Source organism: Duganella sp. CF402, assembly GCF_900109645.1.
In the GTDB taxonomy this organism is placed as follows: Bacteria; Pseudomonadota; Gammaproteobacteria; order Burkholderiales; family Burkholderiaceae_D; genus Rugamonas.
Genome location: NZ_FOBG01000002.1, coordinates 1 through 113,438, shown reverse-complemented (window position 1 = coordinate 113,438; position 113,438 = coordinate 1). Strand labels below are relative to the sequence as shown.

The window sequence follows — 113,438 nt, the reverse complement described above, 5'->3', positions numbered from 1 at the left end:
ACGACTACAACTACATCGCCAAGGTGGCGCGCGTGAATGCGGCGGCGCTGTCGTCGCTGGCGCTGGCGCCGGCCGCGCCGCAGAAGGTGCAGGTGCGTACCGCCAAGCTGCAGAACGATACCGAGCTGGTTTGGCAGGCCAACAGCGAGCCGGATCTGGCGGGCTATCGCATTGTGTGGCGCGATACCACGGCGGCGGACTGGCAGCATGCGAAGTTCGTCGGCAAGGTGACCGAGTACACCATGCCGCAGTCGAAAGACAATGTGTACTTCGGCGTGCAGGCGATTGATGTGGATGGCAACGTCAGCCCGGCCAGCTATCCGACGCCGCTGCGCTGACATGAAGATTTCCCGCATCCTCCACGCCGGCTACGTGTTCGAAAGCGGCGGCACGCAGATCGTGTTCGACCCGGTGTTCGAGAACCCGTTCAGCCGCAACTGCCACGCGTATCCGGACGTGCGCTTCGACCTTGCGCAGGTGAGGGCGCTGCGGCCGGATGCGGTGTTCATCTCGCACTTCCACGACGATCACTGCTCGCTGGAGAGCCTTGACCTGCTGGACCGCGCCACGCCGATTTATCTCTACTGCCTGTTCGACGAACTGTTCGCCATGATCCGCGAACTGGGCTTCGTCGATGTGCGGCCGCTGACGCTGGACGTGCCGGTGCTGGTGGGCGGTTTTGAGGTGATCCCGCGCCGCGCGCTGGAAGCGGATGTGGACTCGATGTTCCAGATCCGCGCCGAAGGTTTGAATGTGCTCAACGTGGTCGATTCGTGGATGGATCCGGAAACGCTGGAACAGCTCAAGCCCTACGCGCCGTGGGACATGGTGCTGTGGCCATTCCAGACCATGCGCGAGGTGGACGTGATTGCGCCATCGCGCGCAGCGGCGGCCGGGCGTGGACCGGTCGAACTGCCGGATGAGTGGCCGGAGCAGCTGCAAGCGCTGGCGCCGCGCTACGTGGTGCCCAGCTCCTGCCAGTTCCGGCAGGAGCCGTGGTCGTGGTACAACCACGCCATGTTCCCGATCACTTACAAGCGTTTTGCGGAAGCGGTGGGCGTATGGCTGCCGGCCGCGCAAGTGGTGCGCCTGAATCCCTCGGTCGCGGTGGAGCTGACGGCCGATGCGCTGAGCGCCGCCGCACCGCTGCCGTGGGTGCAACCGGTCGGCGATCAAAATGTCGACTACGAATACGATCCCGGCATCGTGCCGCCGCCCACCGCCGACATCGCGCGCCACTTCACCGCGCTGAGCGACGAACAAAGCGCGCAGGTAGAGGCGTTCTGCCGCGCGGGCCTGATCGAGCGCTATGAGGACATGGAGCTGCCGGAAGACAGCTACTTCGCCTCACCGTGCGTGTGGCAGCTGTCCGTCTACGATCATGAAGGCGTCGCGCAGCACTACCGCTACCGCATCCACGGCGATAGCATTGCGCCGATGGGCGACGAAGAAGCGCCGACGTGGCGCACCGAAATCCCTGCCGCCAAACTGTACGCCGGCCTGGCGCTGGGCGAATCGCTGACCTCCATGTACATGCGCATCGAAGGCGCGCCTGAGGATGCCGATATCGTCGACGACCCGCTGATCCGCACCCTGTTCGACAACGCCTTCGCCGCCTACCAGGCCGCGCAACTGGCCCGCATCAAGGGCGCTTAGTCTACGTCCTCCAACGTGTCCCACGCGCGGCGGTATTTAGGCAGGCGGCGCTCCAATGTGTTCTGCGCCTGATCATTGGCATGGGCAACCAGCGTGAGCGCGGTGCTGAGTGCATCGCTCATGGCCTTGGCGGCGATCTTCATCGATTCGGCCGGCGTAGTTGGCGCAGCGGCGGTTTGCCTGCTCAGTTGCGCACGCAACTGGCCGGCACTGATCCAGCGTTTCTGGCCCGGCATCAGTATCCAGATTTCACGCCAGGCATTGCGACCGTCGCCGGCAACCTGCTTGGCCAGTTGATGCGGCGATATGGCATCGCCTTTGTAGATCAATTCGTCGCCAACGATGGCGGCGGTGTGCCAGCAATCGCGGACCCGCAGGCGTATCCGCGTGCCTTCGGGCAGGAATAGTTGTTTCCATTGATAGCCGCGCGCGGGAAGGGCATCGGCCCGGCTCTTGGCGATCCATAGCTGGACCGCTTTGATCAGCGCTTCGCTTGGCGACAGCGTGCTGCCGCTCTCACGCAAATAACTGCGCAGCTCGTCATAAACAATTGCCGGGAGTATAGGCGGCGGGCTCTCATGCACTGCCTTGGCGGGATTCATTCTCTTTCTCCTTTCTCTTTCGTTCTCTTTTTATCTCTTCCTGTCTCTTGGACCTGCGTGCGCAGGAAGAGTTCAAAAAAGAGAGAAAGAGACAAAAAGAGAAAGGCAAAAGAGAACGTTTCCCGCCAAGGGTGGGGCAGACACCCCACCAACCCCTGTCCTCAACTTGTCGAGCAGCAAGGCACTGAACTGATGTTATGCTGGATGTATGAAGATATTCCGAACCTTATTCAGCCGCGAAAAGCCAGTTCCAGCTTCGGCCCCAACTCCAACTCCAACTCCAACTCCAGCGCCTATTTCGCCTTACCAACATCTTTTGGAGAAAGTCTGCAATTCTAAATCGGCAGACTTCCTGTTGCAATCTGCGGCCCATCCTTCTGGCTATGTGCGCGAAGCGGTGCTGCACCGTATCGCAGAGTTGGCGTTGCCGGAGCTATTGCCAGCTGTGTTGGAGCGGTTGAATGATTGGGTCCCGCAAGTACAAGCCGTGGCCCGTACTGCCTTGATGAGACTGCTGCCTTTGTTGCCTACGGCGCAGTTGTTGGCGGCAATGCCGCTGATCTTGCGCCTGCACAGCGCAGGGCGAGGCGACTACGCCGCGTGGCTGGAGCAGTTTGAGCTGGCGCTGATTCGAACCGCGACTATCGATGACATCTGTGTGGGAGCGCGCGAGTCTGATATCAAGGTGGCACGCGCCTGCGTGCATGTGCTGGACAAGCACAACTTGCTTGATGCGCCCGCGTTGATAGCACTGATCTCGGATCGCAATGACGATATCGTGCTGGCCCGTCGTGCGGTGGAATTATGTTCGAGATTAACGTCTGAATTGCAGAGTGCCTTTTATCGGTCGGCGGTGCGCTCGCGGTTTGGTGCAATTCGAGCGATCGCAATGAGAAAGTTGCTGAACATGGAGAGTGAGCCGCGCGAGGAGCTTGCTATTGCTGCGTTACTGGAAGTACAGCCATCGGTTCGCTACGTTGCTGTGAATTATTTGTTGGCCGCAGGCTTGGACGTGCGTGCGCATTATCACAAGCTAGTGCAGCAAGGGCCGCACACCACGCAGCGTGTTCGCATTTGCCTGGCCGAACTCGCAGCCTTGCGTAATCCTGCTGATGTGGAGCTGGTGAAGTCTTATCAGTCGAGTGAGTATCCCAGCGTGAGGATGGCCGCGCGGGCAGCGTGGTTCAAGCTGGCCGAAAAGGACAAAGATGCGATCGCGCTGGCAGCCATGTGCGACCCTGCGGCAGGTCCGCGAAAATTCGCGACGCAATTGGTTCGCAGGCAGGGCGCCTATATTGCGTTTGCTGCCATTCGCGATGCGCTGGAGACCAGTGATGATATTGCTTTTTATTTGCGCCTGGCTGAAACCAATAAATGGAACTGGCTGGAATGCCTGGCCAGAGCCGGTGTGTTGCATGGCGCCGAGCAGGCATGCCGACTTGGTCTGGACTATGCGTTGGGAGCTTGGCTGAGGTCCAATGAATGGTACGTCTATCCTGACAAAGAGCAGCTGGCATTTCTGACTTCCAAGCCAGCCGCTACTTTCTTTAATCAATTGCTGGTGGCGCACCCGCAGCGCCTGCAAGCGCTTAATTCCGTACTTTATCAAGCGGCAAGTTAGCCAGGAACTGGTGGATTTGCGAGACTACGGCGGCACCTTCGCCGACGGCGGCGGCGACGCGCTTGGTGGAGGTGGCGCGCACGTCGCCGATCGCGAATACGCCTGGCACGCTGGTTTCCAGCGCCGCACGCGAGGGCAGGTCTTTGGGGTACACGCCGTTGGCGAAGTTGGCGCGGCACTGCGCCTTGGTCACATCAAAGCCGGTGCGGATGAAGCCATGCGGATCAACGTCGACGCCGCAGTCGCTGAGCCAGCCGGTGTTCGGATCGGCGCCGATGAACAGGAACACGCGGCACACGTCGTAGTCGCATTCCTCCTCGGTCTTGGCGTTGCGGATGCGGACTTGTTTGAGGCCATCCTCATCGCCTTCCAGCGCGATGATTTCGGTGCAGGTATGCAGCTCGATATTCGGCGTAGCCTGGATGCGCTCGATCAGATAGCTCGACATGGTGGACGACAAGCTCTCCTTGCGGATCAGCATGTGCACCTTGGACGCATAGCCCGACAAGAACACCGCCGCCTGTCCTGCCGAGTTGCCGCCGCCGACCAGCACGATTTCTTCCGTCTTGCACAGTTTGGCCTCGACCGGCGAGGCCCAGTAGTACACGCCCTTGCCCTCGAACTGTTTGAGGTTGGCCAGCGACGGCCGGCGATAACGCGCGCCGCACGACAGCACCACGGTGCGCGCCTTCAGGTGCTGCAGACTGCCGCACATTTCCACTTGCAGCGGATAGGTATCGCAAATCAAGCGTCCGGCCGGCGCCGGAATCGCGATCTCGACACCGAATTTCTGCGCCTGCACGTAGGCCCGTCCTGCCAGCGCACGGCCCGACACGCCGGTCGGGAAGCCGAGGTAGTTCTCGATGCGCGCGCTGGCGCCAGCCTGTCCGCCATAGGCGCGCGTTTCCAGCGCCAGCACCGACAAGCCTTCGGACGCCGCGTACACCGCCGTCGCCAATCCCGCCGGCCCGGCCCCGACCACGATCACGTCCCACACCTTGTCGCCATCGAGTTCGGGCAGCATGCCGAGGCAGCGGCCGATCTCGACCACGCTCGGGTTTTTCTTGACCACGCCGTCCGGACACACCACCAGCGGCAGTTCCTCCGCGCGCGGCTGGTAGTGCGCCATCAAGTCGGCAGCCTGCTTGTCATGCTCGGGATCGAGCACGGTATGCGGATGGCCGTTGGCGGCCAGGAAGGTTTGCAAGGTGTGGATGCGGCCATGCCCGCGCGGCCCGACGATCACCGGCCCGCCCGAACCCTGTTCGATCAGGCCGACGCGGCGCAGGATCAGCGCGCGCACGATGCGCTCGCCCAGCTCGGCGTGCGCCACCAGCAGCGCGCGCAAGGATTCCGACGGCACCACCAGCACTTCCACCTCGTCCACCGCGTAGCCGTTGCCCAGCGACGGCCGGCCCGACAGCTGCGCCACTTCGCCGCTGAACTGGCCGACCTGGTGGGTGGTCACGTAGGAGCTGTTGCCCAGGCCATCATAGCGCTCGACCCGGATCCCGCCTTTGAGCACCAGCATCAGGCCGAAGCTGGTCTTGCCGGCCTCGAAGATCATCTCGCCATCGCGGAAGCAGGCCACATGGCCGAAACGCTGCATGTGGCGGATGTCGGCCGCATTCAGCGTGGGGAACATCTGGTGGTGGCGCTGCTCGAGATTGTGGGCGGTGGCCAGCGATGGTTCGTCCGGAGTCAGTTCGGGCAGCAGGTCGGAAGGGGAGGTGGCCATGAGGATTCCGGAGATGAAGATGGTTGCACAAGTGTTGCCAGTCTAGCGCAAGCGGCCGCCCCCGTCCAAAGTCTTAAGGCGGAGCCGTACGCTTTCTGTCAACTCGGCTAAAATGTTTGTTTTGGCGAACTCAAACAAGAACACGATGGCTTACAAGACTCTGCAAGACACGATCGGCAACACGCCGCTGGTGCAGCTGGTGCGCCTGCCCGGCGCCGACGCGGCGGCCCGCAACAACATCATCCTCGGCAAGCTGGAAGGCAACAACCCGGCCGGCTCGGTCAAGGACCGCGCCGCCATGTCCATGCTCAAGCGCGCCGAGGAGCGCGGCGACATCAAGCCGGGCGACACGCTGATCGAGGCCACCAGCGGCAACACCGGTATCGCGCTGGCGATGGCGGCCGCCATCCGTGGCTACAAGATGCTGCTGCTGATGCCGGAAAACCTCAGCGTCGAGCGCCGCCAGAGCATGGCCGCCTACGGCGCGCAAATCATGCTGACGCCGAAAACCGGCGGCATGGAGTACGCGCGCGACATGGCCGAGCAATTGCAGAAGGACGGCAAGGGCATCATCCTGGACCAGTTCGGCAACCAGGACAATGCCCGCGCCCACTATGAAAGCACGGGACCGGAAATCTGGCGCGACACCGACGGCCGCATCACCCACTTCGTCAGCGCGATGGGCACCACCGGCACCATCATGGGCACCTCGCGCTATCTGAAGGAGCAAAATCCCGAGGTGCAGATCATCGGCGCCGAGCCGGAAGAGGGCTCGTCGATTCCGGGCATCCGCAAGTGGCCGGAAGCCTACCTGCCGAAAATCTACGACCGCTCGCGCGTCGACCGCGTGGAAGCCGTGTCGCAGGCGGCGGCCGAGCGCATGGCGCGCCGGCTGGCGGCCGAGGAAGGCATTTTCTGCGGCATCTCCGCCGCCGGCGCCTGCGAGATCGCACTGCGCATTTCGAACACGGTGGAAAACGCCACCATCGTGTTCATCGTCTGCGACCGTGGCGACCGCTACCTGTCCACCGGCGTGTTCCCGGCATAACCGAACGGCCAAACGCACGGTGCCCCCGTTCCCTCAAGAGGAAACGGGGGCACCGTTCAGTGGCGAACGCCGGCTGGATTAGCCGTTGTTATTGCCGCCGCCTGGGGTTTCGCCTTCTTTAGGCTTGAATTGCTTGTCGCTGATGCGGAACTTGTTGCGGCGGTCGCCCATCAAGTAACGCAGGTCGCGAATGCTCAGGTCCGATACTTCATGCATGCGGATCAGCAGCGAAGCACCGACCGGCAGGCGGTGGTGACGGATTTTGCTGATCACCGGCGGCGCCACTTCCAGTGCGCGCGACAGTGCCGCATCGTTTTTCAGACGCAGGTTCTCGATCAGGGTGTCGAGCAGGCGGTTGGGATTGTATTGCAGCAGATCATCGCCATCCGCATCGTTGTTCATGTCTATGCCGACTTGGTTTGTCATGTCGTCTTTTCCTTCTGTAAAGTTGTCCTGCAAAGTACAACACTCGGGGCTTTGCTGCGTCTATGTCCATCCTTACCAGGAGCACTCACACACGGACACGGGTTCCAGGATAACAAGTTTCATAATATCTACACAATTGTACAACAGTCTTCAATCTAATACTTAGCAGCAATAAAAAAAACACACTTCCCGCAGGGTATTGTTGTCCGACTGCAACATTGTGTGAGAATTATACACCGTCTGCTATGTTATGCTGCTTGTGCGCACTTTTAATTAACGGTTAAAGTTAATTCTATAGCAATTTCGTTGTAAAGTCGCCTACAGCCAGACTATTTCCGAGTATCAACTAAACCATACCGTGGGCTTGCCCACGGTACAAAGTTTTTTACGCTTGCTTACATTCCTGAAGTCATTCCCGCCACTGGCGCCGCCGCCGCGCCGCGCGCTTGCCTGATCGCCTGCCCCAGCTCCACCACCGACATCGCATAGAAATAACTGCGGTTGTACTGCGTGATGGCAAAGAAATTGGCGTTGGCCAGCCAGTACTCGGTCGGCTCGGCGCCGTTCTGCAAATCGACCAGGCCGTACAGCTGGTCCGGCGCCGGCGCCGCCGGGGTCACGCCGGCCGCGCCCAGTTCCGGCACGCGGTACTTGGCCACCAGGCCCTGGTTGATCATCGGCTCCCACGCGCGGTTGGGCGAGACCGTGGCCGCATACACCAGCGGGCCGGTCTGCTCGCGCTGCCAGCCGTGGCCGGCCAGGAAGGCGGCCACGCTGCCGATGGCGTCGGTGCTCGAGGCCAGCAGGTCGATCTTGCCGCTGCCGTCAAAGTCGACCGCGTATTTCATCACGCTGCTGGGCATGAATTGCGGCATGCCGATGGCGCCGGCAAACGAGCCTTTCAGCGACAGCGGGTCGATGCCGGTCTGGCGCGCGAACAGCAGCGTCGCTTCCAGCTCGCCACGGAAGAATGCCATGCGCTCGCGCCGCTGCGGCGCTTCCGGATACGAGAACGCCAGCGTGGTCAGCGCATCGAGCACGCGGAAGCGCCCGGTGTTGCGGCCGTACACGGTTTCCACGCCGATGATGCCGACCAGGATATCGGCCGGGACGCCGTACAGCGATTCGGCGCGCTGCAGCGCCTCGCTGTTCTCGTTCCAGAACTTGACGCCGGCGTCGATGCGCACCGGGTCGATCATCAGCTTGCTGTAGGCTTGCCAGTTCTTCGGCTTGCCCGGCGGCGCCGGCTTCACCAGCTGCACCGCCGCGTCGACAAAGCGCACCTGCGCCATCAGCGCATTGAGTTCGGCGCGGTCGAAACCGTCGCGCGCGGCGAGCTCGTCGAGGAAGGCGCGCACGTCCTTCCAGTCGCCGAAGTTGACGTATTCGCCGACATAGTCGACCGCCGGCGCGGCCTTTTTCTTGGGCGCGGCCGGCTTTTTCTTTTTCTGCATGCTGGGCGGCAGCGTGTAGCCGTAGGGATCGACGGCGGCGTGGCTGGTAGCGGTGGCGGTTGCTGCAGCGCCGAGCAGCAGGGCGGTAATCAGGTTTTTCATCGGCATAAAGATAGCAGTGTTTTCAGCGTCGCCAGCGACGCATGACGTGATTCGGTCCCGCCGGCGCCATACTTCAGCCTACCGTACAGGTGTAAAAACTGGTCCATCGCAGCATGTTTTTCCTCGCTGGCCGGCATCGCCCGCAGGCGCGCCGCATAGCTGTGCGGGCCTTCGCTGGGCCGCCGCGCGATCCCGTGGCGCGCCTGCTGGCGGCAAAACGCCGCGTACAAGCCGTCCAGCGGATCGGCCGGGCGCTGGCGGCGGCGCCAGCGCAGCAGCCACAGCAGGCCCACCACCAGCGCCGCGCCCAGCGCGCTGCGCCAGTTGCCGAAGGCGGCGCCTAGTTCTTCGAGGAAACTTCGCTGCCTCTCTGGATTGTAATCCAGTACCCATTGATTCCAAGAATTATTCAACGCCGCATAGTTGTATCTGAGTTGCGCCAGCCACGAATCGGGATCGTTCTGCAGGTTCAGCAGCGGCGCCAGGGCAAACCCGCCGAAGCCGGCGAAGCCTGACGGGCGCGGCAGCGCGCGCGCCAGGCTGCGCTGGATGCGCGCGGGCGCCACGGCGGCGGTCGGGTCGACCCGCTGCCAGCCGTGCTGCGCGGTCCAGATCTCGGCCCAGGCGTGGGCATCGGACTGGCGCACCGTGACATAGCCGTCGACCGGATTGCGTTCGCCGCCCTGGTAGCCGGTCACCACGCGCGCCGCCACGCCCAGCGCCCGCATCAGCACCACGTAGGCGCCGGCGTAGTGCTCGCAAAAGCCGGCGCGGCTGCCAAACAGGAAGTCGTCGACCGCGTCGCGGCCCAGCAGCGGCGGCTCCAGCGTGTAGCTGTAGTTTTGCGTGCGAAAGCGCATCAGCACCGCCTGGCTCAGCTGGCGGGCGTCGGCGCCGGGCAGGCTGGCGCGCAGCTGCTGCGCCAGCGCCAGCGTGCGCGGGTTGTAGCCGGCCGGCAGTTCCAGCCAGCGCGCCATGCGTTCGGGCTGCTCGCCGGCCTGCAGCGTGACGTCAAGATAGGCGCTGGCGCGAAAGCGCAGCCGGCGCTCGACCGGATCGGCGGTGTACAACTCCATTTCGTCGCTGTCGCGCAGGCGGTGGCCGGGCAGCTGGACCTGCGGCGCGGCCAGCTCCAGTAGCGCCAGCCAGCGGGTGTTGCTGGCTTCGAGGATGGTTTCGTAGTGCACCGGCGCGCCGCGCGCCCGGATGGCGATATCGAGCCGCTGCAGGCCGCGCTTGCGCGGCACCCGGGTCCAGGTGCGGCCGTCGTAGTCGCCCAGCACGATGCTGCGCCAGTACAGCTGCGGCTGGGCCGGCGCCGGGCCCGGATCGAGGAAGCGCACGCGGAACGCCACCTCGTCCGATTGCGCCAGCGAGGACAGGGTGCCGGGCGCCATCGTGTCGCTGAGGCCGGTCTTGCCGCCCAGCGCGTCGCCGGGCAGGCCCCACAGCGGGCCTTGCAGGCGCGGGAAGCCAACGAACAGCAGCGCCGCCAGCGGCGCGGCCAGCAGGCACAGCTGGGCGCTGGTGCGCAGGCGCTGGCGCAGCGGCGGCACCACGCCGGTGTACTGGAAGGTCAGCTGGGCGGTCAGCAGCACCACCAGGGTGAGCGCCACGTACAGCGCGGCCGGGATCGATTGCGAATACAGGAAGCTGGTCAACAGCACGAAGAAGCTGAGGAAGATCACCACGAACAGGTCGCGCCGCGCGTGCATTTCCAGCAGCTTGAAGGCCAGCAGCAACACCAGCATGGCGACGCCGGCGTCGCGGCCGAGCAGGGTGCGGAAGGTGAGGTAGACGCCCGCCATCGCCGCCAGCGCGACCGGCACCAGCAGCCACACCGGCGGCATGCGCTTGCCCAGCCAGGTGATGGCGGCGCGCCACAGCAGCGTGACGCCGGCCAGGGCGCTGATCCACAGCGGCAGGTGCGCCGCGTGCGGCGCCAGCACCATCAGCGCGGCCACCAGCAGCAACAGCGTGTCCGACTTGTCGCGCGTCAGCCGCAGCGCAAAGCGCGCGCCGAGTCCCGCCGCGCCGGCGGCAGCGCCGCGTGGCGGCATCGGCGTGGGCGGTAGCGTGTCGCTCATTGCCCCTCCTTGCCGAACAGCGCCAGCGCGCGCAGGCAGGCGGCGCGGTGGGCGTCGCCGAGCGCGGGACCGTAGTCGTGCTGCGCCAGCCGGAAGCGATAGGGCAGGGCGCGCTGCTCCGCCTGCAGCACCCAGCTGGCCATGCGCGCCAGCTTCTGTTCCAGATCGCCGTGCAGCGGCAGCGCCGCAAAATCAAGACACAGCTCGGCCACCGCGCCGCCCTCGAAATGCTTGCTCACCAGTTGCCCGCCCAGCGCCGGATCGTGGCGCGCGATCTGCCGCCACGCCAGATGCTTGAGCGGATCGCCGGGCTGGTAGCTGCGGATGCCGGCGAAATTGTCGAGCCCCACCGTGCCATGCCCATCCTCGCTGGCCGCGCCGCTGGACGGCAGCGGCGGCGCCGGCAGCTCGGGCGCCGGATACACCAGCACCTGCGCATCCGGCCGCCAATAGGCCCAGGCGCGGAACAGCCCAAGGGGAAAGCGCGTCACCAGCCGCACGCGCGGCGCCGTCAGCCAGCCGCGCTCACTGCTGCGCGCCGCCAGCAGCACCGCGCTGCTGCCGCCGGCCGCCACGTCGGTCACATGGCGCGGCTCGCCGTCGGCCTGGAAGCCGAGCCACACCGCATAGCGATCCTGCTTGCTGCGGTTCAGCAGATGCAGCTCGAACTGCGCCTCCTCGCCGGCAAACACCGGCTGCGCGCGGCCCGGCGCCAGCTGCAGCTGCGCCAGGTTTTTCGCGGTCAGCACCATATCGGCCACGGCGCAGGCGGCGGCAAAAAAGGTCAGCGCAAAGCCCAGGCCCAGGCTGTAATTGAGGGCGCCGATCAGCATCACCAGCAGCAGCACCGCAAACGCCAGTCCGGCGCGGGTCGGCACGATGAACACGCGGCGATTGGTCAGCGTCACCGTGCCCGCTTCGGCGTCGCGCAACTGGAACAGCCACTGGTCGCGGCCCTTGCGGTACAAGGCTTGCAGCGCCGCCACCATGATGGCCTACACCGGCACCGACTCTTGCAGCCGCAACACCAGGTCGCGGCTGGCCAGCGCCACGCCGTGCGCCGATTTCAAGGGCCGCAGGCGATGCGCGCACACCGGCACCAGCACCGCCTGCACATCTTCCGGCAGCACATGGTCGCGGCCTTCCAGCGCGGCCCAGGCGCGCGCCGCCTGCAACAGCGCGATCGCCGCGCGCGGGCTCAGGCCCTCGGCAAACATGCCGTTCTGGCGCGAGGCGGCCGCCAGCGCCTGCACATAATCGATCAGGGCGGCCGAGGCGTGGATCTGGCGCAGCCCTTGCTGCGCCTGCGCCAGTTCGGCCGGCGTCATGGCCGCCGGCAGCGACTTGAGCAGCAGGCGCCGGTCCTCGCCCATCAGCAGCGCGCGTTCGGCCGCCGCATCGGGATAGCCGAGCGAAAGACACATCAGGAAGCGGTCCAGCTGCGACTCCGGCAGCGGGAAGGTGCCGATTTGATGGGTCGGATTCTGGGTGGCGATCACAAAGAACGGTTCCGGCAGCGCGCGCGTGACGCCGTCGGCGCTGACCTGGCGTTCCTCCATTGCTTCCAGCAAGCCGGATTGGGTCTTGGGCGTGGCGCGGTTGATTTCATCGGCCAGCAGCACCTGGGTGAAAATCGGCCCCGGATGGAACACAAAGCCATTGCTCTCGCGCTCGAAAATCGAAATGCCGTTGACATCGGCCGGCAGCAGATCGCTGGTGAACTGGATGCGGTTGAAGCGCAGGCCGAGCGACACCGCCAGCGCATGCGCCAGCGTGGTCTTGCCCACGCCCGGCACATCCTCCACCAGCAAATGGCCGCCGGCCAGCAGGCAGGTCAGCGCCTGGCGGATCTGCAGCTCCTTGCCGACGATGATCTCGCCCACCTGCCGGGCCACGGCGTGCAATTTTGCGGTCATGATATGTATGGTAGATTAGCGCCTGAGGGGATTCTATGCGAGAAACAGCTCGCAGCAGTAAAAATAACATGACCACAGCCATCTACAGCCATCCCGATTGCCAGCGCCACGACATGGGCGACTGGCACCCTGAATCACCGGCGCGCCTGCAAGCCATCGCCGACCAGCTGATCGGTTCGCACATCAGCGACCTGCTTGAGCACCGCGAAGCGCCGCTGGTCGATATCGCCGACCTGGAGCGCAACCACTCGCGCAACGCCATCGCCATCGTGCGCGACAACGTGCCGGAAGAAGGCGAGTGCTACCCGCTGGACGCCGACACCTCGCTCAACGCCTGGAGCTGGCGCGCCGCCCAGCGCGCCGCCGGCGCCGCCGTGGCCGCGACCAACGCCGTGCTCGACGGCGAAATCAACAACGCCTTCTGCTCGGTGCGCCCGCCGGGCCACCATGCGCGTCCGATCGAGCCGATGGGCTTCTGCCTGTTCAACAACGTGGCGGTGGCGGCCAAGCATGCGCTGGAGGTGCGCGGCCTGAAGCGCGTGGCCATCGTCGACTTCGACGTCCACCACGGCAATGGTACCGAGGAAGCGTTTATCGACGAGCCGCGCGCGCTGATGGTGAGCTTCTACCAGCACCCGCTGTACCCGTACAGCGAGCCGCAGCCGATCACCGCCAATCAAGTCAACGTGCCGGTGCCGGCCCACACCAAGGGCGACGTGGTGCGCCGGATCGTGACGGAGCAATGGCTGCCGGCGCTGCACGCCTTCAAGCCGGAAATGATCTTCATCTCGGCCGGCTTCGACGCCCACCGCGAGGACGATATCGGCGGCATGGGCCTGGTGGAAGCCGACTATGCGTGGATGACCGAGCAGATGATGGAAGTGGCGCGCCAGCACGCGCAAGGGCGCATCGTCAGCTGCCTCGAAGGCGGCTACAACCTGTCGGCGCTGGGCCGCAGCGTGGTGGCCCACCTCAAGGCGCTGGCCGAGATTTAGGCGCCGGGCCGCAGGATCACCTTGCGGCAATCTTCCTCTTTTTTATCGAACAGGTGATAGCCATGCGCAGCCTGCTCGAGCGGCAGGCGGTGCGTGATGATCGCTTCCGGCTGCAGCTTGCCTTCCCCGATGCGTTCCAGCAGCAGCGGCATGTGCTGCTGCACGTGGGTCTGGCCGCCACGGATGGTGATGCCTTTTTCAAAGGCGTCGCCGAACAGGAAGCCGTGGATAAAGCCGGCATACACGCCCGGCACGCTGACGATGCCGCCGCGCCGCACCGCCGCGATGCACTGGCGCAGCGCGGCGCCGCTGCTGCCTTCCAGCTTCAGGTTGGTGAGCGCGGTTTCCAGCGTGCTGCCCTTGGCCTCGAAGCCGACCGCGTCGATCACCGCGTCGACGCCACGGTTGGCGGTATGGCTGATGATCACCTCGGCAGCGTCGGCCTGGTCGAAATCGATCGGAATCACGCCATAGGCGTCGCGCGCGAACCCCAGCCGGTAGGCATGGTGATCGACCATGAAGACGGTCTCGGCGCCCAGCATGCGCGCGCAAGCGGCCGCCATCTGGCCGACCGGGCCGGCGCCGAAAATCGCCACTGAGCTGCCGGGTTTGACGTTGGCGTTGAGCACCGCCTGATAACCGGTCGGCAGGATATCGCTGAGGAACAGCACCTGCTCGTCGGTCAGCGCATCGGGAATCTTGATCGGTCCTACATTCGCCTTCGGCACCCGCGCATACTCGGCCTGGCCGCCCGGCACGCCGCCATAGAAGTGGCTAAAGCCAAACAGCGCGGCGCCGGGACGCAGCGATTTTTTATTCATGATGGTGCCGCGATCGGGATTGGTGGTCTCGCAGGCCGAATACAGCGCCATGTCGCAGAAGTGGCAGCTGCCGCAGGCGATCACGAACGGCACCACCACGCGGTCACCCTTCTGCAGCGCGGTCACGCCGCTGCCGGTGTCGACCACCTCGCCCATGAATTCGTGGCCGAGGATGTCGCCGCTCTTCATGCCGGGCACCTTGCCGCGATACAGGTGCAGGTCGGAGCCGCAGATGGCGGTGGCGGTGATGCGGATGATGACGTCGTCGGCTTCCTGCAAGATGGGATCGGGAACCGTATCGACCTTGACCTCATGGGCCGAGTGATAGACAAGAGCGCGCATGGCAGGCCTCCGTGGAAGAGTGGAGCCCCATCATGCCGCGCATGGCCGGCGCGTGCTGTCGGTGCACCGGCCTTGCGCGGGTAGGAATAGGCCTAGTCGGCCTGCTTGAGGTTCTTGTCGAGGAAAGTCTCGACCCGCCGCCAGAAGGCGATGCGGTTGTCCTCGTGGCGCCAGCCGTGGCCCTCGTTCGGATAGGTGATGAACTCGACGTTTTTATTGTGCTGTTGGACGGCGTCATGGAAGCGGGTGGCGTGCTCCAGCGTCACGCGCTTGTCCTCGGCGCCGTGCGCCATCAGCAGCGGCTGTTTCAGCTCGGCCGCGCGCACCAGCGGCGAATACTTGCGGAACAGTTCCGCATCCTTGTCGGGATCGCCGATCAGGGTGCGCAGCGAATAGTTGAGCACTTCGCGCGAGGCGTCCGAGTGCGGCGAACTGAAACGCAGGCCGATGTCGGTCACGCCGGCCCATTCCACGCCGCAGCGGAACAGCTGCGGCTCCTTGATCAGGCCCATCAGCGTGGCATAGCCGCCGTAGCTGGCGCCCATGATGGCGATGCGCTTGGGATCGGCCCAGCCTTGCTTGACCGCCCACTGCGCGGCGTCGGCCAGGTCGTCCTGCATGGCCATGCCCCATTGCTTCAGGCCGGCGTTGAAATGGTCGGCGCCGAAGCCGGTGCCGCCACGGAACTCGGGCTGGATCACCACATAGCCGCGCGTGGCCAGGAATTGCGCTTCGGCGTCCCAGTCCCAGTACGTGCCGCGCACATTGGGGCCGCCGTGCACCAGCACCACCGCCGGGCGCGGGCCGCTGGCCGGGCCGGGCGGCAGCGTGACATAGGCCGGGATGCTGCGGCCGTCGCGCGCGCGGTAGCGGTGGAAGTCGCGCAGGCCCATTTGTGCGGCGTCGATGTCGGGATGCTCCGAGCCCATGCTCACCAGCGTGCCGCTGGCGCGCTGGTAGATCACGTAGTGCGTCGGCTGCCGGTCCGACGAGGCCGCCACCAGCAGCACCGGCGTGGCCAGGCAGTCGGCGGCGCAGCGGATGGTGTTGGTGGTGCCGGGCAGCAGGGCGTCGATCCTGGCTTGCTCGGCCTTCAGCTGCGGATGGAACCAGTGGGTGACGCCGGCGTCGGTCTGCAGGTGGATGCCCAGCAGGCGGCCGCTGGGGATGTCGATTTCCGGCGCGCCCTCGAAATCGAAGCCCGGCAGCGAGATGAAGGGCGCGTCCGCCATCTTCATCGCCTTCAGGTCGTAGCGGAACAGCGCGCCGTAGCCCTTGTGGCTGGCGCGCACGTACAGCGTGTCGTCGCCGTCGAAGAACAGCGGCGTGAAGTTGCGGCCGCCGAAGCACTCGCCGCTGTCCAGCTCCTGCCACGGCGCGCCCAGAGCGGCGCGGTAAAAGCTGGTGCAGCGGCCCTGGCGGCGCGCGGTGCCCACGCGCGGCAGGTCGCGGGCGTCGGTCAGCCAGTCCTGCACCGAGTCGGGCAGGGAGCGGTCCAGCACCTCGCTCAGCTGCCGGGTGCGGGTATTGAGGCGGAACAGGTAGGAGCGGTCGGGCGTGCTGTCGATATTGTTCCAGCTGTACTTCTCGACCAGGATATCGTCCGAGCCGTCGTGGGCGACGTCGAAGAACGCATAGTCGGCGGTCAGCACGCGCGCCTTGATCATGCTGCCGGTGCTCTCGCGGTTGTGCTCCCAGTTGCCGCTGATGAGGTGGGTCAGGTTGCTGCCATCGCGGTCGGCCGCCATCTCGTCGAGATTGCCCTCGAACTCGATGCGCAGGTTCTTGAAGGTGAAGCCGATGCGGTTTTCATTGACCCAGTGGACCGCCGAGATGACTTGCTGGTCGGAGGTCTTGACGATCACTTTGAATTTGGACAGGTCGCGGGTGTCGCGCACCAGCAGCGCCGACTCGCCCTTGGGCAGGGCGGCGACCGCCGCCACATAGCCGCCCTTGGGCGACAGGCTGACGTGATCGAGTTGCGTGGTCTGGAAAAATTGTTCGGCGGCGGGCGCGGCGGCCTGCGCGCCGGTGGCCAGCAGCGCGCAAAACAGCAGGGAAAGGGATGTTTTCATGTGGCCTCTATGATTGCGTATTTGGCAATCATAGAGGCCAGGCAACTATTTGTCTATCAACCCTGCACGGCCTGGCCGTTCTTGGCCGACCAGCGGTACAAGCCCCACACGATGGCGGTGCCGACGATCAGCGCGATGGTCATGGTCTGGCCTTCGCCCATGCCGTTGGCAATCGCCAGCGGCTCGCCCTTGCCCGACAACACGATCAGGCCGGCCAGCGCCACGTTGAACAGGCTCTCGCCGACGATGAAGCCGGACATCACCAGCACGCCGATGCGCTTGGCCGCCTCGCCGCCGGCCTTCTTCTCGACCGCGCGGTCGAACAGGTAGCCGGTGATGGCGCCGATCACCACCGGGGTGATGACCGCACTTGGCAGGTAGATCGCCAGGCCCACGCCCAGCGGCGGCAGGCTGTACTTGTTGTTGCTCGACTTCTTCAGCGCGAAGTTGATCAGCACCAGCGCCAGGCCGATCAGCACGCCGTAGCCGAGCAAGTCCCACTGCAGGTTGCCGCCGATGACGCCCTTGGCCAGCGTCGAGATCAGCAGCGCCTGCGGCGCGGCCAGCGGCTGGTCCGAGATCGAATCGAGATTCGGCGCGCCGACGAAACCGTTGGCGTGATTCAGCAGTTCCAGCACCGGCGGCACCACGCAGGAACCGGCGGCCACGCCGATCAGCAGGCCGACCTGCTGCTTCCACGGGGTGGCGTTGACCAGCTGGCCGGTCTTCAGATCCTGCAGGTTGTCGTTGCCGATCACGGCCACGGCCAGCACCACGGTGGTGACGAACAGCGCGTAGGCGATCAGCGCCTGCGCCACTTCCGGGCCCATCACGCTGCGGCCGACCATGCCCACGCTCAGCGCGGCGCCGAGGATGGTCAGGATGGCGATGCCGGACACCGGCGAGTTCGACGAACCGATCAGGCCCGCCATGTAGCCGCACACGGCGGCGGCGAAAATACCGGCGACCAGGATGTAGCCGACGCCGACCGCCACCAGCGGCGCCGACAGCGAGGCCAGCGGGCCGCCTTGCAGGAAGCTGGCCAGCAGCCAGCCGGCCGGCACCAGCGAAATCAGGGTCACCAGGCCGACGATGAAGATCGGCATGTCCATTTCCGTGCGCTCGAGCACCGCGCCTTCCAGCTTGGCTTTGCGCGCGGTGTCCATCGCCGACTTCAGGCCGCCGAGAATCGGCTTGGCCAGGCCGGCCAGCGTGATGATGGCGGCGATGCCGATCACACCGGCGCCCATCATGCGCACTTGCTTGGACCAGATGCCGAGCGCGTGGCCGGCGGCGTCCACGTCGGCGGCCGCTGGCGTCAGGGACGTCATCAACGGCACCAGGATGCCCCAGGCGATCACCAGGCCGGCCAGCATGGCGATGCCGACCGTGATGCCCATCAGATGGCCGGCGCCGATCAGGGCCAGCGAGCTGGAAGCGCCGATGCCGGTGGCGCCGACGCTGCTGGTGCGGAAATAGATCGCCACTTCGCCGGCCATCAGCTTGGCGGCGGCGCCGGCGGCGAACAGGGCCGAGGTCAGGCTGCCCCACACCACGGCGCGCAGGCCGGCCTTGCCTTCGGCCGCGCCTTCGCGCGAGGCCATGCCGACCTTCAGCACTTCAGCGGCTGCCACGCCTTCCGGGTAGGGCAGGTCGGACTGCGACACCAGCGCGCGGCGCAGCGGCACCGTGTACATCACGCCCAGCACGCCGCCGACGGCGCAGGCGCCGAAGGTCGGCCAGAACGGCACGTGGGCCCACCAGCCGATCATCAACAGGCCGGGCAGGACGAAAATCACCGAGGCCAGGGTGCCCGCTGCGGAGGCAATGGTCTGGACGATGTTATTTTCCTGGATGGTGGCATCCTTGAACGCGCTGAGCAGCGCCATCGAGATCACCGCGGCCGGGATCGAGGTGGCGAAGGTCAGGCCGACTTTCAGGCCGAGGTAGACCTGGGCGGCGGTAAATACCAGCGTAATCAGAATGCCCAGAATAATCCCGCGAAGGGTGATTTCCTTCGGGTTGGACGGTGCAGCTATGCTCATCTTCAGCACTCCGGAGTTGTAGTAAGTTGTTGTTTGTGTAATTAATGGGACGACGCGCCCCATGATAAACGAATCCCGCGCCGGTTAGCAGGTAAAATAGCGGGTTGTCAGAACGATTTTGAAGGTCAGAGCATGTCGATACAATGGTACCCAGGGCATATGAACGCCGCCAGGAAAAAGGCGGCGGAGCAGATGGAGAACACCGATCTGGTGATCGAAGTGGTGGACGCGCGCCTGCCCGAGGCCAGCACCAATCCGATGGTGGAAGAACTGCGCAAGTTCCGCCAGCGTCCGTGCCTGAAGATCCTCAACAAGATCGACCTGGCCGACCCGGCCGCCACCGCCGCCTGGACCGCGTACTACAACGCGCAGGAAGGCGTGACCGCGTATGCCATGACCACCAAGAAGCCGGCCGACGTGGCGCGCATCCCGGAGCTGGCCAAGCAGCTGGCGCCGCACCGTGGCGTGCCGACCAAGCCGCTGCGCATCATGATCATGGGGATCCCGAACGTCGGCAAGTCGACGCTGATGAACGCCCTGCTGAAAAAGCGCGTGGCCAAGGTGGGCGACGAGCCGGCCGTGACCAAGCAGCAGCAGAAGCTTTACCTCGACAAGAACACGATTCTGGTCGACACGCCGGGCATGCTGTGGCCGAAGATCGCGCTGCCAAGCGATGGCCTGATGCTGGCCGCCAGCCACGCGATTGGTTCGAATGCGCTGATCGAAGAGGAAGTGGCGGAGTTCCTGGCCGGCGAACTGCTGGTGCACTACCCGGAACTGCTGGTGGCGCGCTATGGCTTTAAAGAGATCGAGAAGTTCGATGCGATCGGCGTGGTGGAAGGCGTGGGCATGAAGCGCGGTTTCCGCCAGAAGGGCGGCGACCTCGATTACGAAAAGGCCGCGCACACCTTCTTGGGCGACTACCGCAGCGGCGTATTGGGCCGTATCTCGCTGGAGACGCCGGAGACGCGCGGCGTGCGCCTCGCGCAGCACGCCGAAGAGATGGCGGTGAAGGCCGCCGAAAAAGCCGCCATCGCCGCCGAAAAAGCCAAAGCCGCCGCCAACGGCAAGCGCGGAACTTAGGTTGTCATTCCGGCGCAGGCCGGAATCCATGCTGAGCATCCTGGCAAGCGGTCTATGGATTCCGGCCTGCGCCGGAAGTCATTTCGCCCAATGGGCGGAATGACGGGGCTAGCCGAAGCGGAAGCTGCTGACTGCGAGGCCGCCCATGAAGGCGTCTTCGTGGTAGGGCATCTGCGCGGCTTCATCTTCCGCCGCGCCCAGCACCACCATCAACGGCAGCAAGTGTTCTTCGCGCGGATGCGCCATGCGCGCTGCCGGCGCTTGTTCCCATTGCATCAGCTGCGCACTGCGCTCCTGCGGCGGCAGCGCCATCGTTTGCTGCAGCCAGCCGTCGAATGCGTGCGACGCCGACGCCCCCGCCGCATTGAACGCGCGCAGGTTGTGGAAACTCAGCCCGCTGCCGATAATCAGCACGCCCTGTTCGCGCAAAGGCGCCAGCAGACGGCCCACTTCCAGGTGGGTCTGCGGATCCAGCCCATATTTCAACGACAGCTGCACGATCGGCACATCGGCCTTCGGATACACCGGATACATGGCGCTGAACGTACCATGATCGAAACCTCGTTGCGGATCCAGCAGCGCCTTGTGGCCGCCCGCCTGCAATAGCTGCTGCACCTGCGCCGCCAGCTCCGGCGAACCGGGCGCGCTGTACTGCACCTCGTAGGTATGCGGCGGAAAGCCGCCGTAGTCGTAAATCATAGTCGGCTTGGCCGACGACGACAGCATGAATTCACGGCCTTCCCAGTGCGCGGTAACCACCAGCACCGCTTTCGGCGTCACGCCGATCTGGCGCGGAATATCGCGCAGCGAGGCGTCGAGCTTGCCGTACAAATGGCCGACCTGGTCCATCATGAACGGCCACGGGCCGCCGCCGTGGGACAAGAAGTAAGTAGGGAGTTTCATGGTGAGTTCCTTTCACTTCCCACTATAAGCATCGATACCTGCGCAATCAATGCTGTAAATATAGATGGATCATATCTAAAAACTGAATGATCTTGCCCGGAGTATAATACCGGCGTCTGGCGCCAGGGAAACACCAAACCAAGGTGTGCTGCCCCCGCAACCGTACAGCCCGGATACCGGCCAGACAAGGTGGAAGCTGCGTAGACAGCTTCCGTACGCTTCCAGCCTGCGGGGACGCAGGCGGATGGCTTCTATAGAAAACGATAACCACCATGATTTCCTCCCGTCCGCGCCTGCTGGCCGCTGCTGTCTCCCTGTGCTTCACCATTCCTGCCTTTGCCGAAGATGTCGCCACCGCCGGCCAGGCGCTGACCTCCGTGGTTGTGACCGGCGCGCGCTTTGACGCCGATCCAGCGCTGGCCCCGATCGGCGCCACCATCATCAGCGCCGACGAAATCCGCCGCGCCGGCGTCAATGACGTCAACGCGGCCATCCGCAAAGTGGGCGGCGTGTATGGCCGCCAGTCGCTGGACGGCAGCCCCGACTTCGGCCTTGACCTGCGCGGCTTCGGCACCAACGGCAGCCAGAATCTGGTGATCGTGCTGGACGGCGTGCGCCTGTCGGAAAATGAGCTGAGCAACGCCATCCTGTCGACCATCCCGATCGACACCGTGGAACGCATCGAAATCACGCGCGGCGGGGCCAGCGTGCTGTACGGCGACGGCGCCACCGGCGGCGTGATCAACATCGTCACCAAGCGCGCGGCCGCCAACACCCGCCGTGCCAGCATGTTCGTCGAAGGCGGCCAGTTCCACGCCGGCGAAGTGCGCCTGTCCGGCGCCCAGGCATGGGACAACTTCGCGGCCGACGCCACGCTCGACACCCAGCGCAGCGACAACTACCGCGACAACAATGAATTCAAGCAGACCAACTTCAGCGGCGGCGCGCAGTGGTTCGCCGGCCAGTTCGACCGCATCGGCTTCCGCTACGAAGGCGCGCGCCAGGACATGCGCTTTGCCGGCGCACTGAAGGAGGCGGAGTTCAACGCCAACCCGCGCCAGACCAAAACGCCGAACGACAACGGCTCGCTCGACAGCGACCGCCTGACCGTGTTCGGCCAGACCCGCGTGGCCGGCCACGATCTCGCCGCCGATCTGTCCTACCGCAAGAAAACCGTGGAGTCGCTGTATGTATCGCCGGAATACGGCGTGTCGACCGGCCGTTATGAGAGCAAGCAGTGGCAGTTTTCGCCGCGCGTGCGCAAGCTGGGCGCCATCAACGGCATGGTGAATGAGCTGGTGGCCGGCATGGACTTCATCAAGTGGGAGCGCAACACCGATGCCGCATCGGGCGGCTACGCGTATTCCGCAGCGGACGCCGAACAGAAATCCAAAGCGCTGTACCTGCGCGACGAACTGCGTTTCGACGCCGCGCATGAAGGCCGCATCTCGGCCGGCGTGCGCCGCGAAATCTTCGACAAGGATTTCAGCGATCCGCTCAACTACGCCACCACCGGCTACAACGTGGTGCAGGGCCTGAACGCGTGGGAGCTGCAAGCCAGCTACATGCCGGTTGCCGACCTGACCGTGTTCGGTAAGCTGGGCCAGAGCTACCGCGTGGCCAACTCGGATGAGAATGCGGTGACGCCGAAGGTCAACAAGCCGCTGGCGGCGCAGCAGTCGCATGATGCGGAGCTGGGCCTGAGCTATGCCAACGCGCTGCAAAAGATCACCGCACGCGTGTTCCGTCACAACCTGACCAATGAGATCTTCTACGATCCAACGGTGAACTTCGGCGCCAACACCAATCTGGATCCGACCCGCCGCCAGGGCTTCGAGCTCGATGCGGAGCAGAAGATCAATGCCGCATGGGCCGTCAGCGCCCACTATCAGCACGTGCAGGCCAAGTTCCGCGATGGCGCGAACGACGGCAAGGAAATGGTGCTGGTGCCGAAGAACACCCTGACCGCACGCCTGGCCTGGACCGGCCAGGGCCAGAATGCCGACGTCGGCGTGCAATGGACCGACAAGCAGCGCTACGGCGACGACCTCGCCAACCGGTGCAAGGCCGAGATACCATCCTTCGCCACGCTGGATGCACGCTATGCGCGCCAATTCGGCCAGTGGGAATGGGCCGTGTCGGGGCAGAACCTGACGGACAAGGACTTCTACTCGCAGGCCTATTCGTGCACCAGTGGTATTAACAAGGGCATCTACCCATCGAACGGCCGCCAGCTGAAAATCTCGGCGCGCTACGAGTTCTGATGGGCCGCGCGGTCTTGATCTGCGCGCTGGCGCTGGTGGGCGCCGTCGCCAGCGCGCGTGCGGCGATCACGGTGCAGGATGACGCCGGCAACGCCGTCACGCTGGCCAAGCCGGCGCAGCGCGTGATCTCGACTGCGCCGCACATCACCGAACTGCTGTTCGCAGCGGGCGGCGGCGAGCGCGTGGTCGGCACCATGAGCTACAGCGACTATCCGGAAGCGGCCAAGCGCATCCCGGTCATCGGCAGCGACGCCACCATCGACATGGAGCGCCTGCTGGCGCTGCGCCCGGATTTGCTGGTGGTCTGGCAGACCGGGAACACCGAGCGTCAGCTGGCGCAGCTGAAAAGCCTCGGCATCCCGATCTTCTACAGCGAGCCGAAAAAGCTGGACCAAGTGGCCACCAGCCTGACGCGCCTCGGCCAACTGCTGGCCACCGACGCCACCGCGCAAGCGGCGGCGCGCGACTATCGCCAGAAGATCGGCAAGCTGTCCGCCGCCTACGCCCAGCGTTCGCCGGTAAAGGTGTTCTACCAGATCTGGGAGAAGCCGCTGTTCACCCTCAACGGCGAACATATCGTCACCGACGCGCTGCGCGTGTGCGGCGGCCGCAATGTATTCGCCGGCCTGAAAGTGACCGCACCCTCGGTCAGCACCGAGGCGGTGTTGCAGGAAAATCCAGAAGCCATCCTCGGCGGCGAGCGGCATGATGCGCAGGCTGGCATCAACATCTGGAAGCCGTACAAAGGCCTGCTGGCGGTCCAGCGCGACAACCTGTTCATGCTGGACAGCGAACTGCTGGTGCGCGCCACGCCGCGCATCGCCGACGGTATTACCGTCCTGTGTGACAAACTGGAGACGGCCCGCAAGCGCCGGCCTTAAAGCCAGCTTAATAGCTAGGCCGAAGCCGGGAAAAAATGGTAATCTCCCCGCGTTTGCCACTTATCTCACTATTGAAGGATTGTTATGCGTCTCCTGAACTTGCTGCGCCCACTGCTTGCCACCGTCGCCTTCATGGCCGCCGCTGCCGGCGCCTCCGCCGCCGACTTCAAGGATGGCCTGGACTACAACACCGTCAACGGCGCCCGTCCGGACACCGGCAAGAAGGTCGAAGTGCTGGAATTCTTCATGTACCACTGCCCGCACTGCAACGCGCTGGATCCTATCCTGGCAGCCTGGGTGAAAAAGAACAGCGACAAGGTCGTCTTCAAGCGCATGCACATGGGCGACGACGCCCAGGCCAAGGCGTTCTACACGCTGGAAGCCATGAACATCACCAACCTGCATGAAAAACTGTTCTACGCCATCCACGTCGAGCGCAACCGCCTGAACACCGACGCCGCGCTGCTGGACTTCCTGGTGAAGAACGGCGTGGACAAGGCCAAGTACCTGGAAGCCTTCAATTCCTTCGGCGTACAGACCAAGCTGAAACGCGGGCAGCAGGTGGCAACTCAGTATAAACTGGATAGTGTGCCGGCCCTGGTGATCGACGGTCGCTACACCACCTCGCCGGCAGTGGCGGGCCACGGCCTGACCTCGGCCGACGCCGCGCACAAAGTCATGTTCGAAGTGGTCGACAGCCTGGTAGCGAAGTCGCTGCAGGAACGCGCCGGCAAGAAGTAATCAAGGAAGGACGGGTAGGGCGATGAAATTTCCTCGCAATGAGCGTGAAGAGGTCGAAGGCCAGGTCATGAAGATTTACAAGGAATCTTCGCCTGCGCTGGAGACCTTGTTTGAGTGGGCTTACATCAATCACGTGGCGTGGAGCCTGGCGATTGTGTTCCTCGGCCTGATCTTCTGGCTGAGCGTGGCGCTGGTCAATGCCGAGAACCAGCGCAACGCGCTGATCACCAAGCAGTGCATGGATCCGGTGTTCAAGACCGAGCTGGATAAAAAATGCCTGCGCACAGTGCAGTCTCGCGAACATTGGTGGCAGCACCTGACGTACGCGCTGACTAACCTCAGCCCGGCCAAGTAATGATGCAGCTTAAGCAGGTCTTGCTGGTCACCGGCAGCAGCCGTGGCATCGGCGCCGCGACCGCGCTGCTGGCCAGCCGGCGTGGTTACGCGGTCTGCATCAACTACCATAGCAACGCCGCTGCGGCCGAGCGCTTGCGCGCGCAGATCGTGGCCGAAGGCGGCGAGGCCATCGCCGTGCAGGCCGACGTCGGCGTCGAGGCTGATGTGCTGCGTTTGTTTTCCGCCATCGACGAACAACTGGGGCCGCTGACGGCGCTGGTCAACAACGTCGGCGTGCTGGAACAGCAGGGCAAGCTGGCCGATATGTCGGCCGAGCGCCTGCAGCGCGTCATCAACACCAATATCCTCAGCTATTTCCTGTGCAGCCGCGAGGCGGTCAAGCGCATGTCCACCGCGCGCGGCGGGCAGGGCGGCGGCATCGTCAACGTGTCGTCGGGCGCGTCGCGCCACGGCGGCGGCAATGTGTATGTCGACTATGCGGCGTCCAAGGGCGCGGTCGATGTGCTGACCTTGGGCCTGTCCAGGGAAGTCGGCCCGGAAGGCATCCGCGTAAACTGCGTGCGGCCGGGGATCATCTACACCGACATCCACGCCAGCGGCGGCGACGCGGACCGCGTCAACAAGCTGGCGTCCACCGTGCCGCTGGGACGCGGCGGCCAGCCGGAAGAAATCGCCGAAACGATTTTGTGGCTGCTGGGCGAACAATCCTCCTACGTCAGTGGCGCCATTATCGACGCTGGCGGCGCCCGCTGATCTTCCATTTTTGATTGAAGGTGCTTCAAGCGCTGGCCGTATTCTCCGATGCGCGCGCTGCGCCGACAATGGTTTCCATTCACTCAACGAAAGGAAGCCACCATGAAAGCACTACTCCTCGCCACCCTGTTCGCCGCCGGTGCCGTTCACGCCGATCCGGTAGTCGACGTCGCCCGCACCTACGCCGCCTTCTGGAATAGCGGCGATCCCGCACTGGCACAGAAAGCACTGGCTGCCGATTTCATCGACCGCACGCTGCCTGCGGGCCGCGAGCAGGGCGTCAACGGTCCGCTGCAAGCGTCGCGCGCGTTCCGTGCTGCGGTGCCCAACCTGCGCGCCGAGGCCACGCATATCGTGCCGCACGGCGACCATGTCTCGGTGCGGCTGCATTTCACCGGCCACTTCACCGGCCGCTTCGGCGACGCGCAAGGCGCGGGACAGGCGATCGACTTCCAGGCCTTCGACCTGTATCACGTGGTGGGCGGCCGCATCGCCGAGAACTGGCATCTCGAAGACAACCTCACTCTGCTGCAGCAGATGGGGCTTATGTCAGGTCCGCAAAGCGCTCCTGTAAAAAGCCAATAAGCTGGGCGATGCGCGGCGGCTGGTAGCGGTTGCGGTGGTACAGCAGGTGCAGCGGCGCGCTGTCGGTGAAGTACTCGTCCAGCACCGTCACTAGCCGCCCGCAGCGTAAGTCGTCCGAAATATCGAGGATGGATTTGTAGGCATAGCCCTGGCCTGCGATGGCCCACTTGCGAATCACTTCACCGTCATTGCTTTGCTGCGTGCGGCGTACTCGGACCGACAGGCGCTCGTCGTCGGCGTCGTTGCTGCGGTAGCGCCATTCCTGCATCGGTCCCAGCGCGGTGACCAGCACCAGCGTCGGCAGGTTGGCCAGCGCTTCCGGCGTGGCCGGGCCGCCGTCACGCGCGATCAGCGACGGCGCCGCGCACACGACGCGCCGGCTCGGCGCCAGCGCGCGCGCCACCATCTCGCTGTCGGCCAGCTGGCCGTAGCGCAGCGCGAGGTCGATATCGTCCTGCACCATGTTGGCGGTATTGTCGGTGAGCGTGAGCGCGTACTGCACCTCCGGATGGTGCGCGCGGAATTGGTCCAGCATCGGCAGCAGCACGTTGCGGCCGAGGTCAGACGGTGCGGAGATCTTCACCACGCCGCGCACGGCGCCGGTGCCGGCTTGCAGGCTGGCTTCCGCTTCCGCCATCAACGCCATCGCCTGTTCGCTGAAGTGGCGATATACGCGGCCTTCTTCGGTCAGCGCAAGCTGGCGTGTGCTGCGCTCGAACAGCTTGACCCGCAACGACGCTTCCAGCCGCTGCATGCTGGCGCTGGCGGCAGCCGGCGACAGGCCGTGCTTGCGGCCCGCCGCCGAAAAGCTGCCCAGCTGCGCGGCGTCGAGGAACAGCCGGATCAAATGGCTATCCATGAATGACCACCGTGCAGGTAGTGCCGGCCACCAGGTCGAGGTTCTTCGGCTTGTCGTCGATGTGGATGCGCACCGGCACGCGCTGGGCCAGGCGCACCCAGTTGAAGGTCGGGTTGACGTCGGCCAGCAGTTCGCGGCCCAGATTGGCGTCGCGGTCGGTGATGCCGCGCGCGATGCTCTCGATGTGGCCCTGCAGCTGCGCGTCGCCGCTCATCATGTGCACCTCCACCTTATCGTTCACCTTTAGCAGCGGCAGCTTGGTCTCTTCGAAGTAGCCCACCACGTAGAACGATTCGCTGTTGATCAGCGCCAGCTTGGCCGAACCGACGGCGGCGAAATCGCCCGCGTGCACATTCAGGTTGGTGACGTAGCCTGTGACCGGTGCGCGCACCACGGTGCGCTCCAGGTTCAGTTCCGCGAGGTTGCGCGCCGACAGTGCGGCCTGATACTGTGCCGACGCGGTGCCGACTGCCGCTTCCGCCGTCTCCTTGCTTTCGGCCGATACGATTGAGCTATCCAGCCCCGCGCGGCGTTTGGCTTCCTGCGTGCGGCGGCCTTTTTCCACCTGCTGCGAGGCCAGCATGGCTTGCGCTTGCGCCACCGCGTTCTGGTAGCGCGCCTTGTCGACCACGAACAGCACATCGCCTTTCTGCACCAGCTGGTTGTCGCGCACCAGCACTTCGGTCACGGTGCCGGCGACGTCGGCGCTGATGGTGACCACGTCGGCTTTGACGCGGCCATCGCGGGTCCAGGCTGATTCCATGTAGTGATCCCACGCGGAGCGGCCCATCCAAAGGGCCGCCGCCAGCAACAGCATGGTCAGGCAAAATCGGAAAATTTTAGAGGCGCTCATAGAACTCATAGGAGGTTAAATTATTTATACAGGGTGACCAGCAGGGCGCTGAAAATGCAGACGAACATGGACAGCCGCACCAGTGCCGGGTGCCAGCTGCGGCGATACGCACCGATGTAGCTCAGGCCTGCGTCCAGCACGAGCTGCAGCACGATGGCAGCCAGGAATACCGGCAGCACGCCGGGCAGCATCACACCAAAAAAATCAACTTCACGCGGCAGGTGTTGGAACATGCGGTTCTCCTGAAAGCTGGTCCAGCAAGGACGTGTAAATGGAATGCAGATCGGTCAGCGCGGTTTGCAGGCGCGCGCGTCGTTCTGGGTGGGCGTCGGGCAGGGCGGCGCGCACCGCCGTCCCGGCATTCAGGATGGCTTGCAGCGCGCGCTCGCCGCTGGCGCGCGACGGTGTGTGCAGGTAGTCGGCCAGCAGTTGCAGTACCGCTTGCAGGCTGTCGCGCGCGGCGCCGGCGTGCGAGGCGGCGATCAACTGGCGCAGCTCGATCACGGCGTGGCCTAGTTCCAGCAAGGTCAGGCCCTGGCGCACCACGGCACGCGTTTCGGCGTTCGGCGCCGGGCCGGCGGCGGCGTTCAGTTGGCTGAGCAGGTCGCGCACGCGGTTGTCGAAGCGGCGTTTGAGGCGGTGCAGGCGAGCGGTGCAGGCTTGCTGCGCTTCGCGCCACAGCGCCGCCGCCACGTGGCCGCGATGGCCCATCGTGTGCTCGGGCAGCACCACCTTGAACATCAGGTAGGCCACCACCACGCCCATCGTCAACGACAGTTCGCTGCTGATGAAGGATTCAACGTCGTAACGCATCAAGTTGGTCGGCACCACCAGCGTGGCCGAGAACATGCCAAGGCCGATGCCGACGCCGCCCCAGCGCGGACCGCTGCTCAAATAAGCGCCGAACGCGAACAGCGGCAGCGCGGCCAGCACCAGCGGGGTGAAGTTGTCGGCCTTGGCCACCATCAGGAATTCGGTGATGAAGGCCAGCGGCAGGGCGATCAGGAAGCCCATCAGGACCTGCGAGACCAGCACCGTCGGGCGTGGCGAGGAGGAGGCCAGCGCGCAGAAAATCGTCGCCATCAGGATGGCGTTGATGGTGGCTGGCCAAGCCAGCCAGTACCACATGGCGGCCGTGATGAGCAGCGTGGCGCCGGCGCGCACACCGCTGGCGACGATGATGGCGGGCGGGGTCTTTGGCGAGTAGGCGCCCGGATCGCTGACTTGCTGGCGCTTTTGCTGCGTCAGGCCGTGATACAGCACGGCGAAATCGGCGAGGTCGCCGGCGAAGCGTTGCAGCAGTTCCACCGCCGTGTCGAAATCGATTTGCTGCGCGCGATCGAGCGCCGGACCGTCCGCCAGCGTAGTACGTGCCGCAGCGATATCGTCGGCCAGCGCATTGCGCATCTGTGCCAGCCGCGCGGCGGTCAGCTCGTCGCGCAGCGCGGCCGCCATGTGCGCCTCCAGCGGCGCCACCAGCGCCAGCACGCGCTCCGTGCCTGCCGTGCGCAGGCGGTGGCTCAGGCGATGCAGCGTGTAGAACGTCGTCAACGCCGTCATGAAGGCCGCATTGAATGCATGCAGCTGGCGCGTGTGCGAGCGCGAATGGCCCGCTTCAAAGAAAGCAGCGGCGCGGCCCGACTCCAGTGCGGCGATATCGGCTGCAAACTTCAGGTGATTCAACTCCGCATCCGCAGGCGTGATGCGCTGCTCCAGCACCTTGCCGCAAAAATCAATAAAGCCTGCATAGCGCGCCTGCACCGTGCGCATCACCGCGCGCGAATGGCGGCGCGGGAAAATCACATCATGCACCACCGCCGAACAGATGATGCCCAGCCCCACCTCGGTCACGCGCGTGACGGCCAGCGTGAACACATGGTCCGGCGCATCGACCGCCGGCACCGCGATCATCACCGCCGTGTACCCGGCCAGCACAAAGCTGTACGACTGCTGGTTGCGGTGCATGGCAGCGCCGCCGGTGCACAATGCCACCCACAGCGCCAGGCCAAGGAACAGCACCGTCGGCATCTGCGGGACCAAGGCCACCAGCGCCAGCGCGGCCGAGCAGCCGACCAGCGTGCCGAGAAAACGGTAGAAAGCTTTTTCCAGCACCATGCCGCTGCTCGGCATGGCGAGAATGATAGTGGTGGCAAGCGCGGTGTAGGGCGCATCGAGGCCGAGGCGGAAGGCCAGCCACAAAGCGGAAAAGGAGGCCAGCATGGCCTTGGCGACGAAGATCCAGCGTTCGCCTTCGGTGCGCAGCCAATCGGCGGTTTGTGCGTGCAGCCAGTGGAAGACTCTCCGCGCCGCGCTGTGTTCCTGGGAGGGCTGGGCGGCGGGAGAGGCATTCATGTGATGAGGGCTAGCTAATAGATTCTAAATTATCGAGCTGCCGTTTCAGCAGCGATTCCAACAGTTTTACTTCTTCCGCGCTGTAGCCGTCATAGGCCCGCGTGGTCTTGCCCCAGACTTCAGGCAGTACCTTCTCGGCCAGCGCGCGGCCGGCGTCGGTCAGCGAAATCATCACGCAGCGGCGGTCGCCGGGACGGTTGCCGCGCGTGATCAGGCCCTGCGATTCCAGGTCATTGCACACGCGCGTCAGGTTGGCCGGCTTTTCCATGCAGGCCTCGCCCAGCGTGGAGGCGGTCGAGGTCTCATTGTCCGATCCGTACAGCACCGCCAGCACCATGTAGCTGGCGTCGACCAGGTCATGCTTGCGCAGGGCGGCGTTACTCAAATCCTTCATCCGTTTCTGGATGTGATAGGTCATGCGCACCAGGCGCATAGCGTCCTCTGGGAACTCCGGTATTCGGGCATGGATATTTTTAAGGCGTTTTTTAGTCGCTTCAAAACTACTCATTGCCACTCCTCTAATATTCTTGGAAAGGATTGATTGTACTATCTAAGTATCAATGTGAATCCAGTTTTATGCCCCCACCCAGCGCAGACATCAACAAGGCGAAGTTATCCAGTTGTTTGCTCGCCACTTGCGCCATCTGCTGCTGTTCGTTCAATAAGGTCAGCTGCGCGTTGATCACGTTCAGCGTGTCGGTCAGGCCGGCCTGGTAGGCGCGTTCCGCCAGTTGCTGCTGGCGCTTCGCCGACTCCAGCGCGCGCTGCGCCAATTGATCCTGCTGCCGGACCGATGCCATTTTTACCACCGCGTTGGCCACGTCCGACATGGCTTGTATCACGGTAGCGTTGTACTGTTCGACCGCACCATCGTAGATCGCGGTCTGGTTGCTCAACTGGCTGCGCAGGCGGCCGCCTTCAAACACCGGAAGGCTGATGGCCGGCGTGATGCCGCGCATTTGCGAGCCGGCTTCCAGAAAGTGGCCGAAGCCCAGCGACTGCATACCCACGAACGCCGCCAGATTGAGGTTCGGGTAAAAGTCCTTCTTCGCGCCTTCTATGCGCGCGCCGGCCGCTTCCACGCGCCAGCGTTGCGCCACGATGTCGGGGCGGCGTCCTACCAGTTCCGCCGGCAGGCTGGCCGGCACTGCATCATGCGCGCCTGCCTGTAAGGCCAGCATTGGCCGGGCGATCGTATCGCCGTCGCCCGGTCCCTTGCCGATCAGGGCCGCCAGCTGGTTGCGCAGCAGGGCTATGGTCTCGCCATATTGCTCATGCTCGCGCCGTCCGGCCGGCAGCGTTGTTTCAATGCTCGTCACCTCGATGTCGCTCGCCAGCCCGGCCGCCTTGCGGCGGCGAGTGATCTCGAGGATGCGCTGGCGCTGCGCCAGGTTGTCCGCCACGCTGTCCTGCAGCGCGTAGGCCAGCGACAGCTGGATGTAGCTGCGGACGATGGAAGTCTCCAGTGTCAGGCGCGCCATCTGCGATTCGGCGGCTGCCATGTGCACCTCATCCAGCGCGGCGGCCAGCGCATCGCGGTTGCGACCCCACAGATCCAGATCGTAGGAACCGGATAGCGTGGCCGTGTTCTTCCACGCGTAGTTCCCGGCGAGCGGTGCGGGGATCGTGCTGTGCGCCGAGTACAACTCGCGGTCGGCGCTGGCCGAGGCATCCACGCGCGGCAGCGTGGCGGCTTTCGCCACGCCGGCCAGGGCTTCGGCCTGGCGCACGCGGGCCAGCGTCGCGCGCAGCGAGGGATTGTCACTCAGCGCGGTGTTCACCAGCTGGTTCAGCTGCGCGTCGTGCAAGGCTTCCCACCAGTGCTCGTCCGGCCACGCCACGTTGGCGCTGGCGGCGCTGAGCGCCTTGCCGGGATGGAGCTCGGTGGACTTCAGCTGCACGGCTTGCGGCTGGACCTTGCCCATGTCCGCGCAAGCGGCCAGCAAGACCGTGGCGATGACGACGGTGGCGGACGCGCGCTTTTTCACGGGTGCTGCTGCTTACTTGACGATGTGCTTGCGGGTCTGGGCGACGTCGAAATCGGCTTCGGTTTCCAGCAGGGTGCCGTTCTTGCGGGCTTCGATGACTTCCGCCTGCACTTCGGCGCGGGTCTTGCCGACTGCTTGCACCTTGACCGATGCCAGCGCGCTGTTGGCCACGGTGTTCTGGGCGGCGGTGCTGGTGGCGGCTGCAGTGGCAGCGGCCGGGGTGGTGGCCGTGGTTTGCGCGAAGGCGTTGGTCACGGTGGTGGCGGTGGCGGCAATCGCGAAAGCGACGGTAGCGGCGGCGGTCAGCAGTTGTTTGGTAGTCGTGCTCATGTTGTTCTCCTTGGTTGATGGTTTAACTATATAGATGAACATTACATTTGTAAAGTAAAAAATTCCTATGAGCACGATAGCCTTTTGTGCGATAGCACACCGACGGGCGGACGATACGGTGATTGAATGGTTTTTTTGATAAGGAGGTAGTTATGGCCGACAGCACTTTGGATCCGGACAATATCCCGGCCGGCACGGACCGCAAGTTGGGCAGTGGCCACGACAAGCGCACGCTGGGGCCGAGCGACACCTCCGACAGCGGCAGCGATCTGGTGGGTGGGCCCGACAGCGAGCTCGATAGCGATACCGACGCCGAGGGCACCGGCGAAAGCGATGTGCCGTTGAAGCCGCAGCGCGAGGAGCGCCGCGACTGGGCGCGGACTTCTAACTAGCGGCGCTCATCACGTCGGCCAGCCAGTCGACAAATACGCGCACACGCGGCGACAACTGGCGCTGATGCGGGTACAGCACCGACACCGGCATCGGCTGCGGACGCCATTGCGCCAGCACTTCGATGAAGGCGCCGCTGCGCAGTTCTTGTTCGACGTGGTAGCGCGGCATCTGTACCAGCCCGAGGTCGTTGGCGCAGCAGGCCGCGTAGGCTTCAGCGCTGCCGACCGACACGCTGCCCGGCAGGTGGATGCTGCGCACGGCGCCGTCGACCAGAAAGTCGAAGGGAAACAGCTTGCCGGTGGCGGAAGAGAAGAAGTTCACCGCCTGATGGCCTTGCATGTGCAGGTCGTCCAGCGTGAGCGGGATGCCGTGCTGCCCGAAATACGCGGCGCTGGCGCAGGTTACCTGCTGAAGGCTGGCGACGCGGCGCGCCACCATGCTGGAGTCGCGCAGCTCACCGACGCGCAGCACGCAATCGACGCCGTCGCGCACCAGATCGACCAGGCGGTCGCCCATGCCGATTTCCAGTTCGATGCCGGGATAGCGCGTGAAGAATTCCTTCAGGCGTGGCAGCACGTAATGGCGCGAGAGCGTGCCTTGTAAATCCACGCGCAGCTTGCCGCGCGGGGCGGCGCCGCTGTTGCCGAAGCCGGCCTCGGTCTCCGCCACATCGGCGAGGATGCGCACGCAGCGTTCGTAGTAGGCCTGTCCATCCAGCGTGGTGCTGACGTGGCGCGTGGTCCGCTGCAGCAGGCGCACGCCGAGATGCGCTTCCAGCTGCTTGATGGTGTAGGTGGCCGTGGCGGCCGGGATCTGCATATCCTCCGCCGCCTTGCTGAAACTTCCCAACTCGACGATGCGGGTGAAAACGCGCATGGCATTGAAACGATCCATGCTTCCTAGCCGCGCCCCATTAAGGCGTGAACACGCCGGAGCGCCCGGCCCATCAGGCTGCGATGGACAAGGATGGGCGGCGGCACGTCTGGCGCTGGCGCTGCGGCTGGTCTGGTGTCGTCTGTGTGTTCAGGCGCGTCAGGCTGCCCTCCCATGCCGTGCCGGTACTGGGCGAAAAAGCCGGCGAGCTGGACTTCATCATAAGCGCAGACGATGTTGGAAAAGCGCAGGTGCAGGATATGGTGGTACATGACGGCGTAGCTCTCATCCAGCGAATGGAGGTTGAGATAGCCGTTGCCGTCCACCGCATACAGTAAAGGGAAGGTCGCGCGCAGCTGATCGAAGAACTCGGGCACCGAGGTACGCTGGAACGCGTTAAGGCACCAGTGGTTCAGCTCAAGCACCAATAGCGGCCGGAAGCGCGCCAGCGTCGCTTGGCCGCCGCGCAGCACATGGCCCTCGAAGCCTTCGACATCGATCTTGATAAAGTCCAGCGTGGTCAGGCCCAGCGCATCGACCGTGTCGTCAAGGGTGCGGATTTCGATGTGTTCGCTCAGATGATCGGCATTGGCTTTTTCGTGGTTCGACACGAACGCGCCGGAACGGTTGTTGGCGGCAAAGGTGATGGTGCTGCTGCCGGCTTCTGCGCCGATCCCGAAGTTATGCACCGTCACATTCGGCCCGGCATTGCGCGCCACGTTGGCCTGCAGATAGCGGAAGGTGGAAGGCGAGGGCTCAAACGCGTGCACTTGTTCGTACAGGCTGCTGAACAGGATCGCGGTGCAGCCGATGTTGGCGCCGATGTCCAGCACCACCCGCTTATTCCCGGCGAGACAGGTGAACAAGGCCACCATATGTGGTTCAAAATTGTTACCGATGTGGCTGAGGTAGTCGTCGTCCGAGCTCATGCTGCAAACGGTGCCGCCGATGTGTACCGCTGTTTCCCGTGTTTCCATTGCCACCCTACTCCTCATGGTTAGAAAAGCGTTGCAAATTGCATAATACACGATTTATAACGACAGGTAAGCTGGAATGAAAAAGCCCGGCCCCTGCGCGATGCAGGGGCCGGGCCTTCGGCGGTCTTGACGGTGCGTTTAAGCTGCCGGCTTCGCTCAGGCGAAGTTGGCGGCAGCGAAGTCCCAGTTGGCGAGCTTGAAGAAGGTCTCGATGAACTTAGGACGGGCGTTGCGGTAGTCGATGTAGTAAGCGTGTTCCCACAGGTCGATGGTGATCAGCGCTTTGGCATCGGTGGTCAGCGGGGTGGCGGCGTTCGAGGTGTTGACGATGTCCAGCGAACCGTCAGCCTTTTTCACCAGCCAGGTCCAGCTCGAACCGAAGTTGCCGACGGCCGACTTGGTGAACTCTTCCTTGAACTTGTCGAACGAGCCCCACTTGGCGTTGATGGCGTCGGCCAGCGCGCCGCTTGGTGCGCCTTTGCCGTTCGGGGTCAGGCTGTTCCAGAAGAAGGTGTGGTTCCAGATCTGGGCCGAGTTGTTGAAGATGCCGCCCGACGATTTCTTGATGATTTCTTCCAGCGACAGGGCTTCGAATTCGGTGCCCTTGATCAGGTTGTTCAGGTTGGTGACGTAGGTCTGGTGGTGCTTACCGTAGTGGTATTCCAGCGTTTCTTGCGAGATGTGCGGCGCCAGGGCGTCGATGGCGTATGGCAGGGCTGGCAGGGTATGTTCCATTGTTCTTCCTTTGTGTAGGTGTTAAAAATGTCGAAACGCCCACCATTGTAAAGCGGATGGGCGGCGATCGCTGAAAAGTCCGGCGTTTTGTGTGGGTTAGCCGAAGTTACCGGGCGCGGCGCGTGGTCTCGCGCACGATCAGCTCCAGCGGCGGCACCTCGCCGCGCGCTTCCTCGCCGTTGATGATGCGCAGCAGCGCCTGGGTGGCGATGCGGCCGATGTCGTACAGCGGCTGGCGGATGGTGGTCAGCGGCGGCGTGGTGTACGACGAGCCGGGCAGGTCATCGAAGCCGACCAGCGAGATATCGTCCGGCACCCGGATGCCCTTGCGGTACAAGGCCAGCCGCGCACCGTAGGCGCTCAGGTCATTGGCGGCGAACACGGCGGTGAACTGCTGGTGGGTGTCGAACAGGCGGTTCATGGCCAGCATGCCGCTGGCCTCGTGATAGTTACCCTCGACGATCAAGTTCTCGTCCACCGGCAGGCTGGCCTCCTGTAGCGCGCGCTTGTAGCCGGCCAGGCGCTCGTCGGCGTCGCTGTTGTTGGCCGGGCCGGAAATGAAGGCGATGTGGCGGTGGCCCAGCTCGATCAGGTGGTGCACGGCGAGATAGGCGCCGTATTCATTGTCCATCTTGAAGCCGAGCGCGGTGCGGGTTTGCAGTGCGCGGCCGGTGGAGACGATCGGTCGCTGGGTCGAGAAATTCAGTACCGTCTCGTCGGCCATGCGGCCCGACAGCAGGATGATGCCGTCGACCTTGCGCGCCAGCAGCAGGCGGATGCGGTCGGCTTCCTCGTCGGCGTTCCAGTGGCCGCTGACGATGACCGAGGCGAAGCCGGTGCCTTTCAGGCCGTCGTCCACGCCGCGCAGGGTTTCGTCGAAGAAGGGCGAGGAAATATCCTGCACCACGATGCCGATGGTCATCGAGCGGCCTTTTTTCAGGCCCTGCGCCATCTGGTTGGGCGCGAAGTTCATCTGCTCGATGGCTTTCAGCACGGCCTGGCGCTTGTCGTCGGAAACGCGGGCGGTGCCGTTCAGGATGCGGGAAACCGTACTGGGGGAGACTCCCGCCTGGCGTGCAACATCCATCAGGGTCGATGGGCCGGTGGAACGGGAACTGTCTGCCAAAGTATTTCCTTTATCAGTGTAGTTATGAAAACCTTTTCGTCCGAAGGTTACCATAAAACTCCAGGCGCATTGACTTTCTGGCGCTGCCGGTATTTAATAAACACGCGTTTGAAAACGTTTTCATGACATTGTATGTCATATAATACAAGCGCCAGCAAGAACGACAAGACAGATCGGAAAGAGACATGAAACGCGACGCTTTTTCGCACCTCGCGCACGGCCCGCGGATTCTGGCCGACATCGGCGGCACCAGTGCCAGCTTCGGGCTGGAGACGGCGCCCAATCAGATCGAGGCGGTGTGGGTCACCGAATGCCAGGCTTATCCGACCCTGGGGGCGGCGCTGGTGGCGTATTTGTCGCAGGCGGCGACGGTGGCGGCGGGCGGCTATCAGGCGCGCTTTGCCGGCATCGCCATCGCCAACCCAATCGACGGCGACTGGGTGACCATGACCAACCATCACTGGTCGTTCTCGATCGAGGCGGTGTGTTCGCAATTCAGTTTGAAATCGCTGGTGGTGGTGAACGACTTCACCGCGCTGGCCAGCGCCTTGCCCTACCTGGCGCCGGAGCACAAGCACCAGATCGGCGGCGGCATTGTTCGTACCGGCGCGACCATCGGGCTGGTGGGGGCGGATGCGGGGCTGGGCGTGTCGGCGCTGGTGCCGGCCGGCGACCGCTGGATCGCCATCGACAGCGAGGGCGGCCATGCTACCTTCGCGCCCATGAATGAGCGTGAGATCGATATCCTGCGCTATGCGCGGCGTTATCACGAGCACGTGTCGAGCGAGCGGCTGGTGTCGGGCATCGGCATGGCGCTGGTGTACCGCGCCCTGTGCGAGCGGGCGCGCGTTGAGCCGCAGAATTTGACGACGGCCGAGATCATGGAGCGCGGTGTGCATCGTCATGACCCGGTGTGTGAAGAGACCTTGCTGGCGTTCTGCGAAATGCTGGGCACCGTGGCCGGCAACGTCGCGCTGACGCTGGGCGCGAAAGGCGGCATCTACATCGGCGGCCGCACTGTGCTGAAGATGAGCGAGTTCTTCGAACGTTCAGGCTTCCGCGCGCGCTTCGAGCAGAAGGGGCGTTTCTCCGATTACCTGGCCCACATCCCTACCTACGTTATCACCGAGCAGAACCCGGTGCTGACCGGCATGTCCGCCATGCTCTCCGCCGCTTAATCGACGCTGTCGACGCTGTCGATGCCGATGCGGGCGCTGCCTTCGGCCAGGCGTACGGTGACGCTGCTGCGCGGCTTGAGTTGCGACGGCGCGCGCATGACCGCGCCCGCTTCATCCGTCACGATGGCATAGCCGCGCTCCAGCGTGCGCTGCGGATTCAATAACTCCAGTTGCGAGGCGAGGGCGGCCAGTGCGTCGCGGCGCTGGCTCAGTTGCGTGCTGACGCTGATCGCGGCCCGGTGCTGCAGACTCGCCAGCACCGAACGCGCGCCGCTCACTTCCGGCTTGCGCGCGCCGAGCCGACCGCTCAAGCGATCCAGCTGATGGCGCGCCTGCGTCAACGGCGCGCGGTTGGCGTGCGTCATGGCAGCCGCCATCGCGCGCAGCTTGTGACGCTGCTGATCGATCTGCGCGCTCGGGTTCAGCAAGCGGCGCGAGTAGCCGTCCAGCGCTTGTTCGCTATCGTTAAGCTTGCGACGCATGGCGCGGCGCAGGTCGACCACATCCGCCTTCAGCGAACCGATCCAGTCGGCACGCGGCGTAACGGCCAATTCCGCTGCTGCCGTCGGCGTCGCCGCGCGCAGGTCGGCGGCGAAATCGCAGATCGTGAAGTCGGTCTCGTGGCCTACGCCCGAAATTACCGGCATGCGGCAATTGGCTACGGCATACGCCACATCTTCTTCATTGAAGGACCACAAATCCTCGATGCTGCCGCCGCCCCGGCACACGATCAGCACATCGCACTCATTGCGCAGCGAGGCGGCATCGATGGCGGCGGCGATTTTCTCGCCGGCCAGCTGGCCCTGGACCGGAGTAGGGTAGAGCACCACCTGCACATGCGGCGCGCGCCGCTTGAGCGCGGTCAGCACGTCGCGCAGCGCCGCCGCCTGCGGGCTGGTGACGATGCCCACCGTGCGCGGGAACATCGGTAGCGCGCGCTTGCGCTCCGGATGGAACAGGCCGGCCGCATCGAGCTTCTCTTTCAAGCGCTGGAAGGCCTCGAACAGCGAGCCGACACCGGCGCGGCGTATCGCTTCCACATTGATCTGGTAATCCCCACGCGGCCCGTACAGCGTGACCAGCGCCCGCACTTCGACCTTGTCGCCCTCGCGCGGCACGAAGTTGGCGTATTGCGCGCGGCCCCGGAACATCACCGCCCGCACTTGCGCGCCATCGTCCTTGAGCGTGAAGTACCAATGCCCCGACGCCGCCCGCGTGAAGTTGGACACTTCACCCGAAATCCACGTCAGTGGAAAACTGCGCTCCAGCAGCCGCGAGACGGCCTGGTTCAGCGCGCTGACGGTGATGGCCGGCGCGGCGGCCGGGGCGGGGTCAATGTGTTCGTCGAAGTTCATAGGATTTCAAAAAATGAAACTATCCACACTATGTGGGTTTGGTCACACTGCGGTCACAGCGTAGTGTTTGCACTAGGTATTATAGGTAGGTCCATGATTTTAAAGGGTAAACATTTGTGCCGTATTTGCGTGCACTGAAGAAAAACCCTTACGGATCAAGTACTTTGCTCGTCCCGGCCACGGTTACGCACAAAGTTATCCACAAAAGATGTGTGAAACTTTAGTGAGCGATAGCCTTTTTCTTGTTGTTGTTTTTGTCATGCTTAAAATTTACGCACGGAAATTATATTGTGACAAATCAATGACTTAAGTGCTGCTGTGCACTGTTTCGCACACTTTTATCCACAGAATTTGTGCAAAACTCGGGACTTGCCCCCGAATGGTACTGGCTGGTGAATATCACCGGCCGCTGTTTTGGACAACGGCAAGTCCCCCTGGCTGCTCTTGAAATCGCCTGCTTTATTTTTGCGCATGGCAATAAATATATTACAAATCAATGACTTGAATAATCGAGCTGGGCCTTGCTAACAATCTTATCCACACAAAATGTGCAGAACTGCACAGTTGGAGGCGATAGTAGAAAGCGATCAGTCGCGTTCCGGCGCACGCCGGTGGATAAGCTGCTTTTCGCCCTGAAAAAGCGCCAAAACCTCTCGCTTGCCATGTTTTTACTCAAGGCAAAAAATCCCTTATAAATCAACGGTATTTCATGTTGTGGAAGTGCTTGCTAACAATCTTATCCACACGAAGTGTGCAGAAGTGCACAGCGTAGTTTGGCTACGCAAAAGCTGCCAGTTTTTTGCGCACGGAAAAAATATCCTTTTAAATCATTTGCTTAGGATGAGTTGGCCGCCTTGCGCACAATCTTGTCCACAGAAATTGGGCATAACTGAGATAAGTTCCCATTCAGCTGCGCGATTTTTGAGCGGTACAAGTATTCCCTTACAGATCAATAGTTTAGCGATGAAGGTCTGGCTTTGCTCACATTATTGTCCACAGAAAATGTTGAGAACTCCGCCAGACACTTGCCGACTGCGGCCCAACAAGATACATTGCGCCATTCGGTTGTTAATATTCAGGAGTTCGTTTTGCTCGCCATATTCCAAGCTGCTGGTTGGCCTATCTGGCTGTTGTTGATTGCGTCCATCGTCGCAACCGCCTTGATTATCGAACGCCTGATGTATCTGCGCCGCAGCAAGATCATCCCGAAAAAGCTGCTGGACGAGGTGGTGCAGGTCTACCGCAGCAACCACATCACGCCCGACATCATCGACAAGCTGGAAAAATCCTCGCCGCTGGGCATCGTGCTGTCGGCTGCGCTGCGCAACGTCGACGCGCCGCGCGAGGTGATGAAGGAGTCGATTGAAGAAGCGGGCAGCGGCGTGGCGCACACGCTGGAACGCTTCCTGACCACGCTGGGCACCATTGCCACCCTGGCTCCGCTGATGGGCCTGTTCGGCACGGTAGTCGGCATGATTGAGATTTTCGGTTCGCAGAACGCGGCCGGCTCCAATCCTGCGGCGCTGGCGCACGGTATTTCGGTGGCGCTGTACAACACCGGCTTCGGCCTGGCGATCGCGATGCCGACCCTGGTGTTCTACCGCCACTTCCGCGCGCTGGTCGATAGCTTCATCATCGACATGGAGCAGCAGGCGGTGAAGTTTGTCGATATCGTCCACAGCAAGCGCAAGTAACGCGAGAAACAAGGACGCGCCATGAATTTCCGCAAAGGCCAGCGCCGCGAGGATCCGGAGATCAACCTGATCCCGTTCATCGACGTGCTGCTGGTGATCCTGATCTTCCTGATGGTCAGCACCACCTACAGCAAGTTCACCGAGCTGCAGATCACGCTGCCGACCGCCGATGCGCAGAAGGCCACCGAGAAGCCGTTTGAGTTGAACGTGACGGTGGATGCCAAGGGCAACTACACCATCAACGGCGAACCGGTGTCGTTCCGCGACGTGGGCGGCTTTGCGCAGGCGTTGCGCGAGGCGGCGGGCAAGGGCGGCGAGGCCGGCAAGTCGCCGGTGGTGATCGTCAATGCCGACCAGTTCGCCATGCACCAGATGGTGATCAATGTGATGGAAGCCGCGCGTCTTGCCGGCTACGAGAAACTTACCTTTGCGGCGCAAACCGGTGGCGGCAAATAATTCGTCGGCGCTGGAATCCACACTGACGCGTAACTGGCTGCGGCGCGGACCGCTGGCTTGTGCGTTGTGGCCGCTTTCCCTGGTGTTCCGCGTGCTGAGCGGCGTGCGCCTGGCCTTGTTCCGCGCGGGCGTGCTGAAATCGTCGCGGTTGCCGGTGCCGGTGGTGGTGGTGGGGAATATCTACATCGGCGGCACGGGCAAGACGCCGTTGACGATCTGGCTGGTGCAGGCTTTGCAAGAGGCGGGCATGCGGCCGGGGGTGATTTCGCGTGGGTTTGGCAGCGCGGAAGAGGGCGCGCGCGAAGTGACCGCCGCCTCGACGCCGGCGCAGGTCGGCGACGAGCCGCTGCTCATCAAGCAGCGCACTGGGGCGCCGGTGATGGTGGGGCGGGATCGCGCCGCGACCGGCCGCGCCTTGCTGGTCGCGCATCCGGATGTGGATATCCTGTTGACCGACGACGGCCTGCAGCACTACAAGCTGCAACGCGATGTGGAAATCATCCTGTTCGATGGGCGCGGGGCGGGCAACGGCTGGCTGCTGCCGGCCGGGCCGCTGCGCGAGCCGGTGTCGCGCCGGCGTGATTTCACCGTGATCAACGCGCCTCAGCTGAGCGCCGGACTGGCGGCGGCGGTGGGCGCGGCGTCGCCGCTGCAGATGACGCTGGCCGGCGACGTCGCCGAACAACTGCGCGACCGCAGCCAGCGCCGCAGCCTCGCCGAGCTGGTGCAGCAGCAGGCTGCCGGTGCCGGCCCGCTGCGCATCGCCGCCGCCGCCGGTATCGGCAATCCTGCGCGCTTCTTCGGCATGCTGAAAGCGGCCGGACTGCGCATCACCGAACTGCCTCTACCCGATCATCACGACTTCCAGGACCGCCCATTTGCCGCCCTCGACGCCGACCTTATCTTGATGACCGAGAAGGATGCAGTAAAATGTGCGCAAATTGAAGAACTCAGCGACGATCCACGCCTGTGGGTCGTCCCGGTAACAGCGCGCATCGACCGCGCGCTGGCCGACCAAATTGTGGAGAAATGTCGTGGACGCTCGATTGCTTGATATCCTGGTATGCCCGGTCTGCAAAGGCCCGCTGGAGTACGATAAAAAGGCGCAGGAGATGATTTGCAAAGGCGATCGCCTGGCCTATCCTATCCGCGATGGCATCCCCATCATGTGGGCCGATGAAGCGCGCACCCTGCAGGACAAGGCGGACTGAATAGTGAGTTTCATCGTCATCATCCCGGCCCGCCTGGCCTCGACCCGGCTGCCGAACAAACCGCTGGCCGACCTCGGCGGCAAGCCGATGGTGGTGCGCGTCGCCGAACGCGCCCAGCTGTCGGGCGCCGCGCGCATCATCGTCGCCACCGATCACGAAGACATCCGCGCCGCCTGCGAACAGCACGGCGTGGAAGTGTGCATGACCCGCGCCGATCACCCGTCCGGCACCGACCGCATCGCCGAAGTGGCGCACACGCTGAACCTGCCGCTGGACGCCGTCATCGTCAACCTGCAGGGCGACGAACCGCTGATCGACCCGGCGCTGCTGCAAGCGGCTGCGTCCCGCATCGGCGCCGACGTGCCGATGTCGACCTGCGCCCACCCGCTGCACGACGCCGCCGACGCCTTCAACCCGAACGTGGTGAAAGTGGTGTTGGACAAGGCCGGCCGTGCCCTGTATTTCTCGCGCGCGACCATACCGTGGAACCGCGACGCCTTTGCGCAGTCCAAAGACAGCCTGCCTGCCGGCTATGTACCGCTCCGTCACATCGGGCTGTACGCCTATCGCAACGACTTCCTGCAGGCCTACCCGGCGCTCGCAGTGTCGCCGCTGGAATCGATCGAAGCGCTGGAGCAGTTGCGGGTACTGTGGCACGGCTATCCGATCGCCGTGCATGTGACTGACTCGGCCCCGGCCGCCGGCGTCGACACGCCGGAAGACCTGGAACGCGTGCGCAAACACTATTAACGGTATTAATCCAGTTTAAAAAGCGTCAGCCACAAGTCAGCAACTGCTGTTATAACGTCTGTAACTGTGCGATATTCATACGGAATATCAAGCAGAAATTGGCGTAAAGACTAAGTTTTGTGGTAAGTTTCGTACGATCTGACACTAACTAACCATATCCCAAATCTGTTTTAGGAAACTTCATGCGTCTCATTCTGTTAGGAGCACCAGGTGCCGGCAAGGGCACTCAGGCTAATTTCATCAAAGAAAAATACAACATCCCGCAAATTTCCACTGGTGATATGCTGCGCGCCGCCATCAAGGCCGGCACGGAACTGGGTATGGCCGCGAAAAAGGTCATGGATGCGGGTGGTTTGGTTTCGGATGACATCATCATCGGTCTGGTCAAGGACCGTCTGGCCCAGCCGGACTGCGCCAACGGCTACCTGTTCGACGGCTTCCCACGCACCATCGCCCAGGCGGACGCCATGAAGGACAGCGGCGTGGCCGTGGACTACGTGCTGGAAATCGCCGTACCGGACGAATCGATCATCGAGCGCATGGACGGCCGCCGCTGCCACCCGGCCTCGGGCCGCGTCTACCACGTCAAGTTCAACCCGCCGAAGGAAGAAGGCAAGGACGACGTCACCGGCGAACCGCTGGTGCAGCGCGACGACGACAAAGCTGAAGTCGTGAAGAAGCGTCTGGACGTCTACCATAACCAAACCGAAGTGCTGCTGGGCTACTACAATACCTGGGCACAGACCGGTGAGCCGGGCGCGCCCAAGTACCGCCGCATCGAGGGCGTCGGCCCGGTCGAGCAAATTCGCGACAGCGCGTTTGCCGCGCTATCGAAATAAGGGTTAAAGTAGAGCGGACCGATGGTCCGCTTTTTTTTCGCCAGCGCCATCCCAATTTTTTGAAGTTTTGAAGTTTTGCAGTTCGCACTTGCAGTGTGGTTGTACAAGCTTGATCAACAAAAATAAGGGGACACTATGGCAGGCAGCTTATGGTTGGCAGTTGCGTGCGGCATCATTGCCGTGGTTTATGGACTTTGGTCGCGGAGCTGGATTCTGCGACAAGACGCGGGCAATCCGCGCATGCAGGAAATCGCGCTAGCGATTCAACAAGGCGCCGCCGCCTACCTGGCGCGCCAATATCGCACCATCGGCATTGTCGGGGTGGTGCTGCTCATCCTCATTGCCGCTTTCCTTGATGTCAGCACCGGCATCGGCTTCCTGATCGGCGCGGTGCTGTCGGGGGCATGCGGCTTCATCGGCATGAACGTTTCGGTGCGCGCCAATGTGCGCACGGCGCAGGCCGCATCCAAGGGGATGAACGAAGCGCTGGATGTCGCGTTCAAGGGCGGCGCCATCACCGGCATGCTGGTGGTCGGGCTGGGCCTGCTGGGCGTGGTGCTGTTCTATATGTACCTGGTGGCTGGCGTGGCGCCGGGCACCAATCTGCACAAGACGATTGAACCGCTGATCGGGCTGGCGTTTGGCGCCTCGCTGATTTCGATTTTTGCGCGGCTGGGCGGCGGCATCTTCACCAAGGGCGCGGACGTCGGCGCGGACCTGGTCGGCAAGGTGGAGGCCGGCATTCCGGAAGACGACCCGCGCAATCCGGCGGTGATCGCCGATAACGTCGGCGACAACGTCGGCGACTGCGCCGGCATGGCGGCCGATCTGTTTGAGACTTATGTGGTGACGCTGATCGCCACCATGCTGCTGGGGGCGCTGCTGCTCAGTGCTTCCGGTAGCGCGGCGGTGGTGTATCCGCTGTTGCTCGGTGCGGTGTCGATCATCGCGTCGATTATCGGCTGCTCGATGGTCAAGGCCAAGCCGGGCAAGAAGATCATGTCGGCGCTGTACACCGGCCTGTGGTGGGCGGCAGGCCTGTCGCTGATCGGTTTTGTGGCGGTGACCTGGCAGCTGTGGCCGGACGACGCCATGCGCTACAAGATGATCGGCTGCACCGTGGTCGGCATCGTGTTGACCGGGCTGATGGTCTATATCACCGAGTACTACACCGGCACGGATTTCCATCCGGTCAGGCACATCGCCGAAGCCTCGACCACCGGCCACGGCACCAACATCATCGCCGGCCTCGGCGTGTCGATGAAATCCACCGCCTGGCCGGTACTGGCCGTGTGCGCGGCGATCCTGGTGTCCTACCAGCTGGGCCAGCTGTACGGCGTGGCGATTGCGGCCACCTCGATGCTGTCGATGGCCGGCATCGTGGTGGCGCTGGACGCCTACGGCCCGATCACCGACAACGCCGGCGGCATCGCTGAAATGTCGGGCATGCCGGACTCGGTGCGCGCGATTACCGATCCGCTGGACGCGGTGGGCAACACCACCAAGGCGGTCACCAAGGGCTATGCGATCGGCTCGGCCGGGCTGGCCGCGCTGGTGCTGTTTGCCGATTACACCCACGCGCTGGAGTCGGCCGGGCGCAGCGTGTCGTTCGACCTGTCCAATCCGATGGTGATCGTCGGCCTGATTATCGGCGGCCTGATCCCTTATCTGTTCGGCGCGATGGCGATGGAGGCGGTGGGCCGCGCGGCCGGCGCGGTGGTGGTGGAAGTGCGCCGCCAGTTCCGCGATATCAAGGGCATCATGGACGGCACCGGCAAGCCGGAGTACGACAAGGCGGTCGACATGCTGACCGCCTCGGCGATCAAGGAAATGATTATCCCGTCGCTGCTGCCGGTGGTGGTGCCGATCCTGGTCGGTATGCTGCTGGGTTCGGCCGCGCTGGGCGGCATGCTGATGGGCACCATCGTCACCGGCCTGTTCGTGGCGATTTCCATGACCACCGGTGGTGGCGCGTGGGATAACGCCAAGAAGTACATCGAGGACGGCCACTTCGGCGGGAAGGGTTCGGATGCCCACAAGGCGGCCGTAACGGGCGACACCGTGGGCGACCCGTACAAGGATACGGCCGGCCCGGCGGTGAACCCGCTGATCAAGATCATCAACATCGTGGCGCTGCTGCTGGTGCCGCTGCTGCCGGCGGCGGGATGGCTGGCGGTGTCCGCAGAAGCGCCGCCGCAGGCCAAGGTGGCGCCGGCGGAAGTGCCGCCACCGCCGCCGATGACGGTGCAGTAATAAAATCAGGGCTTCCCTCCCACGCGTACCGGGCTAATATGTAAGCAGGGAGGGAACGCCATGAATATCGCCAAATCCGCCGCCTTCACGGCCGTGTTCCTGTTCGGCATGCTGGTGTGTGAATACGCCTGGGCTGATCAGGCTGCGGTCGACGCGGACGAGTACGCCAAAATGCCGGTTTGTACGCTCAGTGCCGATGGCAAGTCGCTGGCGGTGGAGCCGTGCCGCACCGCGCCGGCCAAGTCGCCGATGCCGCGTCGCCCGGTGCCGCAAATCATACAGCGCATGCCGCAAACCAAGCCGCCGCCCAAGCTGGCCATGCCGACCGCGCCGCCGTTGCCGGTGATGGATCCCCTCGTCAAGCCGCCGGTGCCCACCACCAGTTGCGACGCCGCCGGCTGCTACGGCGCCAACGGCGTGCGCTACAACAACTTCGGCGCCGGCTCGGTGGTGGCGCCATCCGGCAAGGTGTGCAGCCGTTCAGGCAGTGTTATTCAATGCTAGGCTCGCAGTCGACCGGGAAGTTGAGCGAGTTGGCGATGTAGCATTCCTGGTGGGCTTTGTGATGCAGGCTGAGCGCCAGTTCGCGGTCGCCGGCCGTGACGCTCACGCGCGGGCGCAGCACGATGCGTTCGAAGCGGTCGCCGTTCATCGTGCCTTCTGCCTCATCCACATACGCGGTAACGACGATGCCGGCATCGGCGCACAAATGCAGATACCACAGCTTGTGGCAGGCCGAGGCCGACGCCACCAGCAGTTCCTCCGGATTCCAGCGCGCGGCCCGAGGTGCCGCTGCCCTTGTTGCCAGTCCATTCCACCGTGAGTTTGTAATGATGCGCCGTCATAAAATCTCCTTGTGAGGCATGCAGTATACTGTCGAGCTATGAAACATAGCCTCTTTCTTTTTGACCTCGACGACACGCTGCTGGACTTCAAGGCTTCCGAACAGCTGTCCTTTGTCCGCACCCTCAACCAGCTGGGCCATCACGACGTGACGGACGCGTTGTTCACCCAGTACCAGGCCATCAACACCGGGCTGTGGCGCGCGTTTGAGCAGGGCGACGTGACCAAGGACTTCCTCAAGGTGGAGCGTTTCCGCAAGACCTTCGTGGCGCACGGGCTGGCGCTGGATGCCAATGCGGCCAGTCTGCTGTATCTTGAATCGCTGTCGGAAACCGTGGTGCTGATTGACGGCGCGCTGCGCCTGTGTGAGCAGCTGGCGGCAGTAGGGGAGGTGGCCATCATCACCAACGGCGTGGATGCGATCCAGCATCGCCGGGTGGCGGCCTCCGGCCTGGGCCATTACATCTCCTTCATCGCCACTTCGGAAGCCTGCGGCTATGCCAAGCCGGACAGCCGCTTCTTCGACTACACCGCACGCATGGCGCGCGCATTTGCCAAGCCTGAAACCATCATTGTTGGCGATAGGCTGGATGCGGACATCCTCGGCGCCAACCAGTTCGGGATTGAAAGCTGCTGGTTCAATCCTGGCCGGCAGGCCAACCAATCGGAAGCCTTGCCGACCTGCGAGATCGCCCATCTGGACGACCTCATTCCTGCTTTGAAAGCGCTGGCTTAAACAGCCGCTTTCTGACGACGGCGCACGGCAGCGCCAACCAGCAGCAGGCCGACGGCCAGCATGGCATAGGTCTCTGGCTCCGGCACCGGGGTCAGGATGTAGCCGGCGTAGTGCACCATCCACGGCATCTCAGGGTCGGTATTGAACAGCGCGGTCTGGCCGACAATCACGCCGCTGTCGTTGATGGCGTTGCCGGTCGACAGGTGAACGTTGTAGCGGTCGGCGGTGCTCAGCAGCGAATTGATGTTGACCAGCGCGCTGCCATTCCACAGCGTTGCTTCGTTGAACGGAATCGGCGCGTCATAAACGGAGTAGCCCACCGCCTGCCCGCCGTTGTTGATGTCGTTGAACTGGTGGTACGGCAGGTCGTAGGACAGTCTGGCGCTGACGATGCCATTTTGTCCCCAGATGACGGCAACCGACGAGAAACCGTTATGGTCGGCCACCACGGTGCCCGCTGCGGCGCCTTGGTCATTGATGGCGTAAACCGTCGTTGGGTAAGGCCAGTTCGCGCCGTTGTGGGTATCCCAGTAGGTGTATTGCGCCGCCAGGTCGGTTTGCGTCGCGCCCTTGATCAGCAGGTTGTCCGATACCACGGCGCCGCTGTTGTTGATGTCGTTCGCGGAGCGGCCTGCCAGCGTGGTTGCCGTGCCGCCTGACCATTGCTGGGCGTACGAGCTGCCGTTGATAGTGGCCGAACCAACCACCACGCCCGAGTCGTTGATGGCGTTGGCCACGCTGGCGTTGGTGCCATTTAGCACGGTCGCTACGCCGCCGTTCCAGGTCACCGCATGATATTTGCCGTCTGCGCCCAACGCGGCGCCCGACACCACGCCGAGGTTATTGATGTCGGTTGCATACGACGCGCCGCCGCCGATCGACGGCAGGTAGCTGGCCACCCCATTGGTCCAGACCGTGGCGACATTCTGGCCGTTGACCAGCGAGGTGCCGACCGCCTGGCCCAGGTTATTGACGCCGGTGACATTACTGTCCAGGCCCAGAATAGTGAGGCGGTATTCCTGCGGTGCAGCTGCGGCTGCGCCGGCCGCCAATGCCGTACCGGCGATGAGAATACTGAGTAAAACACGTTTCATTGATCCTCCGTGGGAAGTGTTGATAGTACATTGGTAATATAAATTATGAATGCAAAATAAACAGTATAAAAATAAAACTATTTATTTATTGCAAATAGCAAGCTGCCCGCCGCCCACTGAAAACAGGGTAAAATTCGTATGTGACGTTTACGTAAACGTTAAATAAATCTGGAGACAAGAATGCAAATCAAAGACAGCGTATTCATCATCACCGGCGGTGCGTCGGGCCTGGGCGCGGGCACGGCGCGCATGATCGTGGCGCAGGGCGGCAAAGTGGTGCTGGCAGACGTGCAGGCCGAAGCCGGCCAGGCGCTGGCGGCCGAACTGGGCGCGGTATTCGTCAAGTGCGACGTCACCTCGGAAACCGACGGCCAGGCCGTGGTGGCTGCAGCGCTGGCGCAAGGCACGCTGCGCGGCGTGATTAACTGCGCCGGCGTGGCGCCGGCCGCCAAGACGGTTGGCAAGGACGGCCCGCATCCGCTGGACCTGTTCCAGCGTGTGGTCAGCATCAACCTGATCGGCACCTTCAATATGTCGCGCCTGGCGGCCGATGCGATGAGCAAGAACGCGCCGCTGGAAACCGGCGAGCGCGGCGTCATCATCAACACCGCCTCGGTGGCCGCCTTCGATGGCCAGATCGGCCAGGCCGCCTACGCCGCCTCCAAGGCCGCCGTGGCCGGCCTGACCTTGCCGATGGCGCGCGACCTGTCGCGCAACGGCATCCGCGTGATGACCATCGCGCCGGGCATTTTCGAAACGCCGATGTTGTCGGCCATGCCGCAGGAAGTGCAGGACGCGCTGGGTGCGATGGTGCCGTTCCCGCCGCGCCTGGGCAAGCCGGCCGAATACGCGCAGCTGGCCAAGGCCATCATCGAAAACGCCATGCTGAATGGTGAAACCATCCGCCTCGACGGCGCGATCCGCATGCAGCCCAAGTAAATACAACGAACGGTATAATCTGCGAATGAACCCAACAATCGCAGGTTATCTCTGGCTGGTGCTGGCGTCGGTCGCCAGCGCCGCCGCCACCTTCCTGATCAAGATGTCCAGCCAGGCCGGCGCCGGCATCAGCCTCGCGCGCCTCGCCTGGCTGGGCGGCGCAGGCGGCACCTACGTGCTGGGTTTTGTGTGCTATTCCTTTGCGCTGGCCAGGCTGGAAATCAGCATCGCCTATCCCTTCATGACCGCCGTCACCATTGCGATGGTGACGCTGCTCGGCGCACAGCTGCTGCACGAAGCGCTGACGCCGATGAAAATCCTCGGACTGCTGCTGATCGCTGCCGGCGCGTTCGTGGTGTCCCGTTAAATTCCTGGAGTATCCATGCATCGTTTGAAGATTATCGCGCTGGGCATCGCTTTGCTGGGCGCGCTACCCGCCCATGCGCAACGCGCCACGCCGGACCACGCGCCGGAAATCGCCACCGGCTACGCCGAGAAGGCCGGCAAGTCCGCGCAAAAATTCATGGTGGCCGCCGCCAATCCACTGGCCACGCAGGCCGGCTACCAGATGCTGAAGCAGGGAGGCAGCGCGGTCGATGCGGCCATCGCGGTGCAGATGGTGCTGACGCTGGTGGAGCCGCAATCGTCCGGCATCGGCGGCGGCTCCTTCCTGCTGTACAGCGATGGCAAGCGGGTGCAATCCTATGACGGCCGCGAAACCGCGCCCGCCGCTGCCGACGAACACCTGTTCCAGGACAAGGACGGCAAGCCGGTGTCGCGCGAAACGGGCGTGGTCGGCGGCCGCTCGACCGGCGCGCCCGGCGTGCTGCGCATGCTGGAACTGGCGCACAAGCAGCACGGCAAGCTGCCGTGGAAAACCCTGTTCCAGCCCGCCATCCAGCTGGCGGAAAACGGCTTTGCCGTCAGCCCGCGTTTGAATGCGCTGCTGTCGTGGGATAAGTATCTGTCGCGCGATCCGGTGGCGCGCGCTTACTTCCTCGATGCCGAAGGCAAACCGCGCCCGGTCGGCTATGTGCTGAAGAATCCAGAGCTGGCGCGTACGCTGCGCGAAATCGCCGACGGCGGCGCCGATGCGTTCTACAAGGGCCGCATCGCGCAGGACATCGCCGCCAAGGTGGCCTCGCATCCGACCAATCCCGGCAAGCTGACCGCCGCCGATATCGCCGGCTATCAGGCCAAGGAGCGCGATCCTGTCTGCAGCGATTACAAGAAGTGGACCGTGTGCGGCGCGCCGCCGCCATCGTCGGGCGGCATCGCCATCGCGCAGATGCTGGGCATTTTGGAGAACAAGGACATCAGCCCGTACAAGCCGGTGAACGGCCAGCTGACGGCGCAAGGCATCCACCTGTTCAGCGAAGCGGGCCGGCTGGCCTACGCGGACCGCAACCGCTACGTGGCCGACACCGACTTCGTGCCGCTGCCCGGCAAGGGCGTGAGCGCCATGCTGGACAAGGGCTACCTGAAACAGCGCGCGGCGCTGATCGGCGAGCAGTCGATGGGCACCGCGAAGTACGGCACGCCGGACAGCATGCAGGTGGCCTGGGGCGCCGACACCGCGATCGACAAGCCGTCCACTTCGCACCTGGTGGCGGTGGACGCCTACGGCGGCGGCCTGTCGATGACCACTTCGGTGGAAGACGCCTTCGGCGCGCGCCAGATGGTGGACGGCTTCATGCTGAACAACCAGCTGACCGATTTCTCCTTCGATTCGCAGGACGCCAACGGCCCGATCGCCAACCGCGTCCAGCCGGGCAAGCGTCCGCGCAGCGCCATGTCGCCGACGCTGGTGTTCGACAAGGGCACGCGCAAGCTGGTGCTGGCCACCGGTTCGCCGGGCGGCTCGACCATCATCAACTACGTGGCCAAGGTGCTGGTCGGGACGCTGGACTGGGGTCTTGACGTGCAGCAGGCCATCAGCCTGCCCAACATCGGCAGCCGCAACGGCCCGACCGAGCTCGAAGCAGGGCGCGTCAGCCGCAGCGTGGTGGAACAGTTGAAGGCGCGCGGCCACGATATCCGCGAATACGACCAGAATTCCGGCCTGCAGGGCATCCAGCGCCGCACCATCAACGGCAAGGAAGAATGGTTCGGCGGCGCCGATCCGCGCCGCGAAGGTGTCGTTCTGGGAGACTGAGTTGACGAATAATACATTGGTGTTGTAATATTTTTATTTTTGCAGTAATGTGTTGTGCTGGAAAAATGCAGTGAGGGTGGTATGCGCGAAGGACTATGGGACAGGGCTCGGGGGATCGGCATCATTCTGGTGGTGTACGGCCACGTGCTCAGAGGCTTGATGGTCGCTGGGCTGGTGCCGGAATCTCATCCCATTATCTTCAGTGATTTTGCCATCTACACCTTCCATATGCCGCTGTTTTTTCTGCTGGCAGGAATGAATGTGCAGTATAGCCTGACCAAGGGCCGCTTTTTGCAAAGCAAGCTGAGCACCATCGTCTATCCTTATTTCCTCTGGTCCCTGCTGCAAGGCGGCATCCAGGTGATGTTGAGTGGGACCACTAACCACGGCGTTTCTGTCGACGATTTGGTGTCTATCATCTGGAGGCCGATGTCACAGTTCTGGTTCCTCTATGCCATGTTCCTGTGTCATGTGTTTGCCTGGATGACACGAGGGGATATGGTCAGAATCGGCATTTTTGCGCTGGTAGCTTATCCTGTGGGCCTATACACCGCCGGTTCGCTGGGGGTGCTGTCTAACTTCCTGATCTTCTTCCCGTTTTACGCGCTTGGTGGCTTCCTTCAGCCCTATCTGAAAAATATAGTCGTCCAATTGTCCAGCCTTGAAGGCGTGGCGGCATGTGGCATCGGACTGGCTGTGACGATTGTCGTGGCGTCCAGGTTGGGCGGCTATAACGCGCCGACGGCGCTATGTTCAGCTTTCTTGGGCATCCTGCTGCTGCTGCTGCTGTCCTATCTGCTGCCGGAGAATGCGTTTGGTCGTAGCATTGAACTTCTGGGGCTGGCGTCGATGCCGATTTATCTGGCCCATGTGCTAGCGACAGCCGGAATGCGCATTTTCTTGATCAAGTTGGAAGTCACAAGCCTGACCATCCATGTGCTCCTGGGAGTGTCGGCCGGGCTGGCGCTTCCATTGCTCGCTTACTACGCCATTTACCGGCTGCGCGCAGAGCGTTGGTTTGGTATGGGGGGGGGCGCTGCTGTATTTGGACAAAATGCCCGCAAAGCGGCTGTCTTGCGCGAACATATTTCCTGATATAGCGCGAGATGCGGCGGTAGGCCCTCCTCAAATAGCAGATACCCTGCTAATCTTGCAAGATGGGAATTCAAAAGAAAACAGGCCTGATCCTGACCGGGGGCGGCGCCCGCGCCGCTTATCAGGTCGGCGTGTTACAGGCGATATCGGAGATTCTGTGGGAAGAGGGCTGGCCGCCGGCCCGCAATCCCTTTGAAATCATCTGCGGCACTTCGGCCGGCGCGATCAACGCCACGGCGCTGGCCTGCCGTGCCGACAACTTCGGCGAGGGTGTGCAAAAGCTGCTCGACGTCTGGCAGAACATCCGTGTGGAAGAAGTCTATCGCGCCGATTCGCTGGGCGTGATCCGCTCCGGCGCGCGCTGGCTGTCGCTGTTGTCGTTCGGCTGGCTGCTGCGCAAATGGCGCGCCGCGCCGCCGGCCTCCCTGCTCGACAACACGCCGCTGGTCGGCCTGCTGCACCGCATGCTCGATTTGCCGCGCCTCGACGCCGTGCTGTCCGAAGGCCTGCTGCATGCGCTGGCCGTGACTGCGTCCTCCTACACCGCCGGCAATCACCTGACCTTTTACCAGACCGCCGCCGATATCGCGCCGTGGATCCGCATGCAGCGCGTGGCGCTGCAGGACCAGATCGGCGTCGAGCACTTGCTGGCGTCGTCGGCGATTCCGTTCATCTTCCCGGCCACGCCGCTGTACATGGGCGGCCACCGCGAATACTGCGGCGACGGCTCGATGCGCCAGCTGGCGCCGATCTCGCCGGCGATCCACCTCGGCGCCGACAAGGTGCTGGTGGTGGGTGCGGGACGCCTGACCGAGCCGCCGCGCAGCGCCGCCGAGAAAAACTCGGCGCGCTATCCGAGCCTGGCGCAGATCGCCGGCCATGCCATGTCGTCGATCTTCCTCGATTCGCTGGCGGTTGATATCGAACGGCTGGAGCGCGTCAACAAGACGCTGTCCATGCTGCCGCCGGAGTATCTGGAAAAGACGCCGCTCAAGCCGATCCAGCTGCTGGTGATCGCGCCGTCCGAACGGCTGGACGACATCGCCACCCGCCACATCTCCAGCCTGCCGGCGCCGATCCGCACCATGTTGTCCGGCATCGGCGCGACGGAAGCGCGCGGTGCGGCGCTGGCCTCCTACCTGCTGTTTGAATCCTCCTACACCTGCGAGTTAATTCGCCTCGGCCAGCGCGACACCCATGCGCGCAAGAGCGATGTACTGGCCTTCTTCGAATCCTGATGCATGCGCGGTTTTAGCTATCTCCTGTCCCTGCTGTTGCTGTGGCACGCCGCCGCAGTGGCCGGCGCGCCGCCGCGCACCCTGCGCTTCGAACAGCTCAGCGTCGAGCACGGGCTGGCGCAGGAAACCGTGCTGGCCATTGCGCAGGACAAGCAGGGCTTCATCTGGCTCGGCACCCAGGCCGGCCTGACGCGCTACGACGGCTACCGCACCATCACTTATAAAAGCGCGGTTTCCGATCCGCGCAGCCTGGCCGACAACTGGGTGCGCGTGCTGCACCTCGACCGCTCCGGCCAGTTGTGGGTCGGCACCGACGGCGGGCTGGATCGCTACGATTCGGCCAGCAAGACCTTCACCCATTTCCTGCCGCGCGAATCGGCGCAGCGCGGCAACGGCAACCGCCACGTGCGGGCGATTGCCGACGATGGCCTGGGCGGCCTGTGGGTCGCCACCGCCGACGGCCTGCATCACCTCGACCCGGTCAGCAAGCGCTTCACCAGCTGGCACCATGACCCGGCCGATGCCGGCAGCCTGGCCAACGACCACGTGAACGCGCTGGCGCGCGACGCGGCCGGTCGCCTGTGGGTCGGCACCGCATCGGGTCTCGATATGCTGCCGCCGGGCGGCACCCGCTTCCAGCATTACACCATCGACGCCAGCGGCGACAGCAAGTTCAACTCCGTGATCGCGCTGCAGACCGACAGCGCGCAGACGCTGTGGGTGGGCACGCAGGCCGGCCTGGAACAATGGCGCCTGCTGGGCAGCGAACCGCAGCGCCGCCGCCTCGGCGCGCGCGAAGGCTTGCGGCCCGGCGTCAGCATCACTACCTTGTACGAGGATGCGGAAGCCAACCTTTGGGTAGGCTCGCTGGCCGACGGCTTGTTCCGCTGGCTGCCGTCGGAGGAAAGGCTGGTGCAGTACCGCCATCAGGTCAGCGATACCCACAGCGTGGCCGATAACCAGATCTCGGCCATGTACCGCGACCGCGTCGGCACCTTCTGGGTCGGCACCTGGAACGATGGCGTCAGCCGGGTCGACATGGGCAGCGGCGGCTTCGCGCGCATCGTGCGCCAGGCCGACCAGCCCAACTCCCTGTCGGACAACAAGATCCGCAGCATCGTGCCCGATGGCCGCGGCAAGCTGTGGCTGGCCAGCAGCGGCGGCCTGAATCTGTATGATCCGGCGAGCGGCGAGAGCAAAGTGTGGCGTCACAATCCGCGCGACGCCAACAGCATCAGCGACGACCAGGTGACCACGCTGTGGCGCGAGAAGAACGGCAACATCTGGCTGGGCGGGCCGGCCGGCGTCAATCATCTGAACGTGGCCACCGGTGCGATCCGCTCGCTGTCGTTCGTGCGCGGCGACCCGGCCAGCGACACTATCCGCAACATCGTCGGCGACCGCAATGGCGTACTGTGGATCGCCTCGCGCGGCGGCTTGCACCGGCTCGATCCGAACACGCTGGAGTCGCGCACCTTCCGTCATGATCCGGCCGATCCGGCCAGCCTGTCCGACAACGTGGTACGGCCCATCCTCGAAGACCGCAGCGGCCAGCTGTGGATCGGCACCTTCAACGGCCTCGATCTGCTGGACCGCAAGAGCGGCAAGTTCCGCCACTTCCGGCGCGACCCCAACGATCCGCACAGCCTCAGTCACGACGAGGTGCACTACCTGTACGAAGATGCGCGCGGCGCGCTGTGGGTCGGCACGGCGGCGGGCCTGAACAAGATGGAGGTGAGCGCCGACGGCAGCGTGAAATTCCGCCGCTACCTGCGCAAGGACGGCATCGCCGACGACGCCATCGCCTCCATCCTGCCGGACGATGCGGGCAATCTCTGGATGAGCACCAACAGCGGCCTGTCGCGCCTGAATATCGAGACGGGACTGGTGCGCAACTACAGCGGCGCCGACGGCACCATCGAAGGCGCTTACTTCGACGGCGCGGCCTTGCGCACGCCGGACGGCACGCTGTACTTCGGCGGCTTCAACGGCATCACGGCGTTCTCGCCGGCCGAGGTGCGCGAGAACAGCGTGGCGCCGACGGTGGCGATCACCGACTTCCAGATCTTCAACAAGTCGCTCAAGCCGGGGCAGGGCGAGCATGGCGAGGTGCTGAAAACCGCCATCGAACACACCGGCGCCCTGACGCTGCTGGAAGCGGACTCCGTGTTCTCGCTGGAGTTCGCGGCCTTGCACTACGCCGCGCCGCAGCGCAACCGCTTCGCCTACCAGCTGCAGGGCTTCGACGAAGACTGGGTGGTGACCGATTCCACCAAGCGCTTCGCCACCTACACCAACCTCGATCCTGGCAAGTACGTGTTCCGCGTGAAGGCCGCCAACAAGGACGGCATCTGGAACGACAACGCGGCCACGCTGGAAATCACCATCCAGCCGCCGTTCTGGAAGACCTGGTGGTTCCGCAGCCTGATGGCGCTGATCGCCGCCGGTGCCGCTTACGCCGCCTACCACGCGCGGGTGCGCGCCTTGCGCCACCAGCAGTGGCGGCTGGAACATCTGGTCGGCTCGCGCACGGCGGAAGTCGAATACAAGAACCAGCAACTGCAGCAGCAAAAGCATGAACTGGAGCGCCGCCGCCTGGAAGCGGAAGCGCAGCGCGCCGAGGCCGAGCAGCGCCGCATCGACACCGAACGCCAGAAGGAAGAAGTGGAGCAGGCCCACCGCAATATCTCGGTGCTGAGTGAACTGGGCCGCGAGATGAGCGCCTCGCTGGACATGGAAACCGCCATGCAGACGCTGTACCGCCACGTCAACCACCTGATGAACGCGCAGATCTTCGGCATCGGCTTCGTGCACGAGGAAGCGGGCGTGATCGACTTCCCGTTCGCCATCGAGGGGGGCGTGCGCACCTTGCCGTACCAGCGCCGCATGGACCAGCCGAACCAGCTGGCGGTGTGGTGCCTCGCGCATCGCAAGCCGATCTTCATCAATGACTTCCACAAGGAATACCGCGACTACATGGACGATTCCGGTCTGGCCTCGCTGGTGCCCTGCGTGCGCGAGGATGGCATGCCGGTGGCGGTGGCCCATTCGATGATGTATGCGCCGCTGATCATCAGCGACCGCGTGGTCGGGCTGCTGTGCGTGCAGAGCACGGAGCGCAACGCCTACCAGCGTGTGCACATGGACATGCTGCAGACGCTGGCCTCGCACGCGGCGGCCGGCCTGGAAAACGCGCGCGCCTACCAGCAGCTGGAAGATACGCTGCAAACCCTGCGCCAGACGCAGGACCAGCTGCTGGCGCAGGAACGCCAGGTGCGCCTGCACACCGAAGAGCTGGCGCTGGCCAACCGCGCCTTGCAGGACAACGAGGAGCGGCTGCGCTACGCCAAGCAGAAGGCGGAAGACGCCACTCGCCAGAAGTCCGAATTCCTGGCCAATATGAGCCACGAGATGCGCACCCCGCTGGCCGGCGTGATCGGCATGCTGGGCTTCGCGCTGCGTGATCCGCACATGGCGTCCGGCACGCGCGAACAGATTTTGCGCGGCCAGGCCAATGCGCAGTCGCTGCTGTCCATCATTAACGACCTGCTGGACTTTTCCAAGATCGAGGCGGGCAAGCTGACCATCGAGAACATCGACTTCTCGCTGCCGGCCGCGGTGGAGAATGTGGTCAGCCTGTTTGAAGAACAGGCGGCGGCGCATAGCGTCGGCTTCTCGCTGGAGTTTGACGAAAGCCTGCCGCAGTTCGTGGTGGGCGATCCTACGCGCCTGCGGCAGGTGCTGGTGAATTTGGTCGGCAACGCCTTCAAGTTCACGCAAGAGGGTTCGGTCAGGATGCGCGTGGATCGTGTGGCCAATGAGGGCGAGCATAACCGCATCCGCTTCAGCGTCAGCGACACCGGTATCGGCATTGAGGCCGACGCCATCCCGCGCCTGTTCCAGCAGTTCGAGCAGGCCGACGCCTCCACCACCCGCCGCTACGGTGGCACCGGATTGGGACTGGCGATCTGCCGCCAGTTGGTGGAGCTGATGGGCGGCAGCATCAACGCCGTCAGCGCGCCCGGCCAGGGCAGCGTGTTCATGTTCGAACTGCCGCTGCCGAACGGCGTGGCGCCGCCGGTGGTGCAGCACGTGCCGCGCGAACCGCACAGCCACCAGCTCAAGGTGCTGTGCGCGGAAGACTTCCCGACCAACCAGATCATCATCCGCATGATGCTGGAAGACCTGGGCCACAAGGTGGATATCGCCGCCAACGGCGCGCTGGCCGTGAAAGCCTGCTCGCTGACGCGCTATGACCTGATCCTGATGGACGGCCGCATGCCGGAGATGGACGGCGCCAGCGCCACGCGCCTGATCCGGTCCGGCGGCCCGGATGGCGCGCCGGTGCGCGACCAGGAACTGATGATCATCGCGCTGACCGCCAACGCCAGCGAGGAAGACCGCAGCCGCTACCTGGCCTCCGGCATGGACGATTTCCTCACCAAGCCGATCGACGAGGACAAGCTGCACTTCCAGCTGAGCCGTGCGATTGAACGCCAGTTGCAGCGCGGCTTCCAGCTGCCGCGTATGCAGCCGCGCCGCAATCCGGCGCTGGGTACGCCGGAGCTGGATTCCATGTTCGGCGTGGCGCCGGCGGCGCTGGAAACCTCGCGCCTGGCGCAGCATAGCGGCGGCGCTAGCGATCTGAAAGCCCGTTTGCGTTCGGTTTTCAACCAGGATGCGCCGATGCGGCTGGCGGACCTGGAACTGGCGCTGCTGGACCGCGACCGCGAAGTGGCCAGCCGTCTGCTGCACGGCATGAAGGGCAGCGCCGGCTATCTGGAAGAGCAGGAACTGCAGGCGCTGTGCGGCGACCTGGAGATGGAGGCGGACCAGGGCAACTGGCAGCAGGTGGAATCGGCGATGCCGCAACTGCGGCGTTTATTGGAACAGGTCAGGGCGGCTAGCACGCTGTAAGGCGCAATCTTTCTTGTGCAGGACATTGCAAGTCGTGGTGAATAAGGTAAGATCATCACAAAACGACACAGGGAGCCACATGAAAGTTCTGGTAGTGGACGATGATGTCGTCTCGCGCATGGTGCTGATGCACCTGATCGATAGCTGCGGCAGTTTTGACATCGTTGAGGCGGAAGACGGCGCCGATGCCTGGCAGCAGCTGGAAGACGGCTTGCGTCCCGCGATCTGCTTTTGCGACTTGCGCATGCCGCGCCTGTCCGGCATGGAGCTGCTGCAGCGTGTGAAAGCGCACGCTGAAATCAGCAGCATGCCGTTCGTGCTGGTCACCTCTGCCAACGATCAAGTCACGGTGCAGGAGGCCGCCAAGTTCGGCGCAGCGGGCCATATCGTCAAGCCATTCCAGGCCGAGCACATACGCGCGCACCTGGTGGATTTCCTCGACCAGGCTGCCAATGGCTACGAACACCAGGCCGAAGCGCCGGCCGATACCTTGCGCCGGCTCGGCATCAACAGCGAGCGCCTGCTGGTCTACCTGAGCGGTTTCCAGAACCAGCTGACTGCGGCGGCGGGCGAGCTGCAAGTCATGCTGGCCAACGGCCAGCAGCCGGAGGCGCAGGTGCGTATCGATCGCCTGCACGCGGGCTGCGTTACGCTTGGGCTGCACGGCGCGGCCGCCGCCCTGAAGGGCATCGCGCCCGGCCAGCTGTCCAACGAAACGGTGCAAGCCGTGCTGTCGGACGTGGTGCGCGCCGTCACCCACCAAGCGGGGCTGGTGCGACAGGAAGCAGCATAAACACTTGATGTTGAGATAGTTTAAGTTTAAAGTATCTGCGGTGCAGCGGATTTCTTTCGACTTTCAACTTCAGGGCGATCATGAACCGACCTTTCGCAGCCAGCGCCTATACCGACCATTTCGCGCGCGAGCATTTGCCGCCGCTGGAATTGTGGCCGGAATTATGCTTCGACCTGCCCGAATTGCAGTACCCGCCGCGCCTGAACTGCGCGGCTGAATTGCTGGCTGCCGGCGCGCCGGCGCAGGTTGCGCTGCGCGGCGCCATCGGCGACTGGACTTATGCCCAGCTGCGCGAGCAGGTGGACCGCATCGCCCGCGTGCTGCGCGGCCCAATGCAACTGGACGCCGGCAACCGCGTGCTGCTGCGCGGGGCGAACACGCCCATGATGGCGGCCTGCGTGCTGGCGGTGATCAAGGCCGGCCTGATCGCCGTGCCGACCATGCCGCTGCTGCGCGCGCGCGAGCTGGGCGCCATCGCCAACAAGGCGCAGGTGAATGCGGTACTGTGCGCAGACAATCTGCGCGCGGAACTGGAAGCGACGCCGCTGCCGCAGGCGGCGCGCGCCAACACGCTGTGGTTCGGCGGCGAGGCGGGGGCGGTGGATGCGCTGGAGGCGGCGATGGCCACGCAGCCCACGCACTTCGACGCGGTCGACACGGCGGCCGATGATGTGTGCCTGATCAGCTTCACCTCGGGCACCACCGGCATACCGAAGGGCACCATGCATTTCCATCGCGACGTGATGGTGATTTGCGATTGCTTCCCGCGTTCGGTGCTGAAATCGGAGCGCAGCGATGTGTTCATCGGCACGCCGCCGCTGGCCTTTACTTTCGGCCTCGGTGGCCTGCTGCTGTTCCCGCTGCGCGTGGGTGCGACGGCGGTGCTGCTGGAAAAGCTGACGCCGGAAACCCTGCTGAAAGCGATAGAGACGTACCGCGCCACGATATGCTTTACTGCGCCTACCTCGTACCGGCAAATGGCCGGCATGGCGGGGCAGTACGATATCAGCAGCTTGAAAAAAAGCGTGTCGGCGGGCGAAACGCTGCCGCTGGCCACGCGCGAAAGCTGGCGCCAGGCTACGGGGCTGGTGATGATCGACGGCATAGGCGCGACCGAACTGCTGCACATTTTTATTTCCGCATCGGGCGATCAGGTGCGGCCCGGCGCCACCGGCAAGCCGGTGCCGGGCTACCAGGCCTGCGTGCTGGATCTGGAAGGGAAACCGGTAGGGCCGGGCGTGATCGGCAGGCTGGCGGTGAAAGGGCCGACCGGCTGCCGCTACCTGGCCGATGAACGCCAGCGCGATTATGTGCTGAACGGCTGGAACCTGACCGGCGATGCGTACGAGATGGATGCGGACGGCTATTTCTACTACCGCTCGCGCACCGACGATATGATTATTTCGGCCGGCTACAACATCGCCGGGCCGGAGGTCGAGGACGCGCTGCTGCGCCATCCGGCGGTGGCGGAGTGCGGTGTGATCGGCAAGGCGGACGAGGAACGCGGGCAGATCGTCGAGGCGCATGTGGTGCTGCGTCCCGGCTTTGAGCAATCGGCGGAACTGGCGGTGCAGCTGCAGGATTTTGTGAAGGCGCAGATCGCGCCGTACAAATATCCGCGCTCGGTGAAGTTCCTGAATACCTTGCCGCGCACCGAAACCGGCAAGCTGCAGCGCTTCAAACTGCGTACTGAATGATATGAAGATACTTTGCATAGGCGGCGGCCCGGCGGGATTGTATTTCGCGCTGCTGATGAAAAAACAGGATCCGTCCCACCAGATCACGGTGGTGGAGCGCAATCGCCCCTACGATACGTTTGGCTGGGGCGTGGTGTTCTCCGACCAGACGCTGGGCAACCTGGCGGAAGCCGATGCGCCGACCGCGCAGGCCATCGAGGAGTCGTTCAATCATTGGGACGATATCGATGTGTTCTTCAAGGGCGAGAAGGTGACGTCGGGCGGTCACGGCTTCTGCGGCATCGGCCGCAAGCATCTGCTCAACATTTTGCAGCATCGCTGCGAAGAGTTGGGCGTGGAGCTGGTGTTCGAAACGGAACTGACCGACTATGCGCAGTATGGTGCGGACCTGGTGATCGCTTCGGACGGCCTGAATAGCCGCGTGCGAACGCGCTATGCCGACAGCTACCAGCCGATGATCGAGCCGCGCCGCTGCCGCTTTGTGTGGCTCGGCACGCGCAAGAAGTTCGACGCCTTCACCTTTGCCTTCAAACAGACGGAGCACGGCTGGTTCCAGGCCCACATCTACCAGTACAACGCCGATACCTCGACCTTCATCGTCGAAACGCCGGAGGCAGTGTGGCGCGCGTCGGGGTTGGACAATATGTCGCAGGAAGAATCGATCGCGTTCTGCGAGCGCTTGTTTGCCGAACAGCTGGACGGCCATACGCTGATGTCCAATGCCAGCCACCTGCGCGGCTCGGCGATGTGGATTACCTTCCCGCGCATCGTATGCGGCAAGTGGGTGCATTGGGATGGCAAGGTGCCGGTGGTGCTGATGGGCGATGCGGCGCACAGCGCGCATTACTCGATCGGCTCCGGCACCAAGCTGGCGCTGGAAGATGCGATTGAACTGGCGCGCTGCTTCGGCCAGCACGCCGATGCGGTCAATGCGCTGGCGGCGTATGAAGAAGTGCGCGCGGTGGAAGTGCTCAAGCTGCAAAGCGCGGCGCGCAATTCGATGGAGTGGTTCGAGAACGTCGAGCGCTACACGGCGATGGAGGCGCCGCAGTTTGCCTACTCCATGCTGACGCGCAGCCAGCGCCTGTCGCACGAAAACCTGCGCCTGCGAGACGCGGCCTACGTGGACGGCTATGAACGCTGGTTCGCCCAACGCGCCGCTGCGCAAGCCGGGACTGCGCTCGCCGCCGCGCCACCGCCGATGTTCACGCCGCTGAAAGTGCGCGGCCTCACGCTGAAGAACCGTATCGCCGTCTCTCCGATGGCGCAGTACAGCGCCGTTGACGGCGTGGCTGGCGACTACCATCTGGCCCACCTCGGCGCGCGCGCGCTGGGCGGCGCGGGGCTGGTGTTCGCCGAAATGACCTGTGTCTCGGCCGATGCCCGCATCACGCCATACTGCCCCGGCATGTACGCGCCCGAGCACACGCAGGCATGGAGGCGCATCGTCGATTTCGTCCACCAGCACAGCGACGCCGCCATCGCGCTGCAACTCGGCCACGCCGGCGCCAAAGGCTCCACGCGCGCCATGTGGGACGGCATCGACAAGCCGCTGGACAAGGACAACTGGCCGCTGTTCTCCGCCTCGCCGCAGCAATACCTGCGAGGCCTCTCGCAAACCGCCCGCCAAATGACGGTCGAAGACATGGACCGCATACAAGCTGACTTCGTGCGCGCCACGCAGGCCGCCGATGAAGCAGGCTTCGACTGGCTGGAACTGCACTGCGCCCACGGCTATCTGCTGTCGTCCTTCATCTCGCCGCTGACCAACCAGCGCGGCGACGACTATGGCGGAAGTCTTGAAAACCGCTGCCGCTATCCGCTGCGTGTGTTCGCCGCCATGCGTGCCGCATGGCCGCAGCATAAGCCGATGAGCGTGCGCATCTCGGCCCACGACTGGGTGGAAGGCGGCATCACGCCTGACGACGCGGTGCAAATCGCCAGAATGTTCAAAGCCGCCGGCGCCGACATGATCGACTGCTCATCGGGCCAGGTGAGCAAGCTTGAGAAACCGGTGTATGGCCGCATGTTCCAGACGCCGTTCGCGGACCGCATCCGCAACGAGGCAGGCATCGGCGCCATCGCCGTCGGTTCGATTTACGAAGCGGATCACGCCAACAGCATCATCGCTGCCGGCCGCGCCGATTTGTGCGCGGTGGGGCGGCCACATCTCGCCAACCCCGCATGGACGCTGGCGGAAGCGGCGCGCATCGGCTATACGGCGGTCGCGTGGCCGAAGCAGTACCTGCCCGGCAAACAGCAAATGGAAAGAAATCTCGCCAGAGGAAATGATGGAAGATGAAGAAGAACAGCTGGACCTCGCCAGCCGCCTGACGCAAGACCACCACCAGTCGCTGAAGCTGTGGCTGCGCATGTTGTCCTGCACTGTCAAGATCGAGAACGAAATCCGTAGCCGGCTGCGCGCCAGCTTTGGCATCACGCTGCCGCGCTTCGATTTGATGGCGCAGCTGGAACGCTATCCGCAAGGTCTGCGCATGGGCGAACTGTCCAAGCGCATGATGGTCACCGGCGGTAACATCACCGGCATCACCGACCAGCTGGAACAGGAAAAGCTGGTGGTGCGCGTGCCCGATCCGAAGGATGGCCGCGCCTACAGCGTCAAGCTGACGGCGGCCGGCCGCAAAGCCTTCGCCACGATGGCGGCCGAACACGAAAGCTGGATCGAAGAGCTGTTGCAAGACATCTCCAGCGCCGACAAGGCCAAACTGATCGACATGCTGTCGACCATGAAGCAGCATTTGAAATAAGGAACCACCATGCAGTACACGCCCAGTCATTTTTTGTTCGAGTCCAGCGGCGGCGTCGCCACGCTGACGCTGAATCGCCCCGAGCGCAAAAATCCGCTCACCTTCGACTCCTACGCCGAGCTGCGCGACCTGTTCCGCGCGCTGGCCTACGATAACGAAATCAAGGCGGTGGTGCTGACCGGCGCCGGCGATAACTTCTGCTCCGGCGGCGATGTGCATGAGATCATCGGCCCGCTGACCAAGCTCGATATGCCCGGCCTGTTGGCCTTCACGCGCATGACGGGCGATCTGGTGAAAGCCATGCGCGCCTGCCCACAGCCCATCATCGCGGCGGTGGACGGCGTGTGCGCCGGCGCCGGCGCCATTCTCGCGCTGGCGTCGGATATCCGCATCGGCACGGCACGCAGCAAGACCGCCTTCCTGTTCACCCGCGTGGGCCTGGCAGGCGCCGACATGGGCGCCTGCTCGCTGCTGCCGCGCGTGATCGGGCAGGGACGGGCGGCGGAACTGCTGTACAGCGGCCGTTCGATGTCCGGCACGGAGGCCGAGCGCTGGGGCTTCTTCAACAGCGTGCAGGAGCCGGAAGCCTTGCTGGATGCGGCGCGCGACTACGCGCAGTCGCTGGCCAACGGCCCGACATTCGCGCACGGCATGACCAAGAAGATGCTGCAGCAGGAGTGGAATATGGGCGTGGATGAAGCCATTGAAGCGGAGGCGCAGGCGCAGGCCATCTGCATGGCGACGCAGGATTTTCATCGCGCCTACCATGCCTTCGTGGCGAAGCAAAAACCACAGTTCGAGGGCAACTGATGAGCGACAAGAATTACCTCGCGTGGCCATTCTTTGATCCGCGCCACGCCGCGCTGGAGCAGGCGCTGGATGCGTGGGCCGCGCAGCATATCGCACATGGACATGGCGATGACGTCGACGCGGCTTGCCGCCAACTGGTGCGCCAGCTTGGCGAGGGCGGCTGGCTGCGTCACGCCATCGGCGGCACCGCGCACGGCGGCATCGGCGAGAGCATCGACACGCGCGCCATTTGCCTGATCCGCGAAACGCTGGCGCGCCACAACGGACTGGCCGACTTCGCGTTCGCCATGCAGGGACTCGGCTCCGGCGCTATCAGCCTGTTTGGCAGCGAGGCCAATCGCGCGGAATACCTGCCGCGCGTGGCGCGCGGCGAAGCGATTGCGGCGTTCGCGCTGTCCGAGCCGCAGGCCGGTTCCGATGTCGCCGCCATGCAGTGCGCGGCGGTGCTGGAAGGCGACCATTACGTACTCAATGGCGAGAAGACCTGGATTTCCAACGGCGGCATCGCCGACTTTTACGTGGTGTTCGCGCGCACCGGCGAGCAGCCCGGCGCGCGCGGCATCAGCGCCTTCATCGTCGACGCCGACGCAGCGGGCCTGACGATTGCAGAGCGTATCAACGTCATCGCACCGCATCCGCTGGCGCGCCTGAAATTCACCGATTGCCGCGTCCCGGTGGCCAAGCGGCTGGGCGAGGCAGGGCAGGGCTTCAAGGTGGCGATGGCCACGCTGGACGTGTTCCGCACCTCGGTGGCCGCTGCGGCGCTGGGCTTCGCGCGGCGCGCGCTGGATGAAGCGCTGCAACGCGCCACCACGCGCCAGATGTTCGGCCAGGTGCTGGCCGACTTCCAGCTCACCCAAGCCAAGCTGGCCGAGATGGCGACCGGCATCGACACTTCGGCCCTGCTGACCTACCGCGCCGCCTGGCAGCGCGACCAGGGTGGCAAGGTGACCAAGGAAGCGGCGATGGCCAAGCTGCACGCCACCGAAACCGCGCAGCAGGTGATCGACGCCGCGTTGCAGATGTTCGGCGGCCTCGGTGTCGTCAGCGGCCAGACCGTCGAAAGCCTGTACCGCGAAATCCGCGCGCTGCGCATCTACGAAGGCGCGACCGAAGTGCAGCAACTGGTCATCGCGCGCGAGCTGCTCAAGGAGGCATGATGGAGATACTGCAACCGCCAGGCTGGGCGCGTCCGCGCGGCTACTCGAACGGCGTGGCCGCCAGCGGCCGCATGGTGTGCGTCAGCGGCATGATCGGCTGGGATGGCGACGGCGTGTTCCACACCGACGATTTCGCCGGCCAGGTGCGCCAGGCGCTGCTCAACATCGTCGCCGTGCTGGCCGAAGCCAAGGCCAGGCCGGAACACATCGTGCGCATGACATGGTACGTAGTCGACAAGAACGAATACGTGGCGGCCTACAAGGAGATCGGCCGCGCCTACCGGGAGATCATCGGCGCGCATTACCCGGCCATGACGGCGGTGCAGGTGGCGGCGCTGGTGGAAGACCGCGCCAAGGTGGAAATCGAGGTGACGGCAATGGCGCCGCTGGATTGAATAGCCATCAGTCTCATCATCTTCCTGGTGGGAGACGCCTGGAATAATGTATTGCACTTACATCAATCTTGCAAGTTTGTATGTTTCGCGGCGATCTTGTGGTTAAATCATTATTCCATCCATCCAGTCAGTTCTGCAATGGACTCATCCACTCTTTCGCCGCCAGCGCCTGTCATGCCCGCTGCACCTCTGGCTCCCTACCATATGCGCCGGCTGCTGGGGGAGGGGGGCTTCGGCCAGGTCTTCGAGGCGTGGGATGAGCGGCTGCGGCGCAGCGTGGCGATCAAGTGCTTAAAGCCCGGTGCACGTTTGCCCCCCGATGCCTTGTTGCGCGAGGCGCAGCTTAACGCGTCTTTAAGCCATGCCGCTTTTGTCCGCATCTATGCGGTGGACGATGTTGCCGACCATAGCCAGGCCATCGTCATGGAGCTGGTGAATGGCTATACGCTGCGCAAGTACTTGCAAGAAGGCTGGCCGCTGCCGATTTCTGCGCCAGCCGTTATCGACCAGGTGGCTGCGGCGATGGCGGAAGCCCATGCGGCAGGCTTGGTACACGGCGACCTGAAATCGTCGAACATCATGCTGCAATCGGACGGTGTGGTACGGATTCTGGATTTCGGCCTGGCACGCTACGTTGACCCGCTAGCGACGACCTCCGTCTTGTCGCAGGAACCCCAAGGGACGCTGGCCTATCTTGCGCCGGAGCGTCTGCGTGGCCGGCCGGCGACAGCGCAGGCCGACATTTATGCTCTGGGCGTGGTGCTTTATGAACTGATCAGCGGGACCGTGCCTTTTCCCCAGTTGCAGGGGCTGGCGTTGGCGGCGGCACTGATGCAGTCGTCGTCAGCACAATGGGCCTTTCCCGAGCAGGAGGGGGCGTTGGCGCTGCTGGTGCGGGAAATGACAGCCACCGATCCGGGGCAGCGACCAGCCAGCATGGAGGCGCTGCGCCAACGCATCCGCATGCTGTCGCCTGCGGTGACGCCCCAGCCTGCGTCGGCGTGGCGCTGGCGTGCGATGCTGCAGCGACTGTGGCGTATGCGGTGGCGCATGTTGGCGGCGGCAGGCCTGTGTGCCGTGCTGGCCTGGCAGGTATCACTCTGGCGCAGCGCGGTACTGCCGATCCTGTCGGCGCGCGCCGGTATGCAGGCTGGCATGGCTGAGTTACGTCACTTTGACCGGGAGGGCAGCATCGGCACAGCCATCCAGGTTTTTTCGGAATTGGCACAGCGCCAGCCAAGGCATGCCGGAGCCGCCGCTGGTCTGGCGCTGGCTTATTGTCTGCGCTTTAGTGGCGACGGTCGTGACCCGGCCTGGCTGGAAAGGGCCCGTGCCAGCGCCCAGCAGGCGCTGCGGCTTGACGATCAGTTGGCGCTGGCCCATGTAGCCTCCGGCGACGTCGCCAGGCTGGAGGGGAAATATAAAGAGGCGGAACGCTACTATCGGCGCGCTTTGGAGTTGGAACCTGGCAACCTCGAGGCATTGGCCGGGCGCGTCAACTTGTTGATTGCCGACAGCCGGTTGAGCGAGGCCGATGCCTTGCTCAGGGAGGCTATGGCCGCCTTGCCAACCGAGCGGCGGCTTGCTGACTTGCTGGGAACCCTGCGCTACCAGCAGGGTGATTATCGCGCTGCCGAGGCCGCGTTCCGCCATAGTCTGCAGCTGGAGCCGGACTCGGTTTATGCCTATGCCAACCTGAGCGCAACGCTGTTGCGTCTGAACCGTTCCGACGAGGCATTGCAGATAGTGCAGCAAGGCTTACAGTTACGGCCGGATGGCCGCCTGTATAGCAACCTGGGCACGATACTTTATGCGCGCGGCGAATACCCTGCGGCGGCCGATGCGTTTGAACGCGCCGTGTCGTCGGATAAAGGCAGTCCGCGTTACTACCTGCGCTGGGCGAACCTGGCAGATGCGTTGCGCTGGCTTCCCGGCCGCACGCCCGATGCGCGCAACGCCTACCGCCGCGCGGCCGATCTGCTCGCCATGCAGTTGCAGGGCACGACGCACGACGCGGCCCTGATGTCGCGTATGGGCCTGTATCTGGCATATCTGGAGCAGAGCGGCGCAGCATTGGACTGGACTGCGCGCGCGCTGAGCGCCGCGCCAACCAGCGCAGATAATCAGTTTCGGGCTGCCACAGTGTATGAGCTGAGTGGACGGCGCGATGCTGCGCTGGCCAGTTTGGCACGAGCACGGTCGCTCGGATACCCTGCCCACCTGGTGGACGCCAGCCCGGAACTCATCGCATTACGACGTGACCCCCGCTATACCACACCCACCTCTTCCTTAAAGGAGAACTTGAAATGAGCAACCCTGTCACCTTGCGTGTCTCGTTCGATGCAGAACAAATCAGTAGCAAACTGAACTGGGTATTCATCCCGGAATCGCGCCCTAACTTCGGCACGCATGCGGGATCCATTCTGCTGGCGCATGGCGAGGTGTTGACGGTGGAGGTTGTGGGCAACGGTCTGGTCAAGCCGGGCGGCTTCAGCGGTTTCGAACTGACGGAATGCTGTCTGTTCACGAGGCCGCAAGTGACGCAGGTGGGCAAGAATGTGCCGACCATGTTTGCACCGCCGTCACCCTTCCTGGGCGTCAAGGGAGCCTGCTATATCTTTTCCGGCCAAAGCGAACGTGGTTCAGCTCCCCCTCCGCTACAAGCGGCCCCGGAGAAATGGCTCACAGTGGTAGAGACATTGTCGGATCAACTCGTCGTCGGGCCCAGCGACGGTCGTTGGGAAATGTCATTTATGCTGACCGTGTCGATCCAGTGGAACGGTGCGGCCTCCACTAATCGAGTGTTCTACTTTGATCCTGAAAGCGAAGTCGGTGACGGTGGCCACCCGTCCAATAGCCGGCCGCCGCTCTAGGCCGGTTCCTGCTCAATGGCGTCCGCCGCGCGCTGCACCTGCCGCAAGTGGCGGCGCAGGGCCTCGCTCGGCGTTTTGAGCGCGGCGGCGGCACGCGCAGTGTCACCGCCGTGGCGCGCCAGTGCTTCGGCCAGCTCCGGGGGCGGAATGGCGACAGGCAGGCGTACCTGCGGGTGGCGCGCCAGCAGTTTATACATCGACGGACGCGATACGCCGAGCACTTCCGCTGCCTTGCGGATGCACCAGTTGCTGTGTTCCAACGCCGTGAGTACGGCATCGTCGCTGACAGTCTCAAGCATGCGGCGCGGTGCGGCGGGCCGGGGCGCCGTCTTGACCAAAGCCGGCAGGTAATCGTGGTTGAGCGGGGCCAGCAGACGTTCCGGATCCAGCGGGGCATTCGCTGACAACGCAAGTTCGGCGCGCCGCAGCACGTGCGCCAGCTGGCGCACATTGCCCGGCCATGAATGATTGCACAAGCGGCTAATGAAATCGGACGGCAGTGCATCGGCGCCGCGTTCGGTCAGTAGGTCCTGGATGAAATGCACGATGAGCAAGCCGATATCCTGGCGGCGCGCCCGCAGCGGCGACAAGGCGATCACGAACGCTTCCAACCGTCTCAGCAGCGGCTGGTTGAACGGCGCCGGCATGCCGGTTTGAGCTTCCAGCCTCAAGTCGGTGGCGGCAATCAGGCGCGCCCGGGACTGCAGGTTGCGCGTGCCGCCCACCTGGCGATATTCGCCCGTCTCCAGAAGGCGCAGCAACATGGCCTGAACCGGCGCTGGCGTGGCGCCGACCTCGTCGAGGAAAAGGGTGCCGTCCGCCGCCTCGCCCACCAGCCCGCTGCGCTCTTGCTGCGCGCCAGTGTACGCGCCGCGGGTAGCGCCGAATAATTCTGCCGCCGCCAGGTGTTCCCCCAGCGTGGCCATGTTGACGGCCAGTAGCCGGCCTGTGCTGCAAGCGCTGAGCCGGTGAATGGCGCGCGCCACCAGCTCTTTACCGGTCCCGGTTTCCCCCAGCACCAATACCGGAAGCGAGGTCGGGGCCACCTGCTCGATCAAGCTGCGCACACCGGCGATGCCGGCGCTGACACCGACCAGCTCCGGCATCCGGTTCGGCTGCGGTAGCCCATGCATCCAGTGCAGGCAGAGCAGCACGCCTGCGCCCAGTCGCAACACGACGCCAGCGCCCAGTTCCTCCGCGTTCAGGGTGCGCGGAACAACAAGCGGCTCGCCATTCACCTCGACCGGCATACGGCCGCCCGATGGTGTCACCGTCACGCGCTGGTCCGCGTGCCGCTCCAGCAGTAGCGGATCGCGCGAAACGCTGCGGTGCTCCAGCGGGGCCGCGCCAAAAAGCGGGGCGTAGCGGTGCAGCTCCCAGATGCCGGGCGCTGCCGGGCCATAACATTGGCTGCCGACGCGCTGCCAGTCTGGGTGCCACAGCACGGTCAAACCCAATGGTAGCGGACCACTGGAGCGCAGCTGCGCCAGCGGTTCGGTCAAGGTGAAGTCGTGATCGTCCATGATCGGTCGATTATGCCATGTCAACGTGCTTCGTTGACATGCCGGGACAGTTGTTTTACATGGCCACGGAGGCAGGAAGCCGCTGCGCAGACGTGGCATGGAAATTGATAAACGTCTCTGGTCGCGGCACAGGCCGCGCCTTGCCAACCATAAGGAGATCGCCATGAATAATCTGTCGTGCCAGGCGCCCACCAGCGCTGCCTTGTATTTCACTGTCAGCCTTAACGAAGAGCACACTTTCCTGCGGGTGGCATGGGACGACGACGGTGAAATCGATCTCGGTGAGCGGGTTCATCACTATAGCCTGCTCACCCTGGCGCGCAGGCGCCTGAGCGACTTCAGGCGCGGTCTTGATCCCAGCAGTCAGGGGTGGACTGATGCAGCTCAGTTGTCGCGCATGCTGGGACTGGATCCTGCCCATCTGAACATCCAGTTGCACCGGGCGCGCGCGCAGCTGGCGCGTGCGTTGCCCGACGGCGTGCGTTTGCCCGACTTGGTCGAACGGCGGCGTGGTGAGCTGCGACTGGGCGCTTTGCCTTTCCGCATAGTGCGCGGCTCTCAACTGGAAGGCAGTTGCGCGGCCGAGGTTGTTATCTGATGTACTGCCGTGTAATGGCGCGGCGTGGGCACCAGGCACATCATAGCTTCACCGGCGCATCCGGCGCCGTCAACCAGAGTGAAAAGGAGAACACCATGCCGAACGTAGTTTACTTCCATGCCGAAACCAGCAACTTGAACCAGAACGACGTCAAGCGCGTCATCGACGCCACTCAATATAAGGATTACCAGTACACCATTGCTCCGCTGGTGAGCGGCGATGGTTTCACGGTCACGGGCGACGACCCGATGGCGGTGTCGCCGCTGCAAGCCGCAGCCAAGAAGCTGAAGCTGCGCTTTGTTATTTCATCCGGCGTCAGCGCGCAGGTGGAAGGCGGGCCTACCCCCTACACCGTGGCGTTCTCGATGTCGGCCGATACCGTCCAGGCATTGCAAGGTTCGACGCTGGTGGTGTTCAAAGGCGTCAAGTCGCAGGGCGGATCGAACGGTGCTGCGCCGCTCGCCTGGTTCACCTTCGACGGCTTCAGCACCAGCAACACGCTGAGCTGGACCGAGGACTATTCGGCGTATGTGTCGACCTCGAAAATTATCCCCAAAGGCATCATTACCGCCAGCGACACGCACGAGATCACCTTCGGCGAAACCATGAACGTGATCGACGGCGGCCTGGGCCAAGTGGTGGACGGCGGCCAGAAGAACGCGATCTCGGTCAACAATACCACCTCGACCCTGTACACCAGCGGCATTGCTCAAGTGCCGCCGGATGGCTCGGCAGCCCAGCCGCTGTGCGCGTTCAATCTGTACGGCAATCATGAAAACCTGTTCATCCCCGAAGAAAAGGTATTCCTGATGTTCGTTAGCGGCACGGTGAAACTCGGTACGGTGGTTGCCAAGTCGATCGGCCAGGGCCTGCTGGCGGATCTGACCGGCGTGCAGAAACGCGACGGCATCGTCTATGACATCAACGCCGGCTGGTCCTGGGGCGGCGGGGCCTGGGGCCAGGCCATCGCGCCGAACTCCGACTTGTCGCCGCTGCTGATTGACAGCGTGGGCAACCACGTCAGCAACACGCTGCGTCCGCGTTTGTCGCTGGCCGCCTGATGTGGCATACCCGCCTTCTCTCGCTGGAGGGCGGGTTAGCTCGACTATCCGAGGAGACCATGATGATTGACTATAGCATTCTGCTGACACTGTCGGCGGAGACTGTCGAGGCTTTATACCGGCAAAAATTCAAACTCTATATCTTCAAGGCGGTCCGTTGCGGCTGTACCGGCGAAGTGCTGTTGTGGGCGGCCTTTGAGCAGTACATGGAGAACAACCTGATCGAGTGGAGGGCGGAATATGCCGTGCGGGTGGCGCCTGCCGGGGGCGTGCTGGATCACGGCAATCTGTTCCAGGCAGGCCTGGGGGAAAAGGTCTTGATTCAGAACGCCGATGGCGGCGGTTCGGTGGTGCGCACCGATTTTCCTGCCGGTATTGGTATCGCTAACCAGACCACGACGCCCTTTTATACAGGACTGGCGCAGCCGGCGCCGTCCTGGTCAGGCGCATGTGACTGGAACGCGGTGGCGGCGTTCACGCTCAACGGCGAGATGGAGCAAGTCGTCAGTCCGGCAGAAAAAGTACTCCTTGCCTTTTCCACTGCCGAGTGGCAGCCAGGGCAGCCCGTACGCAAATTAACGACGCCATCGATGCTGCAAGAGATTAGCAGCGGCGGCATTCTGATCGATATGGAATCTGGTCCGGGGACGCAGCGTGAAGTCAGCTATGTCATTAATGAGGGCTGGACTTGGGGAGAGCAAAGCTGGGGCACGCTTGTGGCCGCCTCGGATCTGCTGGCAGAGCAACTGTTGCTCCCCAACCTCTGACAGAACCGTTGGTGCTGCTGGTCCCCCGACTGGAATCACATTTCCCTATGAAAAATGATGGGATCGGATAAAGATACCAACAAAAGTACCAACAAAAATTGCGTTGCTGAATTTTTCATCAGCTGCAATTGGTACGGCTGGGAGATAATAGCGGTAATCGGCTAACTTGTGTGACGATCACTCAACTTGTACCGATATCACCTAACTTGTACCTGTCCTTTCCCGCTAAACAATGACGAACTTCCCGCTGCAACCGGCGTCGCTACTCGAGAGCGATAAGTTTTTGGGCATGATGAAATTCGTTCGACTTTCCAAAGCTGCCGAGATGCTTGGCTGCACTAAGGATCAGCTACTTCACTTCGGAGCCCTTGGATTGCTGGAAGTGTTCGCGCCAGTGCTAGCTGCTGGCGAGTTTGCATGGCCAACAGGGCAGGGATCAAGTGCGTTTATCGACCTCGACCAGCCCTTTGAGCGCTACTTCGATGCGTCATGCCGTGTTGGCATCTTTCCTCAAGATCTTGCAAGAATCGAAGCTGTCGGCTGGGTTGTTCCGTGGAGGTTTTACGCTCCTGACTACGCCCGTGACGTCATGCAGCATGCGCCTAGGACTTTTGAAGAAAGCCTCGCGGAGAAAAATAAAGCACGGCTCGATAAAATTTCGCAGACAAAGGCCAATGCTTTGACTGAACTAAAACGTGAGGGTTTGGATGAGGCAAGGGCCGACTACTTGAGATACATTATCAATGCACAGGTTGGTGATGCCGAGTTTGAAAAAATGCTGAATAAGGGGGCATTGCAATTTCGTGAGAACGGTTTTCGGAGCGCATGGGTTCGAGTGGATTCGCAAGATGAGCCAGTAGAACAAACTACTATAGACCATCTGTTCGTGACGCCGGACGAGCTTGTGCGTCTGCAAGAAGGGCTACCTCAAACGCCAATTTTCTCGGCAGTAGAACTGGCAGGAGTTCCGGCGCGGCCTGAACATGGAAACACTGCGAGCAACGCTAGGAAGAGATTCGAAACCCTGTTGGCTGCTGTGTGGTTGTACAGGAAAGAGATCAGGGAGCTAGTCAAAGACGCTAGAGCGTGGACCCATGACTTAGAAGTCAGAGCGCCTGAACTGTGGAAGTCCGGAGTTCCTCCTTTTGAGACCCGTGGAGTAGAAGACCTTCTACGGAGCGTGTTAAGTGACAAGGGGATAGAGAAATGGCTACAGAGAAAATCTGAAAATACAGAGTAATTTTACACCGTAACATTACTCAAAATTAGTCTTTACAGTCCTTTCCATGCCGGTATGCCCGGCGTTCTAAAGGACTATGATGCAATTCTCTACTTCGTTGAAGATGCTCCGTTGCAAACAATTAATGGCGCGTCTTTCTCTGTCACGCTCGACCATCTACGACAAGCTTTCCAAGTCGTCGCCCCGTTTCGATCCGTCTTTCCCTCGCCCAATCAACCTAGGCCCGCATGCAGTAGGTTGGGTTGAGGCAGAGGTAGACGCTTGGTTGCAAGCTCGCATCGCTGCAAGCCGGTAGCCGAGCAGCGATTCAATTAATCCCATATGTGACCACCTTACCGCGTAACTCCGCAATCGCTAGGTTACGGATTTCATCGAGTTATTCGGTAAAGGAATTTTTCGACCTCCCTATGAGGTCGATGTTTTCGCATGGTCAGGGTTTTGGTTATTAATGTTATTAACAAGTATTAACAAGTAATTGCAGACACAATGAAATAATGGATGATCCTAGTGATATAAACGAGAACTATGAGTTCTGTATGGATGCTATCAACTTCCATAGTCAACCTCACATTACCCTAGAGGATGGACGATGCCTAATAATTAATGAAAAGAACTATGCAGGAAGCTATTGGTACAGCATATACCAATTCGTTCGAAGCATCGAGAAAGCTGCTGCTTATCAGATTGAATCTATCATCAATGCAAATGATGAAAATGATCTGCAAGAAAATGCAATTACTCAATCGTACCAGACGATTACTGGTTTGATTCGGAGCCATGATCCAGATTGCATCTATGGGCCACATATTCAACTTTTCTATGATGTTGCTTTAGAGGTAAATGGCGATAAGCCAGTTACATTTGAAAAATTCAAAGAATTGGTTGGCAAGATAAGGTTTGAAACTAAAAATAAGTCCTTCAAGAAGAAATCTAATAGAAAGCGTGAGAGGCAAAATGCAAATGAGAAGACTGTCCTTGAGTATGTGGACAGTATTTTTCAGAATCACTCTCGCCCCGTAATAATTAGGCTGGATCTTCACTTAAAATTAACAAGCATAGAACGATTGAAGCAGCATGCTAAGATAAGAGAGAAGTTTACGAAATTTCTCAATGACAGACGTAGCAATAAGTTCTTCGAACGTGAGCTTGGTTATGTATGGAAATTTGAAGATGGCGAGTCGCTTGGCGGCCACTATCACTTAATTATCATACTTGACGGTGCCTATGTTCAAAAAGATGAATTCATAGCGTCGCAAATCGGTGAATACTGGAAAAAAATCACAGATGGTGAAGGTACGTACTTCAATGCGAACTCCAAGAAGTATCTTGATAACCTGATAGCACACGGCGTCGGTATAGGTGTAGGCCGTATTGAAAGCCACGACACTGAAAAACGTGGAAATCTCACGCGTATTGTGAAATATTTCTTCAAATTAGAGCAATATGTGGAGGCCAAGCTCTCCGCTGGGGCGCGCTCTTTTGGGAAAGGTATTATTAAGAAAAATAAAGGGGGAGGTGGTAGGCCACGTAAATCGGAAAATTAGAGAAAAAGGGCAACCTGCAATCAGGTTGTCCTTTAACTATGCCGATAGCATTACCTCATTTCTTACATCCAGTTTCCCATTCTTGCATTACGTCGTTCATGATAGGCGCGTCGTCGCCATGCTCTTTGCGAAATGCCGCCACTTTGGCTTCAAAACAGGCATCCTCAGAATTAGGGCTGGCCGGGGCAGGCATCGCTGCCTGCTCCACCCCATTTTTGTAGACTTTTTCTTTGCAAATCACGTCTGCTGGGTCATCTACCATAGCGGCATAGAAGTATGTGCCGCCAAGCTGCTGAGCCATTGCAGGATAAAGCTGTGCTTTTGAAAAATACGCCCTGCGCTTTTCGCCGGTAACAGCGTCGCTCAAATTGCAAGTTTTCCATGTGCCGTCGTAAATACCGGCGACGTAATGTTCCTCATACGCGCCGGAGCGTGATACGCCAGTCTTGCGCCCGTTTTCCCAAACCAGATCAGTCAACAAAGTATCGCCGGTAATGTCCCAAAGCTTCTCTTCGCCAACCTTCTTACCGGCACTATAGTTGATACGGCTGATGATCTTGCCAGTTTTAGGGTTATAGCGCTCTTCAACGCCGTCAGGCTCGCCACCATGAATAGTGGCTGACATCATCAAGTTGCCCGTATCGGATGCCCACATTTTCATAGGCCCATCGATCTGACCTTTGCTGTAGGTGAATTCACCGATCTTTTTGCCGTTGGCGTCCTGGCACACGGCAATCCCATCAAATTGACCGTCGCTCACAGGTACCTTACAACTGCCCGCCCACGCGCCGTACTGTGCGGCGTATCGTTTGCCGACGTCGGTTACGCCTACATTGGTCAGCGTGCCGTTAAACGGATCACTGGCATCCTTCTTGTAAATCAGGCCTCGCTCAACGTGCGCCTGCCGTGCGTCGATCTCACGGCTACAGCCCTGTAGCAAGATGATGCTCAATGATGCAACCACGAAGGTGGCTAATTTCAATGGTGTTTTAGGTTGATGCATGGCGCTCCTTATTTCCGGGCTACCCCGGTCTTGGGTTGTTGTGCAAGAAATTGTTTATTGGCAATCAAATCCTACCAATTCGGTAGTATTTGTTCAAGCTGAAACGTGGACTATCTTTTCCTTTAGGTTCGGGAAATAGAAACATGTCTGTACTGGGCGATCGTCTAAAACAAGCACGTCTAAAATGCGGACTGTCACAAGAGCAGCTTGGGCTTCAGGCCGGTCTTGAGGTTGAAAGCGCCAGCGCAAGAATGAATCGCTATGAACGCGGCACGCGAGTTCCTGGTGTAGAGTTGATGGAGAGGATCGGAAACGTTCTCGGCCTGCCGCTGGCGTACTTCTACGCTACGAGCGAGGACGAAGCGAGACTACTCGTCTTGTATCAACGTTTGTCCAGTGATGACAAAGAGAAGTTGTGTCAGCTAGCCGAACAATTAGCGATAACTTGAGCCTAAAGCGACCGCAAGGTGAGTGATCGTGTTCGTATGCCGTTGTCTACCTAAGGCAGCCATCGCCCCAATTCATTTTGATGTAGGCTAGATATCCAATCTCGTCAATGGACGAGGTCATTAATAGGAATTTTTATGGCTGCAACTGTTGAGCAATTCTGGGGCGACATAACGACGCTAGCGTTGAAGCTTGTACAGGCATACGGTCTGACTTACAGCTTGTCTGGTAGCACTGCGGACGAGATGGCGCTACAGCGGTGGATGGACTACCGGCTTCGGCATTTAATTGCTCAACCTCGCAAGGTTGTAAAATCATCACGTTTTCCGGTGCAGAACTTACCAGCCGAGATCAACAAAGCACTCTCTGTGCTTGAGGCTAAATTCACAAACGGTGATGATGTAAACCCATATCTGAGTAAAACAACCATCGCTAATGACGTCTCTGCAGCCAAGCAAATGCGGCGGACCGACGGCTTGTGGGCGGATTGGGGCATTCATCACTTACATTTGACGCCCGAACCCTTGGTGGAGGGGGAACGCTTTTCTAAACGGTCAGGTTGGCTGCTCTTCGCTAGGATTTATGAAGACGTCGTAGCTCTTATCGACGTCCGCAGTCATGACGAGAAGGACCTTTGGACTCAGGAAGAGCTTCTGAAGACCTTCATCGATTCGTGGCCGGAACAAGCAGAGCCTCATCGAATTAGCACTATGCAAGTCACATCCACCCCTACAGAACCAGGCGACCTGAAGTCGCTCCGCAACGCGGGCATTGTCGCGCCTGTGGAGCACAACGGCCAACACTACTTTGGGTTTGGCGGTGGAGTTACAGCAGCCGTGACGTCCAGTGCCGCCAGCATGGCATGTGTAAATGTGATTCGAAATGCTCATCAACTCGCATTGTGGCTGGATTCACCGGACAATATAATCCGAGTAGAACTCAATGGACTCGGCATCTCTCAGCCTAAGTTCTTTCTCGGTGTCGGGGATCATGGGCTTGTCATTGCAGAGCGCACAAAAACCGAACACGCATGGAACTTTCCTGAGTCCAATCAGCGTAATTTCAGCGCTGTTCAAGATGGACTGCTGCCCGCGTGGGCAGTACCCACACTGATGGATCACCTTCGGTCTGAGCTTTAAATCCGACGCATTTGAAGAGCGAGCTAGTTGCGGCGATACACCTATCCGTGGGCCTTCAAAATCCGGTACACCGATGCTATCCCGATTCCGCAGGCATCCGCGACCTCTTGCTTAGTCACCCCCTTGGCAATCAAGGCCAGTACCTTAGTACTCTTTGCTTGGGCAGTGGGTGCACGGCCAGTATATGCTCCACGTTGCTTTGCTGCGGCAATTCCGACCCGCTGGCGCTCCAGCATGTTCTCCCTCTCGAACTGGGCAATGGATGCGAACAGATTGAACGTGAGACGTCCCGACGGCGTGGCGGTGTCCACTGCCAGATCAAGTATGCGTATCGTTGCACCGGCACGCGCCACACGCGATTCAATTTCAACCATGTGCACCATCGAGCGAGCGGCGCGAGATAAGCTGCTAAATACCAGTACATCGCATGGCCTCAGGATGGTGAGTACCTTGGCGAATTCAATCCGATCTTCCATCTTGACGCTGCTGATCTGCTCCCGGTAGATCGACTGATCCGTGCAGCCAGCTCCCTTGAGCTTCGCAATTTGATCGGCAAGCCCGGCCACTTGCTCAACTGTTGAGGTACGAGCGTATCCATAAATCGTCATGGCGATTCCTTTCTATCAATAGGGTCTGGAACTGGTGAAATTATCAATAGGCTCTAGAGAGATGAGCGGCATTGATAGGTTTTTGATGGTGGCGTGGAGCAGATCAGTTGACCCTGCTCTAGTGGTAGACGCTATCGGCAGCGCAATACAGCACGTGGCTACATTGCAGCCAAGGGCAGGATCGAAAGGGGTCGTTTTTCGTACTGTCGAATGCTAAGATGCAAGGTAAACTCCTTCTAAAAAATTGCCAACGAGTAAACACATAAACACAGGTGTGCTTGTCGGCTAACCAGACTGTTCCATGAACGCAGTAGAAATCGAATCAGCAATATCAGACTTGGCACTTCAGCCATTCGACAAGGAAGAGTTCCCCTTCGCGTTCCTAGCCGCTTTCGGCAATAAAGAGACCGCCCTCAAGCGCCTGCGCACCGGCAACAACAACGCCTCGGATGTCCGTGGCGGGGTCCTTCAGCGCAACAATATTCATATCGCCGCGTGCGAGGTTGGCAATGTCGGCGAAACCCTAAAGGCATTGCGCGCCAGTTCGGCAACTACGAAAGCTAAAGCAAAGTTTATCCTGGCGACTGACGGGCAGACTCTCGAAGCTGAAGACTTGCTCAGCGGAGAAACCAGGGCTTGCAACTATCCGGATTTTCCAAATCACTTTGGCTTCTTCCTACCTTTGGCCGGCATCTCCACGATCAAGGAGATTAAGGACGATCCCATTGATGTACGCGCCACGGGGCGCCTGAACAAGCTGTATGTCGAGTTGTTAAGCGAAAACCCAGAATGGGCGACAAGCGAACGCAGGCATGACATGAACCATTTCATGGCTCGCTTGATTTTTTGCTTTTTTGCTGAGGACACTGATATCTTCAACGGCACGGGCTTGTTCACCCAGACAGTGGAGAGGATGAGCGAACGAGATGCTTCCAACACCCATGAGGTATTGGAGACCATCTTCCGCGCCATGAATGTCAAAGTGACTGAGCGTGCCGAAGCCCAACCTCGGCTGCCTAGTTGGGCAAATGGCTTTCCCTATGTAAACGGTGGACTGTTTTCCGGAAATACAGAAGTGCCGCGTTTTACACGAATGGCACGCACGTATCTGTTACATGCCGGTGGCTTGAATTGGAAACAAATAAACCCGGACATCTTTGGAAGCATGATTCAGGCAGTGGCCGATGATGAGGAGCGAGGTGCCTTAGGAATGCACTACACCAGTGTTCCGAACATCCTCAAAGTGTTGAACCCCTTATTCTTGGATGACCTGCGTGCGCAACTGGCCGAAGCCGGCGATAACGAGCGCAAGCTCCTGAACCTACGCAAGCGTATGGCACGCATCCGCGTCTTCGATCCTGCCTGCGGGTCTGGTAATTTCTTGGTGATCGCTTACAAGCAAATTCGCGAGATCGAGGCAGAAATCAACCGTCGCAGAAACGAACTTCAACTAGGTACGGAAATTCCGCTAACAAATTTCCGTGGAATCGAGTTGCGTGATTTTCCAGCTGAGATTGCGCGTTTAGCACTCATCATTGCGGAGTTCCAGTGTGACGTGCTATATCGCGGGCAGAAGGACGCGCTTGCCGAGTTCTTACCGCTTGATTCGCAAAACTGGATTGTGTGCGGAAATGCCCTGCGACTCGATTGGTTGAACATCTGCCCTCCTACAGGCACGGGTGTCAAATTGGTTGCTGAAGATTTGTTTAGTACCCCACTCAAGCAGACAACAATCGACTTCGAAAATGAGGGCGGCGAAACGTATATCTGTGGTAATCCACCTTATCTTGGATCAACTTGGCAGACTAACGAACAGAAGGCTGATCTGGAGGCCATCTTTACTGCAAGGACAAAGAATTGGAAGTCTCTGGACTACGTAGCGGGATGGTTCATGAAAGCTGCAGATTATGGAACTAGGACAAAATCAGCTGCCGCATTTGTATCCACAAATTCGATTTGCCAAGGACAGCAAGTACCGATTCTTTGGCCGTTAATATTTGAGACGGGACATGAGATTTCCTTTGCCTACACCTCCTTCAAATGGACGAATCTCGCCAGTCACAATGCTGGGGTGACAGTGATCATTGTTGGAGTTGCTAGCCTTTCGCAGAGAAATCGAAATCTATTTACTGTTTCTGACGATGGGAATGTCAGCGCTAAAGTTGCTGACCACATCAATGCTTACTTGGTGCCAGGGAAGCAGGTAATCGTAGAGAAATCATCAAGACCTCTGTCTGGCGTTTCTGAAATGCTGTTTGGTAGCAAGCCGGTAGACGGAGGACACCTGCTATTTTCGCTGGATGAGTTGGAGTCGCTTGGACTGAGTCGGCAAGACAAGGAGCGATACATTCGTCCGATAGTCGGTTCGGAAGAATTCATTAGCGGAAAGCAGCGTTTTTGTCTATGGATTGAAGATAAAGATGCAGACAGCGCCCGCGTACATCCTGTAATTGGACCGCGCCTACAGATGGTTCGATCAATGCGATTGAGCAGCTCCAAAGTTGTGACGCAACGTGGTGCGGATTGGCCACATCGGTTTGACGAGAGACGTCAAACCGGCAACGAGACAGTTGTGATAGTTCCTAGCGTTTCATCTGAGACGCGCGAATACCTTCCAGTTGGATATATGCAGAAGGGCTCGATCATTAGCAACCTGGCTTTTGCGCTTTATGATGCCCCTCTTTGGAACATGGCTCTAATCGCCTCCCGACTTCATTTGATCTGGATTGGCACCGTTTGCGGCAAACTCGAAACACGCTATCGCTATTCCAACACGATCGGATGGAACACTTTTCCGGTGCCGATGCTAACCGAGCAAAACAAAGAAGACCTGACCGCTTGCGCCGAAGGCATCTTACTGGCGCGCGAAGCGCATTTCCCGGCCACTATTGCCACCCTATATGAACCGGACAATATGCCAGACAACTTGCGCCATGCGCACGAGCGTAACGACGAAGTATTGGAGCGAATCTACATCGGACGGCGCTTCAGGAACGACACCGAACGGCTAGAAAAATTGTTCGACCTTTACACCAAGATGACGGTGGACGCAACCAAGGTTGCATCCAGATCAAAGAAGGGAATGAAAGCATGACTGAACAAACCGGCAACGCTGCGAATCGCTATACCGTGCCATCGGTATCCATCAGCACAGCTCGCACCGGAGCGTCCAATAAAGCCAATGCGCTTGGCATGCGTACTATGCAGGAGCGCGCCTACGCCAAGAGGGGCGAACAGTATTTGCTGATCAAATCTCCGCCAGCTTCTGGTAAGTCGCGAGCGTTGATGTTTATCGCGCTAGACAAGCTCAACAATCAGAGCTTGCAACAGGCTATTGTCGTGGTGCCAGAGCGTTCTATTGGCGGTAGCTTTGCTGATGAGCCGTTGAGTCAACACGGATTTTACTGGGATTGGCATGTAGCCCCGCAGTGGAATCTTTGCAATGCTCCTGGGGTGGACGAGCCGCGCGTGGCGAAGTCCAAAGTGGAAGCGGTGAGCAAGTTCCTAGAGAGCGATGACAAGGTACTGGTCTGTACACATGCCACGTTCCGCTTTGCAGTAGAAGAGTTGGGTGTCCAGGCATTCGATAATCGCCTGATCGCCATCGATGAATTCCACCATGTATCAAGCAACCCGGATAATAAGCTGGGAAGCCAACTGGGTGCATTCATCGCCCGCGATAAAGTGCATTTGGTCGCCATGACGGGTTCCTATTTCCGTGGCGATAGCGAGGCCGTTATGGGTCCAGAGGACGAGGCCAAGTTCGAAACGATCACTTACACTTATTACGAACAGCTCAACGGCTATCGTTGGTTGAAGTCGCTGGACATCGGTTATTTCTTTTACACAGGCCCTTACGTTAATGCGATCAATAAGGTGCTGGACCCAGCGCTAAAAACCATCGTCCACATCCCCAATGTGAATGCCCGCGAGAGCCTCAAGGACAAAGAGCGAGAGGTGAACGAAATCATGCACGGCTTGGGCGAATGGAAAGGCGTGGATCCTGTCACTGGCTTCCATCTAATTCAGGCTCATGATGGCCGCACCTTGAGGGTAGCGGACTTGGTCGACGACAGCGACCCGGCTAAGCGCTCAAAAGTGCTCACCGCGCTGAAAGACCCCGCGCAGAAAGACAACCGCGATAGCGTCGATGTCATCATTGCGCTGGGGATGGCTAAGGAAGGCTTCGACTGGATCTGGTGCGAACACGCGCTGACGATTGGCTACCGAAGCAGCCTGACCGAAATAGTTCAGATCATTGGTCGCGCGACCCGCGATGCTGAAGGAAAGGAGCGATCTCGCTTCACTAACCTGATCGCGGAGCCTGCTGCTGAACAATCCGCAGTCGCTGAAGCGGTTAACGACATGCTGAAAGCCATTTCCGCTAGCCTGTTGATGGAGCAGGTACTCGCTCCGCGATATGAATTCACCCCCAAAAACGCAGGCCCGAAAGAAGGCTTCGATTACGGTGAGGATGGCTACAAGGAAGATGGGCACAACATCGGCGTAAATCAGGAAACAGGGCAGTATCACGTTGAAATTAATGGTCTGACCACTCCGCAAAGCTCAGAGGCTACACGTATTTGCAAAGAGGATTTGAACGAAGTCGTTACGAGTTTTTTGCAGGACAAAACTGTGCTAGAGCGCGGTTTGTTCGACAAGGAAAATACATTGCCCGAAGAACTTACTCAGCTACGCATGGGGAAGATAGTGCGGGAACGTTACCCGGACTTGAGCGAAGTCGACCAAGAGGCAATTCGGCAACATGCGGTCGCAGCCATGAATCTTACGCAGCAGGCCAAATTAGCATTGGCCCAAGCGGATGCCAACGGCAGCGGCACGGACCAAGGCAGCACAGCGTTGCTAGATGGTGTGCGCAGGTTCGTCAATGTGCGTGACTTAGACATTGACTTGATCGACCGCATTAACCCCTTCGATGCCGCTTATGCGGTACTGGCGAAGTCTATGGATGAAAAATCTCTGCGTCAGGTGCAGGCCAGTATTGCCGCCAAAAAGGTAAGCATTCCTGAAGATGAAGCACGTGAGCTGGCCAAACGCGCTTTGCAGTTCAAGAACGAACGTGGTCGCCTGCCAGATATCAACTCTGCCGACTTGTGGGAAAAACGGATGGCCGAAGGTGTAGCCGCGCTGACTCGTTACCGTGCGCAGGCCAAAGCCGCCCAAAGGGAGTCTGGCAATGGCTGATATGGATGATGACGAACTGCTAGATGCGCTTGGAGTAGATGCCACCCCGCTCAAAGCTGCCAGTCGCACTGCGACCGAGGAACGTATCATTGCAGGATTTGAAGATATTCTACGCTTCCATCGGGCACATGGGAGAGCCCCGCTTCATGGCGAGGGCCACGATATATTCGAGCGGCTGTGCGCTGTTCGTCTTGATCAACTGCGCAGGTCGCCGCAGGCGCAAACTCTGCTGGCCGAGTTGGACGTACCTGGCTTGCTATCTGGGGCAGGCACGGCAATCTGCGTGGATGACTTGGATGAAGACGCATTGCTGGCTGAGCTGGGCATTGACGCTGATCCTGCTGGCCAGAATGACATTACGGTATTGCGCCACGTCCGGCCTTATGTCGAAATCAAGGCAGCGGAGGAAATTGCCGACCGCACTTCCTGCGCTGATTTTGATTACTTCAAACCCTTCTTTGATGAAGCTGAAGCAGGCCTCAAAGCAGGCACTTGGATGACCAAGCCCTTCGTCAAGAACGCCAGCATTGAGGTAAAAGATTTCTTCATTATTAGCGGCCAAATAGCTTACGTGGCCGAAATGTATGAAGGTTCTACGACCAAGGATGGACGCGAAAACCCACGACTGAGGGTCGTTTTTGACAACCAGACTGAGAGTAACCTATTGCTACGCTCACTCTCGCGCTCACTCTACCCTGACGGAGACACACCTGTGGGGCGCCGCCTTATTCGCAAGGATGACGGTCCGCTTTTTGGTAGCGTCTCAGAACCAGACGACATTGAAACCGGAACGATTTATGTGTTGCGTAGTCTGTCTAGCCATCCGTTCGTTACTGAGCATCGCGAACTGATCCACAAAATCGGCGTTACTGGGGGCAGAGTTGAAACCCGCATCGCAGGCGCAGAAAACGACTCTACCTACCTCTTGGCCGATGTGGAAATAATTGCTACCTACAAGCTCCACAACATCAACCGTACAAGACTGGAAAATATTTTCCATCGTTTGTTTGGTGCCGCTCAGCTCGATTTAACCATTGAAGATCGCTTCGGACGCCCGGTCAAGCCAAAGGAGTGGTTTTTAGTACCACTTAATGTGATTGATGAGGCGGTTCATCGTATCAGGGACGGCTCGATTACCGATGTGACGTATGATCCCCAGACTGCTCGTCTTATGGATCAGGTTTAGCGATTATCTTCATGGAGCGGCGAAAAGCCGCTCCATGAGTTACAACGTAATGTGAATTATTCTCCAAGAAAAACGTGCTCAGGAAATCATCATAAGCGCCTGATCCAATGCCCGCTCTTTCAGAGCTGCACCTTGCCCAAACCATGCTGATTCCAGCCGATGATCGGTACTGCGTGCGCGCCGGTCATGGTCAATAAACTCCGTTACGGAGTTGAGCAGACCAAAGGCAGTGCCCTTTGACGACGCCAGCTCAGCGCCTCTACCATGCCCGTCAAAGAGAGTCATGACCTTTGCCATCGTGCGATCACTCGCATTGTCGCTACCCGCTTTCGTCTCATCAGAAAAGACCCGTGCAAGGTAGTTCATCGCCTCATGCGATTTTACCTTCCGCTCGCTGAGCCCCTTCATGTGGTACATGAAGGTATTCCAGGTCGAAACCGAAATGCCGAGCTGGCGTTTCACAGATTGCGCGTCAAACGCCGTGTTGTGGCGTACCTTCACAGCTCCGCTACTGGCGCCCAAGGCCACAGCCAGCGTATTGTTGCAGACGACGCGAATACTCGTGAATTGCGCGGTCGTCGCCAATGTGCCATCGCATGCCGTGGCAAGAAGGACGTAGGCATTGCTCACGTCATTGCCTTTCAGCGTTGACGATTGGCCGGTGCGGGCTAGTGCCCAAATTTTCCGACCGCCCTTTAGGACTCCGGCTGTCTCAAGTTTGAAGCCGGAGACCTCTGTCAGATCTCGGTAGAACTCCAATATTTCGCTGGGTTGCACTACCTGGAAGCGTTGGCTGACGACGGACAGGGGTGTCTTTGTGTCGGAGCGGAACAGCACTTTGTTTTCGGGGAACGACGCGAATGTGCCGACGCTGTCAGCATCGCTCGTCATGAAGCTGACGGGCGATTCACGGATGCACCAGTTCATTCCAGCTTGTTCCGCCCAGACTTCGATGGGCTGATTGGCGCTGAGTTGATTTCCTATTCCATGCCAAGGCACGTCGCCCACGTAAGCCATTTTTTCAAGTAAGTGTGCCATTAGATATTTCCTTTTCTTTGTTAAGGTGTAGCCGGGCCTCCGTCCCGTTTCCGGATTGACTGGACAGGTACGACGGGGAGAGGTATTGCTAGAGGTATGCCATGACGGGCATCCCGTTGGACTATCAGCGAGGGACTGATGTGGACTGCGGTTATGCATTACGCCTCGTAAAAAATTGGCTCCAGGACTTCTTCACTTTTTTTGCCAAAGCTAAATTCGCAGTCCATGCACAGGAAATTATCGAGAATGTTCTCATCGATAATTTCGCCGAGCGCAGCGCCAGCAGAACTACCGGCAGCACCGCAAACCAAGGCACCGATGACTGCACCTGCGACACCACCTAGAACGACGCCAGGTGGCCCAGCAAACGCGCCTGCGAGAGCACCAAGCTCTGCACCACTGGCGGCACCGGCTGCGCCACGAACTGCGCCAGCAATCGTGCCGACGGTGCAGATTAGTCTTCTCGCGTAGTCCTTGGTCACGATCCGCTCAGATTCACATCGTGGGCATCGGCGCGTCATTCTTCAACGCTCCGACGTGCGAATCTTGCGGCTGTTAGGCTCGACTCTGCGCTGACCCTTTTGTAGTGGTCGCGCACAGCGTTGCGCCGTACTCGCTCCATGTACGCAATGAAGCTTGTCGCTGACAGGAATCCAACAGCAAATACGATGGAAAAAGCAGTGAGGTGTTCCAAGGGGGATGTGTTCGGTCGCATGACGAATCCTTTAAAAAGTACGGTTGGGGTGAGCTGGGCGGCAACGCCGTCCACGATTAAACAAAAGGGCATAACTCCGCAGCCTGATGGCTGCGGAGTTATGCCCTCGATTAATGAGGTTAGGTCTATTAGGTCTATCTAGACGGGAGGGGGAGGCGTGGCGCAGCTTCTGATAGATCAGTTCCCTGTTCTCCCTTCAACGATATAGATCTGAAATCTTCTAGCTCGATATGCATTTCGGTAGCATGCAAAGGCCTGCTCGTGGGATAGATCTCCGGAAGTTTAAGCAAGCATATTTTATAAAAAGTGCTTGCGTTTGGGTTCGGGTTAACCTAATAATGCAAGCATGTTTTTAAAAAAGGTGCTTGCTATGGACTCTGAGAATAATCGCAGTAACGGTGGTAAGGTGCGGGCCGCAAAACTGTCGAAAGAGCGGCGAAGCGAGATAGCCAGAGAGGGCGCCTTGGCTAAGCATGCTAAGGCTCAAACCCCGAAACTTCCTACTGCTAGCCATAAAGGCGTGCTTAAACTCGGGGGCTCGGAAATAGCATGCTTCGTTCTTGAGGATGGACGTCGCGTTATATCTGGCCGAGGAATGACGTCGGCGATTGGCATGCTAGGCCGTGGCTCTGGCGTTGCTCGCATCTCCGGAATGAAAGCCGTCAAAAGTGTTGCTGAGCCAAGTTTCTTACAGGCTATTGCCAGCCCAATCGAATTTATAGGTGAATCGCCAAGGAAGGATGTTCCGAGTCATGGTTTTGAAGCTCCAGTTTTGCAGGACTTATGCGAGGTTCTGCTAAAAGCTAGAGACGCTGGCATGCTTGCAACTGAACATGAAATTCGCTATGCGCAGTTTGCCGATACCTTGATTAGGTCTTTTGCGCGCGTGGGTATTGTGGCTCTCGTTGATGAGGCTACTGGCTACCAAGAGGAACGCCCTAAAGATGCGTTACAGGCATATCTAGAAAAGATAATCAGCGAAGAACTTGCCTCATGGGTAAAGAAGTTTCCGGATGAGTTTTATGAAAACATTTACAAGTTGCGAGGGTGGACATGGCCTGGCATGAGTAAAAACCGATATAGCGTAGTTGGAACTTATACGCGGGATTTGGTTTTTGAGCGAATTGCTCCGGGGCTACTGCCTGAGTTAGAGCGTAAAAGCCCCAAAAATGAAAAGGGACAAAGAGCGAATAAGTTGCACCAATGGCTCACTGAGGATATTGGCGACCCGATGCTCGCTCAGCATATGCATTCGCTCATCATGTTTCAGAGATTAGCGATAGCAAATGGATTTGGATGGAACCGCTTTGTGAAAATGGTAGATCAGGTTCTGCCCAAAAAAGGAAGCACACTTGAGCTTCCATTAGACGACGTTATTTAAGTTCGGTTGGTCTTACTTCAAACTTCAATGTTGAAAGGATGGGACATGGCAACACCAAAAAACCACGGTAAAGCATGGACGGGAGCGGATGTAAAAGCTCTGGAGAAACTTGTGGACCAGAATACGCCCACACGAGTGATTGGTCTGAAAATGGGGCGAACGGAATCATCCATTTATGCTAAGGCGTCGCAAGAAAACATTTCCTTGAAGCCAACAAACCAGTCTCCCTATAATCGTCGGAAATAACCTGTCGACTAGTTCTGATGAATGTGGCGCGTTTGCTGAAAATCGGCGCCTGTTCCTCGGGCATCCAAGCTCGTCTTGGCTGAGCAGAAGTGGTCGGGGGTATTTTGGGGGTATGTTAAGAAGTGAACTGTATTTTCGTCTTAACTTATTGATTAAAAATGATTTTTGTAATGTGTTCGATTGACGCCGTCACTAGCTTGTTGCACCAACCAAGCTAGTGAGCCCGCGCTTAATTGATGCCCTAAAATCCGAGGCGTAAAAAAGCATAGCTCCCCGGCCTGATGGCCGTGGAGCTATGCCTATTGACTGAGATAGTTGTCGATGTTCGATCTGTCGTTTTGGCCAATCAGTTTCCTAGCTCACGTTGGTAAAATAGATTTGAAAATTTCTAGCGCCATCTTCTTTAAAAGGGCGCTGCTAGCCATGTAGCGGAATGACCTGTGCGCCGAGCCTCAGGCTGTCCAAGTAGTCGGCCCATCGCTGCATCATCTCTCGGCGTGCTGGCAGGTGTGCTGTCCGGTTGTACGCCCGGCCATTGGGGTCTTTGACGGCATGGGCTAGCTGATGTTCTATCAGATCAACACGCTCTTCAAGTATCTCATCCATGATGGTGCGCGCCATCGCACGAAAGCCGTGAGCGGTCATGATTTCCTTCGTGTAGCCTAAGCTGCGTAACGCGGCATTGACGGTGTTCTCACTCATGCAGCGTTCCGCTGTCCTAATGCTTGGGAAAACAAATTTTCCGTCGCCAGATAAGGGGCGTATTGAAAGAAGAATCTCCACGGCTTGCTTTGATAACGGCACGATATGATCGTTGTCCATTTTCATTTTGTGGCCAGGTATGCGCCATTCCGCGCAGTCGAAATCTATCTCGGCCCATTCGGCTGAACGCAATTCTCCGGGGCGGACAAACACTAAGGGCGACAATTTCAATGCGGCTGTCGCATAAGCGTGCCCTTGGTAGCCGTGAATGGAACGTAGAAGGGCGCCTACCTGTTTCGGTTCAGTGATTGCCGCAAAGTGCCCTTTCTCAGGCACGGCTAGCGCACCCTTCAGGTCGGCGGTAACATCGCGGCTTGCCAGCCCGCTGGCGACCGCGTAACGAAACACTTGACCGCAAATCTGTTTGACGCGATGCGCGGAATCTCTTGAGCCGCGATCTTCGATTTTCTGGACGGTCCCGAGGACGTCTCGTGGAGTAATCGCGGAAATGGGCTTGCTGCCTATAAATGGGAAGACATTTTTGGTCAGCCAGTTCACTACTTTTGCTTGCGTATTGGCGGCGCGGTCTGGCTCGGTTTTCGCTAACCACTGGCGGGCGACGACCTCAAAGGTCTGCGCGGCTTCTAAAATCTTAGTTCGCTTGTCTTCTTGTTTTGCTTGGCTCGGATCTATGCCGTCTGCAAGAAGCTCGCGTGCTTCGTCACGCCGCTTGCGTGCTTTGGCTAGTGATACTGCTGGGTAGACGCCTATGGCTAAAGTCTTTTGCTTGTCAGCGAAGCGATAGTTCATGCGCCAGTATTTGCCCGCTGCTTTTACCAGCAGGAACATGCCTTGCCCATCAGTGTATTTGTCGCCTACCGGTGCGCCGGTATGCTTTACTTGACGAACGAATGTATCTGTTAAGGGCATAATGCCTCCGGTTGTTGGTATCTGATTTGAGGCCCGAAAAAGGTACCAACAAAAATACCAAGAAAATGATGGTATCTGATGCTACCCCGTCGGAATGCTTTGGACAACAAAAAACCCGCTCTCCTACGACGGAGGCGGGTTGTTTGGATTCGGTTGGAATTCTTTGAACTATTGGGTGGTCCCCCCGACTGGAATCGAACCAGTATCCCACGCTTAGGAGGCATGTGCACTATCCATTGTGCTACGGGGAGGACGCGGCGAGATTATAGCCGAGACTTGCTTAACGCTGCTCCGATTTTGGCGATGGTACCATTTTGGCTGAGGCGGTCGGGTCGAGGACGCCGCTGATCTCGATGCGGCGATAGAAGGTCTGCACCGGGACCCAGGTGACGATATCGTCGAACTCGCCGCCCGGCGCCTGGCTGCGGGTTTCCAACCGGCGCGCAATGTAGGCGGTGGTGTCGCCGTTGTTCTGCTCTTCGTCGACGTTGTTGATGGTGCCATTGGCCAGCGGAATGCCCTGGGCGCTGGTGCCCAGGTTGTTTTTCCCACTGGAGAACACCACGGCGGGCGCGCAGCGCGCCTGGACGCTGCAGCTGTCGTCGCCGACCAGGTAGTACAGCTCGCCGTCTTCGCGGCGGCTGGCGATTTTCTTGTCGGCCCGGGCCTGCGTGGGATCGATGCGCTGCGCCGCGAAGCTCGGGCTGACGCTGTAGCGCAGCAGCTTGCCCCAGCTGTCGCTGCCGACTACGCCCAGCGTCACCCAGGGCAGGAAGCCGGTGCAGCTGTCGCGGTTGCAGGGGGTAGTCATTTCGCGGCCGTCCTGGGCCGAGATCGCCGGACGCGGCAGGCGGCCGTGGGTCATCGCGAAGCCCAGCAGCGCTTCGCGCGCTTCGGCCACCAGTTGCATGCTCTGGCGCTGGCGCACGCTGTCGTCGCCCGGGCGCGTGCTCATCAATGCGACCGACACGCCCAGTCCCAGCATCAGGATCAGCAGGAGCAGGGCGGCGCCGCGTTGGCGGCGTGCAATGGCGGGCAAAGTTGGCAAGATGGGTCCGGTTGGCAGGGGCTGAATACCCGCCGATGCTAGCCGATTCGGGCGTGGAACGCCAGCCGGCAATGGCCCATCGGGCCGGTTACCGCTACAATAGCCGTTGTTTTCACCCCCAGTCAGCGTCTCTACTCATCTTATGGCAGTCATCTCTCTTTCCTCCGCCCAGCTCGCATTCGGCCACGTCGCCCTGCTCGATCACGCTGAATTTTCCCTTGAAATCGGCGAGCGCGTCGGCTTGATTGGCCGTAACGGCACCGGCAAATCGTCGCTGCTGAAAATCATTTCCGGCCAATTCAAGCTCGACGACGGCCTGCTGGTCATGCAGCAAAACCTGAAAATCGTCTGCGTCGCGCAGGAGCCGGTGTTCGAGCCGACCATGTCGGTGTACGACGCGGTGGCGGAGGGACTGGGCGAATTGCCGGCCCTGCTCAAGGAATACGATGCGCTGACCGGTCAGTTCGGCCAGGGCGATGACGACGCCGTCATGGAGCGCATGCATGACATCCAGGTGGTGCTGGATGCCCATGACGCCTGGAACCTGGGCCACAAGGTGGACACCGTGCTCGACAAGCTGAACCTGCCCGGCACGCTGCTGATGCGGGAACTGTCGGGCGGTATGCAAAAGCGGGTGGCGCTGGCACGTGCGCTGGTGGCGGCGCCGGACGTGCTGCTGCTGGACGAACCGACCAACCACCTCGACTTCACCTCGATCCAGTGGCTGGAAGGCTTGCTGCGCGACTTCAAGGGCAGCGTGCTGTTCATTACCCACGACCGCTCTTTCCTCGACAACGTGGCGACCCGCATCATCGAGCTGGACCGCGGCCGCCTGCTGTCCTTCCCCGGCAACTTCACCACCTACCAGACCCGCAAGGCGGAACTGCTGGAAAACGAGGAGGTGGAAAACGCCAAGTTCGACAAGGTGCTGGCGCAGGAAGAGGTCTGGATCCGCAAGGGCGTCAAGGCGCGCCGCGTGCGCGACGAAGGCCGCGTGCGCCGGCTGGAAGCGCTGCGCCTGCAGCGCGCCGCGCGCCGCGAGCAGCAGGGCCAGGTCAAGCTGGAAGTGTCGGTGGGCGAGCGTTCCGGCAAGATCGTGGCCGAGCTGGAAGGCATCAGCAAGAGCTTCGGCGGGCGCGCCATCGTCAACAACTTCACCGGCACCATCCTGCGCGGCGACAAGGTCGGCCTGATCGGCGCCAACGGCGCAGGCAAGACCACCTTGCTGAAAATGATCCTCGGCGAACTGGCGCCGGACAGCGGCGTGGCCAAGCTCGGCACCAAGCTGGAAGTGGCCTATTTCGACCAGATGCGCACCCAGCTCAACGAGGAAGCCAGCCTGGTCGACACCATTTCGCCGGGCAGCGACTGGGTCGAGATCAACGGCCAGCGCAAGCATTCGATGAGCTATCTGAACGACTTCCTGTTCTCGCCGGAGCGCGCGCGCTCGCCGGTCAAGTCGCTGTCCGGCGGCGAGCGCAACCGCCTGCTGCTGGCGCGCCTGTTCGCCAAGCCGGCCAACTGCCTGGTGCTGGACGAGCCGACCAACGACCTCGACATCGAAACCCTGGAACTGCTGGAAGAACTGCTGGAAGACTACAGCGGCACCGTGTTCCTGGTCAGCCACGACCGCACCTTCCTCGACAACGTGGTGACCCAGGTGATCGTGGCCGAAGGCGAGGGCCGGTGGCGCGAATTCGTCGGCGGCTACAGCGACTGGGAGCGCGTGCGCGATACCGTGGCCGCGCCGGCCAGGGCCGTCAAGCTGGGCGCCAAGGCCGAACCGGCGCCCGCAGCTGCGCCCGCAGCGGCGGCGCCGGCCGTCAAGCAGAAAAAACTCAGTTTCAAGGAGCAGCGCGAGCTGGAGGAGTTGCCCAAGCAGATCGCCGCGCTCGAGGACGAGCAGACCGCGCTGAACCTGCAACTGTCGGATCCTGACTTCTATAAGAAAAACGCGGCCGAAGCCAAGCGCGTGAATGCGCGCATCGAAGCCATCGAGGCCGAATTGCTGGCGGCGCTGGAGCGCTGGGAGGCGATCGAGGCGCGCAACTGATCACACAACTGCGGCCTCAACTGCGGCACACAGTTGAGGCCGTGCACTGGATTCAATTGGATTTCTTGGTTGCATCTAATATAATCTTTCGCATCGACGCTTGCGGGGAGTCCTGTGCCAACACTGATCAGCACCAATAGCGCGGCCTGGCCGCGCATCCTGCCTTTTGCCATCTACATGGCATTCATCGTGGTGGCGGATCTGCTGGGGCGCTTGGGGCTGACTGCGGATGAGCTGCTCTGGCTGTATCCGCTCAAGATCGGTGCCGTGGTGCTGGCCCTCTGCTGGGGGCGCCGCCATTACACCGAACTGCACTGGCAAGGCATGGACGGCCGCTGGTGGCTGCTGTCGATCGGCGCCGGGCTGCTGGTGCTGGTGCTGTGGCTCAACCTGGATACGGGCTGGATGGTGGTCGGCACCTCGGCCGGCTTCGATCCGAGCGGGCAGAACGGCGTGAACTGGCCGCTGGCCTTGCTGCGCGCGGCCGGCGCCGCGCTGGTGGTGCCGGTGATGGAAGAGCTGTTCTGGCGTTCCTTCCTGCTGCGCTGGCTGGTCGATCCGCGTTTCCTGGCGCTGGCGCCTGCTGCGGTGACGCTGCGGGCCTTTGCGATCACGGCCGTCCTGTTCGGTATTGAGCATAATTTGTGGCTGGCCGGCATGCTGGCCGGCGTGGTCTATGCCGGTCTCTATATGCGCAGCCAAAACCTGTGGACGGCAATTGTTGCGCACGCGGTCACCAATGGCGGTTTAAGTGTGTGGATATTGGCGACAAAGAACTGGACTTACTGGTAAGATTGTCAACATGACTTCCCCTCCTACTATATCGAGAGCTATGTTAATTTCCTTGCGAAAACATATGACGGTTCCTTCTGACATGGCCGGGCCGAGGGCGCGCCAAGCCATACTGCTGGGCGGGCTGCTGTGCAGCCTGTCGGCGCACGCAGCGCTCAGCGATACCATTCATCCTTTCGTTGGCGGCAACTATTCCTACGACAGCAACCTGTTCCGTGTCGACGACAATGGCCGTGACACCGTGGAGTCGGACCGCATCCGCCAGACCTTTGCCGGCGTGGAAGTGGAGCGTACCTTTGGCCGCCAGCGCTTTAGCGGCTCGGCGCGCGTGAGCCGGGTCAGCTTCGACCGCTTCAGCATGCTGGACTACACTGGCAAGGACGCCAACGGTACCTTGTACTGGCAGTTGGGCAACCACCTGGACGGCACGCTGGGCGGCACCTATTCCTCCACATTGACTTCGTTTACCGACTATCAGGGCACCGAGCGCAACCTGCGGGTGCAGCGCAGCGAGTTTGTCGATGGCGGCTGGCGCTTCCATCCGAGCTGGCGCGTGCGTGCGCGCCTGAGCAACGACAAGTACGAGTTCGACGCGCCGTCGCAGCGCTATCTGAACCGCAAGGACAAGGCCAGCGAGGTCGGCCTCGACTACTTGGGCGTCACCGGCAGCACCATCGGCCTGCAGGTGCGGCGAGTGACGGGCGACTACCTGACGCCGCAGACTTTTGGTCCGTTCGTGTTTGATCCCAGCTATACCCAGGACGAGGTGAAGCTCAAGGTATTCTGGAAGTTCAGCGAACAGCATCAGTTGCAATTCCTGGGCGGCCGCGTGCGCCGTGGTCACGAGTCGCAGACGCTGCGCGACAGCAATGGCACCAATGGCCGCGTCACCGACACCTGGAACGTCACGCCGGCCGTCTCGCTGGTCAGCGCGCTATGGCGCGAATATACCCCGTTCGAAGGCAGTACCGCTTCTTATGCCCTGAACAAGGGGGCCAGTATCGACGGCAAATGGGCGCTCAGCGCCAAGATCCAGGCCACCGGCCAGTTGCGCTATGTCGAGCGTGATTTCGCCGGGTTCGTGAACCCGGTGGCGGTGGCGCCGGAAGACAAGTCGCACGTGGTTTCGCTCGGCTTGAACTACAGCCCGCGCCAGAACCTGGTGTTGTCGGCGTCGGTCAACCGCGACCAGCGCAAGTCCGACACCACGTTCAGCCGGTCCTATAAATCCAACGGCGCTTCTTTCAGCGCCAGCATTGAGTTTTAGTGCGACGGGGTAACATGACGGTCAATGACGTCCCTTTAATTTCGTTTTTCCAGCGTGTGTTCGACCCCTTGCTGATCATGGGCGGGCTGTACGTCTTGTCGGCGCTGTGCGGCCAGCCGTTTAACGGCTACGCACTGGTGCTGATGATCCTGGCGTTCTTTATTTCGTCGTCGGTCTACCAGTATATCGACCCTTACCGCACCTGGCGCAGCGGGCGCCTGCTGGCCTACGGCCGCGACCTGGTGCTGGGCTGGGCGCTGACGGTCGTGATCCTGATGGTGATCGGCTGGGTCAGTGGCCTGGGCCAGCGCTTCGACACCCGTCTGATCACGCTGTGGTTTGTCTGCACCCCATTCGTGCTGCTGGGCGCGCACCTGACGATCGGCCTGCTCAGCCGCGACCCCAACGGCGGCAGCGAGGTGCGCTCGGCCGTGATCGTGGGCGCCAACGGCGTCAGCGTGCGCTTCGCCTCCACGCTGGACCGCAACCCCAGCCTGTTCATGAGCGTGCGCGGCTTTTTTGACGACCGCACCGAGGACCGCCGTCCGGAAAGCCTGGCGCATCCGGTGCTGGGACGCATGTCGGAAGTGGCGGCCTATGTGCGCGAGCACCAGATCAAGCTGATTTTCATCAGCCAGCCGATCTCGGCGCAGCCGCGCATCCGCAAGCTGCTCGACGAGCTGGACGACACCACCGCCTCGGTTTACTTCCTGCCCGACATCTATGTGTTCGACCTGATGCAGGCGCGCTTCAGCAATGTGGGCGGCATGCCGGTGATCGCCATCCGCGAAACCCCGTTCACCGGCGTCAACAGCCTGGTCAAGCGCCTCAGCGACATCGTGCTGGCCAGCCTGATCATGCTGATGATCAGCCCCATCATGCTGGGGGTGGCGGCGGCTGTGAAGCTGACCTCGCCGGGGCCGGCGATCTTCCGCCAGCGCCGCTACGGTCTGTACGGCGAAGAAATCATCGTCTACAAATTCCGCTCGATGACGGTGGCCGAGGACGGCGCCAAGGTGGTGCAGGCCACCAAGAACGACCAGCGGGTCACGCGGGTCGGCGCGTTCTTGCGCAAGAGCTCGCTGGACGAGCTGCCGCAGTTCATCAACGTGCTGCAGGGACGGATGAGTATTGTCGGGCCGCGCCCGCATGCTGTGGCGCACAATGAACAGTACCGCAAGCTGATCAAAGGCTATATGTTGCGCCACAAGGTCAAGCCGGGCATCACCGGCTGGGCCCAGGTGCATGGCTTGCGCGGCGAAACCGAAACGCTCGATAAAATGGAGGCGCGCATCAGCTATGACCTCGATTATTTGCGTAAATGGTCTCTGTGGCTCGATATCTGGATCATTCTGATGACGATTAAAGTTGTTCTTAAGCGTGATAATGCATTTTAACCAAGTGCCAAAAAGTCTTATGTAAGTTTTACGTTCGTTTGTGATATTGACAATCAGTGGGCTGCCCTGCATACTGTTTTAGCTCTTTGTGTGCATAGCACAATTTTTCTCCATTCCGGTTCAATGCAGGGGGGCCGGGGCACGGTGTGTAAAAGGATATCGATCTTGAATCAACAGAACGTCATCTCTGCAATGCCTTCCTTGCGTCGTTCGGGACGGACCAGCCAGGTGCTGGCGCTGGCGCTGGTCGCCGCCTTGGGGTTGAGCGCCTGCGGCGACAAGGCCAAGAAAAGCGGCCAGGCCCTGGTCAGCGTCAACGGTGAGGAAATCACCATCTCGCAGCTGAACGAGGAGCTGCAGCGCGCCAACGTGCCGCCGGCCCAGCAGGAGCAGGCCGGCAAGCAGTTGCTGGAGAGCCTGGTGGACCGCCAGTTGCTGCTCAACGAAGCGGTCAAGGAAAAACTCGACCGCGACCCGAAAGTGGTGCAGGGCATCGAGCGCGCCAAGGCGCTGATCATCGCCCAGGCCTATATGCAAAAGCATCTGAGCGCCCCGGCCAAGCCGACCCGCGCCGAAGTTGAAGACTACTACGCCAAACATCCGGCCTTCTTCGCCCAGCGCAAGATGCTGGAGTTGCGTGAGCTGAGCATCGCCAGCAGCGATATGAGCGCCGAGCTCAAGGCGGCCATCGACAGCGCCAAGAGCCTAGACGCGGTGGCCAGCTGGATGGATGAGCACAAGGTCAAATACGAGCGCCTGCAAGTGTCGCGCAGCAGCGGCGACTTGCCGCCTGAGCTGGGCAGCCGACTGCTGGCGCTGCCAAAAGGCCAGTTGTTCATCGTCAAGGAGGGCGCACGCTCGCTGCTGATCGTGATTGCCGACACGCGCGACACCCCGGTCACGCTGGAGCAGTCGGCGCCGCAGATCGAGCAGGTGCTGATGGCGCAGCGCAACAAAGACGCCGCCGGCGCCGAACTCAAGCGCCTGCGCGGTGCGGCCAAGATCGAATACCTCGACAAGAAAATGGAGCCGAATGCGCCGCCGGCAGCGGCAGCGCCGGCCGCATCGGCTGCGGCATCGGCCTCGGCCTCGGCATCCGCCACCGATGAGTCCACCGCGCGCGGCGTGGCTGGCTTGAAATAACCGATACAAGATAGGGAGCAACCCGTGATGAAACGATGGATGGTAGGGCTGGTAGCACTGGTGCTGGCATTGGGATGTCAGCTGAGCCAGGCGGCCGATGTGGTGCTGGGAACTGGGGACGTACTGAAGGTGTCGGTGTACGGCAGCCCGGACTTGCTGACCGAAGCGCGCATCAGCGAGGCTGGCCGCATTACCTTCCCGCTGATCGGCCAGGTGGAGCTGGGCGGCCTGACGGTGGCGGCGGCCGAACAGAAAATTTCCGGCATGCTGGAAAAGGGCGGCTTCCTGCGTCAGGCCCAGGTCAACATCCTGGTGACGGTGATGAGCAGCCAGCAGGTGTCGGTGCTGGGCCAGGTTAACCGTCCGGGGCGCTACCCGATCGACGGCCAGCGCGGCTTCCTCGACATGCTGGCCCAGGCCGGCGGCATCGGGGCCGACGGCGGCGAAACGGCCGTGCTGATCCGCACCCGCAACGGCAAGACCACCAAGGAAGTGGTGGACGTGGTGGACATGGTGCGCAGCGCCGACCTGACCCGCGACCTGAGCCTGGCCGGCGGCGACGTCATCTTTGTCGAACGCGCGCCGCGCGCCTACATTTACGGCGAAGTGCAGCGTCCGGGGCCATTCCGCGTGGAGCGCTCGATGACGGTGCTGCAGGCGCTGTCGACCGGCGGCGGCCTGACCCCGCGCGGCACCGAGCGCGGCATGCGCATCAAACGCCGCGACGCCAGCGGCAAGATTCAGATCATCGAAGCCAAGCAGGATGACCTGATTCTGGTGGATGACGTGGTCTATGTGCAAGAAAGCCTGTTCTAAGGCTGCGCTGGAATTTTATTTAACGATACTGAAGGCGAATTAGCCCCATGAACTTCACTCAATTTCTGCTGGTGCTGCGCGCACGCAAACGGATTATCCTGGCCACCATGTTCTCGGTGGTATCGCTGATCCTGGTCGGCAGCCTGCTGTGGCCGAACTCCTACAAGGCCACGGCGTCGGTGGTGCTGAACTATAAGGGCATTGACCCGGTGTCCGGCCTGACCATGCCGGGCCAGCTGTTGCCGGGTTATATCTCGACCCAGCTCGACATCATAGGCAGCAAGCGCGTGGCGCTGGGCGTGGTTGACAGCCTGAAGCTGGCCAGCAGCCCGGCGGTCGTCGAGCAATTCAATGCTGACACCAACGGCAAGGGCAATGTGCGCGACTGGCTGGCAGGGCTGCTGCTGAAAAAGCTGGACGCCCAGCCATCGCGTGAAAGCAGTGTGGTGGACATCAACTTTTCCGGCAGCGATCCGCAGTTCGTTGCGGCTGTAGCTAACGCCTTTGCCGAGGAGTACCAGAAGGTCAACGTCCAGCTGAAAGTTGATCCGATGCGTAAGGCTTCTGCCTACTTCGACTCTCAAACCAAGGTGCTGCGCGACAACGTCGACGCGGCGCAGAGCCGCCTGTCCAAATACCAGCAGGAGCACGGCATCGTCAGCCTGGACAATCGCCTCGACGTGGAATCGAATCGCCTGAACGACCTGTCGGCCCAGCTGGTGATGGCCCAGGGGCAGCTGGCCGAAGCCAATTCGCGTCAGAACATGGCGGCTGGCAGCAACGGCGCCGAGTCGCCGGACGTGGCGGCCAACCCGCTGATCCAGAACCTCAAGGCCAACCTCAACGTGGCCGAGTCGAAGTTCGCGGAAGTGTCGCAACGCCTGAGCCCGAACCACCCGCAATACCAGAGCTCGAAGGCGGAACTGGACAAGCTGCGCGCTGAACTGGCGCAGCAGGTCAAGGTGATTTCCAACAGCGTGGGCAACAACGCGACCGTGCTGCGCCAGCGCGAAGCGTCCATCCGCGCAGCGCTGGCAGAACAGAAGGCCAAGGTGCTGGAACTGAATCGCACCCGCGACGAACTGGCCGGCCTGCAGAAAGACGCAGAAAGCGCTCAGCGCGCCTACGATGCCACTTCGCAACGCCTGTCGCAGACCCGGCTTGAAGGCCAGTCGGAGCAGTCCGATGTCGCCATCCTGACCCCGGCGGTTCCGCCGATTCAGCCGTCGTTCCCGCGCCCGATCCTGAATACTATCGTCGGCCTGTTCCTTGGTGCTATCCTTGGTTTGGCGGTAGGATTGCTCAGGGAAATGCTGGACCGTCGTGTGCGCTCCGACAGTGACCTGGCAACGCTGACCAGTGTGCCGCTGCTGGGCACCGTCAACTGGGCCAATACCCAGCAGTCGTCGCGCATCAAGAAGATTTTCACGCCGCGCAAGCTGCGCCTGAACTAACCGAGTGAACAGATGGATACCACCATGAATCATCCAGCCATTACGCCGCCTATCCCGACCATGCTGCGCACCGGCGACTCCAGCATGGGCGCCCTGCTGCTGGAATCGGGCAAAATCACCCCGGAAAACGCCGAGCGCGTGCTGCGCATGCAGCGTGAACTGGGCATCCGCTTCGGCGAAGCCGCGCAGCGCCTGGGCCTGATCACCGAGGGCGACATCCAGCAAATCCTGGCGCGCCAGTTCGACTATCCGTATTTGCAGGCGGGCGAGGGCGGCTTTTCCCCGCATTTGCTGGCCGCCTACCAGCCGTTTAGCGCCCAGGTCGAGGCGCTGCGCGCGCTGCGCAGCCAGCTGATGCTGCGCTGGTTCGCCCGTGGCAACAAGTCGCTGGCCATCGTCAGCGTCGACCCGTCCAATGGCACCAGCCTGTTTGCCGCCAACCTGGCCGTGGTGTTTTCCCAGCTTGGCGAAAACACCCTGCTGGTGGACGCCAACCTGCGCGCCCCGACCCAGCACAGCATTTTCGACCTCAAGACGCGCCAGGGCTTGTCCGACGTGCTGGCCGGCCGCGCCCAGCTGGAGGCGGTGGCCAAGGTCAACTCCTTTGTGTCGCTTTCGGTGCTGGCGGCCGGCACGCTGCCGCCGAATCCGCAGGAACTGTTGAGCCGCGCCTCGTTCACCGCGCTCAGCCGCCAGGTCGAGAGCAATTTCGACGTGGTGCTGTACGATACGCCGGCCCTGACCTCGGCGTCCGACGCGATTGCTATCGCCGCTCGCAGTAAAGGTGCACTGCTGCTGGTCCGCAAGAACCATACCTTGCTCGATGCTGTGGATGCCGTGGCCGAGAAAATCAAGCATAGCGGCGCCGAAGTGGTCGGTTCCGTGATGGTCGATTTCTGATGACTGCGATGACAGCCCCTTACTTGGCACGGGTGCCGCTGTCCGACCGACGTGCCTGGCCGATGCTGCTGGTTCTGCTGGGGCTGTTGGTCATGTACGTCCCCAGCTTTTACGACCTGTTCCACGGCGCCTGGTCGACCGACAAGAATGCCCACGGGCCTATCGTATTTGCCGTAGCGCTGTGGTTCTTTTACTTCCGCGCGTCCAGCCTGGTCAGCGCGCAGGTGCCGCAGCAGCCGGCCCCGTGGCTTGGCTATCCGATCCTGGTGCTCGGCCTGCTGTGCTTTGTGGTCGGCCGTTCTCAGTCGGTGCTGGTGCTGGAAGTAGGGTCGCTGGTGTTGGTGCTGCTGGGCACGATCCTGGTGTTCTTAGGCCGCGCCGTGGCCCGCCACCTGTGGTTCGGCTTCTTCTTCATGTGCTTCATGGTGCCGTTGCCGGGTTCGCTGGTAGACGCGGTGACGCAGCCGCTGAAGATTGCCGTCTCGTATTCGGCCGAAAACCTCCTGTTCCACCTGAACTATCCGATCGCCCGCTCCGGTGTGATCCTGCTGATCGGCCCTTACCAGTTGCTGGTGGCGGACGCCTGCTCAGGCCTGAACTCCCTGTTCACGCTCGAAGCGCTGGGGCTGCTGTACCTGAACGTGATGCGCCATGAGTCGGCCTTCCGCAATATTTTGCTGGCGTTGTTGATCGTGCCGATTTCCTTTGTGTCCAACGTGACGCGGGTGATCGTGCTGGCCTTGATTACCTATTACATGGGCGATGCCGCTGGCCAAGGCTTCCTGCATGGCTTCTCCGGCATGGTGCTGTTCCTGTGCGGCTTGTTGCTGATTATCAGCTTGGACAGCCTGCTGCGCGCCATGTCGCGTGCGCTGCAGCGCTATCGCCAGTCACCGGGAGAGCGGACATGAGCAGCTTAATGGTAAGGATGCAGTTGATGGTGTTGCCGCGTGCTAGCGCCGTGATCATCAGCGCCTTGATGGTGCTGGCAGCCGGAGCGGCGCTTCTGGCCCGTCCGACGCTGGTATCGGTGGATGATGCGCCTGATCTGGAAAGCACTGTGCCGCAGTCGTTCGGCGATTGGAAACTTGTGCCGAACCCACGCATGCAGGTCAGCACCACCACGGCCGACGGCCCTGACCAGGACCAGCCGTACGACCAGACCGTGATGCGTTCCTATGTCAACAGCAAGGGCGAAGTGGTGATGCTGGCGCTGGCCTGGGGCCGCCGGCAGCAGCAGGAAGTCAAGGTGCACCGTCCCGACCTGTGCTACGTGGCCCAGGGGTACCAGGTGAAAAGCCTGGCGCCGGCGCGCTTCGAGGTCAGCGATCCGTCCATCCGTCCGGTAGGCAAGCACATGGTCGCCCTCAACGGGCGCGGCGGCGAGGCGGTCAGCTACTGGATCCGCATCGGCACGCTGTACAGCGAGGACGCCTGGGCTACCCGTTTGCAGATCTTGAAGGACGGCTTCCAGGGCCGTATCCCGGACGGTATCCTGGTGCGCGCCTCGGTGCCGCTTGGCGACGTGTCGCAGGCGGCTGCCGCCTGGCCGGTGCTCGATCGCTTCCTGTTCGACCTGACCAGCGCCGTGCCGCCGGCATCGCGCGCCCTGCTGCTCAGGTGAAGTTGCCGGGGGGAGAAAATTTTGCTGTCTTTTTCTTATGTTGTTTTTTCCCAGCGAAATTTTTTTCTCCCCCTGTTCCTCCTCTGAAAACCGCAGCCGCAGGCAGGTTTTCCCCTCCCAAGTGTTGCTAATAGGCTCGGACAAAGCCTTTCCGGCGGTGTATGATCGCACTTATCTGCCCGATCTGTGGGTGCCGAGTGGATAGCTTCGTGCACTGTAGTCTGGTAAAGCAAGTTGAGGCGGGCCGAAGTCTTTTATATGTTGGTCCAGGATAGATACTGGGCATCGTCGAACAGTTAGGGAGATCATGATGAAAAAGCAAGGTAAACTGGTGTTGAAGGCGGCAGTGGCGGCGTTGGCGATGCTGGCTTTCGGCCAGACTGTGGCTCAACCTATGGAAGTCGGCGTGGCGGTCCACTTTGGCCATAACCGCGGCAACCTGGCGCTGACGCAGGATTTCGTGGCGAAAAGCGGCTTTGTTTCGGTGCGCTCCGACGTCAGCTGGGGCATGTCCGAAAATGCCAGCGGTGTGCTGGGCTTGCGCGATGGGTCTTTATTGCTGCGCAATGCGATGTTGCAGCTGCCTACCGTGACCCGCCCAGTTTATATCTTCGCTTATGGCAATGCGCTGTACGATGGTGGTGGTCAGCCGAGTACGCCGGCGGGATATGCTGCTTATTCGCGTTTCACGTCCACCATCCTGCCACAATTGCCAAATTTCAATTCTTCGTACGTGGAATTGTGGAATGAGTGGAATCTGGGGGCTGGCACCAAGCCGGCGGTGCGTACCGGGTCGGTAGTGGATTACTCGGCGATGGTGAAAGTGGCTGCGCCGGCGGTCCGGAAGGTTGCTCCGGGCGCTAAGATCCTGGTGGGCGCCCTGGCGGACGATTTTCCAGACTGGACCTTTGCCAAAGGCATGTTGAGCCAAGGGGCGCTGGACGTCGCGGACGGCTTGTCTGTGCATATTTACAATCATTGCGCCGGCACCAAGGTGGGCTCGGACGAGGCGATGGGCCGCCTGGATGCCCTGCGTGGCTACATGGTGGCAGCAGGCAAGGGCGCGAAACCGATCTACGTCACAGAGTTCGGCTGGCCGAGCAATACTGCCGGCACTTGTGGTGTGCCGGAAATGGATGGCGCCCTCTACACCGTACGCTTCCTGCTCGAAGCCAGTACCCGCAACTGGCTCGGCGGTATTTGGCTGTATGAACTGTTGGAAGGCGGGCTTGATCCGGCCGATCGTGAAAGTCATTTCGGCGCTTACCGTATGACGGAGATTCCTAACAGCCGCGATGCGGTATTGAAGGCGACGCCGATCTTGCCGGAAGTGACTGCTGCGGCGACCAAGCCGATCGGTTGCGTGGTGACTAGCGTGGCCAAGCTGATCGGTAATCGCCCGGTCCTGACGTCTTCGGCCGGCGCCCTGCGCTCGGCACTTTATGACGACGGCACGCGCCGTATGGTCGCCTTGTGGAATGCGTCGACCAAGCCACTGGTAGCGCCAACCGGTACGCTGAACGTTACGGGTGGCAAGGGTGGCGCAATCAATCCGTTGGCCTTGTGCGGCGTCGCGGGCGGTAGCTATGTGCAGAAGAGCGCCACCGCCACCGGTACCTCGTTTGGCTTCACCTTGAAAGGCGGGGCGCCGCTGCTGCTGGAATTCCCGAGTTCGACTGCCATCACCGGTATCGAAGTGCGCGAATAGTACTTGCTGATCAAGCGCGAAGGCGGCCGTGAGGCCGCCTTTTTTTTATCCGGGATGATCGCGCACTGCAGCATGGCCGCTTGTGTATTTGTTGCGGTTTCGACTATAGTGTTACTTGGCTGGTAACGGAGGCAAACTTTTTGTTCCACGCTGAGGTCGCAGCGCCAATCGCGCTGGCGTGACGTCCCATATGCAGTCATCGCTCGCGCGTCGGTCCCCAGAAAAAGATAGACGACGCGAGACGAACCGGTTATGTTGCTTGTTATTTGTGCCAGACTAGGGCGACTTCGGCGCCTGCTCAACCTGCTTTGAAAGTCCGTATGACTGCCTATACTCTGCCCATCCCGCCGTTGGCTGCTACCGGCCATGCTTCCCCCGCGTTGACCGGGGGCGAGCGGCTGGTTTCGCGCCTGACCATCTTGTACTTAGCCACCTTTGTGTGCGAAGGGGCGCTGCGTTTCATCCTGAACAAGGCGCATTTGTCGTCCATGCTCTATCTGCGCGACCTGCTGCCAGTGATGGGGGCCGGTGTCTTGTTGACGACCTGGATGGGGAACCGGCGCCAGCCGATGGTGCCGCTGTTGGTGGTGATGTTGTTACTCTTTCATTTCTTTATAGGGTTCTTCTTCATCGGCAATCTGTTCCAGCAATTGTTCGGAATGAAAATGCTCATGCCGGTGGTGCTCGGACTGGCAGTAGGGCATATGGGCTTGCCCATGACGCTGGAGCGCATACGCTGGTATGCGGCTTTCACCATTATTATCGTGGTGGCCAGTCTGGCGATCAATTACAAAGTGCCGTTCCCGTGGGAAGGCGCTGATTTCGAGTCAGTTTTTGGCGTTACCCCGCAGGGCAGGAACTGGACTGCGGGCAGCTTCCGCCGTCTGGCTGGCCTGTCGCGCTCTTCGTATGATGCGGCCTGCGCGTTGCTGTACTGTGCGGCCATCGTGGTGGCGAGCTTCCGCGGCGTTTTTTTCCGCATCTCTATGTGGTTACTGGCGTTTATCGGTATCGCACTCACCACCAGCAAGGGGTCGGAAGTGGCCATGCTGGCGCTGGCGGGCGTAGTCATTTTTGCAGATGGCGGCCGGCGCATCGGCTGGCTTCGTTTTTGTGTGCTGGGTTCGCTATTCCTGGTGCTGTTAGCCCCCATGTTGGCATTGGTGATGGATGTGCGCATTCGTGACTTTGTTGGCAGCGCCGCTTGGTGGCTGAGCTCTTACGCCGACCGCATGGAAAATACATGGCCGCGTGCGCTTAAGTTATTGATGGAGCATGGCAATATCGTTATTGGTCGCGGCATCGGCGGCGTCGGCACGCCGCAAGGCTTTGGTGAAGCGCGCTTGTACTCGCCGGCCGACAACATCTTTGTGTACTGGACATTGACTATGGGCATGCTGGGTTGGGCGTATGGCGGCGCCATCCTGACCAAGTTGCTGACCTGGCACGGCGAAACTGAACAACAGCGCTTGGTGATGTATGGTTTCGTCATCAGCGTTTTGATATACGGGATAGGCGCCAACATCATGGAGCAGCCGCTGTCGGGCTTCGGTGTAGGCTATGTGATCGCCGTATTGTTCCGACCGCGAACGCTGAACGGGAAGCCGCATGTTTTATAACGGCATACACGCGTTGCGGGCGATCGCTGCCCTGCTGGTCGTGCTGCACCATGCTTTTCAACGAGGAAACGCGCTGGGACTGACCCAGCTGCAATTCGAATTCGGCGCCTGGGGCGTAGACCTGTTCTTTGTGATCAGCGGTTTTGTCATGGCCAAAGGGGTGCAGGGGCGCCAAGGCTGGCAGGCTGCGTCCGGTTTCATCGGCCGCCGCCTGGCGCGCGTGGTGCCGCTGTACTGGGCGGCTACGCTGTTGCTGACGATGGTGTACTTTGTGCTCCCTCAATTGTTCGGCAATCTCAGCATCGCACCGGGGGATTTGCCGCGCTCGCTGCTGTTCTGGCCCTACGAGGACGGGCGCGGCCTTGTGCGCCCCATCGTGTCGCAAGGTTGGACCCTGATCTTCGAGATGTTTTTCTATGCGCTGGTGTGTCTCGGGCTGCTGCTGGGGCGGGGCAGGGCCATGCGCCTGACAGCGGGACTGATCGCTGGATTGATCGCCGCCGGCTATGCACTGGCATGGGATGGCGGTAAAACACCGTTCATTCTGTCGGGCATCCTGGTGGAGTTTTTATTTGGCGCGCTGGTTTTTCATCTGACGGCGCACGCGCAACGGCTGGGCTCGGCACAGCGCTGGGCCTTAGCCTTGGCAGGGGTGGGCTTCAGCTTCGCATTGGCCGATTTGGCCAGCCTGGGCCTGGGGCGCGGCTTGGCCGGGGGGCTGGGGGCATTTGCCGTGGTGCTGGCGGCGGCGGGCTGGCGGCTGCCGCGCTTGCCGTACCCGCTGCATTTGCTGGGCGATGCGTCTTACGCTATCTACCTGTTCCACGGCATGGGCTTTTCGCTGACCGGCAAGTTGCTCGGCGTGGCGCACTGGCCGTCAGCAGCGCTGGCGGTGCTGGCGTTGACGCTGGGCGCCACCGCGTGCGGTATTGCGGTCCACCTGCTGGTGGAAAAAAGGCTGCAGCACTATGCCATTGTTTCACTTACCCGCATCGGCGTGATCGCCTGAGCTGCATGAACTCCAAGCTGAATTTTTTCAAAAATAACGTCCTTCCGCTCATCATCGGCCAGCTCGGCGTGGCGGCCCTGCAGGGCTTCCAGTTGCTGGTGGTGGCGCGCACCCTCGGGCCGCACGAGTTCGGGAAGATGGCGGCCATCCTGGCCATCACCGCCGCGCTGCTGCCGTTTGCCGGCCTCGGCACGGCGAACCTGATGGTGATGCATCTGGCGCGCGGCGAGCAGCAGGCGGCTCCCCGCTTGTACGGCAGCTCACTGACGGCGGGCGTGTTGTCCGGCCTGACGCTGACCGCGCTGGTGCTGGCTGGTTTTTACCTGTGGGACGGCGCTGGCTATTTGCCGGTGGTGCTCATGTTCTGCCTGTCTGAGCTGGTGTTCACCAAGATGGTGGACATTTCGCAGCACGTGTTTTACGGCCTGGACCGGCATGCAGTGTCGAGCAAGTTCGTGCTGCTGCAAAGCGGCTTGCGCTTCACCGGCGCCTTGCTGATGCTGTCGCTGGGCTTCCAGACGGCGCAGGCGTGGGCGGTGACGCACCTTGCGGGCGGGGTGCTGGCGGCCACGTTCGTGGTCAGCTTCACCCTCCGCACCACCGGCGGCTGGAGCGTCGACTTCCGCAAGATGGCCGGCGACATCAAGCACGGCATCTTCTTTTCGCTGGGGCTGGCGTCGCGCGGCGTCTACATCGATATCGACAAGGCCATCCTGCCGCGCTTCGAGCCGATCGCCATCAACGGCGCCTACACGGCGGCGTTCCGCCTGGTGTACATGTCGACCACGCCGCTGACCTCGGCCTTGCTGGCGCTGCAAGCGCGCATGTACCGCGCCGGCGGCACCCACGGCATCAGCGAAACGGCGCGCATCGCCCGCCGCGCCATGCTGCTGGGCTCAGCCTACGGCCTGGTGGCCGGGCTGGCGATCTATGCGCTGGCGCCGCTGCTGCCGCTGATTATCGGCGAACGCTACCAGCTGTCGGTGGAAATCATCCGCGCGCTGGCCTTCCTGCCGATCCCGCTGTTCCTGCAGAGCGCCATGTCGGACGCGCTGGTCGCCGCCAATTACCAGCGCGCGCGCAGCGTGGTGCAAATGCTGATCGCGGTGCTGGCCGTGGTGCTGAACCTGCTGCTGATCCCGTCGTGGTCGTGGCAGGGCGCCGTGATGACCACCTATGGCTGCCAGTTTGCGCTGGCGTTCAGCATGGCCGCGCTGGTGTTCCACAAGCTGCGCCAGCGCTGATGCTGGCGTAGGCTATACTGCCGACAGGCCCGGGGGCGGGCCACTCAACCAGGAAGCGAGTACAGCAAGTGCGGAGATGGCTACGTAGGTGTGCGATCAATGGAGTAGTCATGGCAAACCTGCTGGGATGCGGCATCCCGGCGATGGCGCAGATGAGCGCCCCGCCGCGCAGTACCCTGCAGGCCGGGCAATTGGGCGTGGTGATCAACGACGACGACCCGCTGAGCGTCGAGCTGGGCGCCTACTATGTCAAGGCGCGTGGCGTGCCGGCCAAGAATGTGGCGCATGTGCGTATCCCGGACCAGCCGCGCAAGCTGGACGCAGGGCAATTCGCCGCGCTCAAGCAGAGCATAGACGAGCAGCTGGGCGCCGATATCCAGGCAGTAGTGATGGTGTGGACCGCGCCGTATGCGGTGGAGTGCAATTCCATCACGGCGGCTTATACGCTGGGCTTTAATGCCGAGCAGTGCGCCAAGCCCTGCGGACCCGGCAAGGACAGTGCTTATTTCAATTCAACTGCCGCGCGCCCCAGCGCTGCCGGCGTGCGCCTGTCCATGCTGCTGCCGGCGGAAACGCTGGAACAGGGCAAGGCGCTGGTCGATCGCGGTATCCTGAGCAGCTTCCGCATGCCGGCTGCCAGCGCATATTTCCTGATCACCAGCGACGCCGCGCGCAGCAGCCGCGCGCCATTCTTCCCGCAGGCGATGGTTTTGCCGAAGAAAAAACTCGCCATCAAGGTTCTACGCACGGACAGCCTGGAAAATGCCAACGATATCGTGCTGTACCAGACCGGCCTGGCCAAAGTGCCTAAGCTGGAGACCTTACGCTTTGTGCCGGGAGCGCTGGCGGATCATCTGACCTCGTTCGGTGGCGATTTGTTGGGCACCAACCAGATGAGCAGCCTGCGCTGGCTGGAGGCGGGGGCGACGGCGAGTTATGGCACAGTCAGCGAACCGTGCAATTATTGGCAGAAATTCCCCAATGGTACAGTGCTGCTGGCCTCCTACCTGAATGGCGCCACCGCCATTGAAGCTTATTGGAAAAGCGTGAAGTGGCCGTCGCAGGGCTTGTTTATTGGCGAGCCGCTGGCCGCGCCTTACCGGAACTGACGCGCAGGCGCCAAGCGACCAGCAGCAAGCCGGCCAGCAGCATTGCATAGCTGCTGGGCTCGGGAACCAGCATGCCGATCAGCGGCAGGTCCGCGACCCCGTGGCCCTTGATGCCGGGCGGTGCCCGCAGCTGTTCCGGCGTCACTGGTTGCTGGCCCTGCCCGTCGGCTTGCTGATCTTGTTCAAGAAACGCAGTGCTGTCCGAAACGAGTTGCTCCAGTGCTGCGCGCAGCTGATCTATATGCGCGCCGTCGGTGATGTGGAGTTTGCGTTGTCCTGCCTGATTGCCAAGGCGGCAGGCGTCGCTGCGGTTGCCGTAGCGTTCGCGCAGTATGCGCGTTACTTCGGTGGTGGGCATGCCATCCTCATCCTGTTGCGGCACGATCCCGGGACAGGGCGGCTGGTGCTGCCCGGCATTCTCCGGCGCCAGCTCGATGACGGGTACGGGGGCAGCCAGCGCAGGAGCGGCTGCAAGCAGCAACGCCACGAGCAAGGCGGAGATTGAACTATTCATAGGTCACCGCGCGTTGAGGAAAAAATGCAAATAACTGTATGAAATAATTATTTCTTTTATGAAATAATTATAGCACTTTTTCAAGCATTTGCATGTTTTTCCTTCCGGCATGTTGCGACCGGAAAGGTCCAGCGGTCATTTACTGGTTACGGTGACTCGACGAGGCAGGCGGAGCGCATTGATCCATATGCGCGCTGGCTTTTCGATGGCGTAGTAGCTTGCGTATCCCATGCCGAGTGCACACAGCAGCATCAGCAGCCTGTTGTGGCCTGCTTCGGTTGCAAGAAAGAAGGGTTGTTGCCAGAGGTAAATGGAATACGACGCTACCCCAAGGCCAGTTAATGGGGGAAGGGACAAAACTTTTAGTATCAGCGGAGGGAGGTCTTCCGCACGATTAACCACAATGGCCAGGCATAAAGTGCCCAGCGAATATTTAATCACATCGGGTATCGGGTTCAGATTCAGCACCGCTCCGCCCAGCAGGAGCGCAAGCAGCCACCGTCCGCTGATGCGCGGCGGGTGGCGATGAAAATGCATGCAGAGCGCTGCCGACATCAGGATTGATGACACGCGCACGTCGGAGCGCCAATATACTTGGTAGTAGTTGCCGTGCAATGCATAGGTCTGCCAGGCGCCGTTAACGATTGCTGCCAGCGCTAGCATGCTAACAACTGGCAGTGCGTAGCGTCGGGTGCGCGCAAAGCACACTGTCACCAGCGACAGCAGAATGTAGCTGTGTTCCTCAATTGATAATGACCAGACATGCGCAAGCTCGGGGATATTTTCGCCGTACAGGGCTGACAGATAGTTTGTATAGAACAGCAGGGTGCCGGCGATCAGTTCCGGCTGCTGATGTCGCTCTTGTATCCACCCGGCGTAGCCAAGATAGCCCAACACAAATACCAGCAATGCGGGGTAGATACGCGAAAAACGTCGGAGGTAGAATTGCGAGAGCGAAGTGCCTTTGATGAACAGGATTTGCGCCATCAGGCGTCCACTGAGGACAAAAAACAATTCGACGCCCACGCGCCCAAGGTTGATTCCGCGTAGTTGGAAGAAGTGCGCTATCAGGACGGCGAAAATTGCCACGCCACGCCAGCCATCCAGGTAAGGTAAGTGCTTGTGAGTCAGTTGCGTCATGCCTTTTTACCCCATGCACTCATGTTGAGTATTATGCATTAATATTAATGAGATGTTAATACCTGAGGCGACGTTTGTCAAAGTGATCGTCAGCTCAGCCTTAGTCCCCGCCCTTGAGCGTTGGTCGCGGCTCGTAATAATAGCGAAATTTATCGCGCACCGCAGCATTAGTGCTTGTATAAATGTTGTTCGCTCGTCTATAGTTTGATCTGTTGCATAACAAACGGCGCAGTTTGCAAAAAAATATGAAGATTACGGTTATTGGCACGGGTTACGTCGGCTTGGTAAGCGGCACATGTTTGGCGGAGATGGGCAATGAGGTGCTGTGCCTGGATCTGGATCAGCGCAAAATTGCAATCCTGAATCAAGGCGAGTTGCCTATTCATGAGCCAGGGTTGCTCGATATGGTGCGCCGCAACGTAGCGGCCGGCCGCCTGCGCTTTACCACCAGCGTGGAAGACAGCGTGGCCTTCGGCCAGCTGCAGTTCATTGCGGTTGGTACGCCGCCGGACGAGGATGGCTCAGCCGACTTGCAGTACGTGCTGGCGGCGGCGCGCAACATCGGTCGTCACATGACCGAATACAAGGTCGTGATCGACAAGTCGACGGTGCCGGTGGGCACGGCCGACAAGGTGCGCGCGGCGATTGCCGAGGAATTGGCAAAGCGCGAGCTGGCGCTGCCGTACTCGGTGGTGTCGAATCCGGAATTCCTGAAAGAAGGCGCGGCGGTCGAAGACTTCATGCGTCCCGACCGCGTGGTGGTGGGCGCCGACGACGAGCGCGGCATCGCGCTGATGCGCGAGCTGTACGCGCCGTTCATCCGCAACCACGACCGCGTGATCGTGATGGACGTGCGCTCGGCCGAGCTGACCAAGTACGCCGCCAACGCCATGCTGGCCACCCGCATCTCGTTCATGAACGAGCTGGCCAATCTGGCCGACAAGCTGGGCGCCGATATCGAGCAGGTCCGCGTGGGCATCGGTTCCGACCCGCGCATCGGCTTCCACTTCCTGTATCCAGGCTGCGGCTACGGCGGCT

General features: G+C 61.4%; 100 protein-coding genes, 1 tRNA gene and 1 pseudogene (1 of these 102 running past the window's edge). 67 read left to right on the top strand and 35 right to left on the bottom strand.

Annotated features, from left to right (window positions below):
- Positions 1–338: the final stretch of a M20/M25/M40 family metallo-hydrolase gene (locus BMZ70_RS18545; protein ID WP_092278160.1), read on the top strand. 1,024 nt of this gene lie to the left of the window's left edge; only the last 338 of its 1,362 coding nucleotides appear in the window; its start codon lies beyond the left edge, outside the window; its stop codon occupies positions 336–338.
- A gap of 1 nt (position 339) precedes the next feature.
- Entirely contained in the window at positions 340–1,656 is a 1,317-nt protein-coding gene (locus BMZ70_RS18540; RefSeq protein ID WP_092278158.1) for an MBL fold metallo-hydrolase, read from the top strand.
- Here BMZ70_RS18540 and BMZ70_RS18535 read toward each other — a convergent pair.
- A complete protein-coding gene (locus tag BMZ70_RS18535) occupies positions 1,653–2,258 on the bottom strand; it encodes a hypothetical protein (protein ID WP_092278156.1) in 606 nt (201 codons plus the stop codon). The two genes, BMZ70_RS18540 and BMZ70_RS18535, sit on opposite strands and share 4 nt — an antisense overlap.
- A 208-nt stretch (positions 2,259–2,466) precedes the next feature.
- Between BMZ70_RS18535 and BMZ70_RS18530 the strand changes: the two genes are divergently transcribed.
- Complete coding sequence (locus tag BMZ70_RS18530) at positions 2,467–3,879, top strand: hypothetical protein (protein ID WP_130301118.1); 1,413 nt, start codon at positions 2,467–2,469, stop codon at positions 3,877–3,879.
- Here BMZ70_RS18530 and BMZ70_RS18525 read toward each other — a convergent pair.
- A complete protein-coding gene (locus BMZ70_RS18525; RefSeq protein ID WP_092278152.1) occupies positions 3,848–5,617 on the bottom strand; it encodes an FAD-dependent oxidoreductase in 1,770 nt (589 codons plus the stop codon). The two genes, BMZ70_RS18530 and BMZ70_RS18525, sit on opposite strands and share 32 nt — an antisense overlap.
- A 145-nt stretch (positions 5,618–5,762) precedes the next feature.
- On the opposite strand from BMZ70_RS18525, the gene cysM reads away from it, so the two are divergent.
- Positions 5,763–6,665: a cysteine synthase CysM gene (gene cysM, locus BMZ70_RS18520; RefSeq protein WP_092278150.1), complete on the top strand. Its 903-nt coding sequence runs from the start codon at positions 5,763–5,765 to the stop codon at positions 6,663–6,665.
- Positions 6,666–6,743: 78 nt separating this feature from the next.
- On the opposite strand, the gene BMZ70_RS18515 is transcribed toward cysM, so the two are convergent.
- The 5 genes from BMZ70_RS18515 to BMZ70_RS18495 form a co-directional block, all read right to left on the bottom strand.
- Complete coding sequence (locus BMZ70_RS18515) at positions 6,744–7,091, bottom strand: hypothetical protein (protein WP_092278148.1); 348 nt, start codon at positions 7,089–7,091, stop codon at positions 6,744–6,746.
- 395 nt (positions 7,092–7,486) lie between these two features.
- Positions 7,487–8,653: a lytic murein transglycosylase B gene (gene mltB, locus BMZ70_RS18510; protein WP_092278146.1), complete on the bottom strand. Its 1,167-nt coding sequence runs from the start codon at positions 8,651–8,653 to the stop codon at positions 7,487–7,489.
- Positions 8,644–10,734 (bottom strand): transglutaminase TgpA family protein, encoded by a 2,091-nt coding sequence (locus BMZ70_RS18505; protein ID WP_092278144.1) that lies wholly within the window; start codon positions 10,732–10,734, stop codon positions 8,644–8,646. The genes mltB and BMZ70_RS18505 overlap by 10 nt, the downstream gene beginning before the upstream one ends.
- Positions 10,731–11,723, bottom strand: coding sequence for a DUF58 domain-containing protein (locus BMZ70_RS18500; protein WP_092278142.1), 993 nt, complete (start codon positions 11,721–11,723; stop codon positions 10,731–10,733). The genes BMZ70_RS18505 and BMZ70_RS18500 overlap by 4 nt, the downstream gene beginning before the upstream one ends.
- A gap of 6 nt (positions 11,724–11,729) precedes the next feature.
- The gene (locus BMZ70_RS18495; RefSeq protein WP_092278140.1) at positions 11,730–12,650 is read right to left on the bottom strand and encodes an AAA family ATPase; all 921 of its coding nucleotides are present in this window, start codon (positions 12,648–12,650) and stop codon (positions 11,730–11,732) included.
- Positions 12,651–12,718: 68 nt separating this feature from the next.
- On the opposite strand from BMZ70_RS18495, the gene BMZ70_RS18490 reads away from it, so the two are divergent.
- A complete protein-coding gene (locus BMZ70_RS18490) occupies positions 12,719–13,645 on the top strand; it encodes a histone deacetylase family protein (protein ID WP_092278138.1) in 927 nt (308 codons plus the stop codon).
- Here BMZ70_RS18490 and BMZ70_RS18485 read toward each other — a convergent pair.
- The 3 genes from BMZ70_RS18485 to BMZ70_RS18475 all read right to left on the bottom strand — a co-directional run bounded on the left by BMZ70_RS18485 (position 13,642) and on the right by BMZ70_RS18475 (position 18,928).
- Entirely contained in the window at positions 13,642–14,808 is a 1,167-nt protein-coding gene (locus BMZ70_RS18485) for a zinc-dependent alcohol dehydrogenase (RefSeq protein WP_092278136.1), read from the bottom strand. The genes BMZ70_RS18490 and BMZ70_RS18485 overlap by 4 nt on opposite strands.
- A 92-nt stretch (positions 14,809–14,900) precedes the next feature.
- Positions 14,901–16,883 carry an alpha/beta hydrolase family protein gene (locus BMZ70_RS18480; RefSeq protein ID WP_092278134.1) on the bottom strand — a complete coding sequence of 661 codons (1,983 nt, stop codon included), beginning with the start codon at positions 16,881–16,883 and terminating at the stop codon, positions 14,901–14,903.
- A gap of 56 nt (positions 16,884–16,939) precedes the next feature.
- Positions 16,940–18,928, bottom strand: coding sequence for an OPT family oligopeptide transporter (locus tag BMZ70_RS18475; protein WP_092278132.1), 1,989 nt, complete (start codon positions 18,926–18,928; stop codon positions 16,940–16,942).
- 132 nt (positions 18,929–19,060) lie between these two features.
- Between BMZ70_RS18475 and ylqF the strand changes: the two genes are divergently transcribed.
- Positions 19,061–20,011: a ribosome biogenesis GTPase YlqF gene (ylqF, locus tag BMZ70_RS18470; RefSeq protein WP_092278130.1), complete on the top strand. Its 951-nt coding sequence runs from the start codon at positions 19,061–19,063 to the stop codon at positions 20,009–20,011.
- A gap of 108 nt (positions 20,012–20,119) precedes the next feature.
- Here ylqF and BMZ70_RS18465 read toward each other — a convergent pair whose 3' ends face one another.
- Positions 20,120–20,914: a DODA-type extradiol aromatic ring-opening family dioxygenase gene (locus BMZ70_RS18465; RefSeq protein WP_092278128.1), complete on the bottom strand. Its 795-nt coding sequence runs from the start codon at positions 20,912–20,914 to the stop codon at positions 20,120–20,122.
- A gap of 272 nt (positions 20,915–21,186) precedes the next feature.
- Between BMZ70_RS18465 and BMZ70_RS18460 the strand changes: the two genes are divergently transcribed.
- The 6 genes from BMZ70_RS18460 (at position 21,187) to BMZ70_RS18435 (ending at position 26,495) form a co-directional block, all read left to right on the top strand.
- On the top strand, positions 21,187–23,178 hold the full coding sequence (locus BMZ70_RS18460) for a TonB-dependent receptor (protein ID WP_092278126.1): 1,992 nt from the start codon (positions 21,187–21,189) through the stop codon (positions 23,176–23,178).
- Positions 23,178–24,059 carry a cobalamin-binding protein gene (locus tag BMZ70_RS18455; RefSeq protein ID WP_092278124.1) on the top strand — a complete coding sequence of 294 codons (882 nt, stop codon included), beginning with the start codon at positions 23,178–23,180 and terminating at the stop codon, positions 24,057–24,059. The genes BMZ70_RS18460 and BMZ70_RS18455 overlap by 1 nt, the downstream gene beginning before the upstream one ends.
- A gap of 84 nt (positions 24,060–24,143) precedes the next feature.
- Positions 24,144–24,800: a thiol:disulfide interchange protein DsbA/DsbL gene (locus tag BMZ70_RS18450; protein WP_092278122.1), complete on the top strand. Its 657-nt coding sequence runs from the start codon at positions 24,144–24,146 to the stop codon at positions 24,798–24,800.
- 22 nt (positions 24,801–24,822) lie between these two features.
- Complete coding sequence (locus BMZ70_RS18445) at positions 24,823–25,155, top strand: hypothetical protein (RefSeq protein WP_092278120.1); 333 nt, start codon at positions 24,823–24,825, stop codon at positions 25,153–25,155.
- Positions 25,155–25,910, top strand: a complete 756-nt coding sequence (locus BMZ70_RS18440) for an SDR family oxidoreductase (RefSeq protein ID WP_229205498.1) — start codon at positions 25,155–25,157, stop codon at positions 25,908–25,910. Before BMZ70_RS18445 ends, BMZ70_RS18440 begins: the two co-directional genes overlap by 1 nt.
- Before the next feature lie 102 nt (positions 25,911–26,012).
- On the top strand, positions 26,013–26,495 hold the full coding sequence (locus BMZ70_RS18435; protein WP_229205497.1) for an ester cyclase: 483 nt from the start codon (positions 26,013–26,015) through the stop codon (positions 26,493–26,495).
- Here the strand turns inward: BMZ70_RS18435 and BMZ70_RS18430 are convergent.
- The 7 genes from BMZ70_RS18430 to BMZ70_RS28390 are packed head-to-tail and all read right to left on the bottom strand — an operon-like array spanning position 26,455 to position 32,877.
- The gene (locus BMZ70_RS18430; RefSeq protein WP_092278114.1) at positions 26,455–27,354 is read right to left on the bottom strand and encodes a LysR family transcriptional regulator; all 900 of its coding nucleotides are present in this window, start codon (positions 27,352–27,354) and stop codon (positions 26,455–26,457) included. The two genes, BMZ70_RS18435 and BMZ70_RS18430, sit on opposite strands and share 41 nt — an antisense overlap.
- Positions 27,347–28,207 carry an efflux RND transporter periplasmic adaptor subunit gene (locus tag BMZ70_RS18425; RefSeq protein WP_092278112.1) on the bottom strand — a complete coding sequence of 287 codons (861 nt, stop codon included), beginning with the start codon at positions 28,205–28,207 and terminating at the stop codon, positions 27,347–27,349. The genes BMZ70_RS18430 and BMZ70_RS18425 overlap by 8 nt, the downstream gene beginning before the upstream one ends.
- A gap of 20 nt (positions 28,208–28,227) precedes the next feature.
- Positions 28,228–28,440 (bottom strand): DUF1656 domain-containing protein, encoded by a 213-nt coding sequence (locus tag BMZ70_RS18420; protein ID WP_229205496.1) that lies wholly within the window; start codon positions 28,438–28,440, stop codon positions 28,228–28,230.
- Complete coding sequence (locus BMZ70_RS18415; RefSeq protein ID WP_092278110.1) at positions 28,418–30,559, bottom strand: FUSC family protein; 2,142 nt, start codon at positions 30,557–30,559, stop codon at positions 28,418–28,420. Before BMZ70_RS18415 ends, BMZ70_RS18420 begins: the two co-directional genes overlap by 23 nt.
- Before the next feature lie 10 nt (positions 30,560–30,569).
- Positions 30,570–31,067 (bottom strand): MarR family winged helix-turn-helix transcriptional regulator, encoded by a 498-nt coding sequence (locus BMZ70_RS18410; RefSeq protein WP_092278108.1) that lies wholly within the window; start codon positions 31,065–31,067, stop codon positions 30,570–30,572.
- 49 nt (positions 31,068–31,116) lie between these two features.
- On the bottom strand, positions 31,117–32,547 hold the full coding sequence (locus tag BMZ70_RS18405; protein WP_229205495.1) for an efflux transporter outer membrane subunit: 1,431 nt from the start codon (positions 32,545–32,547) through the stop codon (positions 31,117–31,119).
- A 12-nt stretch (positions 32,548–32,559) separates the two neighbouring features.
- On the bottom strand, positions 32,560–32,877 hold the full coding sequence (locus tag BMZ70_RS28390; protein ID WP_092278106.1) for a DUF4148 domain-containing protein: 318 nt from the start codon (positions 32,875–32,877) through the stop codon (positions 32,560–32,562).
- A 152-nt stretch (positions 32,878–33,029) separates the two neighbouring features.
- Here BMZ70_RS28390 and BMZ70_RS18395 point away from each other — a divergent pair, with 152 nt between their 5' ends.
- Entirely contained in the window at positions 33,030–33,269 is a 240-nt protein-coding gene (locus BMZ70_RS18395; protein ID WP_092278104.1) for a hypothetical protein, read from the top strand.
- Here BMZ70_RS18395 and BMZ70_RS18390 read toward each other — a convergent pair.
- From BMZ70_RS18390 to BMZ70_RS18375, 4 genes are all read right to left on the bottom strand, one after another.
- Entirely contained in the window at positions 33,262–34,164 is a 903-nt protein-coding gene (locus BMZ70_RS18390; protein ID WP_092278102.1) for a LysR family transcriptional regulator, read from the bottom strand. The genes BMZ70_RS18395 and BMZ70_RS18390 overlap by 8 nt on opposite strands.
- A gap of 5 nt (positions 34,165–34,169) precedes the next feature.
- Entirely contained in the window at positions 34,170–35,120 is a 951-nt protein-coding gene (locus BMZ70_RS18385; protein ID WP_165403616.1) for an FkbM family methyltransferase, read from the bottom strand.
- Positions 35,121–35,276: 156 nt separating this feature from the next.
- Positions 35,277–35,855 carry a superoxide dismutase [Fe] gene (gene sodB, locus BMZ70_RS18380; protein ID WP_092278098.1) on the bottom strand — a complete coding sequence of 193 codons (579 nt, stop codon included), beginning with the start codon at positions 35,853–35,855 and terminating at the stop codon, positions 35,277–35,279.
- Between the two features lie 106 nt (positions 35,856–35,961).
- Complete coding sequence (locus BMZ70_RS18375) at positions 35,962–36,981, bottom strand: LacI family DNA-binding transcriptional regulator (protein WP_373922521.1); 1,020 nt, start codon at positions 36,979–36,981, stop codon at positions 35,962–35,964.
- 185 nt (positions 36,982–37,166) lie between these two features.
- Between BMZ70_RS18375 and BMZ70_RS18370 the strand changes: the two genes are divergently transcribed.
- Positions 37,167–38,159 (top strand): glucokinase, encoded by a 993-nt coding sequence (locus tag BMZ70_RS18370; RefSeq protein ID WP_092278094.1) that lies wholly within the window; start codon positions 37,167–37,169, stop codon positions 38,157–38,159.
- Here BMZ70_RS18370 and xseA read toward each other — a convergent pair.
- The gene (gene xseA / locus BMZ70_RS18365) at positions 38,156–39,514 is read right to left on the bottom strand and encodes an exodeoxyribonuclease VII large subunit (RefSeq protein WP_092278092.1); all 1,359 of its coding nucleotides are present in this window, start codon (positions 39,512–39,514) and stop codon (positions 38,156–38,158) included. The two genes, BMZ70_RS18370 and xseA, sit on opposite strands and share 4 nt — an antisense overlap.
- A 1,088-nt stretch (positions 39,515–40,602) precedes the next feature.
- Here xseA and BMZ70_RS18360 point away from each other — a divergent pair.
- The 8 genes from BMZ70_RS18360 (at position 40,603) to BMZ70_RS18325 (ending at position 47,221) form a co-directional block, all read left to right on the top strand.
- The gene (locus BMZ70_RS18360) at positions 40,603–41,208 is read left to right on the top strand and encodes a MotA/TolQ/ExbB proton channel family protein (RefSeq protein WP_092278090.1); all 606 of its coding nucleotides are present in this window, start codon (positions 40,603–40,605) and stop codon (positions 41,206–41,208) included.
- A 21-nt stretch (positions 41,209–41,229) separates the two neighbouring features.
- Complete coding sequence (locus tag BMZ70_RS18355; RefSeq protein ID WP_092278088.1) at positions 41,230–41,664, top strand: ExbD/TolR family protein; 435 nt, start codon at positions 41,230–41,232, stop codon at positions 41,662–41,664.
- Positions 41,651–42,718 carry a tetraacyldisaccharide 4'-kinase gene (lpxK, locus tag BMZ70_RS18350; RefSeq protein ID WP_092278086.1) on the top strand — a complete coding sequence of 356 codons (1,068 nt, stop codon included), beginning with the start codon at positions 41,651–41,653 and terminating at the stop codon, positions 42,716–42,718. Before BMZ70_RS18355 ends, lpxK begins: the two co-directional genes overlap by 14 nt.
- Positions 42,699–42,875, top strand: a complete 177-nt coding sequence (locus BMZ70_RS18345; protein ID WP_081632595.1) for a Trm112 family protein — start codon at positions 42,699–42,701, stop codon at positions 42,873–42,875. The genes lpxK and BMZ70_RS18345 overlap by 20 nt, the downstream gene beginning before the upstream one ends.
- A gap of 3 nt (positions 42,876–42,878) precedes the next feature.
- Positions 42,879–43,625 carry a 3-deoxy-manno-octulosonate cytidylyltransferase gene (gene kdsB, locus BMZ70_RS18340; RefSeq protein ID WP_092278084.1) on the top strand — a complete coding sequence of 249 codons (747 nt, stop codon included), beginning with the start codon at positions 42,879–42,881 and terminating at the stop codon, positions 43,623–43,625.
- Positions 43,626–43,807: 182 nt separating this feature from the next.
- Positions 43,808–44,464, top strand: coding sequence for an adenylate kinase (gene adk, locus BMZ70_RS18335; RefSeq protein ID WP_092278082.1), 657 nt, complete (start codon positions 43,808–43,810; stop codon positions 44,462–44,464).
- A gap of 135 nt (positions 44,465–44,599) precedes the next feature.
- Positions 44,600–46,717 carry a sodium-translocating pyrophosphatase gene (locus BMZ70_RS18330; protein WP_092278080.1) on the top strand — a complete coding sequence of 706 codons (2,118 nt, stop codon included), beginning with the start codon at positions 44,600–44,602 and terminating at the stop codon, positions 46,715–46,717.
- A 60-nt stretch (positions 46,718–46,777) separates the two neighbouring features.
- Positions 46,778–47,221, top strand: a complete 444-nt coding sequence (locus tag BMZ70_RS18325; protein ID WP_092278078.1) for a hypothetical protein — start codon at positions 46,778–46,780, stop codon at positions 47,219–47,221.
- On the opposite strand, the pseudogene BMZ70_RS18320 reads toward BMZ70_RS18325, so the two are convergent.
- Positions 47,208–47,562 (bottom strand): annotated as a pseudogene (locus BMZ70_RS18320) (OsmC family protein). The gene BMZ70_RS18325 and the pseudogene BMZ70_RS18320 overlap by 14 nt on opposite strands.
- 38 nt (positions 47,563–47,600) lie before the next feature.
- Here BMZ70_RS18320 and BMZ70_RS18315 point away from each other — a divergent pair.
- Entirely contained in the window at positions 47,601–48,296 is a 696-nt protein-coding gene (locus tag BMZ70_RS18315) for a YjjG family noncanonical pyrimidine nucleotidase (RefSeq protein WP_092278076.1), read from the top strand.
- Here BMZ70_RS18315 and BMZ70_RS28910 read toward each other — a convergent pair.
- Positions 48,293–49,390 (bottom strand): PEP-CTERM sorting domain-containing protein, encoded by a 1,098-nt coding sequence (locus BMZ70_RS28910; protein ID WP_229205494.1) that lies wholly within the window; start codon positions 49,388–49,390, stop codon positions 48,293–48,295. The genes BMZ70_RS18315 and BMZ70_RS28910 overlap by 4 nt on opposite strands.
- A 180-nt stretch (positions 49,391–49,570) precedes the next feature.
- Here BMZ70_RS28910 and BMZ70_RS18305 point away from each other — a divergent pair, with 180 nt between their 5' ends.
- The 15 genes from BMZ70_RS18305 to BMZ70_RS18235 all read left to right on the top strand — a co-directional run bounded on the left by BMZ70_RS18305 (position 49,571) and on the right by BMZ70_RS18235 (position 70,230).
- On the top strand, positions 49,571–50,329 hold the full coding sequence (locus tag BMZ70_RS18305; RefSeq protein WP_092278074.1) for an SDR family NAD(P)-dependent oxidoreductase: 759 nt from the start codon (positions 49,571–49,573) through the stop codon (positions 50,327–50,329).
- A 25-nt stretch (positions 50,330–50,354) separates the two neighbouring features.
- Positions 50,355–50,696: an SMR family transporter gene (locus BMZ70_RS18300; RefSeq protein ID WP_165403617.1), complete on the top strand. Its 342-nt coding sequence runs from the start codon at positions 50,355–50,357 to the stop codon at positions 50,694–50,696.
- A gap of 15 nt (positions 50,697–50,711) precedes the next feature.
- Positions 50,712–52,484, top strand: a complete 1,773-nt coding sequence (gene ggt, locus BMZ70_RS18295; protein ID WP_092278070.1) for a gamma-glutamyltransferase — start codon at positions 50,712–50,714, stop codon at positions 52,482–52,484.
- 81 nt (positions 52,485–52,565) lie between these two features.
- Positions 52,566–53,579, top strand: coding sequence for an acyltransferase family protein (locus BMZ70_RS18290; protein ID WP_092278068.1), 1,014 nt, complete (start codon positions 52,566–52,568; stop codon positions 53,577–53,579).
- Between the two features lie 62 nt (positions 53,580–53,641).
- Positions 53,642–54,817 carry a patatin-like phospholipase family protein gene (locus BMZ70_RS18285; RefSeq protein WP_092278066.1) on the top strand — a complete coding sequence of 392 codons (1,176 nt, stop codon included), beginning with the start codon at positions 53,642–53,644 and terminating at the stop codon, positions 54,815–54,817.
- Positions 54,818–54,820: 3 nt separating this feature from the next.
- A complete protein-coding gene (locus tag BMZ70_RS18280) occupies positions 54,821–59,734 on the top strand; it encodes a two-component regulator propeller domain-containing protein (protein WP_092278064.1) in 4,914 nt (1,637 codons plus the stop codon).
- Positions 59,735–59,813: 79 nt separating this feature from the next.
- Positions 59,814–60,527, top strand: a complete 714-nt coding sequence (locus BMZ70_RS18275; RefSeq protein WP_092278062.1) for a response regulator — start codon at positions 59,814–59,816, stop codon at positions 60,525–60,527.
- Positions 60,528–60,607: 80 nt separating this feature from the next.
- Positions 60,608–62,224 (top strand): AMP-binding protein, encoded by a 1,617-nt coding sequence (locus tag BMZ70_RS18270; RefSeq protein WP_092278060.1) that lies wholly within the window; start codon positions 60,608–60,610, stop codon positions 62,222–62,224.
- 1 nt (position 62,225) lies between these two features.
- Complete coding sequence (locus tag BMZ70_RS18265) at positions 62,226–64,526, top strand: bifunctional salicylyl-CoA 5-hydroxylase/oxidoreductase (RefSeq protein ID WP_092278058.1); 2,301 nt, start codon at positions 62,226–62,228, stop codon at positions 64,524–64,526.
- Positions 64,513–64,992: a MarR family winged helix-turn-helix transcriptional regulator gene (locus BMZ70_RS18260; RefSeq protein ID WP_092278056.1), complete on the top strand. Its 480-nt coding sequence runs from the start codon at positions 64,513–64,515 to the stop codon at positions 64,990–64,992. The genes BMZ70_RS18265 and BMZ70_RS18260 overlap by 14 nt, the downstream gene beginning before the upstream one ends.
- 9 nt (positions 64,993–65,001) lie before the next feature.
- The gene (locus BMZ70_RS18255; protein ID WP_092278054.1) at positions 65,002–65,802 is read left to right on the top strand and encodes an enoyl-CoA hydratase family protein; all 801 of its coding nucleotides are present in this window, start codon (positions 65,002–65,004) and stop codon (positions 65,800–65,802) included.
- Positions 65,802–66,962: an acyl-CoA dehydrogenase family protein gene (locus tag BMZ70_RS18250; protein WP_092278052.1), complete on the top strand. Its 1,161-nt coding sequence runs from the start codon at positions 65,802–65,804 to the stop codon at positions 66,960–66,962. The genes BMZ70_RS18255 and BMZ70_RS18250 overlap by 1 nt, the downstream gene beginning before the upstream one ends.
- Positions 66,962–67,357 (top strand): RidA family protein, encoded by a 396-nt coding sequence (locus tag BMZ70_RS18245; protein WP_092278050.1) that lies wholly within the window; start codon positions 66,962–66,964, stop codon positions 67,355–67,357. Before BMZ70_RS18250 ends, BMZ70_RS18245 begins: the two co-directional genes overlap by 1 nt.
- 204 nt (positions 67,358–67,561) lie before the next feature.
- Positions 67,562–69,667, top strand: coding sequence for a serine/threonine-protein kinase (locus tag BMZ70_RS18240; protein WP_165403618.1), 2,106 nt, complete (start codon positions 67,562–67,564; stop codon positions 69,665–69,667).
- The gene (locus tag BMZ70_RS18235) at positions 69,664–70,230 is read left to right on the top strand and encodes a hypothetical protein (protein WP_092278046.1); all 567 of its coding nucleotides are present in this window, start codon (positions 69,664–69,666) and stop codon (positions 70,228–70,230) included. Before BMZ70_RS18240 ends, BMZ70_RS18235 begins: the two co-directional genes overlap by 4 nt.
- Here BMZ70_RS18235 and BMZ70_RS18230 read toward each other — a convergent pair.
- The gene (locus tag BMZ70_RS18230) at positions 70,227–71,753 is read right to left on the bottom strand and encodes a sigma 54-interacting transcriptional regulator (protein ID WP_165403619.1); all 1,527 of its coding nucleotides are present in this window, start codon (positions 71,751–71,753) and stop codon (positions 70,227–70,229) included. The two genes, BMZ70_RS18235 and BMZ70_RS18230, sit on opposite strands and share 4 nt — an antisense overlap.
- Positions 71,754–71,850: 97 nt before the next feature.
- Here BMZ70_RS18230 and BMZ70_RS18225 point away from each other — a divergent pair, with 97 nt between their 5' ends.
- The 6 genes from BMZ70_RS18225 (at position 71,851) to BMZ70_RS18200 (ending at position 76,963) form a co-directional block, all read left to right on the top strand.
- Positions 71,851–72,351 carry a hypothetical protein gene (locus tag BMZ70_RS18225; RefSeq protein ID WP_165403620.1) on the top strand — a complete coding sequence of 167 codons (501 nt, stop codon included), beginning with the start codon at positions 71,851–71,853 and terminating at the stop codon, positions 72,349–72,351.
- A gap of 95 nt (positions 72,352–72,446) precedes the next feature.
- Positions 72,447–73,412 (top strand): hypothetical protein, encoded by a 966-nt coding sequence (locus BMZ70_RS18220; RefSeq protein ID WP_092278040.1) that lies wholly within the window; start codon positions 72,447–72,449, stop codon positions 73,410–73,412.
- Between the two features lie 59 nt (positions 73,413–73,471).
- The gene (locus tag BMZ70_RS18215; RefSeq protein ID WP_130301128.1) at positions 73,472–74,179 is read left to right on the top strand and encodes a hypothetical protein; all 708 of its coding nucleotides are present in this window, start codon (positions 73,472–73,474) and stop codon (positions 74,177–74,179) included.
- Between the two features lie 232 nt (positions 74,180–74,411).
- Positions 74,412–75,419 (top strand): hypothetical protein, encoded by a 1,008-nt coding sequence (locus BMZ70_RS18210; protein ID WP_092278036.1) that lies wholly within the window; start codon positions 74,412–74,414, stop codon positions 75,417–75,419.
- A 76-nt stretch (positions 75,420–75,495) separates the two neighbouring features.
- Positions 75,496–75,714, top strand: coding sequence for a helix-turn-helix transcriptional regulator (locus BMZ70_RS29330; protein ID WP_092278034.1), 219 nt, complete (start codon positions 75,496–75,498; stop codon positions 75,712–75,714).
- A gap of 241 nt (positions 75,715–75,955) precedes the next feature.
- Positions 75,956–76,963, top strand: a complete 1,008-nt coding sequence (locus BMZ70_RS18200; protein ID WP_165403621.1) for a YagK/YfjJ domain-containing protein — start codon at positions 75,956–75,958, stop codon at positions 76,961–76,963.
- A gap of 55 nt (positions 76,964–77,018) precedes the next feature.
- Here BMZ70_RS18200 and BMZ70_RS18195 read toward each other — a convergent pair whose 3' ends face one another.
- Positions 77,019–77,966 carry a toxin-antitoxin system YwqK family antitoxin gene (locus BMZ70_RS18195; protein WP_130301130.1) on the bottom strand — a complete coding sequence of 316 codons (948 nt, stop codon included), beginning with the start codon at positions 77,964–77,966 and terminating at the stop codon, positions 77,019–77,021.
- A gap of 143 nt (positions 77,967–78,109) precedes the next feature.
- Between BMZ70_RS18195 and BMZ70_RS18190 the strand changes: the two genes are divergently transcribed.
- The gene (locus tag BMZ70_RS18190) at positions 78,110–78,415 is read left to right on the top strand and encodes a helix-turn-helix domain-containing protein (protein ID WP_092278028.1); all 306 of its coding nucleotides are present in this window, start codon (positions 78,110–78,112) and stop codon (positions 78,413–78,415) included.
- Between the two features lie 135 nt (positions 78,416–78,550).
- Complete coding sequence (locus BMZ70_RS18185; RefSeq protein WP_092278026.1) at positions 78,551–79,552, top strand: hypothetical protein; 1,002 nt, start codon at positions 78,551–78,553, stop codon at positions 79,550–79,552.
- A 41-nt stretch (positions 79,553–79,593) separates the two neighbouring features.
- Here BMZ70_RS18185 and BMZ70_RS18180 read toward each other — a convergent pair whose 3' ends face one another.
- Positions 79,594–80,160: a recombinase family protein gene (locus BMZ70_RS18180; protein WP_092278024.1), complete on the bottom strand. Its 567-nt coding sequence runs from the start codon at positions 80,158–80,160 to the stop codon at positions 79,594–79,596.
- Between the two features lie 301 nt (positions 80,161–80,461).
- Between BMZ70_RS18180 and BMZ70_RS18175 the strand changes: the two genes are divergently transcribed.
- From BMZ70_RS18175 to BMZ70_RS18165, 3 genes are read left to right on the top strand one after another with little or no spacing between them, the layout of a single operon-like run.
- Entirely contained in the window at positions 80,462–83,254 is a 2,793-nt protein-coding gene (locus tag BMZ70_RS18175) for a class I SAM-dependent DNA methyltransferase (protein ID WP_092278022.1), read from the top strand.
- Complete coding sequence (locus BMZ70_RS18170) at positions 83,251–85,365, top strand: DEAD/DEAH box helicase (RefSeq protein WP_092278020.1); 2,115 nt, start codon at positions 83,251–83,253, stop codon at positions 85,363–85,365. Before BMZ70_RS18175 ends, BMZ70_RS18170 begins: the two co-directional genes overlap by 4 nt.
- Positions 85,358–86,551 carry a GIY-YIG nuclease family protein gene (locus BMZ70_RS18165; RefSeq protein ID WP_092278018.1) on the top strand — a complete coding sequence of 398 codons (1,194 nt, stop codon included), beginning with the start codon at positions 85,358–85,360 and terminating at the stop codon, positions 86,549–86,551. Before BMZ70_RS18170 ends, BMZ70_RS18165 begins: the two co-directional genes overlap by 8 nt.
- Before the next feature lie 78 nt (positions 86,552–86,629).
- Here the strand turns inward: BMZ70_RS18165 and BMZ70_RS18160 are convergent, their stop codons facing one another.
- Together BMZ70_RS18160 and BMZ70_RS18155 are read right to left on the bottom strand one after the other, a co-directional pair.
- A complete protein-coding gene (locus tag BMZ70_RS18160; RefSeq protein WP_092278016.1) occupies positions 86,630–87,589 on the bottom strand; it encodes a DUF932 domain-containing protein in 960 nt (319 codons plus the stop codon).
- A 158-nt stretch (positions 87,590–87,747) separates the two neighbouring features.
- Positions 87,748–88,071, bottom strand: a complete 324-nt coding sequence (locus tag BMZ70_RS18155; protein ID WP_229205548.1) for a hypothetical protein — start codon at positions 88,069–88,071, stop codon at positions 87,748–87,750.
- Positions 88,072–88,674: 603 nt separating this feature from the next.
- Between BMZ70_RS18155 and BMZ70_RS18150 the strand changes: the two genes are divergently transcribed.
- On the top strand, positions 88,675–89,685 hold the full coding sequence (locus BMZ70_RS18150; RefSeq protein ID WP_092279496.1) for a P63C domain-containing protein: 1,011 nt from the start codon (positions 88,675–88,677) through the stop codon (positions 89,683–89,685).
- Positions 89,686–89,730: 45 nt separating this feature from the next.
- Complete coding sequence (locus BMZ70_RS18145; RefSeq protein WP_092279494.1) at positions 89,731–89,931, top strand: hypothetical protein; 201 nt, start codon at positions 89,731–89,733, stop codon at positions 89,929–89,931.
- Between the two features lie 417 nt (positions 89,932–90,348).
- Here the strand turns inward: BMZ70_RS18145 and BMZ70_RS18140 are convergent, their stop codons facing one another.
- The 3 genes from BMZ70_RS18140 to BMZ70_RS18130 all read right to left on the bottom strand — a co-directional run bounded on the left by BMZ70_RS18140 (position 90,349) and on the right by BMZ70_RS18130 (position 92,611).
- On the bottom strand, positions 90,349–91,563 hold the full coding sequence (locus tag BMZ70_RS18140) for a tyrosine-type recombinase/integrase (RefSeq protein ID WP_092278012.1): 1,215 nt from the start codon (positions 91,561–91,563) through the stop codon (positions 90,349–90,351).
- Between the two features lie 176 nt (positions 91,564–91,739).
- Positions 91,740–91,814, bottom strand: a tRNA-Arg gene (locus BMZ70_RS18135).
- Positions 91,815–91,843: 29 nt separating this feature from the next.
- Positions 91,844–92,611 carry a hypothetical protein gene (locus BMZ70_RS18130; RefSeq protein ID WP_175500803.1) on the bottom strand — a complete coding sequence of 256 codons (768 nt, stop codon included), beginning with the start codon at positions 92,609–92,611 and terminating at the stop codon, positions 91,844–91,846.
- Positions 92,612–92,753: 142 nt separating this feature from the next.
- On the opposite strand from BMZ70_RS18130, the gene BMZ70_RS18125 reads away from it, so the two are divergent.
- The 15 genes from BMZ70_RS18125 (at position 92,754) to BMZ70_RS18055 (ending at position 110,746) form a co-directional block, all read left to right on the top strand.
- Positions 92,754–94,664 carry an ATP-binding cassette domain-containing protein gene (locus BMZ70_RS18125; protein WP_092278010.1) on the top strand — a complete coding sequence of 637 codons (1,911 nt, stop codon included), beginning with the start codon at positions 92,754–92,756 and terminating at the stop codon, positions 94,662–94,664.
- A 114-nt stretch (positions 94,665–94,778) separates the two neighbouring features.
- Positions 94,779–95,456, top strand: a complete 678-nt coding sequence (locus tag BMZ70_RS18120; RefSeq protein ID WP_229205493.1) for a CAAX prenyl protease-related protein — start codon at positions 94,779–94,781, stop codon at positions 95,454–95,456.
- 64 nt (positions 95,457–95,520) lie between these two features.
- Complete coding sequence (gene epsL, locus BMZ70_RS18115) at positions 95,521–96,723, top strand: XrtB/PEP-CTERM-associated polysaccharide biosynthesis outer membrane protein EpsL (RefSeq protein ID WP_165403622.1); 1,203 nt, start codon at positions 95,521–95,523, stop codon at positions 96,721–96,723.
- 14 nt (positions 96,724–96,737) lie between these two features.
- Complete coding sequence (locus BMZ70_RS18110; protein ID WP_092278006.1) at positions 96,738–98,120, top strand: undecaprenyl-phosphate glucose phosphotransferase; 1,383 nt, start codon at positions 96,738–96,740, stop codon at positions 98,118–98,120.
- A 165-nt stretch (positions 98,121–98,285) separates the two neighbouring features.
- On the top strand, positions 98,286–99,263 hold the full coding sequence (locus BMZ70_RS18105) for an EpsD family peptidyl-prolyl cis-trans isomerase (protein WP_307184094.1): 978 nt from the start codon (positions 98,286–98,288) through the stop codon (positions 99,261–99,263).
- 27 nt (positions 99,264–99,290) lie between these two features.
- Positions 99,291–100,079 carry a polysaccharide export protein EpsE gene (gene epsE / locus BMZ70_RS18100; protein ID WP_092278002.1) on the top strand — a complete coding sequence of 263 codons (789 nt, stop codon included), beginning with the start codon at positions 99,291–99,293 and terminating at the stop codon, positions 100,077–100,079.
- 47 nt (positions 100,080–100,126) lie between these two features.
- Positions 100,127–101,533 carry a chain length determinant protein EpsF gene (epsF, locus tag BMZ70_RS18095; RefSeq protein WP_092278000.1) on the top strand — a complete coding sequence of 469 codons (1,407 nt, stop codon included), beginning with the start codon at positions 100,127–100,129 and terminating at the stop codon, positions 101,531–101,533.
- 24 nt (positions 101,534–101,557) lie between these two features.
- Complete coding sequence (epsG, locus tag BMZ70_RS18090) at positions 101,558–102,433, top strand: chain length determinant protein tyrosine kinase EpsG (RefSeq protein WP_229205492.1); 876 nt, start codon at positions 101,558–101,560, stop codon at positions 102,431–102,433.
- Between the two features lie 8 nt (positions 102,434–102,441).
- Positions 102,442–103,344 (top strand): exosortase B, encoded by a 903-nt coding sequence (gene xrtB, locus BMZ70_RS28905; RefSeq protein WP_092279490.1) that lies wholly within the window; start codon positions 102,442–102,444, stop codon positions 103,342–103,344.
- Complete coding sequence (locus BMZ70_RS28900) at positions 103,341–104,057, top strand: exosortase C-terminal domain/associated protein EpsI (RefSeq protein ID WP_092277996.1); 717 nt, start codon at positions 103,341–103,343, stop codon at positions 104,055–104,057. The genes xrtB and BMZ70_RS28900 overlap by 4 nt, the downstream gene beginning before the upstream one ends.
- Before the next feature lie 307 nt (positions 104,058–104,364).
- The gene (locus BMZ70_RS18075; RefSeq protein WP_130301136.1) at positions 104,365–105,765 is read left to right on the top strand and encodes a glycoside hydrolase family protein; all 1,401 of its coding nucleotides are present in this window, start codon (positions 104,365–104,367) and stop codon (positions 105,763–105,765) included.
- Positions 105,766–106,085: 320 nt separating this feature from the next.
- On the top strand, positions 106,086–107,384 hold the full coding sequence (locus BMZ70_RS18070) for a hypothetical protein (protein WP_092277992.1): 1,299 nt from the start codon (positions 106,086–106,088) through the stop codon (positions 107,382–107,384).
- Complete coding sequence (locus tag BMZ70_RS18065) at positions 107,374–108,393, top strand: acyltransferase family protein (RefSeq protein WP_092277990.1); 1,020 nt, start codon at positions 107,374–107,376, stop codon at positions 108,391–108,393. Before BMZ70_RS18070 ends, BMZ70_RS18065 begins: the two co-directional genes overlap by 11 nt.
- A 5-nt stretch (positions 108,394–108,398) precedes the next feature.
- On the top strand, positions 108,399–109,637 hold the full coding sequence (locus BMZ70_RS18060; RefSeq protein ID WP_092277988.1) for a lipopolysaccharide biosynthesis protein: 1,239 nt from the start codon (positions 108,399–108,401) through the stop codon (positions 109,635–109,637).
- Between the two features lie 110 nt (positions 109,638–109,747).
- A complete protein-coding gene (locus BMZ70_RS18055; RefSeq protein ID WP_207231585.1) occupies positions 109,748–110,746 on the top strand; it encodes a TIGR03790 family protein in 999 nt (332 codons plus the stop codon).
- Here the strand turns inward: BMZ70_RS18055 and BMZ70_RS18050 are convergent.
- Complete coding sequence (locus BMZ70_RS18050) at positions 110,709–111,260, bottom strand: PEP-CTERM sorting domain-containing protein (protein ID WP_092277986.1); 552 nt, start codon at positions 111,258–111,260, stop codon at positions 110,709–110,711. The two genes, BMZ70_RS18055 and BMZ70_RS18050, sit on opposite strands and share 38 nt — an antisense overlap.
- A 135-nt stretch (positions 111,261–111,395) precedes the next feature.
- Complete coding sequence (locus tag BMZ70_RS18045) at positions 111,396–112,400, bottom strand: acyltransferase family protein (RefSeq protein WP_092277984.1); 1,005 nt, start codon at positions 112,398–112,400, stop codon at positions 111,396–111,398.
- 245 nt (positions 112,401–112,645) lie between these two features.
- Here BMZ70_RS18045 and BMZ70_RS18040 point away from each other — a divergent pair.
- The coding region (locus BMZ70_RS18040; RefSeq protein ID WP_139212895.1) for a UDP-glucose dehydrogenase family protein at positions 112,646–113,438 on the top strand (793 nt) is incomplete at its 3' end.

What these genes read in the sequence shown, in the direction of transcription:
- BMZ70_RS18540 (WP_092278158.1), top strand. Translation starts at nt 340, where the DNA reads ATGAAGATTTCCCGCATCCTCCACGCCGGCTACGTGTTCGAAAGCGGC.
- BMZ70_RS18535 (WP_092278156.1), bottom strand. Translation starts at nt 2,258, where the DNA reads ATGAATCCCGCCAAGGCAGTGCATGAGAGCCCGCCGCCTATACTCCCG.
- BMZ70_RS18530 (WP_130301118.1), top strand. Translation starts at nt 2,467, where the DNA reads ATGAAGATATTCCGAACCTTATTCAGCCGCGAAAAGCCAGTTCCAGCT.
- BMZ70_RS18525 (WP_092278152.1), bottom strand. Translation starts at nt 5,617, where the DNA reads ATGGCCACCTCCCCTTCCGACCTGCTGCCCGAACTGACTCCGGACGAA.
- cysM (WP_092278150.1), top strand. Translation starts at nt 5,763, where the DNA reads ATGGCTTACAAGACTCTGCAAGACACGATCGGCAACACGCCGCTGGTG.
- BMZ70_RS18515 (WP_092278148.1), bottom strand. Translation starts at nt 7,091, where the DNA reads ATGACAAACCAAGTCGGCATAGACATGAACAACGATGCGGATGGCGAT.
- mltB (WP_092278146.1), bottom strand. Translation starts at nt 8,653, where the DNA reads ATGCCGATGAAAAACCTGATTACCGCCCTGCTGCTCGGCGCTGCAGCA.
- BMZ70_RS18505 (WP_092278144.1), bottom strand. Translation starts at nt 10,734, where the DNA reads ATGAGCGACACGCTACCGCCCACGCCGATGCCGCCACGCGGCGCTGCC.
- BMZ70_RS18500 (WP_092278142.1), bottom strand. Translation starts at nt 11,723, where the DNA reads ATGGTGGCGGCGCTGCAAGCCTTGTACCGCAAGGGCCGCGACCAGTGG.
- BMZ70_RS18495 (WP_092278140.1), bottom strand. Translation starts at nt 12,650, where the DNA reads ATGACCGCAAAATTGCACGCCGTGGCCCGGCAGGTGGGCGAGATCATC.
- BMZ70_RS18490 (WP_092278138.1), top strand. Translation starts at nt 12,719, where the DNA reads ATGACCACAGCCATCTACAGCCATCCCGATTGCCAGCGCCACGACATG.
- BMZ70_RS18485 (WP_092278136.1), bottom strand. Translation starts at nt 14,808, where the DNA reads ATGCGCGCTCTTGTCTATCACTCGGCCCATGAGGTCAAGGTCGATACG.
- BMZ70_RS18480 (WP_092278134.1), bottom strand. Translation starts at nt 16,883, where the DNA reads ATGAAAACATCCCTTTCCCTGCTGTTTTGCGCGCTGCTGGCCACCGGC.
- BMZ70_RS18475 (WP_092278132.1), bottom strand. Translation starts at nt 18,928, where the DNA reads ATGAGCATAGCTGCACCGTCCAACCCGAAGGAAATCACCCTTCGCGGG.
- ylqF (WP_092278130.1), top strand. Translation starts at nt 19,061, where the DNA reads ATGTCGATACAATGGTACCCAGGGCATATGAACGCCGCCAGGAAAAAG.
- BMZ70_RS18465 (WP_092278128.1), bottom strand. Translation starts at nt 20,914, where the DNA reads ATGAAACTCCCTACTTACTTCTTGTCCCACGGCGGCGGCCCGTGGCCG.
- BMZ70_RS18460 (WP_092278126.1), top strand. Translation starts at nt 21,187, where the DNA reads ATGATTTCCTCCCGTCCGCGCCTGCTGGCCGCTGCTGTCTCCCTGTGC.
- BMZ70_RS18455 (WP_092278124.1), top strand. Translation starts at nt 23,178, where the DNA reads ATGGGCCGCGCGGTCTTGATCTGCGCGCTGGCGCTGGTGGGCGCCGTC.
- BMZ70_RS18450 (WP_092278122.1), top strand. Translation starts at nt 24,144, where the DNA reads ATGCGTCTCCTGAACTTGCTGCGCCCACTGCTTGCCACCGTCGCCTTC.
- BMZ70_RS18445 (WP_092278120.1), top strand. Translation starts at nt 24,823, where the DNA reads ATGAAATTTCCTCGCAATGAGCGTGAAGAGGTCGAAGGCCAGGTCATG.
- BMZ70_RS18440 (WP_229205498.1), top strand. Translation starts at nt 25,155, where the DNA reads ATGATGCAGCTTAAGCAGGTCTTGCTGGTCACCGGCAGCAGCCGTGGC.
- BMZ70_RS18435 (WP_229205497.1), top strand. Translation starts at nt 26,013, where the DNA reads ATGAAAGCACTACTCCTCGCCACCCTGTTCGCCGCCGGTGCCGTTCAC.
- BMZ70_RS18430 (WP_092278114.1), bottom strand. Translation starts at nt 27,354, where the DNA reads ATGGATAGCCATTTGATCCGGCTGTTCCTCGACGCCGCGCAGCTGGGC.
- BMZ70_RS18425 (WP_092278112.1), bottom strand. Translation starts at nt 28,207, where the DNA reads ATGAGCGCCTCTAAAATTTTCCGATTTTGCCTGACCATGCTGTTGCTG.
- BMZ70_RS18420 (WP_229205496.1), bottom strand. Translation starts at nt 28,440, where the DNA reads ATGTTCCAACACCTGCCGCGTGAAGTTGATTTTTTTGGTGTGATGCTG.
- BMZ70_RS18415 (WP_092278110.1), bottom strand. Translation starts at nt 30,559, where the DNA reads ATGAATGCCTCTCCCGCCGCCCAGCCCTCCCAGGAACACAGCGCGGCG.
- BMZ70_RS18410 (WP_092278108.1), bottom strand. Translation starts at nt 31,067, where the DNA reads ATGAGTAGTTTTGAAGCGACTAAAAAACGCCTTAAAAATATCCATGCC.
- BMZ70_RS28390 (WP_092278106.1), bottom strand. Translation starts at nt 32,877, where the DNA reads ATGAGCACGACTACCAAACAACTGCTGACCGCCGCCGCTACCGTCGCT.
- BMZ70_RS18395 (WP_092278104.1), top strand. Translation starts at nt 33,030, where the DNA reads ATGGCCGACAGCACTTTGGATCCGGACAATATCCCGGCCGGCACGGAC.
- BMZ70_RS18390 (WP_092278102.1), bottom strand. Translation starts at nt 34,164, where the DNA reads ATGGATCGTTTCAATGCCATGCGCGTTTTCACCCGCATCGTCGAGTTG.
- BMZ70_RS18385 (WP_165403616.1), bottom strand. Translation starts at nt 35,120, where the DNA reads ATGGAAACACGGGAAACAGCGGTACACATCGGCGGCACCGTTTGCAGC.
- sodB (WP_092278098.1), bottom strand. Translation starts at nt 35,855, where the DNA reads ATGGAACATACCCTGCCAGCCCTGCCATACGCCATCGACGCCCTGGCG.
- BMZ70_RS18370 (WP_092278094.1), top strand. Translation starts at nt 37,167, where the DNA reads ATGAAACGCGACGCTTTTTCGCACCTCGCGCACGGCCCGCGGATTCTG.
- xseA (WP_092278092.1), bottom strand. Translation starts at nt 39,514, where the DNA reads ATGAACTTCGACGAACACATTGACCCCGCCCCGGCCGCCGCGCCGGCC.
- BMZ70_RS18355 (WP_092278088.1), top strand. Translation starts at nt 41,230, where the DNA reads ATGAATTTCCGCAAAGGCCAGCGCCGCGAGGATCCGGAGATCAACCTG.
- adk (WP_092278082.1), top strand. Translation starts at nt 43,808, where the DNA reads ATGCGTCTCATTCTGTTAGGAGCACCAGGTGCCGGCAAGGGCACTCAG.
- BMZ70_RS18330 (WP_092278080.1), top strand. Translation starts at nt 44,600, where the DNA reads ATGGCAGGCAGCTTATGGTTGGCAGTTGCGTGCGGCATCATTGCCGTG.
- BMZ70_RS18325 (WP_092278078.1), top strand. Translation starts at nt 46,778, where the DNA reads ATGAATATCGCCAAATCCGCCGCCTTCACGGCCGTGTTCCTGTTCGGC.
- BMZ70_RS18315 (WP_092278076.1), top strand. Translation starts at nt 47,601, where the DNA reads ATGAAACATAGCCTCTTTCTTTTTGACCTCGACGACACGCTGCTGGAC.
- BMZ70_RS28910 (WP_229205494.1), bottom strand. Translation starts at nt 49,390, where the DNA reads ATGAAACGTGTTTTACTCAGTATTCTCATCGCCGGTACGGCATTGGCG.
- BMZ70_RS18305 (WP_092278074.1), top strand. Translation starts at nt 49,571, where the DNA reads ATGCAAATCAAAGACAGCGTATTCATCATCACCGGCGGTGCGTCGGGC.
- BMZ70_RS18300 (WP_165403617.1), top strand. Translation starts at nt 50,355, where the DNA reads ATGAACCCAACAATCGCAGGTTATCTCTGGCTGGTGCTGGCGTCGGTC.
- ggt (WP_092278070.1), top strand. Translation starts at nt 50,712, where the DNA reads ATGCATCGTTTGAAGATTATCGCGCTGGGCATCGCTTTGCTGGGCGCG.
- BMZ70_RS18290 (WP_092278068.1), top strand. Translation starts at nt 52,566, where the DNA reads ATGCGCGAAGGACTATGGGACAGGGCTCGGGGGATCGGCATCATTCTG.
- BMZ70_RS18285 (WP_092278066.1), top strand. Translation starts at nt 53,642, where the DNA reads ATGGGAATTCAAAAGAAAACAGGCCTGATCCTGACCGGGGGCGGCGCC.
- BMZ70_RS18280 (WP_092278064.1), top strand. Translation starts at nt 54,821, where the DNA reads ATGCGCGGTTTTAGCTATCTCCTGTCCCTGCTGTTGCTGTGGCACGCC.
- BMZ70_RS18275 (WP_092278062.1), top strand. Translation starts at nt 59,814, where the DNA reads ATGAAAGTTCTGGTAGTGGACGATGATGTCGTCTCGCGCATGGTGCTG.
- BMZ70_RS18270 (WP_092278060.1), top strand. Translation starts at nt 60,608, where the DNA reads ATGAACCGACCTTTCGCAGCCAGCGCCTATACCGACCATTTCGCGCGC.
- BMZ70_RS18265 (WP_092278058.1), top strand. Translation starts at nt 62,226, where the DNA reads ATGAAGATACTTTGCATAGGCGGCGGCCCGGCGGGATTGTATTTCGCG.
- BMZ70_RS18260 (WP_092278056.1), top strand. Translation starts at nt 64,513, where the DNA reads ATGATGGAAGATGAAGAAGAACAGCTGGACCTCGCCAGCCGCCTGACG.
- BMZ70_RS18255 (WP_092278054.1), top strand. Translation starts at nt 65,002, where the DNA reads ATGCAGTACACGCCCAGTCATTTTTTGTTCGAGTCCAGCGGCGGCGTC.
- BMZ70_RS18250 (WP_092278052.1), top strand. Translation starts at nt 65,802, where the DNA reads ATGAGCGACAAGAATTACCTCGCGTGGCCATTCTTTGATCCGCGCCAC.
- BMZ70_RS18245 (WP_092278050.1), top strand. Translation starts at nt 66,962, where the DNA reads ATGGAGATACTGCAACCGCCAGGCTGGGCGCGTCCGCGCGGCTACTCG.
- BMZ70_RS18240 (WP_165403618.1), top strand. Translation starts at nt 67,562, where the DNA reads ATGCGCCGGCTGCTGGGGGAGGGGGGCTTCGGCCAGGTCTTCGAGGCG.
- BMZ70_RS18235 (WP_092278046.1), top strand. Translation starts at nt 69,664, where the DNA reads ATGAGCAACCCTGTCACCTTGCGTGTCTCGTTCGATGCAGAACAAATC.
- BMZ70_RS18230 (WP_165403619.1), bottom strand. Translation starts at nt 71,753, where the DNA reads ATGGACGATCACGACTTCACCTTGACCGAACCGCTGGCGCAGCTGCGC.
- BMZ70_RS18225 (WP_165403620.1), top strand. Translation starts at nt 71,851, where the DNA reads ATGGAAATTGATAAACGTCTCTGGTCGCGGCACAGGCCGCGCCTTGCC.
- BMZ70_RS18220 (WP_092278040.1), top strand. Translation starts at nt 72,447, where the DNA reads ATGCCGAACGTAGTTTACTTCCATGCCGAAACCAGCAACTTGAACCAG.
- BMZ70_RS18215 (WP_130301128.1), top strand. Translation starts at nt 73,472, where the DNA reads ATGATGATTGACTATAGCATTCTGCTGACACTGTCGGCGGAGACTGTC.
- BMZ70_RS18210 (WP_092278036.1), top strand. Translation starts at nt 74,412, where the DNA reads ATGACGAACTTCCCGCTGCAACCGGCGTCGCTACTCGAGAGCGATAAG.
- BMZ70_RS29330 (WP_092278034.1), top strand. Translation starts at nt 75,496, where the DNA reads ATGATGCAATTCTCTACTTCGTTGAAGATGCTCCGTTGCAAACAATTA.
- BMZ70_RS18200 (WP_165403621.1), top strand. Translation starts at nt 75,956, where the DNA reads ATGGATGCTATCAACTTCCATAGTCAACCTCACATTACCCTAGAGGAT.
- BMZ70_RS18195 (WP_130301130.1), bottom strand. Translation starts at nt 77,966, where the DNA reads ATGCATCAACCTAAAACACCATTGAAATTAGCCACCTTCGTGGTTGCA.
- BMZ70_RS18190 (WP_092278028.1), top strand. Translation starts at nt 78,110, where the DNA reads ATGTCTGTACTGGGCGATCGTCTAAAACAAGCACGTCTAAAATGCGGA.
- BMZ70_RS18185 (WP_092278026.1), top strand. Translation starts at nt 78,551, where the DNA reads ATGGCTGCAACTGTTGAGCAATTCTGGGGCGACATAACGACGCTAGCG.
- BMZ70_RS18180 (WP_092278024.1), bottom strand. Translation starts at nt 80,160, where the DNA reads ATGACGATTTATGGATACGCTCGTACCTCAACAGTTGAGCAAGTGGCC.
- BMZ70_RS18175 (WP_092278022.1), top strand. Translation starts at nt 80,462, where the DNA reads ATGAACGCAGTAGAAATCGAATCAGCAATATCAGACTTGGCACTTCAG.
- BMZ70_RS18170 (WP_092278020.1), top strand. Translation starts at nt 83,251, where the DNA reads ATGACTGAACAAACCGGCAACGCTGCGAATCGCTATACCGTGCCATCG.
- BMZ70_RS18165 (WP_092278018.1), top strand. Translation starts at nt 85,358, where the DNA reads ATGGCTGATATGGATGATGACGAACTGCTAGATGCGCTTGGAGTAGAT.
- BMZ70_RS18160 (WP_092278016.1), bottom strand. Translation starts at nt 87,589, where the DNA reads ATGGCACACTTACTTGAAAAAATGGCTTACGTGGGCGACGTGCCTTGG.
- BMZ70_RS18150 (WP_092279496.1), top strand. Translation starts at nt 88,675, where the DNA reads ATGGACTCTGAGAATAATCGCAGTAACGGTGGTAAGGTGCGGGCCGCA.
- BMZ70_RS18145 (WP_092279494.1), top strand. Translation starts at nt 89,731, where the DNA reads ATGGCAACACCAAAAAACCACGGTAAAGCATGGACGGGAGCGGATGTA.
- BMZ70_RS18140 (WP_092278012.1), bottom strand. Translation starts at nt 91,563, where the DNA reads ATGCCCTTAACAGATACATTCGTTCGTCAAGTAAAGCATACCGGCGCA.
- BMZ70_RS18125 (WP_092278010.1), top strand. Translation starts at nt 92,754, where the DNA reads ATGGCAGTCATCTCTCTTTCCTCCGCCCAGCTCGCATTCGGCCACGTC.
- epsL (WP_165403622.1), top strand. Translation starts at nt 95,521, where the DNA reads ATGACGGTTCCTTCTGACATGGCCGGGCCGAGGGCGCGCCAAGCCATA.
- BMZ70_RS18110 (WP_092278006.1), top strand. Translation starts at nt 96,738, where the DNA reads ATGACGGTCAATGACGTCCCTTTAATTTCGTTTTTCCAGCGTGTGTTC.
- epsE (WP_092278002.1), top strand. Translation starts at nt 99,291, where the DNA reads ATGAAACGATGGATGGTAGGGCTGGTAGCACTGGTGCTGGCATTGGGA.
- epsF (WP_092278000.1), top strand. Translation starts at nt 100,127, where the DNA reads ATGAACTTCACTCAATTTCTGCTGGTGCTGCGCGCACGCAAACGGATT.
- epsG (WP_229205492.1), top strand. Translation starts at nt 101,558, where the DNA reads ATGAATCATCCAGCCATTACGCCGCCTATCCCGACCATGCTGCGCACC.
- xrtB (WP_092279490.1), top strand. Translation starts at nt 102,442, where the DNA reads ATGACAGCCCCTTACTTGGCACGGGTGCCGCTGTCCGACCGACGTGCC.
- BMZ70_RS28900 (WP_092277996.1), top strand. Translation starts at nt 103,341, where the DNA reads ATGAGCAGCTTAATGGTAAGGATGCAGTTGATGGTGTTGCCGCGTGCT.
- BMZ70_RS18075 (WP_130301136.1), top strand. Translation starts at nt 104,365, where the DNA reads ATGATGAAAAAGCAAGGTAAACTGGTGTTGAAGGCGGCAGTGGCGGCG.
- BMZ70_RS18070 (WP_092277992.1), top strand. Translation starts at nt 106,086, where the DNA reads ATGACTGCCTATACTCTGCCCATCCCGCCGTTGGCTGCTACCGGCCAT.
- BMZ70_RS18065 (WP_092277990.1), top strand. Translation starts at nt 107,374, where the DNA reads ATGTTTTATAACGGCATACACGCGTTGCGGGCGATCGCTGCCCTGCTG.
- BMZ70_RS18060 (WP_092277988.1), top strand. Translation starts at nt 108,399, where the DNA reads ATGAACTCCAAGCTGAATTTTTTCAAAAATAACGTCCTTCCGCTCATC.
- BMZ70_RS18055 (WP_207231585.1), top strand. Translation starts at nt 109,748, where the DNA reads ATGGCAAACCTGCTGGGATGCGGCATCCCGGCGATGGCGCAGATGAGC.
- BMZ70_RS18050 (WP_092277986.1), bottom strand. Translation starts at nt 111,260, where the DNA reads ATGAATAGTTCAATCTCCGCCTTGCTCGTGGCGTTGCTGCTTGCAGCC.
- BMZ70_RS18045 (WP_092277984.1), bottom strand. Translation starts at nt 112,400, where the DNA reads ATGACGCAACTGACTCACAAGCACTTACCTTACCTGGATGGCTGGCGT.